At 72.2% G+C, this 115343-nt stretch carries 96 protein-coding genes, 2 pseudogenes and 1 riboswitch (1 of these 99 running past the window's edge); of the genes and pseudogenes, 49 read left to right on the top strand and 49 right to left on the bottom strand.

Annotated elements, in window-relative coordinates:
• Nucleotides 1-749, bottom strand: a pseudogene (locus ACIBSV_RS00005) (acetyl-CoA C-acyltransferase); the annotation flags it as partial.
• Nucleotides 750-1110: 361 nt separating this feature from the next.
• Here ACIBSV_RS00005 and ACIBSV_RS00010 point away from each other — a divergent pair.
• Nucleotides 1111-1401, top strand: a complete 291-nt coding sequence (locus ACIBSV_RS00010; RefSeq protein WP_331770636.1) for a hypothetical protein — start codon at nucleotides 1111-1113, stop codon at nucleotides 1399-1401.
• A 51-nt stretch (nucleotides 1402-1452) separates the two neighbouring features.
• Here the strand turns inward: ACIBSV_RS00010 and ACIBSV_RS00015 are convergent, their stop codons facing one another.
• From ACIBSV_RS00015 to ACIBSV_RS00030, 4 genes are all read right to left on the bottom strand, one after another.
• The gene (locus tag ACIBSV_RS00015; RefSeq protein ID WP_395858575.1) at nucleotides 1453-2247 is read right to left on the bottom strand and encodes a class I SAM-dependent methyltransferase; all 795 of its coding nucleotides are present in this window, start codon (nucleotides 2245-2247) and stop codon (nucleotides 1453-1455) included.
• Between the two features lie 124 nt (nucleotides 2248-2371).
• Entirely contained in the window at nucleotides 2372-3004 is a 633-nt protein-coding gene (locus tag ACIBSV_RS00020; RefSeq protein WP_395858576.1) for a maleylpyruvate isomerase family mycothiol-dependent enzyme, read from the bottom strand.
• Nucleotides 3005-3073: 69 nt separating this feature from the next.
• Entirely contained in the window at nucleotides 3074-4477 is a 1404-nt protein-coding gene (locus ACIBSV_RS00025; protein ID WP_395858577.1) for an RNA polymerase sigma factor, read from the bottom strand.
• A gap of 26 nt (nucleotides 4478-4503) precedes the next feature.
• A complete protein-coding gene (locus tag ACIBSV_RS00030; protein WP_331770639.1) occupies nucleotides 4504-4854 on the bottom strand; it encodes a YciI family protein in 351 nt (116 codons plus the stop codon).
• Between the two features lie 442 nt (nucleotides 4855-5296).
• On the opposite strand from ACIBSV_RS00030, the gene ACIBSV_RS00035 reads away from it, so the two are divergent.
• Entirely contained in the window at nucleotides 5297-5983 is a 687-nt protein-coding gene (locus tag ACIBSV_RS00035; RefSeq protein WP_395859300.1) for an NUDIX domain-containing protein, read from the top strand.
• 130 nt (nucleotides 5984-6113) lie between these two features.
• Here ACIBSV_RS00035 and ACIBSV_RS00040 read toward each other — a convergent pair whose 3' ends face one another.
• The 3 genes from ACIBSV_RS00040 to ACIBSV_RS00050 form a co-directional block, all read right to left on the bottom strand.
• Nucleotides 6114-7034 carry an aminoglycoside phosphotransferase family protein gene (locus tag ACIBSV_RS00040; protein WP_395858578.1) on the bottom strand — a complete coding sequence of 307 codons (921 nt, stop codon included), beginning with the start codon at nucleotides 7032-7034 and terminating at the stop codon, nucleotides 6114-6116.
• Nucleotides 7035-7161: 127 nt separating this feature from the next.
• Nucleotides 7162-7626 carry a hypothetical protein gene (locus ACIBSV_RS00045; protein ID WP_395858579.1) on the bottom strand — a complete coding sequence of 155 codons (465 nt, stop codon included), beginning with the start codon at nucleotides 7624-7626 and terminating at the stop codon, nucleotides 7162-7164.
• A gap of 111 nt (nucleotides 7627-7737) precedes the next feature.
• Nucleotides 7738-8049 carry a TetR-like C-terminal domain-containing protein gene (locus tag ACIBSV_RS00050; protein ID WP_395858580.1) on the bottom strand — a complete coding sequence of 104 codons (312 nt, stop codon included), beginning with the start codon at nucleotides 8047-8049 and terminating at the stop codon, nucleotides 7738-7740.
• A gap of 14 nt (nucleotides 8050-8063) precedes the next feature.
• Here ACIBSV_RS00050 and ACIBSV_RS00055 point away from each other — a divergent pair.
• Nucleotides 8064-8888 (top strand): annotated as a pseudogene (locus ACIBSV_RS00055) (NAD-dependent epimerase/dehydratase family protein); the annotation flags it as partial.
• Between the two features lie 207 nt (nucleotides 8889-9095).
• Here the strand turns inward: ACIBSV_RS00055 and ACIBSV_RS00060 are convergent.
• Together ACIBSV_RS00060 and ACIBSV_RS00065 are read right to left on the bottom strand one after the other, a co-directional pair.
• Complete coding sequence (locus ACIBSV_RS00060; protein ID WP_395858581.1) at nucleotides 9096-9770, bottom strand: class F sortase; 675 nt, start codon at nucleotides 9768-9770, stop codon at nucleotides 9096-9098.
• Nucleotides 9757-10389, bottom strand: a complete 633-nt coding sequence (locus ACIBSV_RS00065) for a hypothetical protein (RefSeq protein WP_395858582.1) — start codon at nucleotides 10387-10389, stop codon at nucleotides 9757-9759. Before ACIBSV_RS00065 ends, ACIBSV_RS00060 begins: the two co-directional genes overlap by 14 nt.
• Nucleotides 10390-10719: 330 nt before the next feature.
• Between ACIBSV_RS00065 and ACIBSV_RS00070 the strand changes: the two genes are divergently transcribed.
• The 3 genes from ACIBSV_RS00070 (at nucleotide 10720) to ACIBSV_RS00080 (ending at nucleotide 16423) form a co-directional block, all read left to right on the top strand.
• On the top strand, nucleotides 10720-13281 hold the full coding sequence (locus tag ACIBSV_RS00070; RefSeq protein WP_395858583.1) for a SpoIIE family protein phosphatase: 2562 nt from the start codon (nucleotides 10720-10722) through the stop codon (nucleotides 13279-13281).
• A 44-nt stretch (nucleotides 13282-13325) separates the two neighbouring features.
• Nucleotides 13326-15491, top strand: coding sequence for a SpoIIE family protein phosphatase (locus ACIBSV_RS00075; protein WP_395859301.1), 2166 nt, complete (start codon nucleotides 13326-13328; stop codon nucleotides 15489-15491).
• 128 nt (nucleotides 15492-15619) lie between these two features.
• On the top strand, nucleotides 15620-16423 hold the full coding sequence (locus ACIBSV_RS00080) for an IclR family transcriptional regulator (RefSeq protein ID WP_395858584.1): 804 nt from the start codon (nucleotides 15620-15622) through the stop codon (nucleotides 16421-16423).
• 16 nt (nucleotides 16424-16439) lie between these two features.
• On the opposite strand, the gene ACIBSV_RS00085 is transcribed toward ACIBSV_RS00080, so the two are convergent.
• Both ACIBSV_RS00085 and ACIBSV_RS00090 read right to left on the bottom strand, forming a co-directional pair.
• On the bottom strand, nucleotides 16440-17228 hold the full coding sequence (locus ACIBSV_RS00085) for a dienelactone hydrolase family protein (protein ID WP_395858585.1): 789 nt from the start codon (nucleotides 17226-17228) through the stop codon (nucleotides 16440-16442).
• 183 nt (nucleotides 17229-17411) lie between these two features.
• A complete protein-coding gene (locus tag ACIBSV_RS00090) occupies nucleotides 17412-17885 on the bottom strand; it encodes a hypothetical protein (protein ID WP_395858586.1) in 474 nt (157 codons plus the stop codon).
• 1156 nt (nucleotides 17886-19041) lie between these two features.
• Between ACIBSV_RS00090 and fusA the strand changes: the two genes are divergently transcribed.
• Nucleotides 19042-21162 carry an elongation factor G gene (gene fusA, locus ACIBSV_RS00095; RefSeq protein WP_395858587.1) on the top strand — a complete coding sequence of 707 codons (2121 nt, stop codon included), beginning with the start codon at nucleotides 19042-19044 and terminating at the stop codon, nucleotides 21160-21162.
• A 78-nt stretch (nucleotides 21163-21240) separates the two neighbouring features.
• Here fusA and ACIBSV_RS00100 read toward each other — a convergent pair whose 3' ends face one another.
• On the bottom strand, nucleotides 21241-21903 hold the full coding sequence (locus tag ACIBSV_RS00100; RefSeq protein ID WP_395858588.1) for a response regulator: 663 nt from the start codon (nucleotides 21901-21903) through the stop codon (nucleotides 21241-21243).
• Nucleotides 21900-22946 (bottom strand): sensor histidine kinase, encoded by a 1047-nt coding sequence (locus ACIBSV_RS00105; protein WP_395858589.1) that lies wholly within the window; start codon nucleotides 22944-22946, stop codon nucleotides 21900-21902. Before ACIBSV_RS00105 ends, ACIBSV_RS00100 begins: the two co-directional genes overlap by 4 nt.
• A gap of 157 nt (nucleotides 22947-23103) precedes the next feature.
• Between ACIBSV_RS00105 and ACIBSV_RS00110 the strand changes: the two genes are divergently transcribed.
• Nucleotides 23104-23805, top strand: coding sequence for a DUF2306 domain-containing protein (locus tag ACIBSV_RS00110; RefSeq protein ID WP_395858590.1), 702 nt, complete (start codon nucleotides 23104-23106; stop codon nucleotides 23803-23805).
• 205 nt (nucleotides 23806-24010) lie between these two features.
• Nucleotides 24011-25792, top strand: coding sequence for a histidinol-phosphatase (locus tag ACIBSV_RS00115; protein WP_395858591.1), 1782 nt, complete (start codon nucleotides 24011-24013; stop codon nucleotides 25790-25792).
• A gap of 714 nt (nucleotides 25793-26506) precedes the next feature.
• Here the strand turns inward: ACIBSV_RS00115 and ACIBSV_RS00120 are convergent.
• Nucleotides 26507-27196: a class F sortase gene (locus ACIBSV_RS00120; RefSeq protein WP_395858592.1), complete on the bottom strand. Its 690-nt coding sequence runs from the start codon at nucleotides 27194-27196 to the stop codon at nucleotides 26507-26509.
• Nucleotides 27197-27378: 182 nt separating this feature from the next.
• A complete protein-coding gene (locus ACIBSV_RS00125; RefSeq protein WP_395858593.1) occupies nucleotides 27379-27948 on the bottom strand; it encodes a hypothetical protein in 570 nt (189 codons plus the stop codon).
• Between the two features lie 530 nt (nucleotides 27949-28478).
• Between ACIBSV_RS00125 and ACIBSV_RS00130 the strand changes: the two genes are divergently transcribed.
• Nucleotides 28479-29135 (top strand): hypothetical protein, encoded by a 657-nt coding sequence (locus ACIBSV_RS00130; protein WP_395858594.1) that lies wholly within the window; start codon nucleotides 28479-28481, stop codon nucleotides 29133-29135.
• 15 nt (nucleotides 29136-29150) lie between these two features.
• Here ACIBSV_RS00130 and pcp read toward each other — a convergent pair whose 3' ends face one another.
• The 3 genes from pcp to ACIBSV_RS00145 are packed head-to-tail and all read right to left on the bottom strand — an operon-like array spanning nucleotide 29151 to nucleotide 31575.
• A complete protein-coding gene (pcp, locus tag ACIBSV_RS00135) occupies nucleotides 29151-29795 on the bottom strand; it encodes a pyroglutamyl-peptidase I (protein ID WP_395858595.1) in 645 nt (214 codons plus the stop codon).
• 53 nt (nucleotides 29796-29848) lie between these two features.
• Nucleotides 29849-30817 (bottom strand): DUF979 domain-containing protein, encoded by a 969-nt coding sequence (locus ACIBSV_RS00140; RefSeq protein ID WP_395858596.1) that lies wholly within the window; start codon nucleotides 30815-30817, stop codon nucleotides 29849-29851.
• Nucleotides 30814-31575, bottom strand: a complete 762-nt coding sequence (locus ACIBSV_RS00145; protein WP_395858597.1) for a DUF969 domain-containing protein — start codon at nucleotides 31573-31575, stop codon at nucleotides 30814-30816. The genes ACIBSV_RS00140 and ACIBSV_RS00145 overlap by 4 nt, the downstream gene beginning before the upstream one ends.
• 154 nt (nucleotides 31576-31729) lie before the next feature.
• Between ACIBSV_RS00145 and ACIBSV_RS00150 the strand changes: the two genes are divergently transcribed.
• The 8 genes from ACIBSV_RS00150 to ACIBSV_RS00185 all read left to right on the top strand — a co-directional run bounded on the left by ACIBSV_RS00150 (nucleotide 31730) and on the right by ACIBSV_RS00185 (nucleotide 41561).
• On the top strand, nucleotides 31730-32452 hold the full coding sequence (locus tag ACIBSV_RS00150) for a GntR family transcriptional regulator (protein ID WP_395858598.1): 723 nt from the start codon (nucleotides 31730-31732) through the stop codon (nucleotides 32450-32452).
• Entirely contained in the window at nucleotides 32449-33213 is a 765-nt protein-coding gene (locus tag ACIBSV_RS00155) for a LamB/YcsF family protein (RefSeq protein ID WP_395858600.1), read from the top strand. Before ACIBSV_RS00150 ends, ACIBSV_RS00155 begins: the two co-directional genes overlap by 4 nt.
• A complete protein-coding gene (locus ACIBSV_RS00160; protein ID WP_395858601.1) occupies nucleotides 33210-33827 on the top strand; it encodes an allophanate hydrolase subunit 1 in 618 nt (205 codons plus the stop codon). The genes ACIBSV_RS00155 and ACIBSV_RS00160 overlap by 4 nt, the downstream gene beginning before the upstream one ends.
• Nucleotides 33824-34693: a biotin-dependent carboxyltransferase family protein gene (locus tag ACIBSV_RS00165; RefSeq protein WP_395858602.1), complete on the top strand. Its 870-nt coding sequence runs from the start codon at nucleotides 33824-33826 to the stop codon at nucleotides 34691-34693. Before ACIBSV_RS00160 ends, ACIBSV_RS00165 begins: the two co-directional genes overlap by 4 nt.
• A 367-nt stretch (nucleotides 34694-35060) precedes the next feature.
• The gene (gene lanKC / locus ACIBSV_RS00170) at nucleotides 35061-37673 is read left to right on the top strand and encodes a class III lanthionine synthetase LanKC (RefSeq protein ID WP_395858603.1); all 2613 of its coding nucleotides are present in this window, start codon (nucleotides 35061-35063) and stop codon (nucleotides 37671-37673) included.
• A gap of 97 nt (nucleotides 37674-37770) precedes the next feature.
• On the top strand, nucleotides 37771-37908 hold the full coding sequence (locus tag ACIBSV_RS00175) for a SapB/AmfS family lanthipeptide (protein ID WP_395858604.1): 138 nt from the start codon (nucleotides 37771-37773) through the stop codon (nucleotides 37906-37908).
• A 123-nt stretch (nucleotides 37909-38031) separates the two neighbouring features.
• Nucleotides 38032-39840 (top strand): ABC transporter ATP-binding protein, encoded by a 1809-nt coding sequence (locus ACIBSV_RS00180; protein ID WP_395858605.1) that lies wholly within the window; start codon nucleotides 38032-38034, stop codon nucleotides 39838-39840.
• Entirely contained in the window at nucleotides 39837-41561 is a 1725-nt protein-coding gene (locus tag ACIBSV_RS00185) for an ATP-binding cassette domain-containing protein (protein ID WP_395858606.1), read from the top strand. Before ACIBSV_RS00180 ends, ACIBSV_RS00185 begins: the two co-directional genes overlap by 4 nt.
• Nucleotides 41562-41803: 242 nt before the next feature.
• Here ACIBSV_RS00185 and ACIBSV_RS00190 read toward each other — a convergent pair whose 3' ends face one another.
• Nucleotides 41804-42391 (bottom strand): LuxR C-terminal-related transcriptional regulator, encoded by a 588-nt coding sequence (locus tag ACIBSV_RS00190; protein ID WP_395858607.1) that lies wholly within the window; start codon nucleotides 42389-42391, stop codon nucleotides 41804-41806.
• 263 nt (nucleotides 42392-42654) lie between these two features.
• Here ACIBSV_RS00190 and ACIBSV_RS00195 point away from each other — a divergent pair, with 263 nt between their 5' ends.
• Entirely contained in the window at nucleotides 42655-43233 is a 579-nt protein-coding gene (locus ACIBSV_RS00195) for a TetR/AcrR family transcriptional regulator (protein WP_395858608.1), read from the top strand.
• Nucleotides 43234-43336: 103 nt separating this feature from the next.
• On the opposite strand, the gene ACIBSV_RS00200 is transcribed toward ACIBSV_RS00195, so the two are convergent.
• On the bottom strand, nucleotides 43337-44350 hold the full coding sequence (locus tag ACIBSV_RS00200) for a LysR family transcriptional regulator (RefSeq protein WP_395858609.1): 1014 nt from the start codon (nucleotides 44348-44350) through the stop codon (nucleotides 43337-43339).
• Nucleotides 44351-44500: 150 nt separating this feature from the next.
• On the opposite strand from ACIBSV_RS00200, the gene dnaE reads away from it, so the two are divergent.
• From dnaE to ACIBSV_RS00215, 3 genes are all read left to right on the top strand, one after another.
• The gene (gene dnaE / locus ACIBSV_RS00205) at nucleotides 44501-48094 is read left to right on the top strand and encodes a DNA polymerase III subunit alpha (protein ID WP_395858610.1); all 3594 of its coding nucleotides are present in this window, start codon (nucleotides 44501-44503) and stop codon (nucleotides 48092-48094) included.
• A gap of 77 nt (nucleotides 48095-48171) precedes the next feature.
• Nucleotides 48172-48960 carry an ArsR/SmtB family transcription factor gene (locus ACIBSV_RS00210; RefSeq protein WP_395858611.1) on the top strand — a complete coding sequence of 263 codons (789 nt, stop codon included), beginning with the start codon at nucleotides 48172-48174 and terminating at the stop codon, nucleotides 48958-48960.
• Nucleotides 48961-49053: 93 nt separating this feature from the next.
• Nucleotides 49054-49563 carry a hypothetical protein gene (locus ACIBSV_RS00215; protein ID WP_395858612.1) on the top strand — a complete coding sequence of 170 codons (510 nt, stop codon included), beginning with the start codon at nucleotides 49054-49056 and terminating at the stop codon, nucleotides 49561-49563.
• 9 nt (nucleotides 49564-49572) lie between these two features.
• Here ACIBSV_RS00215 and ACIBSV_RS00220 read toward each other — a convergent pair whose 3' ends face one another.
• On the bottom strand, nucleotides 49573-49713 hold the full coding sequence (locus ACIBSV_RS00220) for a hypothetical protein (RefSeq protein ID WP_395858613.1): 141 nt from the start codon (nucleotides 49711-49713) through the stop codon (nucleotides 49573-49575).
• A 62-nt stretch (nucleotides 49714-49775) separates the two neighbouring features.
• Nucleotides 49776-50930, bottom strand: a complete 1155-nt coding sequence (locus tag ACIBSV_RS00225) for an ROK family protein (RefSeq protein ID WP_395858614.1) — start codon at nucleotides 50928-50930, stop codon at nucleotides 49776-49778.
• A gap of 148 nt (nucleotides 50931-51078) precedes the next feature.
• Here ACIBSV_RS00225 and ACIBSV_RS00230 point away from each other — a divergent pair, with 148 nt between their 5' ends.
• The 8 genes from ACIBSV_RS00230 (at nucleotide 51079) to ACIBSV_RS00265 (ending at nucleotide 58560) form a co-directional block, all read left to right on the top strand.
• A complete protein-coding gene (locus ACIBSV_RS00230; protein WP_395858615.1) occupies nucleotides 51079-51846 on the top strand; it encodes an amino acid ABC transporter ATP-binding protein in 768 nt (255 codons plus the stop codon).
• A gap of 179 nt (nucleotides 51847-52025) precedes the next feature.
• Nucleotides 52026-52991 carry a glutamate ABC transporter substrate-binding protein gene (locus tag ACIBSV_RS00235; protein ID WP_395858616.1) on the top strand — a complete coding sequence of 322 codons (966 nt, stop codon included), beginning with the start codon at nucleotides 52026-52028 and terminating at the stop codon, nucleotides 52989-52991.
• A gap of 178 nt (nucleotides 52992-53169) precedes the next feature.
• Complete coding sequence (locus ACIBSV_RS00240) at nucleotides 53170-53814, top strand: amino acid ABC transporter permease (protein ID WP_331770682.1); 645 nt, start codon at nucleotides 53170-53172, stop codon at nucleotides 53812-53814.
• Nucleotides 53811-54674, top strand: coding sequence for an amino acid ABC transporter permease (locus tag ACIBSV_RS00245; protein WP_395858617.1), 864 nt, complete (start codon nucleotides 53811-53813; stop codon nucleotides 54672-54674). The genes ACIBSV_RS00240 and ACIBSV_RS00245 overlap by 4 nt, the downstream gene beginning before the upstream one ends.
• Before the next feature lie 116 nt (nucleotides 54675-54790).
• Complete coding sequence (locus ACIBSV_RS00250) at nucleotides 54791-55759, top strand: asparaginase (protein ID WP_395858618.1); 969 nt, start codon at nucleotides 54791-54793, stop codon at nucleotides 55757-55759.
• A gap of 124 nt (nucleotides 55760-55883) precedes the next feature.
• Nucleotides 55884-56657 carry a copper homeostasis protein CutC gene (locus ACIBSV_RS00255; RefSeq protein ID WP_395858619.1) on the top strand — a complete coding sequence of 258 codons (774 nt, stop codon included), beginning with the start codon at nucleotides 55884-55886 and terminating at the stop codon, nucleotides 56655-56657.
• 125 nt (nucleotides 56658-56782) lie between these two features.
• Nucleotides 56783-57262 (top strand): VOC family protein, encoded by a 480-nt coding sequence (locus ACIBSV_RS00260; RefSeq protein ID WP_395858620.1) that lies wholly within the window; start codon nucleotides 56783-56785, stop codon nucleotides 57260-57262.
• A gap of 338 nt (nucleotides 57263-57600) precedes the next feature.
• Nucleotides 57601-58560 carry a helix-turn-helix domain-containing protein gene (locus ACIBSV_RS00265; RefSeq protein ID WP_395858621.1) on the top strand — a complete coding sequence of 320 codons (960 nt, stop codon included), beginning with the start codon at nucleotides 57601-57603 and terminating at the stop codon, nucleotides 58558-58560.
• 133 nt (nucleotides 58561-58693) lie between these two features.
• Here ACIBSV_RS00265 and ACIBSV_RS00270 read toward each other — a convergent pair whose 3' ends face one another.
• Complete coding sequence (locus ACIBSV_RS00270; protein ID WP_395858622.1) at nucleotides 58694-61192, bottom strand: hypothetical protein; 2499 nt, start codon at nucleotides 61190-61192, stop codon at nucleotides 58694-58696.
• Nucleotides 61193-61260: 68 nt separating this feature from the next.
• Here ACIBSV_RS00270 and ACIBSV_RS00275 point away from each other — a divergent pair, with 68 nt between their 5' ends.
• Nucleotides 61261-62118, top strand: a complete 858-nt coding sequence (locus ACIBSV_RS00275; protein ID WP_395858623.1) for a tyrosine-protein phosphatase — start codon at nucleotides 61261-61263, stop codon at nucleotides 62116-62118.
• Here the strand turns inward: ACIBSV_RS00275 and ACIBSV_RS00280 are convergent.
• Nucleotides 62013-62630 carry a TetR family transcriptional regulator gene (locus ACIBSV_RS00280; protein WP_395858624.1) on the bottom strand — a complete coding sequence of 206 codons (618 nt, stop codon included), beginning with the start codon at nucleotides 62628-62630 and terminating at the stop codon, nucleotides 62013-62015. The two genes, ACIBSV_RS00275 and ACIBSV_RS00280, sit on opposite strands and share 106 nt — an antisense overlap.
• Nucleotides 62631-62905: 275 nt before the next feature.
• On the opposite strand from ACIBSV_RS00280, the gene ACIBSV_RS00285 reads away from it, so the two are divergent.
• The gene (locus ACIBSV_RS00285) at nucleotides 62906-65440 is read left to right on the top strand and encodes an alpha-L-rhamnosidase C-terminal domain-containing protein (RefSeq protein WP_395858625.1); all 2535 of its coding nucleotides are present in this window, start codon (nucleotides 62906-62908) and stop codon (nucleotides 65438-65440) included.
• Between the two features lie 171 nt (nucleotides 65441-65611).
• The gene (locus tag ACIBSV_RS00290) at nucleotides 65612-67138 is read left to right on the top strand and encodes a long-chain fatty acid--CoA ligase (protein ID WP_395858626.1); all 1527 of its coding nucleotides are present in this window, start codon (nucleotides 65612-65614) and stop codon (nucleotides 67136-67138) included.
• Nucleotides 67139-67470: 332 nt separating this feature from the next.
• Here ACIBSV_RS00290 and ACIBSV_RS00295 read toward each other — a convergent pair whose 3' ends face one another.
• A complete protein-coding gene (locus ACIBSV_RS00295; RefSeq protein ID WP_395858627.1) occupies nucleotides 67471-69792 on the bottom strand; it encodes a glycosyl hydrolase family 18 protein in 2322 nt (773 codons plus the stop codon).
• A gap of 618 nt (nucleotides 69793-70410) precedes the next feature.
• On the opposite strand from ACIBSV_RS00295, the gene ACIBSV_RS00300 reads away from it, so the two are divergent.
• A complete protein-coding gene (locus ACIBSV_RS00300; RefSeq protein WP_395858629.1) occupies nucleotides 70411-72993 on the top strand; it encodes a collagenase in 2583 nt (860 codons plus the stop codon).
• Nucleotides 72994-73042: 49 nt separating this feature from the next.
• Here the strand turns inward: ACIBSV_RS00300 and ACIBSV_RS00305 are convergent, their stop codons facing one another.
• From ACIBSV_RS00305 to ACIBSV_RS00335, 7 genes are all read right to left on the bottom strand, one after another.
• A complete protein-coding gene (locus ACIBSV_RS00305; protein WP_395858631.1) occupies nucleotides 73043-74068 on the bottom strand; it encodes a LacI family DNA-binding transcriptional regulator in 1026 nt (341 codons plus the stop codon).
• Between the two features lie 198 nt (nucleotides 74069-74266).
• Complete coding sequence (locus ACIBSV_RS00310; RefSeq protein WP_395858632.1) at nucleotides 74267-75760, bottom strand: rhamnulokinase family protein; 1494 nt, start codon at nucleotides 75758-75760, stop codon at nucleotides 74267-74269.
• Nucleotides 75761-75919: 159 nt separating this feature from the next.
• Nucleotides 75920-77962, bottom strand: coding sequence for a bifunctional aldolase/short-chain dehydrogenase (locus ACIBSV_RS00315; RefSeq protein WP_395858634.1), 2043 nt, complete (start codon nucleotides 77960-77962; stop codon nucleotides 75920-75922).
• A 195-nt stretch (nucleotides 77963-78157) separates the two neighbouring features.
• On the bottom strand, nucleotides 78158-79324 hold the full coding sequence (gene rhaI, locus ACIBSV_RS00320) for an L-rhamnose isomerase (RefSeq protein ID WP_395858635.1): 1167 nt from the start codon (nucleotides 79322-79324) through the stop codon (nucleotides 78158-78160).
• 130 nt (nucleotides 79325-79454) lie between these two features.
• Nucleotides 79455-79889, bottom strand: coding sequence for a S26 family signal peptidase (locus tag ACIBSV_RS00325; protein WP_395858636.1), 435 nt, complete (start codon nucleotides 79887-79889; stop codon nucleotides 79455-79457).
• On the bottom strand, nucleotides 79886-81730 hold the full coding sequence (locus tag ACIBSV_RS00330; protein ID WP_395858637.1) for an ABC transporter ATP-binding protein: 1845 nt from the start codon (nucleotides 81728-81730) through the stop codon (nucleotides 79886-79888). Before ACIBSV_RS00330 ends, ACIBSV_RS00325 begins: the two co-directional genes overlap by 4 nt.
• A gap of 50 nt (nucleotides 81731-81780) precedes the next feature.
• Complete coding sequence (locus tag ACIBSV_RS00335) at nucleotides 81781-81951, bottom strand: hypothetical protein (protein ID WP_395858638.1); 171 nt, start codon at nucleotides 81949-81951, stop codon at nucleotides 81781-81783.
• A gap of 297 nt (nucleotides 81952-82248) precedes the next feature.
• Here ACIBSV_RS00335 and ACIBSV_RS00340 point away from each other — a divergent pair, with 297 nt between their 5' ends.
• Together ACIBSV_RS00340 and ACIBSV_RS00345 are read left to right on the top strand one after the other, a co-directional pair.
• Nucleotides 82249-82794: a TlpA family protein disulfide reductase gene (locus ACIBSV_RS00340; RefSeq protein ID WP_395858639.1), complete on the top strand. Its 546-nt coding sequence runs from the start codon at nucleotides 82249-82251 to the stop codon at nucleotides 82792-82794.
• Nucleotides 82795-83250: 456 nt separating this feature from the next.
• Nucleotides 83251-84105, top strand: coding sequence for an endo alpha-1,4 polygalactosaminidase (locus tag ACIBSV_RS00345; protein WP_395859302.1), 855 nt, complete (start codon nucleotides 83251-83253; stop codon nucleotides 84103-84105).
• A 117-nt stretch (nucleotides 84106-84222) separates the two neighbouring features.
• Here ACIBSV_RS00345 and ACIBSV_RS00350 read toward each other — a convergent pair whose 3' ends face one another.
• Complete coding sequence (locus ACIBSV_RS00350; protein WP_395858640.1) at nucleotides 84223-85497, bottom strand: ATP-binding protein; 1275 nt, start codon at nucleotides 85495-85497, stop codon at nucleotides 84223-84225.
• Nucleotides 85498-85751: 254 nt separating this feature from the next.
• On the opposite strand from ACIBSV_RS00350, the gene ACIBSV_RS00355 reads away from it, so the two are divergent.
• Nucleotides 85752-86624, top strand: coding sequence for an aldo/keto reductase (locus ACIBSV_RS00355; RefSeq protein ID WP_395858641.1), 873 nt, complete (start codon nucleotides 85752-85754; stop codon nucleotides 86622-86624).
• Between the two features lie 221 nt (nucleotides 86625-86845).
• Here ACIBSV_RS00355 and ACIBSV_RS00360 read toward each other — a convergent pair whose 3' ends face one another.
• The 5 genes from ACIBSV_RS00360 to ACIBSV_RS00380 form a co-directional block, all read right to left on the bottom strand.
• Nucleotides 86846-87154, bottom strand: a complete 309-nt coding sequence (locus ACIBSV_RS00360; protein ID WP_395858642.1) for a hypothetical protein — start codon at nucleotides 87152-87154, stop codon at nucleotides 86846-86848.
• A gap of 57 nt (nucleotides 87155-87211) precedes the next feature.
• A complete protein-coding gene (locus ACIBSV_RS00365; protein WP_395858643.1) occupies nucleotides 87212-88147 on the bottom strand; it encodes an alcohol dehydrogenase catalytic domain-containing protein in 936 nt (311 codons plus the stop codon).
• Nucleotides 88148-88270: 123 nt separating this feature from the next.
• Nucleotides 88271-89170, bottom strand: a complete 900-nt coding sequence (locus ACIBSV_RS00370; protein WP_395858644.1) for an SMP-30/gluconolactonase/LRE family protein — start codon at nucleotides 89168-89170, stop codon at nucleotides 88271-88273.
• The gene (locus tag ACIBSV_RS00375; protein ID WP_395858645.1) at nucleotides 89167-90018 is read right to left on the bottom strand and encodes a fumarylacetoacetate hydrolase family protein; all 852 of its coding nucleotides are present in this window, start codon (nucleotides 90016-90018) and stop codon (nucleotides 89167-89169) included. The genes ACIBSV_RS00370 and ACIBSV_RS00375 overlap by 4 nt, the downstream gene beginning before the upstream one ends.
• A 255-nt stretch (nucleotides 90019-90273) precedes the next feature.
• Complete coding sequence (locus ACIBSV_RS00380; protein ID WP_395858646.1) at nucleotides 90274-91047, bottom strand: IclR family transcriptional regulator; 774 nt, start codon at nucleotides 91045-91047, stop codon at nucleotides 90274-90276.
• A 115-nt stretch (nucleotides 91048-91162) separates the two neighbouring features.
• On the opposite strand from ACIBSV_RS00380, the gene ACIBSV_RS00385 reads away from it, so the two are divergent.
• The 3 genes from ACIBSV_RS00385 to ACIBSV_RS00395 all read left to right on the top strand — a co-directional run bounded on the left by ACIBSV_RS00385 (nucleotide 91163) and on the right by ACIBSV_RS00395 (nucleotide 94569).
• Complete coding sequence (locus tag ACIBSV_RS00385) at nucleotides 91163-91927, top strand: SDR family NAD(P)-dependent oxidoreductase (protein ID WP_395858647.1); 765 nt, start codon at nucleotides 91163-91165, stop codon at nucleotides 91925-91927.
• Nucleotides 91928-92014: 87 nt separating this feature from the next.
• Nucleotides 92015-93400, top strand: a complete 1386-nt coding sequence (locus tag ACIBSV_RS00390) for an FAD-binding oxidoreductase (RefSeq protein WP_395858648.1) — start codon at nucleotides 92015-92017, stop codon at nucleotides 93398-93400.
• A complete protein-coding gene (locus tag ACIBSV_RS00395) occupies nucleotides 93397-94569 on the top strand; it encodes a (Fe-S)-binding protein (protein WP_395858649.1) in 1173 nt (390 codons plus the stop codon). Before ACIBSV_RS00390 ends, ACIBSV_RS00395 begins: the two co-directional genes overlap by 4 nt.
• A 262-nt stretch (nucleotides 94570-94831) precedes the next feature.
• On the opposite strand, the gene ACIBSV_RS00400 is transcribed toward ACIBSV_RS00395, so the two are convergent.
• Nucleotides 94832-95212 (bottom strand): TetR/AcrR family transcriptional regulator C-terminal domain-containing protein, encoded by a 381-nt coding sequence (locus ACIBSV_RS00400; RefSeq protein ID WP_395858650.1) that lies wholly within the window; start codon nucleotides 95210-95212, stop codon nucleotides 94832-94834.
• On the opposite strand from ACIBSV_RS00400, the gene ACIBSV_RS00405 reads away from it, so the two are divergent.
• Nucleotides 95211-95486, top strand: coding sequence for a hypothetical protein (locus ACIBSV_RS00405; RefSeq protein ID WP_395858651.1), 276 nt, complete (start codon nucleotides 95211-95213; stop codon nucleotides 95484-95486). The two genes, ACIBSV_RS00400 and ACIBSV_RS00405, sit on opposite strands and share 2 nt — an antisense overlap.
• Before the next feature lie 131 nt (nucleotides 95487-95617).
• On the opposite strand, the gene ACIBSV_RS00410 is transcribed toward ACIBSV_RS00405, so the two are convergent.
• Together ACIBSV_RS00410 and ACIBSV_RS00415 are read right to left on the bottom strand one after the other, a co-directional pair.
• On the bottom strand, nucleotides 95618-96841 hold the full coding sequence (locus ACIBSV_RS00410) for a beta-propeller fold lactonase family protein (RefSeq protein WP_395858652.1): 1224 nt from the start codon (nucleotides 96839-96841) through the stop codon (nucleotides 95618-95620).
• Nucleotides 96841-97686 carry a polysaccharide deacetylase family protein gene (locus tag ACIBSV_RS00415; RefSeq protein ID WP_395858653.1) on the bottom strand — a complete coding sequence of 282 codons (846 nt, stop codon included), beginning with the start codon at nucleotides 97684-97686 and terminating at the stop codon, nucleotides 96841-96843. The genes ACIBSV_RS00410 and ACIBSV_RS00415 overlap by 1 nt, the downstream gene beginning before the upstream one ends.
• A gap of 267 nt (nucleotides 97687-97953) precedes the next feature.
• Here ACIBSV_RS00415 and ACIBSV_RS00420 point away from each other — a divergent pair, with 267 nt between their 5' ends.
• Nucleotides 97954-98607 carry a Type 1 glutamine amidotransferase-like domain-containing protein gene (locus ACIBSV_RS00420; protein ID WP_395858654.1) on the top strand — a complete coding sequence of 218 codons (654 nt, stop codon included), beginning with the start codon at nucleotides 97954-97956 and terminating at the stop codon, nucleotides 98605-98607.
• Nucleotides 98608-98721: 114 nt separating this feature from the next.
• On the opposite strand, the gene ACIBSV_RS00425 is transcribed toward ACIBSV_RS00420, so the two are convergent.
• Entirely contained in the window at nucleotides 98722-99735 is a 1014-nt protein-coding gene (locus ACIBSV_RS00425; protein WP_395858655.1) for a hypothetical protein, read from the bottom strand.
• 219 nt (nucleotides 99736-99954) lie between these two features.
• Here ACIBSV_RS00425 and ACIBSV_RS00430 point away from each other — a divergent pair, with 219 nt between their 5' ends.
• Entirely contained in the window at nucleotides 99955-101424 is a 1470-nt protein-coding gene (locus tag ACIBSV_RS00430) for a hypothetical protein (protein WP_395858656.1), read from the top strand.
• A 108-nt stretch (nucleotides 101425-101532) separates the two neighbouring features.
• Here the strand turns inward: ACIBSV_RS00430 and ACIBSV_RS00435 are convergent, their stop codons facing one another.
• Complete coding sequence (locus ACIBSV_RS00435) at nucleotides 101533-103788, bottom strand: MMPL family transporter (protein ID WP_395858657.1); 2256 nt, start codon at nucleotides 103786-103788, stop codon at nucleotides 101533-101535.
• A gap of 102 nt (nucleotides 103789-103890) precedes the next feature.
• Between ACIBSV_RS00435 and ACIBSV_RS00440 the strand changes: the two genes are divergently transcribed.
• Both ACIBSV_RS00440 and ACIBSV_RS00445 read left to right on the top strand, forming a co-directional pair.
• Nucleotides 103891-104373, top strand: a complete 483-nt coding sequence (locus tag ACIBSV_RS00440; protein WP_395858658.1) for a MarR family winged helix-turn-helix transcriptional regulator — start codon at nucleotides 103891-103893, stop codon at nucleotides 104371-104373.
• A gap of 262 nt (nucleotides 104374-104635) precedes the next feature.
• Complete coding sequence (locus ACIBSV_RS00445) at nucleotides 104636-105700, top strand: glycerophosphodiester phosphodiesterase family protein (protein WP_395858659.1); 1065 nt, start codon at nucleotides 104636-104638, stop codon at nucleotides 105698-105700.
• Nucleotides 105701-105853: 153 nt separating this feature from the next.
• Here the strand turns inward: ACIBSV_RS00445 and ACIBSV_RS00450 are convergent, their stop codons facing one another.
• From ACIBSV_RS00450 to ACIBSV_RS00470, 5 genes are all read right to left on the bottom strand, one after another.
• Nucleotides 105854-107083, bottom strand: a complete 1230-nt coding sequence (locus tag ACIBSV_RS00450; protein WP_395859303.1) for a transglycosylase family protein — start codon at nucleotides 107081-107083, stop codon at nucleotides 105854-105856.
• 32 nt (nucleotides 107084-107115) lie between these two features.
• Nucleotides 107116-107349: riboswitch (cyclic di-AMP (ydaO/yuaA leader) on the bottom strand.
• A 307-nt stretch (nucleotides 107350-107656) separates the two neighbouring features.
• Nucleotides 107657-108295: a hypothetical protein gene (locus ACIBSV_RS00455; protein WP_395858660.1), complete on the bottom strand. Its 639-nt coding sequence runs from the start codon at nucleotides 108293-108295 to the stop codon at nucleotides 107657-107659.
• 188 nt (nucleotides 108296-108483) lie between these two features.
• Nucleotides 108484-108978 carry a DUF1203 domain-containing protein gene (locus ACIBSV_RS00460; protein ID WP_395858661.1) on the bottom strand — a complete coding sequence of 165 codons (495 nt, stop codon included), beginning with the start codon at nucleotides 108976-108978 and terminating at the stop codon, nucleotides 108484-108486.
• Between the two features lie 68 nt (nucleotides 108979-109046).
• A complete protein-coding gene (locus ACIBSV_RS00465; RefSeq protein WP_395859304.1) occupies nucleotides 109047-110267 on the bottom strand; it encodes a hypothetical protein in 1221 nt (406 codons plus the stop codon).
• Nucleotides 110268-110526: 259 nt separating this feature from the next.
• A complete protein-coding gene (locus ACIBSV_RS00470; RefSeq protein WP_395858662.1) occupies nucleotides 110527-111393 on the bottom strand; it encodes a hypothetical protein in 867 nt (288 codons plus the stop codon).
• A 144-nt stretch (nucleotides 111394-111537) separates the two neighbouring features.
• Here ACIBSV_RS00470 and ACIBSV_RS00475 point away from each other — a divergent pair, with 144 nt between their 5' ends.
• The 4 genes from ACIBSV_RS00475 to ACIBSV_RS00490 all read left to right on the top strand — a co-directional run.
• A complete protein-coding gene (locus tag ACIBSV_RS00475; RefSeq protein ID WP_395858663.1) occupies nucleotides 111538-112962 on the top strand; it encodes a PLP-dependent aminotransferase family protein in 1425 nt (474 codons plus the stop codon).
• A 99-nt stretch (nucleotides 112963-113061) separates the two neighbouring features.
• Nucleotides 113062-114051, top strand: a complete 990-nt coding sequence (locus ACIBSV_RS00480) for an aldo/keto reductase (RefSeq protein WP_395859305.1) — start codon at nucleotides 113062-113064, stop codon at nucleotides 114049-114051.
• A gap of 188 nt (nucleotides 114052-114239) precedes the next feature.
• Nucleotides 114240-114932, top strand: coding sequence for a TetR/AcrR family transcriptional regulator (locus ACIBSV_RS00485; RefSeq protein WP_395858664.1), 693 nt, complete (start codon nucleotides 114240-114242; stop codon nucleotides 114930-114932).
• Nucleotides 114933-115089: 157 nt separating this feature from the next.
• Nucleotides 115090-115343 carry the start of an MFS transporter gene (locus ACIBSV_RS00490; RefSeq protein WP_395858665.1) on the top strand. It continues 1276 nt past the right edge of the window, so 254 of the gene's 1530 nt are visible here — the first part of the coding sequence; the start codon lies at nucleotides 115090-115092; its stop codon lies beyond the right edge, outside the window.

Here is a 115343-nt window from a genome sequence, read left to right on the forward strand (position 1 = left end):
CGGAAGACCGGCTTGAGCCCGGAGATGCCCTCCAGCGTGGTGCCCGCGCGCGGGCCGTCGTCCTTGGCCACCACGGTGCCGTCGGCGAGCGTGACGGGGGTGATGTCCTTGGCCCAGAAGCCGTCGGCGATCGCCCGCTCGGCGAGATTCTGCGAGCGCACCGCGAACTCGTCCTGCTCCGCCCGCGAGACGCGCTTGAGCCGCGCGAGGTTCTCGGCGGTCTGGCCCATCGCGATGTACACGTCCGGGAGCAGACCCTCCTCGCGTGGGTCGATCCAGTCCGGGGTGGCGGCGCCGGACCGCTCGGCGGAGCGCTGTTCGGCCGGTACGAACAGCGGGTTGTGGGTGTCGGGAAGCGAATCGCTGCTGCCCTTGAGCGCGGCCCGGGAGACCGACTCGACACCGGCCGACACGAACACGTCGCCCTCCCCCGCCCTGATCGCGTGCATCGCCATGCGCGTGGTCTGCAACGAGGACGAGCAGTAACGGGTGATGGTGGTTCCGGGCAGGTGATCCATGCCCAGCATGACCGCGACATTGCGGCCCATGTTGAAGCCCTGCTCGCCGCCGGGCCCGCCACAGCCGAGCATCAGGTCGGCGATGTCGTGCGGGTCCAGACCGGGGACCTTGTCCAACGCGGCCCGAACCATCATGGCGGCCAGGTCGTCCGGCCGGACGTCCTTCAACGAACCCTTGAACGCACGCCCGATCGGCGAGCGAGCGGTCGAGACGATGACTGCTTCGGGCATGACGGCATCCCTGCTGTGAGTGTGACCGGCCTATGTGCGACCGGCCCCGAGTGCGGCTGGTGGGAGCGGAACCGGTGCGAGTACGAGCGGCTGGCGGCACCGAACCCGCGACCCCATGAAGGTACCGACTGGTCGGTATCTCCGCCAGAGGCCACGCCCACCGACACCGGATCCCGAACCCGTCTCGCCGACCACCGATCGCGCGTCCGGGCGCACCCCACGGCGCGGCGATGTCCGACAACCGACGATCGAGGAGCACCGACCCGGATTCCACCCCCTCGCCCCGCCCCGATCTGGTCTCCGCGTCGAGCACCGGCTACCGTCCCCTCAGGACCGGAACGCCAGGGGAAGGGAGGGCACCGTGAAGGCGCACCCGAGCGGCCCGTACCGCGTGGAGTACACGGAAACGGCCGCCGCCGTACGCGACTCGCTCCCGCCCGAGCGCCGTGAGCAGCTCACCAAGGCGCTCCGGGTCCTGGCCCGCGATCCGTACACCAAGGCGTCCGCCCCCATCGGCCCCGACGACGACACCCGTCAGGCGATGGTCGCCTCGGCGCTGCTCATCGAGTACGGCGTACTGCGCGGGGTCATGGTGGTCGTCGTGGTGACCGTCCTCGACGGCATGGAATTCCTCGGCGACACCGACGAGTAGCGCCGGCGCCCCATGGCGCCGGCTGCGACCGACCGTCCCGGGGCCCCTGGGTCAGCCGCGGGCGACGATCAGCCGGGCGCGCGGCCGATGGTGCCAGACGCCGGCCGGAGCCCGCCCGAGGAACTCCGCACGCACTCGCGCGACGAACTCGTCTCCGCGCTCCATGGCGAGCACGCGCAGCGGCCCGGACCGGGTGAAGGCGTCGAAGAAGGTCGGCGCGTCCGCGTGCGACATCCGGTACGCCGGATACTCGTCCCGCTCGATCACCGCGCCTCGCGCCGCCAACACGTCCGCGAGTCGCCCCTCCCAGGAGCGGTCCCCCGGCGGCACGTGCGCCCGGATCACGTCGCTCATCAGCGCGAACGGCCCGTCGGTCTCCGTACGCTCGGGCCAGAACACCACGGAGAGCCGCCCGCCCGGGCGAAGCGCCGCCGCCCAGGACGCCATCGCGAGTTCGGGCTCGGCGAGCGCCTGCAGGCCGAACACCGACACCACCGCCGCGCATCGGCCCGACCACCGGGCGGCCGGCAACGTGGCATCGCCTTCGACCACACCGACCCGAGGCCGACCCGCGGCCCGCTCGCGGGCCCGCCGAACCATGGCCGGGGCCAGGTCGATGCCGACGATCTCGCGCTCCGCGAAATCCTCCGTCAGCACGTCGAGCTCGGGAAACGTCCCACAGCAGGGCACCAGAATCGGCCCCTCCGGCAGCGACGCACCGCCGACACCCGCCACCGCCGTGCGCACCCAGGGCGCGAACCGGGGCACGAAATAGTTGTCGTACCCCTCGGCCGCCGCGTCCCATCCCCGGGCGACCCGAGCCAACCGCTCCTCCGCCTCGCTCACCGCCACCTCGCCATGCGCCGCCACACCACCGAGAGAGTCATCGACCCACCTTCGCATCCGAACTCCCCCGGCACCGAGCACCGCCGAAGACATGCCGGACGGCCGCATGCCCGAAGGCCGTGCCCTACAGCGCACTCGCGATCCTGGCGCGGCCCGGGCCGGAGACGCCCGTGAGGCCGGCCGGACGGCCCGTGGCCAGGAGAAGCAGATCGGCGGTCGGGCCGCGTACCTCGTCGGGGCCGGTACCCGCCGACCACTCCGCGTCGGTGGCCACCAGGCGCGTGCCCCGGCAGCGCTTCCGGGCGCCGTAGAACGGGCTGGACAGCACGTGGCCCAGGGCCGCCAGGGCCCGCTCCGTCGGCATCTCCCGGACCCGGCCCAGCGGTCGCGCGGCGTCCTGCCCGTGCACCAGCACGTCGACGAGCGGGTCGAGCGGCGCCGCCAGCGGTGCGCGGCGGGCCGAGCCCGCCGTCTCGCGGACTTGGGCGATCAGTTCCGCCGGAGTGAACCTGGCGGCCAGCTCCCGGGCCTCGTCGGCGGTCATCCGGTCGAAGTCGCCCCGGGCCCGGATCGCGCCCTTGATCATGCTTCTCAGCGTCGTACGCGTCGACGTGGTCAGGTGCGCGGCCAACTCGTGCATCGTCCAATCGGAACAGAGCGAGGTCACCCGCCAGTCGTCCGCGTCGAGCGTGTCGAGGAAGTCGGCGAGGCTCAGTCGTTCGTCCCGTACCCAGGCAAGAATTTCGTCGCGGTCCATGTCCGGCTCTCCTCGGGTCATGTCGTTGTCGTACAGGTGTCGTCGCGGGTGTGGTGACGACCTCGACCGTCAGCGATCGCCGGCCGTGTCCGAGCCGGACCGCTCGCCCGACCCGGGCGGTTCGGGCGGCTCGACCTGCTCGGGTCCCGGGACCGGCTCGACTTCGCTCAACCGGCGCCGCAGGTGTGCCCGTTCGGGTTCCGTGCCGGCCAACTCCAGCGCCTCGCGGTAGGCCGCCGCCGCCTCGGGGAAGCGGCCGAGTCGACCCAGCAGATCCGCCCGCGCGGTCGGGTACGGGGGATAGCCGCGCAGTCTCGGCTCACCCGCCAACTCGTCCAGCAACGCCAGACCCGCCGCCGGGCCGTCCCGCATCGCCACCGCCGCGGCCCGGTTCAGCGCGACGATCGGCGAGGGGGTGAGCACGAGCAGCACGTCGTACAGCGCCACCACCTGCGGCCAGTCGGTGGTCGCGACGTCCGCGGCCTCGTCGTGCAGCGCGGCGATCGCGGCCTGCACCGCGTACCGCCCGGCCGGCCCACCGGTCAGCGCGGCCACCACCAGGCCCCGACCCTCCTCGATCATCGACCGGTCCCACCGTCCGCGGTCCTGGTCGTCGAGCAGCACGATGTTGCCGTCCGGATCGGTCCGCGCCGCGCGGCGCGCGTGGGTGAGCAGCATCAGCGCGAGCAGCCCGGCGACCTCGCGTTCGGCCGGCAACAGCCGACGCAGGATCCGGGCCAGCCGGATCGCCTCCTCCGCGAGGTCGAGCCGCTGCAACCGCGGTCCGGAGCTGGCCGCGTAGCCCTCGGTGAAGATCGAATAGACCACCTGGAGCACGCCGGGCAGGCGCTCCGGCAACTCGTCCGCGCCGGGTACCCGGAAGGGGATCCGCGCCTCGCGGATCTTCTTCTTCGCCCGGACGATCCGCTGGGCCATCGTCGCCGTCGGCACCAGATACGCCCGGGCCACCTCGGGCGTGGTCAGCCCGGCCAGGCAGCGCAGCGTCAACGCGCCGCGATCCTCGGCGGGCAGCGCGGGGTGGGCACAGGTGAAGAACAGTTGCAGCCGGTCGTCGGGCAGGTCGGCGTCCGCCTCCGGCGGCGGCGCGGGATCGGCCCGATCCGCCTCCACCTGCAACACGGCCAGCCGAGCGGCGTACGTCCGGTCCCGCCGCAGCCGATCCACCGCACGACGGCGCGCCGTGGTCAGCAGCCAGGCCCCGGGCCGGTCCGGCACGCCGTCGACGGGCCAGTGCACCAGCGCGGCCTCGATCGCCTCGGAAGCCACCTCCTCGGCCAGGTCGAGATCACCGAATCGGCGCGCGAGTGACGCGAGCAGCCGACCTCGCTCCTCCCGGAACACCGACTCGACGGACGCGCCCACCGCCCCGTCCCCCGACCCCCGACCGACATCCTCGGCTCCGTGCCCGGCCGCGCCCGCGGGCCACCCGGCATCGGCTGCTCGCTCATTCATCGCCGTCCGCCCTCAGCCTCGGGCCGTCAGGCGTCGAAGTCGGCGATCGGCCGCACCACGATCGACCCACCACCACGCGCACCGGGACAACGCGCGGCCCAGTCGAGCGCGACATCCAGATCCGGCACGTCGATCACGTAGATGCCACCGAGCACCTCGCGCGTCTCGGCGAACGGTCCATCCGTCACCGTCCGCTCACCCGTCGGCCCGACCCGAACGGTCGTCGCGGTGATCAGATCCGCCAACGACTCCCCGGACACGAAGATCCCCGCGTCCTTGACCTCCTTGTCGTAGCTCATCCAGTCCTCGACGGTGCACCCCTCGGCGCCGCCGTCCGCGTCGATCGCTCCACTGTGAATCAACAACATGTACTTCATGTCCGACTCCCGTTCGTCCTTCACATCCTCGCCCGGCACCCTGCCGCACACCATGACGACGAACGGGCAACGACCGAATCGACAGCTCCCCGAAAAAACTTTCCGTGACCTCTCCGCACCGTGTGTAACGAGCGGCGTCGGCAATGATCGGGCGTCGAGGTCGGTGGGGGACGACTCGGGCCAGGGAGTCGATCCGGTCCCCCAGCCGCCGGAGGCCCCGACGCACTCATCCCACCCGACGCCGAGCGATCATTCCCCCATGACCCTGTTCGATCACGCGTCCCCCCGTCGGCGGCCCCGCGCGAGCCCGGCACCCGCGCGCTCCCGAGCCGGGTCGGCTCCCGCCCACGCGGCCCCCGGCCCGCCGCCGGGCCGTCCGACGCAAGGAGACACCACCATGAGCACGACCCGTCGCACCTGTGATGCCCCGGCCGGGCAACCGATGATCGAGGGCATCGACATCCCCGACCGTCGCGGCCGTACCGGACTGGACCGGTACGGCCGCGACCCGACCGGCAACCCGAGGGTGCGGATCCGCGACGTCGAGGTACTGGCCTGCGACTGGTACGTACTGCGCAAGACCACCTTCGACTACCGACACGCCGACGGGCATTGGAGTCGTGAGCAGCGTGAGAACTACGACCGGGGCGACGGCGCCACGATCCTGCTCTACGACGCCGATCGCCGCACCGTGCTGCTCACCCGCCAGTTCCGCCTGCCCGCCTACGTCAACGGGCACCCCGACGGGATGCTGATCGAGACCGCCGCCGGCTTGCTCGACGGCGACAGCGCCGAGGAGGCCATCCGGCGCGAGGCGGCGGAGGAGACCGGACACACCGTCGGCAAACCCGAGTACGTCTTCGCCGTCTACATGAGCCCCGGCTCGGTCACCGAACGCGTGCACTTCTTCGCCGCGCCCTATGGCTCGGGGACCGCCACCGACGCCGGCGGCGGGATCACCGCCGAGGGCGAGGACATCAGCGTCCTCGAACTTCCCTTCGCCGACGCGCTCGCGATGATCCGGGACGGCTCCATCGCCGATGCGAAGACCATCATGCTGCTCCAATGGGCGGCCCTGGACGGCCCGTTCCGGTCGGACCCGATCGTCGGCCCGGCCGCGAACCGATAGCCCCGGCACCGCCCTCGCCCGCCGTACCGACCCCGAGCGGAGACGGTACGGCGGGCCCGCAGGTGCGGCCCCACCCCGGCGATGGGCGCCGAGGACCCCGCGCACCGGGGCGCCCATCCACGGCCGCGCGTCATCTGCCCAGTAGCGCCTCCGCCACGGCGACCTGCGCGGGGTTCAGCGCGGTCTCGCCGTCCTCGATGTCCCACAGCGCGTTCTGGAGCACCCGGCCGAGCGTCCACCCGGTCGCCCGCCGCCGATCCAGGTCCAGGACCTCGGTCAACAGGTCGAAGCGGCGGAGCACCGTGCGGGTCACGTCACCGCCGGCCACCGCGTCCGCCCATCGGCTGTCCAGCGCCGGCCACAACTCGAACCCCGGGTCGCCGGCCAGCGGTTCGGGATCGATCACCAGCCAGGGTTCGCGCGCCGCGGCGAGGACGTTGTCGTAGTGCAGGTCCCAGTGCAGCAACCGGTCGCCGGGTTCGCCGATCAATTCGGCGACGGCGCCCGCGCAGGTGCGCACCAGGCGTTGTTCGGCCGGGTCGCGCAGGGCCGGCACCGCACGCGGCACCTCGTCGAGCATGGCCGAGGCGATGTCCGCCAGGTGCCGCAGGCCCGCCGGCGCCGGCACCGCCACCAGGCGTGCCATCAACTCGGCGAGGGTTCGCATCGCGTCGTCGTCATCGGGCACCGACGACAACGACCGGGTCGCGTCCAGTCGTTCGAGCAGCATGGTGCCGTCGTCCGGGTCGTGGTCGAGCAGCCGCACGACGCCGTCGCCGTTCCAGGTCCGCAGACCGAGCGCGACACCGGCGTTGTCCTCGGTGGGCTGCTGGAGTCTCAGCACCGCCGGTGTGCCGTCCGCGCGGGTCACCGGCAGCACCAGCGCGGCCATGCCGTGCCCGGCGGGGCCGTCCGGCCGCAGCGACCAGCGATCCAGGGTGTCCGCGGCCAGCCTCGGCAGCGCGTCGAGCCAGGCCAGGGCGTGGGCGCCCTGGCGGCCGTAGGAGCGGGCGAAAGCGGCGGGAACGCCGACGGAAATCGACGTACTCATATCGGGTTTCTCCTTCGTGGGTTCCGGATTCTCACGGGTACGAAGGAGGTGATGGGGGTGCCCGGCAGCCGGGCAGGCGTCAAATCATGGTCTCAGCCTACCCGTGCGTTGCGGCCGGCCGGATCGGTCAGGACACGTCACGCAACAGGCGCCCGGCGTACACGTCGCTCACGTGGCCTCGCAGATGCGCCCAGACCGCGACGGAGCACGGGAACTCGCCGTCCCGGTAGGCGATGAACACGGTCCCCTCGCGCCGGAACAACCCGTGTTCGGCGTCCTGTGGTTCCGGCCAGTCGCGGACCACGGCCGCGGCCCGGTCGGCGTCCACGCAGCGCAGCGGCACCACCGCGAGTTGCTCGTACTCGCGGGGCACGGTGTGCGCGATCACCTGGACGTCGTTCATGTGCCGACCGAACGCGCGCAGGTGATCGCCGCGCTCCCACGGGCGGTTCGAGGCCCACGTACCGCACGAGCAGGTCGCGCGGGTGGCGACGAAGCCGAGTGCGGCGTGGTCTCCGGGGTAGGTGGTGAACTCGATCCGGTGGCGGTCGAGTCGAACCAGTGGGTCCTGGGTGTAGTTCGGCATGCTCATGAGGGTTCCCCCGAGGTGTCGTCGCGTGGTATGGCACGAGCGTAGGCAAGCGCACCGACAACGGCGAGCGGATTTCGGCGCGAGCGCCGGCCGGGGAGATCCGATCCGACGTCAGCCGGACGCGTCGGCCGCCGACACGACGGCTCCGGGTGTCGCGCGATGGCCTCGGCACGCCGCCTCCAGCGCGACCCGCCATTGGTGCTCGGCCCGTTCCTCGTCGCCCAGCGCGCCGCGCAGTTCCAGGCCGGCCAGGCCGTGCACCAGGGCGCTGAGATGGGTGGCCGTGTCGTACGGATCGGTCGGCGCGAACCGGCCGGCGGCCACGCAGCGCTCGACGGCGCGCACCAGGGTCTCGAAGGTGCCCTGGATCCGGGCCAGATCCGCCTCGTCGGGACGGTAGTCGGCGATCGGGCGGCCGAACATCAGGTGGCGCGCTCACCGTTCCCGACGGCGTCAAGGTCCGACGCGGCGACATCGCCACGACCGACGGTGCGAAGGCGGCCTGCGCCGGCGCCGCCGTGGTCTACCACTGCGCGGCTCCGGCCTACACCGCGTGGGTGAGCGAGTTTCCGCGGATGACCGACGCGATCCGCGGCGGCGCGGCGGCCGCCGGGGCCAAGCTGGTCTTCGCGGACAACCTGTTCGCGTACGGGCCGGTGAGCGCGCCGATGACCGAGGACATGCCGTCCGCCGCGAGCAATCCCAAGGGCCGGGTCCGGGCCGCGATGGCGCGCTCGCTGCCGGCCGCGCACGAGGCCGGCGAGCTGCGGGTGGCGATCGGGCGCGCGTCCGACTACTACGGCCCGCGCGGGGTCGACACCACGGTCGGCGAGACCGTGTTCGGCGCGGCGGTGCGGGGCAAGGTCGCGCGCTGGGTGGGGCCCCTGGACCAGCCGCACTCGTTCAGCTACCTCCCCGACTTCGCCAAGGGTCTGGTCCTGCTCGGCGAGGACGCGCGGGCGGACGGACAGGTGTGGCACATCCCCACGGCCGAGCCGCTGACCGGGCGGCGGTTCCTCGATCTGGTCTTCGCCGAGTCGGGCGGCCCGGACAAGTCCGCCTCGGTGAGCCGCACCATGCAGCGCGTGCTCGGCCTGGTGAATCCGACCGTGCGCGCCCTCGGCGAGACCTGGTACCAGCACGACCGCCCGTTCGTGGTCGACTCCACCAAGTTCACCGGGACCTTCGGACCGCTGCCCGCGACCCCGCACGCGGAGGCGATCGCGAGCACCGTCGCCTGGTTCCGCGCCGCGAACGCCTGACGGTCGATTCGCGTCCGCCCCGACCCCGCCGCCGCACGGGCACCCGCGCCGAGTCCGGGCGGGCTCGGCTCCTCGGCCGCCGCCCGGGACTCGGACGACCCGAGCCCGGGGCGGCGGCCGGGCCGATACGCCCGCGCCGATCCCGCCCCGCGCGAAGGCGGGTGCGGGTCGGGCGTCGCGGGCGTATCGAGCAGCCCCCGGGATATCTCAGCGGCTGCCCGTCAGGTGCGCGAAGACGACGACATTCGCGGCGTAGCCCGTGTGCTTGTCGTAGCGACCGCCGCAGGTGATCACCCGCAGCTCGGCGGCGTCGGTCGGGCCGTAGACGACGTCGTCCGGGAAGTCGTCCTTCGGGTAGGACCGGACCGCGTCGACGGAGAAGACCGCGGTGTGTCGGTCCCGCCGTTGTACCTCGATGCGATCGCCCACCCGGAGCAGGCCGAGCTTGAAGAACACCGCCGGGCCCGAGCGGGTGTCCGCGTGGCCCACGGTGATCGCGTTTCCTCGGGCGCCGGGGGCGACGCCGTCGCGATACCAGCCGACCAAATTCTTGTTGCCCACCGGGGGCGTGGCCAGCCGGTGGTCCGGACCGATGCCCAGCGGGCTCATCGGCGCGTTGACGCCGATCGACGGGATCTTGATCCGGGTGGCCACCGACGCCGACATCGGGGTGACGTCCACCCGGTGTCCCGCGTCGTTCGGGACGCGGGCGCGAGCGGGCGCCACGTCCGAGACGGGAGCCGGCGGCCGCTCGACCGTGCCGTCACCGGTTCCGTGCTGTACCAGCCACAGTCCGACGACGAGCGCCAACGCGGTCGCTCCGGCCGCGAACGGGCCGGAGCGACGCTTGCGGTGCGCCGGCCTGGGTTCAGTTCGACCCATCGCCGGTGGCCCGGCGACGACGGTGGAGGTAGAAGCCGAAGCCACCGAGGGCCCCGCCCCCGACCAGCAGGCCGGCCGTCACCTCACCCGTGTCGACCTGCGAACTACCACCGCCGCCACCGGCGTTGACGCTGCCCACCGGCCGCCCGCCGGTGCTGCCGCTCGTGGTCCCGCCGTTGGTGGTGCCGTTCGGGCAATCGACCTGGAACACCTTCTGCTTGCCCGCCCCCTGCTCGCCCTCGAAGGTCCACACCAGCTTGTACTGCCCGTTCGGCAGCGACAGCGTCGAGGTGTGCCCGGTCCCGTCCGCCGCGAGGGTGATGTTGCCGCCGAGCACGGTCCCGTTGCCGTCGGCCGGCTGCGCGGCGATCGTGTACGTGACCGCCTGGAGTCCGTCGAAGTTGAAGGCCGCCAGGTGGAACTGGCACACCTTGGGCTCGTTGCTCTGGTTCGTCGGCGAAGTGGTGCTCTTGTGCACCTTCACGTCTCCGTTGTCCCCGGGTGCCATCGGGAGCGCGTGCGTCGTGCCGGCACCGGCGAACGTGGCGGCGCCCGCCGCGATCGCGGCGACGGTCAGCCGCCGTAGGCGGGGGGACGGACTGGGGCTGGGGGATGGCATCACAATGGCACTCCACGGGGAGGGTGGACGACGGATCGTCGAATCACCTGAAGACGGGACATTTCGACCGTGACGCGCCCACACATCGCCCCACCGGCGACACGCGCCGCCCCGCCTTGATTTCACCCGTATGCCCCACCGTGCGGCGCCCGTCGCGGTCCGTCACCGCACCCGTGCCACACTCGGCGATATGCCTGTCTCACCACGATTGCGCCCGTTTGACATCGGCTGCGCGCAGGCGTACTCCGAGACTATGCGCGCGCAAGCAGCGGAGCGGCCGCCGCGCCGCACGGTGGAAAGACGCCCGGCCCACGGACGTGGGTGGCGCCCATGACCGGAACCGTGCCCGGACCCGGTTCCCATCCCCTTCGCGCGTTGCGGACCGAGGCCGATCGCCACGAGGAGCCCGACGCGATCCTGGCCGAGTGCTCGACCTCGCTGGACATGGCGGTGCGGGCCACCGGCGCCTACGCCGGGGTGGTCTACCTGCGCTCGCCCGATCGGCGCTCGCTGGTACTGGCCAAGGTCGCCGGGCTGGCCGTGTCGCTGCTCGGCCCGTGGAGCCGAGTCCCGGTGACCGGCGCGCTGCCCGCCCCCGAGGCGTACCGCACCGGGCACACGGTCTTCCTCGCCGACGACGGCGACACCATGCGGCGCTTCCCGCAACTGGCGCTGGGCATGCCGTACGCCTACGCGTCCGCGTCCGCGCCGGTGCGTGCGGGCACCGAGACGTTCGGCGTGGTGACGGTGATGTGGCCCGCCTCGCCCGGCCGGGGCCTGCCCGCCTCCCGGCGCCGAGGACTGCGCGCGGCGGCCAAGCGGCTGGGCAACGCGCTGGGCGCACGGGCCGACCGCGGCGCGCGCATCGAGTACGACGGCCCGCCGACGGTGACGCTGCTGCCCGCCAACACCTTCCCGCTGATCCGGGTCGGCCTGTTCGACTGGAATGTGGCCACCGGCGACTTCGACGCCGACGAGGAACTGTGCGAGCTGTTCGGCGTCGACCCGGCCCGCTTCGATCGACGCGCGACGACGCTGGCCGCCCGGGTGGTCTCCGGCGGCGGGCGCGAGTTCCGCGAGGCCGCGCAGCAGGCCGTGCGCACCGGCCGGGTACTCGCCTGGCGACTCCAGGTGACCGGCCCCGACGGCGCCAACCGCCCCCTGGAGGTGTGGGGGCGGGTGCCCGACGACGAGGTCGCCGGTCGGGCGCGGCACCTGGTGGGCGCGGTGTTGGACCTGGGCACCGGGGCGGCGGCGGCCGAGGCGGTGGAGCGGCTGCGCGACGGCGTGTTCTCGCTCGACCCCGAGGGCCGGATCACCTACGCCAGCCGCAACCTCGCGGACCTGCTCGGCGTCGCGGTGGAGGACGTGCTGGGCCGCACCCCGTGGGATGCGCTGCCGTGGCTGGCCGACCCCTCCTACGAGGACCGCTATCGGGCGGCGATGTTGTCCCAACAGCCCGGATCCTTCCTGGCCCGCACCCCGCGCGACCGCTGGCTGGCCTTCTCGCTGTATCCGGACCCGTACGGCCTGACCGGCAAGGTGGTCCCGGTGGGCGCGCCGCCGGGTGCGGGGGGCACGGTCGGCGGCGAGGCGACCCGGGTGGACACCGAGGCCGCGCCACCCCGGCTCGGCGCGATCTACCACGTGCTCCAGATGGCCGGCGCGCTCACCGAGGCCGTGTCGGTGGGCGAGGTGTGCGAGGTGGTCGCCGACCAGATCCTGCCCGCGTTCGGCGGCCGGGAACTGGCCGTCTACATCGTCCAAGACAAGCGCTTCTTCCTGGCCCTGCAGACCGGCTATCCCGAGGGCTTCCTGGACCGGTTCGAGGGCGTACGACTCGACGCCGCGCTGCCCGGCGTCGAGGCGCTCACCCAGGGCGTGCCGATCTTCTTCGAATCGGCGGAGGAGCTGTCCGCGGCGTATCCGGGCATCCCGCTCGACGAGATGTCCGCGTGGGCGTTCCTGCCGCTGATCGCCTCGGACCGCCCGGTGGGCAGTTGCATCCTCGGCTTCGACCGGCGGCACGCGTTCACCCCCGAGGAGCGCTCGGTGCTCACCGCGCTGAGCGGCCTGATCGCCCAGGCACTGGAGCGGGCCCGGCTCTACGACGCGGAATTCGCCCTCGCCCGCGGTCTCCAACACGCGCTGCTCCCGCACCGGCTGCCGAATCTGCCGAACCTGGAGGTGGTCGCCCGCTACCTCCCCGGCACTCAGGGCATGGAGATCGGCGGCGACTGGTACGACGTGATCGACACCGGGAGCAGGGTGGTCCTGGTGATCGGCGACGTCGAGGGGCACAGCGTGGCCGCGGCCGGCATCATGGGTCAACTGCGAAGCGCGGTAAGGGCGTTCGCCACCGGCGGGCAGCGGCCCGACGAAGTGGTCCGGTGCACCAACCGGCTGCTCGCCGATCTGGACACCGGCCTGTTCGCCAGTTGCTGCTACATCGAACTGGACCCGGCCCACGGCACGGCCGAGGCGGTGCGGGCGGGTCATCCGCCGCCGCTGCTGCGCGGCCCGGACGGGCGGACCACGGTGCTCGAGCTGGCCGGCGGCACCCTGCTCGGGGTGGATCGGGCCGCCGAGTACCCGGTGACCCGTTTGGCCCTGGATCCCGGCTCGGTCCTGGCGCTGTACACCGACGGCCTCGTCGAGGACGTCGGCGCCGACCTGGACCTGGGCATCGACCGCATGCGCGCGTCCCTGTCGCGCGCCGCCGACGCGAGCCTGGCCGAGCTCGCGGATCGAATGCTGCGCGACGCGGGCAGGTTGACCGAGCGGGCCGACGACGTGGCCGTACTGCTGACCCGTTGGCCGGCGCCCCGGGACGGGCCGCCGGGGTCGGCCGGAACCGGCACGGACCCGGGAGCGGCGGCCGATCTGCGCTGAGCGGCAAACGCGCGACCATGGAAGAGGAGGAACAGGAGGGCTTGATGGGCACACCCCACACCGCCGGTGCCGACGATGGCGGTGCCGACGCGTCCGCCGTGCCCTGGGGCGCGGACCGGGCGCTGCTCGACCACCTGCTCAACCGGGCACCCATCGGCATGGCGGTGGTCGATCGCGAGCTGCGCTGCGTGTGGCTGAACGACCAGTTGGAACGCAGCGGTGGGATCCCGCGCGCGCTGCGGCTGGGTCGGCGGATAAGCGAGGTGCTGCCCGGCCTGCCGGCCGAGACCATCGAGGCGGTCATGCGCGACGTGCTGGAGACCGGCGTCCCGCTGATCGACCACGAGTACCAGGGCCGCACCGCGAGCGATCCCGACCACGTGCACGCGTACTCGACCTCGTTCTTCCGGCTGGAGGACGGCGCGGGGGCGCCGGCCGGGGTGTGTTACCTCGTGATCGACGTGACCGACCGGTGGCGGGCCCGGCAGCGGCTCGCGCTGCTCAGCGACATCGGCGCGCGGATCGGCACCACCCTGGACGTCGCGCGCACCGCGCAGGAACTCGCCGACGTCGCGGTCCCCGACCTGGCCGACTTCGTCGCGGTCGACCTGCTGGAGCCGGTGCTCAGCGGAGTCGAGCCGGCGCCGGGCCCGGTCCGCCGGGACAACCCCGAGCTGATCCGGCTCGGCCAGCGCTCGGCCCGCGAGGGGCGCGACGGTGCGGCGGCCGGGGCGGGCGGCAACCTGGCCGAGTCGATCGCCCGGATCGGCGAGCCCGCCCCGGTGGCCCCCAACTCCCCCGGCGCCCGCTGCCTGGTCGACGGCAAGGCGGTCCTGGAACCGGTCCTGGACCCGGAGATCCTGCCCTGGCTGGCCGAGGACACGGTGTCCACGGACCGGACCCGCACGGTGGGTCTGCACTCGATGATGGTGGTCCCGATCCGGGCCCGCGGCACCATCCTGGGCGTGACGCACTTCTTCCGCCGGGACACCCCCGACCCGTTCGAGGGTGACGACCTGATCCTGGCCGAGGAGTTCGTCTCGCGCGCCGCCGTGTGCATCGACAACGCGCGCCGCTTCACCCACGAGCACGCCGCCGCACTGGCCCTGCAACGCAGCCTGCTGCCGCACGGGCTGCCTCGACAGACCGCGGTCGAGGTGGCCAGTCGCTACCTGCCCGCCGACGACCGGGCCGGGGTCGGCGGCGACTGGTTCGACGTGATCCCACTGTCCGGGGCGCGGGTCGCGCTGGTGGTGGGCGACGTGGCCGGGCACGGCACGCACGCCGCGGCGACGATGGGCCGGTTGCGCGCGTCCGTACACACGCTGGCCGATCTGGACATGCCACCGGACGAGTTGCTCGCCCACCTCGACGACCTGGTCATCCGGTTCGTCGACGAGGAGGGCATCGGCGAGGGCGGCGTGGACACCACCGCGCTGGGCGCCAGTTGCCTGTACGCGGTATACGACCCGGTCGGCCGGGTGTGCACGATCGCGCGCGCCGGGCACCCGCCGCCCGCTCTGGTCCGGCCCGGCGGCGCGGTGGAGTTCCTCGACCTGCCCGCCGGACCGCCCCTGGGCCTGGGCGGCCTGCCGTTCGAATCGGCCGAGTTCGAACTGCCCGAGGGCAGCCTGTTGGTGCTCTACACCGACGGTCTGGTCGAGACGCGCGATCGGGACGTGGAATTCGGGATGGACCGACTGTGCGCGTCGCTGGCCGACCCCGACCGACCGTTGGACGAGCTGTGTCGCTCGGTCCTGGGCACCCTGTCGCACAATCCGCCGCGGGACGACGTGGCACTGCTCGTCGCGCGCACCCGCACGCTCGACTCCTCGAAGGTGGTGTCCTGGGACCTGCCCGCCGATCCGGCCATCGTCGCCGAGGCGCGCACGCTGGCCGGACGGCAACTCGCCGAGTGGGGACTGGACGACATCGCGTTCACCACCGAATTGGTGGTCAGCGAACTGGTCACCAACGCGATCCGGTACGCCTCGGGGCCGATCCGCCTGCGGCTGATCCGCGACGCCACGCTGATCTGCGAGGTGTCCGACGCCACCAGCACCAGCCCCCGGTTGCGCCACGCGCGCACCTCCGACGAGGGCGGGCGCGGGCTGTTCCTGGTCGCCCAGTTCACCCAGCGCTGGGGCACCCGCTACACGGGTGACGGCAAGACGATCTGGGCGGAGCAGTCCCTGCCCGCACAGGGCTGACCCGGCGCGCGCCGACCGGCTCGCCCCGTTCCGGGCAATCGCCGATCCGGCCGCTCCAACCGACCGGGACCGGCGCGGCGGGGAGTTCGGCGGGCCGCGGCCGGCGCCCCCGCTGATACCGTTTTCGCATGTCAGGAACCATTCCCCGGGAAACAGGAAATGGCCAGGCCTACCGCGGGCGCAACTCCACCGCGGATCGCGCTTTGGACATCCTCCTGCTGTTCGACGAGGAGCGACTCGCGGTGTCCGCGAACCAGGTCGCCGAACACCTGGGCGTCGCCCGTTCCACCGCGTACCGCTACCTGCAGAGCCTGACCGCCAACGGGTTCCTGGAGGAGAACGACGGCGGCTCCGGTTTCCGGCTCGGGCCGCGGGTGCTGGACCTGGCCCGGCTGGCCCGCAAGGGGGTCGGGCTGTCCGACCTGGCCCGGCCGTTGATGCGCGGGTTGGCCCGCGCGGTCGGCCAGCCGGTGCTGCTGACCCGGCGGGCCGGCGAGGCGGTGGTGTGCCTCGAACGCGAGGAGGCGACACACACGCTGCGCCTGTCCTACGAGCGCGGTCAGGTACTGCCCGTCCACGCCGGCGCCGCGGCGCTGCCGTTGTTGGCCTGGGCCGATCACGCCGAGGTGGAGCGACTGCTCGCCCGCCCGCTCCCCCGTTTCACCGACGCCACCGTCACCGATCCCGACGAACTGCGCGGACGCCTCGCCGACATCCGCGCCGAGGGGTACACGGTGGCGCGCGGTGAACTCGACCCGGACGTGCTGGGCATCGGCGCCCCCGTGCGCCGCGAGGACGGCGCCGTCGTGGCCGCGGTGAGCATCGCCGCGCTGTCGCACCGGGTTTCCGACGATCGGGTGCCGGAGTACGTCGCGGCCGTCTGCGCCGCGGCCGCCGAACTGTCCGCCCAGGTGGCCCGGATGGGCCTGTAGGGACGGCTCGGCGCGGTCAGCCGATCACGGGCAGTCGGCGATCGAGGAAGGCGTACGTACGGGCCCACGCGGTCTCGGCGGCCCGGGCACGGTACAGCTGCGGGCGGGCCTCGCACGCGAAGGCGTGACCCGCGTCCGGGTACACGTGGCTCTCGAAGTTCGCGCCGGCCGCGCGCAGCGCTTCGTCGATCGCCTCGACCCGGGGTGCGGGAATGGTCGAGTCCTCGGCGCCCACGTGCAGCAGGAGCGGTGCGTCCAGGTACTTGGCCCGGCCCAGTACGGCGTGCGGCCCCGAGGCTATGCCCGTTCCGTAGAAGACCACGGTGCCGGCGAGGCCGGCGATCGCTGTGGCCGCGGTGAACGCGGCCCGGCCCCCGAAGCAGAAGCCGACCAGTGCGGTGCGGCCGGTGCCGATCGACTCGTGCTCGGCGAGGTGGGCCAACACCGCGCGGATGTCGAGGGCGATCGCCGCCGGGCCGATCGCGTCGATCAGCGACATCGCCTCGGCGCGCTGTTCGTAGTCGAGCGTACGCACCCCGTTGCGATGGAAGAGGTCGGGTGCCAGGGCCAGGTAGCCGCGGGCGGCGAACCGGCGGGTGATGTCCCGGATGTGCTCGTTGACTCCGAACGCCTCCTGGAGCACCACGACGGCACCGGCGACTCGGGCGGTGGGGTTGTCGTGGCCGCCGTCGGGGCCCTGCGGGTGTGCCGCGTAGACCCGCATCGGACCGTCGCCGGTCGGCACGGTGATCCATCGGCCGGAGCCGAGACCGTGGTCGTGGTCGTGGTCGTGGGAGTCGTTCATCTCGAGGTCCTCGACATCCTGGCGATTGCGGTGCGGCGGGTGGCACGGGCCACGAGGCCGCCACATCCCACCCTGGTACGCCCGGGCCCGCCGCGCGCGGCGAGACGGCGGCGCGGACCGGGCCCACTCGGTCTTGACAACGGCCGGTGCGCACCACGTCACCGATCGATCCGGCGACCTCGATCAGGGGCGCGCTCCCGGACCGCCCGGGTCCCGATCGACCGATGGCGGGATTCCGGGCGCGTTGAAGGTCAATCTGTCGAAGTCCCGGCCCTGGACGACCGGACCGAGTTGGGTCCCGCCACTGATCGTGTTGTGCACCGCGCCCGACCCGCCCTCTCCCGCCGGGGCCAACTCGTCCAGCAGCGCGCGCAGTTCCGCCGCCACGACCGGATCCTCCCGCAGCAGTCGACGCAGCCTGGTCCGCCACTCGGCCTCGATGTCCGCCGCCACCAGGTCGTCGCCGGTGTCCCGAGCCACGATCAACTCGCGTTGCGAGAGTTCGAGGTCCTCCTCGATCTCGGTCTCTCGGGCCGGATCCCCGTGACCGAACAGGGTGGCGATCCGGGCCCGGGCCTGAGCCCAGGACTCGGAGACCATCAGGCCCACCATCGTGGTCGCGCCGGATGTCGCCAGCGTCATCAGTTCCGCTTCCACGCCGCCCCCCGTAGCCGTCCGCACCGGGACGGGTGGACCCACGCGCGCCCCGCCCGAACCGTGTCGTCGCCGAGTCCGTCCTCCCGGGCCCGCCGTTGCGCGCATTGTTGCCCACATCCGCGCTCGAACACGCCGACTTCGCCGAACTCGACCACATCGCGCGACGCCCGCACGACTCGGCGTGACCCGGCATGACCCGATGTGCCGCCGCCTGCGCGCTGCCGCTCGACCGGTTCGCCGCGGCCCGTCCGGGGGCGATCGGGCGCCGACCGTGGGTCCGACCGCCACCTGACCGGGCAACCGGGGCGCCCTCGCCGCCCTGTGCGGCACGCTTCCTCGCCCGCTCTCCTGTGGGCGAGCCCGATCCGACACCGGCACGCCCCGGCCCGACGGCGGGTGCGGGAACCGCCTGCCGACCCATCACCCTCCCCACCCGCGGGCCCCTCGGCCGGTCCCTCCGGAAATCCAGGTGACCGCCCCGGAGTTGTCGATCTATGGTGGCCGCATGGACGTGACCTGCAAGCGGATCGGAGCGCCGCGCCCCGCGTTCGGCACCCGGCCGCGAAGCGCGCGTCCGACGTCGAACCGGGAGCCGTGGAAGGGCCGTTGGCCCGATCGCTCCGGGTCGCCTCGCGGCTGATTCGCCACCGGTAGCCAGGGGGACGACACCCGTCGTCCCACCCGCCGGCCCGCGACGCCACAGCCGCCACCGAGCCGACCCGAAGGCCGCCGCCCCGCGCTGAGCCCGGCTCGTCCCGGCTTCGCCGGCGCACGTCGAACCCTCACCGGCCCCCATGCCGCGCCCCCGCGCCGCACCGGTCCGGCCACACCGCCACGCCGTCCCGACGGCGCGCGCCGGTGTCGTCGACCGCTGCACGCGGTGCGCCCATGGGTCGATGAGGTGTGCCCGGTCGTGTCCCGACCGGCCCCGGCGGCCCCTGCGCCTGCCTGTGTGTCCGCGCTTGCGCCTGCCTCTGCGTCTGCGCTTGCGTCCGCACCGCACCTGCCATGCGACGAAGTCCGTTTCCCCTTCGTACCGTTCGCCCACCGCACGCGGCGCCGCCGGGTGCCGGGCCTCGCCGACGGGGTCACGGGTCGATGGCGGCTGCCCGGATTCGTCTCCACCCATCCATCGAGCAGGAGAGAAGAACCAGTCATGACCGGAACCGCCCGCGACCTCGCCGGCATCCGCAACATCGGGATCATGGCCCACATCGACGCCGGCAAGACCACCACCACCGAGCGGATCCTGTTCTACACGGGCGCCTCGCACCGGATCGGCGAAGTACACGCCGGCACCACCACGACGGACTGGATGCCCCAGGAACGCGATCGCGGCATCACCATCACGTCCGCCGCGATCACGTGCGACTGGACACTGGAGGGTGTGCGGCACCGGCTCAACCTCATCGACACGCCCGGCCACGTCGACTTCACCGTCGAGGTCGAGCGCTGCCTGCGCGTCCTCGACGGCGCCGTGACCGTCTTCGACGGGGTCGCCGGCGTCGAGCCGCAGTCGGAAACGGTGTGGCGTCAGGCGGACCGCTATCGGGTGCCCCGGATCTGCTTCGTCAACAAACTCGACCGCACCGGTGCCGACTTCCGTCGCTGCGTCGAGATGATCGGCGAACGACTGGGCGCGGTGGCCCTGGTGCTGCAACTGCCGATCGGCGCCGAGGCCGACTTCCGCGGCGTCGTCGACCTGGTGCGCATGCGTGCCCTGCTTTGGTCGGCCGAGACCGGACTCGGCGAGGCGTACGAGGACGTCGAGATCCCGGCCGCACATCGCGCGACCGCGCTCGAATGGCGTGCCCGACTGCTGGAGACCGCGGCCGAACACGACGAGGCGATGTTGGAGCTGTACCTGGCGGGCGAGGAACCCACCGAGGCGCAGTTGCACGCCGCGATCCGCCGGATCACCATCGCCTCCGGTCTCCACGAGGGTCGCACCGTGACCCCCGTGCTCTGTGGAACAGCGTTCAAGAACAAGGGAGTTCAACCTCTGCTCGACGCCGTCGCACGCTACCTGCCGTCCCCGCTGGACGTGCGGGCGATCGAGGGCCATGCGGTCGACCCGACGCGGCCCGAGGTCGTCCGCCTGCCCTCGGACGAACAGCCGCTCGCGGCCCTCGCGTTCAAGATCGCGAGTGATCCGCACCTGGGCAAGCTGACCTTCATCAGGCTGTACTCGGGCCGGCTCCGCACCGGCGACCAGGTGCAGAACTCGGTCAAGGGCCGCAAGGAGCGGGTCGGCAAGATCTACCGAATGCACGCCGCCAAACGAGAGGAGATCGCGTCCGTGGGCGCGGGCGACATCGTCGCGGTGATGGGGCTGCGCCAGACCACCACCGGCGAGACGTTGTGCGACCCGGCGCACCCGGTGGTGCTGGAATCGATGGACTTCCCGATCCCGGTGATCGAGGTGGCCATCGAGCCCAAGTCCCGGGCCGACCAGGAGAAGCTGGGCGCCGCCATCCAGCGCCTGGCCGAGGAGGACCCGTCGTTCCGGGTCAAGACCGACCGGGACACCGGCCAGACCGTCGTATCGGGCATGGGCGAACTGCACCTGGAGGTGCTGGTCGACCGGATGCGGCTGGAGTTCGACGTGGCCGCCGACGTCGGCCGGCCACGGGTCGCCTACCGCGAGACGGTGCGCGCGGCGGTACCCGGGCACGACTACACCTATCGGAAGCAGACCGGCGGCAAGGGCCAGTACGCCAAGGTCCGGATCGCGATCGAACCACTGGAGGGAGACGGCTACGAGTTCGTCGACAAGATCACCGGCGGGCGGATTCCGAAGGAGTACATCCCGTCGGTGGACGCGGGCTGCCGGGCCGCGATGGAGTTCGGGGTGCTGGCCGGCTACCCGCTCACCGGACTTCGGGTCACCCTGCTCGACGGCGACTTCCACGACGTCGACTCGTCCGAGATGGCCTTCCGGATCGCCGGATCGCTGGCCTTCAAGGAGGCCGCGCGGCTGGCGTCGCCGACCCTGCTCGAACCGATGATGGCGGTGGAGGTGACCACGCCCGAGGACTACCTCGGTGAGGTGATCGGCAACCTCAACGCCCGTCGCGGACAGGTCAGGACGATGTCGGAGCGCTCCGGCGCCAAGGTGGTCGCCGCGCTGGTGCCGCTCGCGGAGATGTTCGGCTACGTGGGCGACCTGCGGGGCCGGACCTCGGGTCGGGCGAGCTACACGATGGAGTTCGACTCGTATGCACCGGTGCCCGGACACGTCGCGGACACGATCCTGGCCAAGGCCGGCACGGCGTAGCGGTCGAGAAGGGTGCGGGGCTCCGCCTGCGGGCGCAGCCCCGCACCCGGGTCCCGTCCCGGGGGACGGGATCCCGGTTCACTCCACGACGGTGGACGTGCCGCGATAGGCGAAGCCCGTCCGGTAGGCCCACACCACGGCCTGGGTGCGATCGCGCACGTCGAGCTTGGCCAGCACGTGTTTGACGTGCGTCTTGACCGTCTCCACGGACAGGTGCAGCGAACGGGCGATCTCGGTGTTCGACAGGCCCAGCGCCATCGCCCGCAGCACATCCGCCTCACGCTCGGTGAGCCGGGCCGCGCGCTCGTGGTCGGGACCCACCCGCGCGGCGTGCGAGGCGAACAACCTGCGGGCCACCGCCGGCGACACCACCGCGTCGCCGGCGGCGACCGCGCGGATCGCCGTGACCAGTTCCTCGGGGGTGGCCCGCTTGAGCAGGAATCCGTCCGCGCCGGCGGTGATCGCGTCGTCCACCACCTCGTCCAGGTCGAACGTGGTGAGCACCAGGACCCTCGGGCGATCCGGCGCGGCCATCAGGTCGCGGGTGGCGGAGACCCCGTCGCGGACCGGCATCCGGATGTCCATCACCACCACGTCGGGTTTCAGCGCGAGCGCGGCGCGCACCGCCTCGACGCCGTTCGCGGCCTCGCCCACCACCTCGATGCCGGGCTCGGCCCGAAGCAGCGCCTTCAGGCCGCCGCGGACCAGCGCGTCGTCGTCGGCCAGCAGGACCCGGATCACGAGGGCGCCTGTGCGGGCAGGGTCGCGCGTACCCGGAATCCGGTGCGGATCGGGCCCGCCTCCACCTCGCCGCCGACCAGGCGGGCGCGTTCGCGCATGTTGGCCAGACCGCGACCTGGCCGGCCGATCCGAAGGTTTCCGCCGTGGTTGACGATCTCCAGCACCACGGTGGCGCCGACCTGGGCCAGGTGCACGTCGATCCGGCCCGCCTCGGTGTGGCGCAGTGCGTTGGTCAGCGCCTCCTGGACGATCCGGTGCAGTGCCCGGGCGACACCGGCGCTCATCGTGACCTCCGCGGCGTCCAGCCGCAGCTCCCGTCCGGCGGCCCGGACCCGATCGACCAGGCCGGTCAGGTCCGTCACCGGCTCGGCCGCGTGCATCACCCGGACCAGACGGTCGAGTTCACCGAGCGCCTCGCGGCCCACGCTCTCGATGTTGCCGAGCGCCTCGCGCGCGAAGGCGGGATCCGCCGCGAACACCCGGCGGCCGACCCCCGCCTGCATGACCATCACGTTCACCGCGTGCCCGATCGAGTCGTGCAGCTCACGGGCCAACTCGGTGCGTTCCTCGGCCCGGACCCGGGCGTGCTCGGCGGTGGTGGCGGCCCGTCGACTGCGCGCCGCGTCGCCGGTGACGGTGGCGATCAGGAAGCACACCAACAGGCTGAACACCTCCACCGCGCCGACCGGTTCGCGATCGGACAACACGTAGCCGCTCACCGCGGCCAGCCCCGCCACCGCGCCGACCCATCGATCGAGCGCGCCGCGCAGCGAGAAGAGGGTGAACAGCGAGATCCACGCGGGCCACTGGGTCACCGTGGTGGCATAACCCGCCACCGAGTTGACCACCACCAGCACCGACGCGACGACGACCACCACGACCGGCGCGGTCCGGCGCCACCACAGGCAGACCGCCGCCGCGACCGCCAGTGCCAGGCCGGCCGCGTCCGGGCCGCGATAGGGCGAACCGGCCGGCATGAACACGGTCACCGAGGCCGCGCAGACCACGAATGCCACGGTCAGCCAGGCGTCGGAAATGCGCATGGCCCATCCTGCACCGATCGGGGCCGGATCGGTCCACCTCCCCTCGGCGGAGACCACCCTCCCTCGCAGGAGGGAGACGGTTCCCCCGCCCCGAGGGGCGAGCGCGGCACCCCGTGCTTCCTAGCGTTGCCGGCATGCAGCGAAAGGACGCACGGACATGACGGCGGTGACGCACGACTCGACCCGAGGGCGCACGGCGGGGGTCTGGTGGCTGGCCCTGACGGCCCTGGCCATCGCGGTCTTCGCGCCGCTGCCCTACCTGACCACCTCACTGGCCGAGCTGGCCGCGGACGACGGCGACATCGCCGCGAACTACGCGGACCGACCCGCGTGGGTCCGCGCCGCCTTCTACGCCCACATCGTGCCCGCCGCCGTGGCCCTGCTGTTGTCCCCGGCACAGCTCTCGGCCCGTGCCCGGGCCCGCGCGCCGAGGCTGCACCGGGTCTGCGGTCGGGTGGTGGTGGCGTGCATCGTGGTCGGCGGCGTCGCCGGCCTGACCCTCGCGCCGATGAGCTACGCCGGCGCGGTGGGCACGGCCGGGTTCGGCATGCTCGCGGTGTTGTGGACGACCTGCGCGCTGGCGGCCGTACGGGCCATTCGGCGCGGCGCGGTCGAGGAGCACCGCTGGTGGATGCACCGGACCTTCGCGTTCACCTACGCGGCGGTGACGTTGCGGCTGTGGCTGGTGATCCTGGTCCCGTTCACCGACTTCGACAGCGCGTACAAGGTGGTCCCGTTCCTGTGCTGGGTGCCCAACCTGATCGTGGTCGAGCTGCTGCTGCGCCGGAACGGGCGGGGCCGGTCGGCGTCGCGGCGGCGTCCCGGCGACACACCCGATTCGCTGGTTCGGACCGGGTGAGACGGGCCCCGGTGCGGGGGAGGGAACACGGCGACGTCGAGCAGGGGCCCTCCGTCTCGTCGCAAGGCCCGGGCTCGCGGGGGACGCGCACCCGAAGATCATTCCGCCCGTCACGTGCGCGCGGGATGTTCGTCGCCCGTTCGCCACCTGCGGCCCATAGCGTCACGGCGGCATCCCCCGACGCCCCCGACCGCAAGGACCCCACATGGCGACCGCCGATCACTCGAACCAACCCGATCACCCCGCAGTGCGACTGCCCGAGTGGGCCGACCCGGAGGTGGCCGAGGACCGGCTCGACGCGCAGGGCGTGTCCCGGCGCGGCCTGATCGGTCGGGCGGGGCTGTTCGGGGCCGGTTTCCTGGGCGCGTCGGCGCTCGGTGCGGTCGGCGCCGGCTCGGCCGCCGCGGCCGAGTCCGACGACGGGGTGCAGGCGAGTTCGCGTCCCGGTCACGACGGTCCGCCCGCCAAGTACGCCTACCTGGTGGGCGACCACCACGTGCACACCGTCTACAGCCACGACGCCAAGTACGGCTTCGCCCAGTCGGCGGCGCAGGGTCGCCAGTTCGGCCTGGACTGGATCGTCTACACCGAGCACGCCAACTTCGGCCACGCGAACGCGGGCGGCGCCCAGCGCGAGCACGAGGAGATCGTCAAGGCACGCAAGGAGAACCCCCGGGTCCTGATCTTCCAGGGCCTGGAGTGGTACGTGCCCGCCGCCGAGCACGCCACCCTGATGGTCGCGCCCGGCGCCAACGAGGTGGAGCTGCTGCGGCAGTTCGAGCTGAAGTTCGACGCGAAGCTGAACAAGTTCGACGTCGGCGCGGTGGGCGACCCGGCCACCGCCGCAAACGAGGCCAAGGCCGTGGAGGCGATCCGCTGGCTCGGGCAGCGTCGGCGCGAAGGCTACGTGGACGACGTGCTGGTTTTGGCCAACCACCCGAGCCGGCTGGGCATCGTCTCCCCGCACGAATTGCGCGCGTGGCAGGACGCGGACCCGTCGATCTTCCTCGGCTTCGAGGGCGCGCCCGGTTCGCAGGCCAACGCCGACCCGGAATGGGTGAAGTTTCGCGAGGGGCAGTCGGGGCCGGGCAGCTTCCAGCGCGGCGAGTACCAGAACGCGCCGTCGCCGCAGAGCTGGCCGAGGTACCCGATCGAGAGCTATCGCACGCACGGCGGCTTCGACTGGATGACCGCGACGGTCGGCGGCATGTGGGACGCGTTGCTCGCCGAGGGCCGGCTGTGGTCGGTCACCTCGAACTCGGACAACCACCGCACCATGTTCGACACTTACGCGGACGGCGCCTACCCGCCCGGCAAGGGCTTCGACGATCTCGGCTCCAAGCCGCTGCCCGTGGACACCGGGGTCCCGCAGCCCGGCAGCGACTTCTGGCCGGGGCAGTTCAGCCGCACCCACGTGGGTGTGGAGCGCTTCGGCTACCGCGACGTGATGGCGGGCCTGCGCGCCGGGCGGGTGTGGGTGGACCACGGCCAGTTGCTGGACGGTCTGGACGTGTGGCTGGTCGCGGACAACGGTCGCACCGAGCCGGTCACCCTGGGCGGCCGGCTGCCGCTGGCGGCCAACCGGGGCGCCACGCTCTACATCCGGGTCACCACGGCGAGCCGGCCGAACTACCACGGCGAGATTCCCCGACTCGCGCATGTGGACGTGATCACCGGAACCGTCACCGGCAAGTCCCGCGACGCCGACTCGTGGCAGGCCCCGGACACACGCGTGAGCAAGCGCATCGACGTGGCCGGCCGGACCGGCACCTACACCCTGAAGGTGCAGCTGCCGCGCCGGAACAAGCCGTACTACATCCGGCTCCGGGGCAGCGACGGAAACCGGCACGGCGTCGGCCCGTTCGGTCCGCGGGTCGACCCTGCCGGGCCGATCCAGCACCCGAACAACGACGGCGACCCGTGGCGCGACATCTGGTTCTACAGCAACCCGATCTTCGTCGACGTCAAGGGCTCGCACCGGGACTGACCGACGCGCACGGCACGGCCGAGGCCGGGGATCATCGATCCCCGGCCTCGGCCGCGAGCCGGGTACCGGTGCGCGCCGGGACCCGGCCGAGCATTCGATGATGCGCCACCGGGGACCGCGGCCGGACCGCGGGACCTGCCGGTGCGGACAGGCCCTGTCCGGCGGATCCTGGTGGATCGGGCCGCGTCGTGAGCGCAGCGAGGAGCCCGAAGGGCGGATGCCGTGCATCGGCGTGCCGGAGAAGCAGCCGCATAGTGGTTCTCTTCGGCTGTTTCTCCGGTGCGGCGAGGCGCGGTGCCGGGCGGCGCGGACCCACCAGGATCCGCCGGACAGGACCTGGCCCAGCCGAAGGGCCAAGCCGTCCGGCACGCGCTGGAGGCCGTCGTCGAAGTTCTCGTCGCGGACCCGTGCCGGATCCTGGTCGCCTCCGGTGACCACGGGTTGGCGGACGCCGCCCGCGAGGCCTTCACCAGCGCGATGTCGCCCGGCTTCCGGGCCGGCGCCGCCGACTTCCGGGCCGCCGCCGCACTCGCCCTGATCCTGATGCGCGAGCCCAGGTCCGACGCGTCCGGGTCCGACGCGCCGGCGCGGACACGGACACGGACCAGGCGGACACGAACAAGCTCGCCGTCGCCGCGGGTACGGCCAACTGATCCGAATCGCAACGCTGTTCGCCCGCCCCGACGGCCACCCGGTCGGCGGGGCGGCGGCATGTCATCCGTCCGGTGCGTCGGCCGGGCGGCGGCCGGTCAGGTGGGCGAACGCGACCACGTTGCCCCGGTAGCGCTGTTCGACCTCGTCGAAGCCCGCCCCGCACGTGATCAGCCGCAACTCCGCCCCTTTCGCGGCACCGTAGACCCGTCGATCGGGGAATCGTTCGGCGCGATAGACCTCGATGGCGTCGATGGTGAAGATCGCGGTGTCGCCGTCGGCCCGATCGACCTCGACGGTGTTCCCCCGGCGCAGCTCGCCGAGGTGGTAGAAGACCGCCGGACCCTGCCGGGTGTCCACGTGTCCGGCCATGATCGCGGTGCCGCCGGCCCCCGGCGCGGTGCCCTCGCGGTACCAGCCGGCGAGATTGCCCTCGTCGACCGGCGGGGCCGCGAGTCGGCCGCCGTCCTCGAGCGCCAGCCCGGTCAGCGGGGCGTCCACCGAGATCGCCGGGATCCGCACCCGGATCGGCGCCGCGGTCGGCAGGGGGGCCAGCGGAGGCGGATCGTGCGGCGCCGGGCGCGGCTGGTCCGGATAGACCCGGGCCTCGCCGGGCTGCGGCGGCGGGTCGACGGCCCCGGTGCCGTTGACGATCAGTACGAGACCCAGGCACATCGCGGCTGCGGCGGCGCCCACCGGTCCCCTGCCGCGCTTGCGCTCGGGTGCGGCGTCGGCCGGCGCCGAAGGTTCCACGAATGCTCCCGAACAACTGTGCCCGGCGACCGGCCTCGGCCCGAAGTCGCCCGCTTGGTGGGTATGTTCCGCCCGGTTCCCGCACCGCGCGACCGTGGTCGGGCGGTGCGGGAACGCGGTACTACGGCGTTGCGGTGCTGCGGTGCTGCGGCGCTGCGGCGCTGCGGCCGGGAAGGATCCGCTCAGATCCGGCCGCCCGCGCGTCGACGACGATGCAGCACGAGGACGCCGGCGCCGGCCGCGAACAGGCCGGCGCCGAGTGCGATCTCGCTGCCGCCGGCGCCGGTGGAGGTCCCGCCGGCACCGGTGTGCATGCTGCCCGAGGGAGCCGCGGCGTGGCTGCCCTGGTACCCGCCGGTGCCGCCTTGCGCATCCTCGGCGGAGTCCGCGCGGTCCTTGTCGTGGCCGCTCTCGCCGGTGCCGGCCTTCTCGCCGGAACCGTTCTTCTCGCCGGCGGACTCGACCTTCGGGCACGCCTTGGCGGCGGCCGATGCCGCGGCGTCGAACTCGTGCTTGGCGCGGTCGAGTTGCTCCTGCCGGGACCTGTCGGGCTTCCCGCCGGCGGCGGCCGCGTCCTTGCCGTATTCCGCGAGCGCGGCGTCGTACTGCAGTTGGGCCTTCGCCGCGGCGGCGACCGCCTTCGCGCAGTCGGCCGGGTTGACCTGGGACCGGGCGGGGGCGGCGTGGCCGACCGCCGGGGCGGCCAGCGCGAGGCTCGTGCCGAGCAGCGCGGCGCCCGCAAGCCTGTTCATCGAACGCATGATGCAACCTCCGGCGAGCCCGGACGCGGTAGCGACCTACCGCTGGGACAGCCGTGCTCGCGACCTCCAGCCAAGCCGGGCGTCCGACCCCACGCATGCCGAGAATGCCGTGGCGAGGCCGGCCGGCTACACTGTGTCACGCGCACGGCCCCGGAGTTTCCGCGCGAGACCGGGTCCGCGAGCGCGGTTCGCACAACTCTGCGCCGGCCTACCCGAACGGGTGACCACCGACGCCGCGAGGCGTTCCGGCGTCGGGATTCGAGGCCGTTCCCCCGGCTTGGGTCCTTCGTCGATGACCCGGGTTTCGCCGAACCGCGACGCGCGGTGGCGGGTCCTGTCGCGATGCCGCCCCGGTGCCCGACGGCCGCATCCGGCGTGCGATGCCGGTCGGGGACGCGTCGGCGGTCGGCCCGGACCCTCGAGCCATCGGCTTCGGGAGCGAGCGCGATGACCGATCACCAGTATCGACCGGGGCGCGCCGCCGGTGGGAACAGGTCCCGGGTCGTGATCGTTTCGCGGTCATGAGCGCCGGCACGACACGGGAGGCCGTGGCCTGGGAGGCCGCGTCGGGCGAGTTGCGGGACCACCTCAAGGTGGTTCGCGTCGCGGCCCGGGGATCGCGTCGGAGTCCGTGGCGCTCGTCCGCGCTGGAGCTCGCGGACACGTATCCGTTCCCTGTCGCGGACCTGCCCGACAACCGGGGTTGGGCGCGGGTGGCCGCGGAGGTGATGCGGCGACACAACCCGGAGTTGCCCGAGCCGGATCGGCGGGCACGCGGCCCCCGCTCGTGGTTCGCGACCGTGACGTACGACGGTGACCCGCGCGGATGGGCGAATCTGGTCACCGACTGGGTCGAGTTCACCGTCACCGACGGGCACACGCTGATGGCGCAATTGAACGAGGTGGGTTGGCGCGCGGCTTCGGAGTGCCTCAGGACGCTCGCGTGGGAGGCGGTCGCCCGTGTCGACGAGCGGGCGATCGAGGCCGCGGAGACGCTGCTCGGCCGCTTCGGTCGCCGCGCCCGCTACTACGCCAACGACAGCCCCACCCCGTTGGCGGCCCGCGACCACGACCCCGTGCGCTGCTCGAACGGCCTGGTGACGGTGGCCGGCGATGTCGGACCGGTCGTGGTCGCCGAGGACGAGGTCGGGGTGTTCTGGTCGGCCGCGGACGCCTGAGCGGACGGCCTGGATTCAGTGGGTGGCGCCGCCGGCGGCGGTGATGTCTTGGGTGCGGGTCACGGCCGTGGTCATCACGGCGCGCAGGCCGGCGGCGATCGTGGGCAGCGGGAGGGAGGGGGCCGCACGCTCGGTGACCTGGTCGGAGGAGTACGGGACGTGCACGAAGCCGCCCCGGGTGGTCGGGCGTTCGGTGGCGAGCAGGTGCATCAGCCCGTAGAAGACGTGGTTGCAGACGAAGGTGCCCGCGGTCTGCGACACCGACGCGGGCACCCCTACCGCGCGGGCCGCGGCCACGCACGCCTTGACCGGCAGCGTGGCGAAGTACGCGGCGGGACCGGCCTCGACGATGGGGACGTCGATCGGCTGCCGGCCGGCGTTGTCCGGGATCCGCGCGTCGTCGACGTTGATCGCGACGCGTTCCACGGTGACGTCCGGCCGGCCGCCGGCCTGGCCCACACACAGCACCAGGTCGGGATCGACCCGCTCCACGGCTGCCCGCAGTTCCTCCAACGCGACCCCGTACACGCAGGACAGCCGTACCGTCGTGACCTCCAGGCCCGGTTCGGGCAGGTCCGCGAGCAGGCGGACCGCCTCCCACGAGGGGTTGGTGGCCTCACCGGCGAAGGTGTCGAATCCGGTGACGAGTACGCGGGTCATGGCTGCTGTCTCCTGGGACGGCTGGGCGGGTGGAGGGGCGGAGTGCGGTCGGCTCAGAAGGCGAATGCCGACATGATGCCGATGTTGACGACCAGCAGCGCGCCCGCCGTGGGCAGTTGCGCCTTGATCGGTCCGTACTGGTCCTTGAGTCCCAGCAGTGCCGCGGGAACGATGTTGAAGTTGGCCGCCATCGGGGTGCACAGGGTGCCGCAGAAGCCGGCGAGCATGCCCAGCGCGAGGACCACCGCCGGGTCGCCGCCGCCCTCGACCACCAGCACCGGCCAGCCGACCGCCGCGGTCATCACCGGGAACGCGGCGAACGCGTTGCCCATGATCGTGGTGAACAGGAACATGCCCAGGCAGTACACGATCACCGCGATGTAGATCTTGCCGTCCGGCAACACCTTCGAGGTGATCACGCCGACCTGCTTGCCGACCCCCGAGACCTGGAATATCGAGCCGAGGGTGGCCAGGAGTTGCGGCAGCAGCAGGGCCCAACCCATCGCCTCCAGCATCGAACGGCCCTCGTGGATCGGCACGCTGACCCGCTTCTCGCGGACCACGAGCATGCCCACCACGAGCGCGACGATCGCGCCGACTCCCAGGCCCAGGATGGTCTCGCTGCCCTTTTGCAGGATCGGTTCGGAACCGATGTGCCACTTCTTCACGAGCACCGCGCACACCATCGCCACCACGGGGATGGTCAGTGCCGGGATGAAGATCCGGCTGCCGAGTCGGGCGGCGATGGCCACCCGTTGCTCGCGGTCGGTGGTGTGCACGGTGCCCTTGCCGGTGAAGCCGAAGCCGGCCAGACACACCATCACCAGTACGGCCACGCCCAGCGGTTCGGCCGGGGAGGTCTTCTCCACGACCCGCGTGCTGTAGATGAAACCCGCGCCGAGCAGGCCCCAGAACGCGGCGCTGCCGAATCGCTTGGGATTGCTGCGGTCCACGAGCATCTGCGCGGCCATCACCAGGAAGACGGCGCCGACGAGCCAGAAGAACCACTCGACCTTGATCACTTGAGCTTCCCCTCGGCGACGGTGCCGGCGGCGGAACCTGCGGCGGCGGATACGGCGGCGGTCTCGGCGGGCGGCCCGGCGGCGGACACCGCCGCGAACTCGCGGGCCAGCGTGCGGTCCAGCCGCAGCAGTCGTCCGCCGTGGATGAGGAACGCGAAGACGGCGGTGGGAATCGCCCACAGCGCCACGTGCAGCGGCTCGATGTGCTGGTGGTAGGTGGTGTTCACGAAGCCGGTGATCAGCAGGATCGAGCCGACCGCGAGGAAGCAGTCCTCGCCGAAGAACAGGCCGACGTTGTCGGCGCCGGCGGCGTGCGAACGGATCTTCTCGCGCGTCTTGTCCGGGAGCGCGCCGTGGCTGCGCTCGGCGGCGCCCTCGGCCATCGGAACCACCAGCGGCCGGACCGTCTGGGCCGGGCCGCCCAGGCTGACCAGGCCGACGGCGGCGGTGACTTGGCGCAGGCCCAGGTACAACACCAGGAAGCGCCCGGTGGTGAGCTTGCCGAACCGTGCGATCAGGGTCCGGGCCTGCTCCTGGAGGCCGTTGCGCTCCAGCAGGCCGATCACCGGCAGCGTGATCGCGAAGATCGTCACGCCCCGGCTGGACGCGAAGCCGTTGCCGAAGGCGGCGAGCACTTCGCGCGGTGACAGGTCACCGAGCAGGCCGGTGGCCACGCCGGAGACACCGACCACCAGCAGGGGGTTGCGTCGTGTGGCGAACCCTACGATCACCAGTAGGACGCCGAGGAGCACAATCATTGCGCAGCCTTCCACGCTCGGGTCCTCGAACAGGGGGACGAGGAGGTGCCGAGGAGGCTAAGCTATTGTTGAACAATCCCACAAGACCTTGTGAACGGTACGGGAACTTGATCTACTCCTCCCGCACCGCTCGTCGCATTCTGGGGGACCCCACATGGGCCAAGACGTCGACCTCGCCCGGCCGTCGGCCGACGACACGCTCGGACGCCTTGCCGCCGATCGCGACCTGCTCGGACGCGCCGGCACCGCACAACGCGTCGCCGAGGTGTTGCGGGATCGCATCGCCGAGGGCGCGCTGCCACCCGGCACCCGACTGTCCGAACAGGCCCTGGGCGCGGCCCTCGGCGTCTCCCGCAACACGTTGCGCGAGGCGTTCCGCACGCTGGTGGACGGCCGCCTGGTCGTCCACGAGATGAATCGCGGCGTCTTCGTCCGGATGCTCGACCCCGACGATGTGACCGACATCTACGCGGTCCGTCGGGCCCTGGAGGGTACCGGCCTGCGAGCAGCCGCGTCGGCCGGCCCGGAACGGCTCGCCACGCTGCACGCGGCGGTCGCCGGCGGCGAGGCCGCGGCCGAGATCGGCGACTGGCCCGAGGTCGGCACCGCCGACCTGCGCTTCCACCGGGCGCTGGTCGCGCTCGCGGGCAGCCCGCGCCTGGACGAGTACATGACCCGGCTGATCGCCGAACTGCGCCTGGCCTTCCTGGCCATGCCCTCGGCCCGCGCGCTGCACGAGCCGTTCCTGCGGCGCAACCGGGAGATCGTCGACCTGCTCACGGCCGGCGACACGCCCGGCGCGGCGGTGGTCCTGGAGCGGTATCTGGACGACGCGTGCGAGATGATCTGCGCGGCGATGCGAATGGACGGCGCGTGAGTGACACCGTGATCGACCTCAACGCCGACCTGGGCGAGGGCTTCGGCCGCTGGACGCTGACCGACGACGAGGCGCTGCTGTCCGCGGTGACCAGCGCCAACGTCGCATGCGGTTTCCACGCCGGGGATCCGGTCACCATGCGCCGGGTGTGCGAACTGGCCGCCGAACGCGGTGTGCGGATCGGCGCGCAGGTCTCCTACCGCGACCTGGCCGGTTTCGGCCGCCGCGCGATGGACGTGCCGGCCGCCGAGCTGGCCGCCGAAGTGGCTTATCAGATCGGCGCGTTGGAGGTGTTCGCGCGCGCCGCCGGAGCCCGTGTGGCCTATGTCAAGCCGCATGGCGCGTTGTACAACCGCACGGTGTGGGACGGGGATCAGGCCGGCGCGGTGGTCGCCGGCGTGTTGTTGGCCGGTGGTGCGCTGCCGGTTCTGGGGCTGCCCGGCTCACGTCTGCTCGAAGCCGCCGAGTCCGCCGGACTGCCTTGCGTACCCGAGGCGTTCGCGGACCGCGCATACACCGCGCAGGGCACCCTGGTGCCGCGCGGGGAGCCCGGTGCCGTCGTCCAGGACGGCGACCGGGTCGTGTCCCGCTCGTTGACGATGGCGCGTGAGGGCGCCGTCGTCGCCATCACGGGAGAGCGGGTCGCCGTCTCGGCCCGGTCGTTGTGCCTGCACGGCGACACCCCGGGCGCGGCCGAGCTGGCGCTGCGGGTCCGCCGCGCGCTGTCGGCCGCCGGAGTGTCCCTGGAGCCGTTCGCGTGAGGGCCCTGCCGGTGGGCCGACACGCGCTGCTCCTGGAGGTGGACACGGCCGACCGGGCCGAGGCGCTGCACGCCGAGCTGCTTCGCCGACGCGCCGCGGGCACGCTGCCGGCGGTACGCGAGATCGTCCCGGCCGCGCGCACCGTGCTGCTCGACGGGCTCGCGGACCCCGCCGCGCTGGCCGTCGACGTGCCCGGCTGGCGGATCCCGCCGCTGTCCGCCGAGGCGGGCGACCGGATCGAGATCGCGGTCCGCTACGACGGGCCCGACCTGGCCGAGGTGGCCGACCTGTGGCGGGTGCCGGTCGAACGCGTCCCCGAGATCGTCGGCGGGATCACCTTCCGCGTCGCGTTCTGCGGCTTCGCGCCCGGTTTCGGCTACCTGACCGGCCTGCCCGAGCGCTACCACCTGGCCCGCCGGGCCACCCCGCGCACGTCCGTGCCGGTCGGCTCGCTGGCGCTGGCCGGCGAGTACGCGGGCGTGTACCCGCGCTCGTCGCCCGGCGGCTGGCAGTTGATCGGCAGCACCGACGCGGTGTTGTGGGACGCCGCCCGGGAGCCCGCCGCGTTGTTCGCGCCCGGCGTCCGGGTGCGTTTCGTGGCGGTGGAGCGATGAACGCGCGCGCCGTCGAGGTGGTCCGGGCCGGGGCCCTGACCACCGTTCAGGACCTGGGCCGGGACGGGTTCGCGCACCTGGGTGTGCCACGCTCGGGGGCCCTGGACCAGCCCGCGCACCGCCATGCCAACCGCCTGGTCGGCAATCCGTCCGGCGCGGCGACCCTGGAGACCACGCTGACCGGCACCGCCGTGCGGGTGCGCACGACCACCGTGGCCGCGGTGGTCGGCGCACCCTGCACGGTCCGGGTACAGGGCCGCCCGGTCGCGTGGGGCGCGGCGATCCGGGTGCCGGCCGGTGCCGTGCTGGACGTCGGCCCCGCGACCGCCGGGCTGCGCGGGTATCTGGCCTTCGCCGGCGGGGTGGCGGTCGAACCGATCCTGGGCAGCCGCTCCACCGACCTGCTGTCCGGCCTGGGACCGGCGCCGCTCGCCGACGGCGACGTGCTCGCGCTGGGCGAGCCGTCCGGACCCACTCCGGCGGGCGCGGACGTCTCGCGGCGGCCGGGGCCGCCCACCGAACTGGTGCTGCCGCTGATCCCGGGCCCCCGGCAGGACTGGTTCACTCCCGGCGCCCTCGCCTCGCTCGGAGCCGCGCGCTACACGGTGGCGTCGGCGAGCAACCGGATCGGGCTGCGCACCGAGGGACCTGCGCTGAGCTGGGCACGCACCGACGAACTGCCCAGCGAGGGAATGGTGTTGGGTGCGGTTCAGGTGCCCCCGGACGGGCGCCCGGTGCTCTTCCTGGCCGATCACCCCGTCACCGGCGGCTATCCGGTGATCGGCGTGGTCCCCGAGGAGTACCTCGCCCACGCCGCCCAGGCGGTTCCGGGCACTCCGGTGCGCTTCACCGTCACCGCGCGCTGACGGCGCGGGCGCCCGTCCGCGGCGCCGTCACCACGTGCCGAGGGCACGGGCGCCCACGCTCGCCGTCATCATCGTCGTCGTCACCGCGCACCGACCGCACAGGCGCTTCCGTGCGATTCACCGGCATCGTGCATCGACGGCGCGGCGCTTTCGTGTGTGCCTCACCGGCACCGCGCACCGGCGACGCCGGTGCGTCGGTCCGGTACTCCGCCGCAGGTGACCGGCAACTCGACCGCCGCGAACGTGAGTTCCTCACGACCGGAGGCATTCGTTCCTCACCGATGATTCGTGACGTTTGCGACTGTCCGCCGCTCCCACCCGCCGGCAGTGTTCCCCACGGCACCCCGGCCACCGGGAAGGGAGCACGATGAACAAGGGCTACGCGGCCTACTGCGACGCCGATCGGCAGTTCTACGACGCGCCGCATCGCCTTCGCACGGACGAGGGTGGCCCGGCGGCGCACTACGAGACCGCCCGTCGTGAACTCCCCGACGGCTGGCTGCGCCACCGCTCCGGCGACTGGCTCGCGTTCCGCCCGGTGGACTGCCGGTTGCCCGACCAGGGTTGGAAGATCCACGTGTCGGCGTGCCTGGACAACGCCGACAGGGTGCTCGCCGCGATCTGGGACCACTGCGTCCCGCGCGGCATCGCCTTCAAGTGCATGCCGAGTCCGTACCTGCTGCACACCCGCAACGCCAAGTACGCCGATCGGGCCGCGAGCGGCAAGTTCGTCACCGTCTACCCGGCCGACGACGAGCAGTGTCGGGTCGTCGCGACGGACCTGGCCGCGCTGCTGGCCGGCGAACCGGGGCCGTACATCCTCAGCGATCTGCGCTGGGGCGAGGGCCCGGTGTTCGTGCGCTACGGCAGCTTCGCCGACCGCACGTGTCACGACGCGAACGGCGTGTTGTGCCCCGCGATCGAGGACGACACCGGCACCCTGGTCCCGGACCGCAGGGAACCCACCTTCCACGTACCCTCGTGGCTCACCCTGCCCGCCTTCCTGGCCCCGCACCTGGCCGCCCGTACCGCCACCACCGTCGGTGAACTCCCTTACCGGATCGAGCGCGCGCTGCACTTCTCCAATGGCGGCGGCGTCTACATCGGCCGGGACCTGCGCACCGACGAGCAGGTCGTGCTCAAGGAGGCCCGCCCCTACGCCGGACTCGGCGCGGACGGCGCGGACGCGGTCACCCGCCTGGAGCGCGAACGCGACGCCCTGCGCCGGCTGAGCGGGCTCGTGTGCACGCCCGAGGTACATGACTGGTTCACCCTCGGCGATCATCACTTCCTGGTCCTGGAGTTCGTCCAGGGCAGCCCGCTGAACACCTTCTTCGCGCACCGCCACCCGCTGATCGAGACGGATCCCTCGCCCGAGCGCCTCGCCGAGTACACACAGTGGGCGATGCGGGTGTACGGGCTGGTCGAGAACGCCGTGGCGGAGATCCACGCACGCGGTGTGGTGTTCAACGACCTGCACCTGTTCAACATCATGATGTCCGAGGACGAGAGCTCGGTGACGCTGCTCGACTTCGAGGCCGCCACGGTCGACGACGAGACCCGCCGGCAAGTGGTCGCCAACCCGGGTTTTTTGGCTCCCGCCGACCGGCGCGGCGCGGATGTGGACCGGTACGCGCTCGCGTGCCTGCGCATCGCCCTGTTCCTACCGCTGACCAGCCTGTTCACCGTGGATCGGGGCAAGGCCCGGCACCTGGTCCGGATCGCCATGGCGGAATTCCCGATCCCCGAGGGCTGGTTGGACTCCGCGGTCGAGGAGATCCTGCGCGACCCGCACCCGGACGGGCCCGCCGGCGAGGCCGGGCTCGCGGTGCCGGCGGTGTCGCGCGGGACGGGGTCGACGCACGACTACCTTCCGGTGACTCCCGCGAACTGGCCGCAGAGCCGCGATTCGATGGCGCGGGCGATCCGGGCGTCGGCCACCCCGGATCGCGAGGACCGCTGTTTCCCGGGCGACATCGCGCAGTTCGCCATTCCGGGCGGAGGCGCGTGCTTCGCACACGGCGCGGCCGGGGTGCTGTACGCGCTGGCCGAGACCGGCGCCGCGGCCTGTCCGGAGGGCGAGGAATGGCTGCTGCGCGCCGCCAAGAACCCGCGGTCCGGCACGCCGATCGGGTTCTACGACGGCCTGGCCGGAGTGGCCTGGACGCTGGACCGACTCGGTCATCGCGAACAGGCCCTGGAACTGGTCGACCTGATCCTCGCCCAGGACCGACGCACGCTGGCCCGCGATCTGCACAGCGGCCTGGCCGGCCTGGGCCTGGCGCTCGACGCGCTCGCTGCCTCCACCGGCGAACACGCTCTGCAAGCCCACGCGTTCGCGTGCGCCGAGGAGCTGGCCGAGCGGACCCGCAGCGAACCCGCACCGACCCGGGCCGGGCTGCTGTACGGCGCCGCCGGAAGTGCGCTGTTGTACCTGCGGCTGTACGAACGCGTGGGCGAGCCGGATCTGTTGGAAGCCGCCGCGGAGGCGCTGCGCCGTGATCTGGCCCGCTGTGTGGTCGCCGTCGGCGGTACCCTCCAGGTCGACGAGGGTCGACGGACGATGCCCTACCTCGGGGCCGGCAGCGTCGGCATCGGCATGGTGCTCGACGACTACCTCGCGCATCGTGCCGACGCCGAGTTCGAGGCCGCCCGAGGCGAGATCGTCCGGGCCGCGCAGGCCAGGTTCTACGCCCAACCCGGACTGTTCCGCGGCGCGGCGGGCATGGTTCTGCACCTGAGCCGTACCACCACCGACGGACCCGGCGTCGAACCGGGCGACATCCGCCGCCAGATCGACTCGCTGGCCTGGGGGGCGCTCCCCTATCGGGGGGAACTGGCCTTCGCCGGCGAGCAGATGATGCGGCTGTCGATGGACCTGAGCACCGGCACCGCCGGTTGCCTGCTCGCATTGGGCAGCGCGCTGCACGACCGACCCGTGCACCTGCCCTTCCTCCCGCCGCCGACCCGGCGGCCCTGAAGCCGATCCCTTGCGGGATCGAGGCAAGACCGGCCCCGCACGGGGCCGGCGCACCATCTCGAACCATCGAGTACGACAACCGAAGGGAAACAACACCATGGCACTTCTCGACCTGCAGACGATGGAGACCGAAGAGGTTGAGCTGAACGGTGGCGGCGGTGGCGGCGGTGGCGGCAGCTACCTCAGCGTCCTGCTCTGCGGCAACAGCAGCCTGAGCCTGATCACCTGCCACTGACGCACCCGCACCCAGGGGTGAGTACCCCGAGGTGACGAGGGCACCGCGGTCCCGGGCGGCGGCATTCCGCCCGGGACCTGCCCATGCCGTACCCCTCTCCCGAAGGCGAGGAACCGCACCAGCATGGCCGACTCGCGCCGGACCCCCGACCCGCCGCCGCCCGCGTACCCCGGTACCGGGCGGCTCTTGGCCGGCGCGCTGCGGCACAGCGCGGGCCGCACCTCGGCCGGGTTCGTCTGCGGCGCGGGCTCCGCCGGTGTCGCGATCGCACTGCCCGCCGTCCTCGGCCACACCCTCGACCTGCTGCTCGACGACGCCCCCGGGCAGCGCGGCGCGGTCACCCTGTGCGTGCTCCTGATCGTCGCCGGGGTCGTCTTCGACACCCTGGAGACCCTGCTCGGCGGGGTCACGGGGGCGCGTACCGCCGCCTGGTTGCGCCGCCGGGGCGTCGACCATCTGCTGACCCTGGCCCCCCATCGCGCCGCCGCCCGCTGCACACCCGGCGACCTGGTCACCCGGCTGACCGGCAACGTCGCCGAGGCGAGCACCGCGCCCACCACCGCGGCGAACGGACTGGCCGCGCTGTGTGTGCCGCTCGGCGGACTGGTCGCGCTCGCGCTGATCGACCTGCGCCTGCTCGCGGTGTTCCTGGCCGGTGTACCGCTGCTGCTCTGGTTGTTGCGGGTCTTCGTCCGCGGCTCCTCGGACAGCGTGTCGCACTATCAGCGCGTCCAGGCCGAGATCGCCACCCGCCTGGTCGAGGCCCTCGGCGGCGCCCGCTCGGTCGCCGCGGCCGGCGGCTCACGGCGCGAGCTCGATCGAATCCTGGCCCCGTTGCCCGAACTGAGCGCGCAGGGGCGCCGGATGTGGCAGGTCTACGGGCGCGCCATGGCCGGCACCGGCGTGCTGGTGCCGCTGCTCACCACGGCGGTCCTCGCCATGGGCGGAACGCGATTGGCCCAGGGCGAGTTGAGCGTCGGCGAGTTGCTCGCCGCGTCACGCTACGCGGTGCTCGCCGCCGGTCTGGGCGCCGCCGTCGGCGCCCTCGACTCGCTCGTGCGCAGCCGCGCCGCCGCCGGCCGGATCGCCGAGTTGCTCGCCGTACCCGCGCTGTGCTCCGGCGACCGCGACCTGCCGCCGGGGGGCCCGGGCCGGTTGGAACTGCGCGGGGTCACCGTCGTACGCGGCGGGACACCGGTGCTGCGCGGCGTCGACCTGGTCGTGCCCGGCGGGAGCACGATGGCCGTGGTCGGCCACTCCGGCGCGGGCAAGTCCGTGCTCGCCGCGGTGGCCGGACGGCTGACCGACGCGGACGCGGGCACGGTGCTGCTGGACGGGGTGCCGCTGACCGAGATCGAACCGGAGCTGCTGCGCCGGGAGGTCGGCTACGCGTTCGAGCGACCGGCGCTGTTCGGCGACACGATCGGCGAAGGCATCGGCTTCGGGCCGTACGCGCCATCCGCCGTCGAGATCGAGGCCGCCGCCGAGGCGGCCGGGGCCGATACCTTCATCCGGTTGTTGCCGGCCGGATACGCGGAGCCCCTGGGCACCGCGCCACTGTCCGGCGGCGAACTGCAACGCCTCGGTCTGGCCCGGGCCTTCGCGCACGCCGGTCGACTTCTCGTGCTGGACGACGCCACATCCAGTCTGGACAGCGTCACCGAACTGCGGGTCGGCCGGGCGCTGGTCCGAGACGTGCGCGCGGGCACCCGGCTGCTGGTCGCCCACCGGGCCTCCTCGGCCGCCCGGGCGGACCGGGTCGTGTGGTTGGCCGGCGGCCGGGTGCGGGCGATCGGAACGCACGAACTGTTGTGGGAGGACCCGGACTACCGGGCGGTGTTCGCGAATCCGGCTGCGGCGAATCCGGACGCGGTGGGGCGGACTTCCGGCGAACGGGTCGACGCGACCGGGCCCGACGGGGACCGCGCATGAGGGGCGAACGGTCTCGCGTGTGGGCCCTGGCTCGGCGGTTCGTGAGCCGACGGCGGCTGGTGGTGGCCCGGCTCGCGGCCTGGTCGCTGCTGGAGGCGGCGCAGACGTTCCTGGTCGGTTACGGCGTGGCGATGGCCGTCGATCAGGGGTTCCTGGCCGGGAATACCGCGCTCGGCCTGGTCTGGCTGGCGGTCGCGGCGGCGGCGATCGTGCTCGGCGGCCTGGCCACGGGTGGGATCTTTCGCGGTCTGGCGGATCTGGTCGAGCCGTTGCGCGACGGTCTGGTGCGGCGCGTGGCGGCACGGGCGCTGGGCGATGCGATCGCGGCGCCCTCCCGCGGGTCGGACAGTGCGGTGGTGTCCCGGTTGACCAATCAGACCGAGATCGCCCGGGACAGCTTCGCCGGACTGGTCCTGGTGGCCCGTTCGTTCGTCTTCACCGCGCTCGGCGCGCTGATCGGACTGGGCGCGCTGGCGCCGGAGTTGCTGCTCGTGGTGGGCCCGCCGCTGGTGCTCGGTCTGCTGCTCTTCGTGGCCACGCTGGTGCCGATGGCGGCCCGGCAGCGCACCTTCCTGGACGCCGACGAGGCACTGTCGACGCGCCTCGGCGAGGTCGCGGAGGGCCTGCGCGACGTGCTCGCGGCGGGCGCTCGCGAGCCGGTCGCGGCCCGGACCCACACGCTGATCGAGGCCGAGGCCCGGGCGGCGCGCTCGCTCGCCCGCTGGGCCGCCGCCCGGGCCCTGGCCCTGGCGGTGGCCGGGCAACTTCCGGTGTTGTTGTTGCTGATCAGCACCCCGTGGTTGCTGGGCCGAGGACTGACCGCCGGGGCCCTGCTCGGCGCGCTGACCTACCTGACCCAGTCGTTGTTGCCCGCCCTGCACACCTTGATGAACGCGCTCGGCGCGGCCGGCACCCGGCTCCTGGTGGTGCTCGACCGGCTCACCGAGCCCCCCGCGAACCCTCCGGCGCCGGCCGCGCGGGCGGTCCCGGACGCGGATGGGCCACCCCGGGTGGAGCTGCGCGGGGTGACCTTCGCCTACGGGCCGAACGCGCAGCCGGTCCTGCGCGACCTCGATCTGAGCATCGAGTCCGGCGAACACGTCGTGGTGGTCGGCCCGAGCGGGATCGGCAAGTCGACGCTGGTCGCGCTGGTCGCCGCTCTACTGGCCCCGGACCGGGGCGAGGTGCGCGTCGGGGGTCGCTCGGTGCGTCCGGTCGGCGGCGATCCGTCCCGGCTGCGGGTACTCATCCCGCAGCAGGCGTACGTGTTCACCGGCAGCGTGCGGGAGAACCTGCTGTACCTGTGCCCGGACGGCGCCGAGGACGCGGCGCTGACCGCCTCGGCGGAAGCGGTCGGCCTGCTTCCGCTGGTTCGTCGACTGGGCGGCCTGGACGCGCTCGTGGACCCCGCGTCCCTGTCCCAGGGCGAGCGCCAGTTGATCGCGCTGGGCCGGGCACATCTGTCGCCGGCCCCGCTGGTGTTGTTGGACGAGGCGACCTGTCATCTGGACCCGATCGCCGAGGAGCGGGCCGAACGGGCCTTCGCCGCCCGGCCCGGGACGCTGATCGTGGTGGCCCACCGGATCACGTCGGCCCGCCGCGCCGATCGCATCCTGGTCCTGGACGGCGCACACGCGGTGTGTGGCACCCATCGCGAACTCCTGGACCGCTCACCGCTCTACCGCGATCTGGTCGGACACTGGCATGCCGAACGCATCTGAGCGGAACGGATCCCCGGACGCGACCGATGCGGCGGATCCGAAGGCGGCGAATCCGGACACGGCGGATCCCGGCGGAATGCATCCGAGGGAAACGGTCCTGCGGGGAACGCATCCGAGTCGAACGGATCCGAGTCGAACAGCGTCCGGATCGCGGTCTCGGCGGGGCGTCCGTGCGGATACCCGCACGCCGAGTGCGGTCGAACCCGGGCTCCGGCGCGGTGCCCGAATCCGACCGGGCCGGTCTAAACCCAGCCCGCGTCCTGTGAGATCCGGATCGCGTCGATCCGGTTGCGCGCACCCGTCTTTCGGGTGATCGCGGACATGTAGTTGCGCACCGTGCCGATGCTCAGCCGCAAGTTGCGGGCGATCTCCGGGGCCGAGGCCCCTTCGGCGGCAAGTGAGAGTACGCGCAGCTCGCGCGGGGTCAGCGGCGCGGTCGCGGCCTGCAACAGGTCGAGCGCGAGCGAGCCGTCCACGTAGCGCCGACCGGCGGCCACCAGTCTTATCGCACGTGGTAGTTGCGGTGGTTGGGCGTCCTTGTCCACGAAGCCGAGGGCCTTGGCCTCGGCCGCCCGGCACAGACTGCCGGGCCGGGCGGTGGTGGCCAGGACCAGGAGCGCGCAGTCCGGGTCGACCGGCCGCATCGGTAACAGCGAGGCCCCCGGACAGTCCACGTCCACCACGCACACGTGCGGAAGTTGGGATCGCGCCCGTCGAGCGGCCCCGTCCCAACTCTCCGCCTCCACTTCGATGTCCTCCTCCCGATCGAGCAGCGCGGCGAGCGCCGAACGGATCAGCTCCGTGTCGTGCACCAATAGAACCCGGATCATGTTCGCCCCCCAGTCGACATCGACGTCCCGTGGTTGCCCGTCGAGCATCTCGATAGCTACCCCGCCCCACGGCACACACGACACCCGGTAACCGGTTGATTCGTTTGGGCGACAGTTTGCTGTACGGCTCGCGTTTCCTGTCCGACCACGATCGCTCGCGGCCGGTCTCGATCGTGACGCGGTGGCGATCGTGACCGGCGCCTCCCGGATGTCCTGGCGAGGGTCGGATGGGGAAATGAGGACACGCGCTAGGGTGTCGATTTGTGTCCGACCGTCACATCACGATCATGGAAGCCGCCGCACGCGTCATCGCACGCCGGGGGGTACGAGGGCTGCGCGTCGAGGAGTTGGCGGCCGAAGCCGGCGTTTCGACGGGCCTGATCTACTACCACTTCAAGGACCGTACGGGAGTCCTGCGGGCCACCCTGGGCTTCATCAACGACCGCGCCGACCGGTACACGACCGAGCGGGAGCCGGGCGCGGCACCGATGCCGGCGCGCGCCGAGCTGAGCCACCGGCTGCTGCTGGAGTTGCAGGACGACCCGATCGTCCGGGAGAACAGCACCGCGTGGAACGAACTGTGCGCCAGTGCAGTGTTCGACGAATCCCTCCGGACCGACCTGGCGAACGCGACCGCGGAGTGGTCGGTCGAGATCGGCGACCTGATCGCCGAGGCCGTCCCGAGCGCGCCCCCGCGGGCGGCCCGGGCCGCCGCCGAGCGCCTGACCGCCCTCCTCGAAGGCCTCAGCGGCCGCTGGCTGGCCGGGATCCTCCCGATATCGCACGCCCGGGACCTCCTCACCGAGGCGATCGAGACGGAACTGAGCCGGCTCGAACGCTGACCCCGACCGGGAGATCGACCGGCCGGTGCCCACCGGCCACGATCGGCGCCCACAGGACCCGGTCGGCACGACCGTACGGGTCGCGGACGCGCGGGTCGGGACACTAGATGCCGGCTCCGCCCACATGCCTCACCGGGCCGGCGGCACGGCCGCCGCTGCCGCCGTCCGGCCGGCGCGCCCGGCTGCGGCGCCGGGCCCAGGTCGGTGTCCAGACCTGGGAGTCGAGGCGTTCGGGTTTCAGGCCGGCGAGGTACTCGCGGAGCGTGCTCAGCGCGGGGTGCGGGTTGTCGGCGCGGCAGACCAACGAGTGCGGATAGACCGGGATCGGATCGCGCAGCGGGATGAGCCGCAGATCGTGCCCGACGGGCCAGACCAGCGGCGTGCGCTCGCTGAGGAAGGTGGCCAGGGTCGAGGAGTCGGCGATCGTGTCGAGCAGCGCCTCGAGGCCGAAGTCGGGGCCGACCGTGTCGATGGTGAACCCGAACGCGGCGGCGAGTTCGTCGTAGTAGGCGGCCCACTCGGTGCCGCGGGTGTTGCTCGGCATCCAGATTCGGTGTCCGGCGAGCCGGCCGAGTTCGACCGCCGTCGCCGTGGCGAACTCGTGGTCGGGACCGGTGAACAGCCGCAGCGGCTCGTCCAGGACCGGGGTGGCCTCGACGCCGTCCGGCAGTTGTCGCCCGGGCATGGTGACCGCGCGGAAGGTCGCGTCGATGGCACCGGACCGCACGGCGTCGACGGCCGCGTCGGCACCGAACAGGGTCACCACGTCGAGCCCGATGTCCGGGTGCGCGCGGTGGAAGCCGCGCAGCAGACCGGCCGGCGCGGCCCGTCGGCCGACCACGTCCACCCGCAACATGCGCCGGCCCGGACGTACGGAGGCCGCGGCCCGCTCCTCGGCCAGGAGCAGGGCCCGCGCGTGCGGCAGGAACACCTGGCCGTCGATGGTCAATCGGGCCCCGCGCGCGGTGCGCACGAACAGCCGCACCCCGAGTTCCCGCTCCAGCGCGGCGATGCGCTTGGAGACGGCCTGCTGGGTGATCGACAGCCGGGCGGCGGCGGTCTGGAACTGCCCCGCGTCCACGGCGGCGACGAAGGTGCGCACGGCGATGGGGTCCACGCCGCACATCCTAGGGACACAACCAAGGGTTGTAGGCAATGGGCGAGATGGTTGTTTGATCCCCCTGCGCGATGCCCGATTGGATGTCTCCGGTCAACGCTCGGTTTCGCGGATGGCGCCCGCCCCCTCGCCCTCGGAGATGACTCACGCATGCCCGATTCCTTCGTCCACCTGCACAACCACACCGAGTACTCGATGCTGGACGGCGCACAGAAGCTGAAGCCGATGTTCGCCGAGGTGGCCCGGCAGCGGATGCCCGCGATCGCCATGAGCGACCACGGCAACATGTTCGGTGCCTACGAGTTCGCGCAGGTCGCGAAGGGCTTCGAGGGCGTCAAACCGATCATCGGCATCGAGGCGTACGTGGCGCCGTCCTCGCGGTTCTCCCGGAGGCAGGAGTTCTGGGGGCCGGGCGGCCGACGCGCGCGCAACGACGGCGAGGGTTCCAAGGACGTCTCCGGTGGCGGCCGGTTCACGCACATGACCATGTGGGCGCGCAACGTCCAGGGCCTGCGCAATCTGTTCCGGCTCAGCACCCAGGCCGGCTACCAGGGCCAGTTCCCGGCCGGCAAGCCGCGGATGGACCGGGAGTTGATCGCCGAACGGCCGGACGGCATCATCGCCACCACCGGCTGTCCGTCCGGCGAGGTCCAGACCCGACTGCGGCTGAACCAGTACGACGAGGCGAGGGCCGCCGCCGCGGCCTACCGGGACATCTTCGGCCGGGAGAACTACTTCCTGGAGTTGATGGACCACGGCCTGGCCATCGAGCGCGATGTCCGCGACGGCCTGCTGCGCCTGGCCCGGGAGTTGGACCTCCCGCTCCTGGCCACCAACGACGCGCACTACGTCACCGAGGACCAGGCCGACGCGCACGACAGCCTGCTGTGCATCGGTGTCGGCAAGAACAAGGACGATCCCCGGCGATTCCGCTTCGACGGCTCCGGCTACCACCTCAGGACCGCCGCCGAGATGCGCGCCCTGTTCGCGGAGCTGCCCCAGGCCTGCGACAACACCCTGCTGATCGCCGAGCGCGTCGAGTCCTACGAGGACGTCTTCGACTACGTCGACGAGATGCCGCACTTTCCGGACGTGCCGGCGGGCGAGAGCCAGGAGTCGTGGCTGCGCAAGGAGGTCCTGGCGGGCCTGACCCTGCGCTACGGCGACCCCGTCCCCGAGCATGTGCTGGACCGCTTCGAGACCGAGATGTCGGTCATCGGCCCGATGGGCTTCAGCTCGTACTTCCTGGTCGTGGCGGACATCTGCCGGCACGCCCGGGAGAACCGGATCCCGCTCGGTCCCGGACGCGGCTCGGCCACCGGCTCGATCGTGGCCTATGCCACGCGCATCACCGAGCTGTGCCCGCTGGAACACGGCCTGCTGTTCGAGCGGTTCCTCAACCCCGAGCGGATCAACCCGCCCGACGTGGACCTCGACTTCGACGACCGCCGGCGCGACCGCATGGTGCGCTACGTCACCGAGAAGTACGGCGACGAGTACACCGCCATGGTGAACACGTTCGGCCGGATCAAGGCCAAGAACGCGATCAAGGACTCCTCGCGCATCCTGGGTTATCCGTACGCGCACGGCGAGCGCATCACCAAGGCGCTCCCGCCGGACAACAACGGCAAGTCCGCTCCGCTGGCCGCCGTCTTCGACGCGGCGCACGAGCGGTACGCCGAGGCCGGCGAGCTGCGGCGGATGTACGAGGAAGAGCAGGACGTGCGGCGGGTGATCGACACCGCCCGCGGGGTGGAGGGCCTGATCCGCGGCACCGGAGTGCACGCCGCCGCGGTGATCCTGTCCAAGACCCGGCTCACCGACCGCATCCCGCTGCACATGCGCGCCTCGGACGGGGTGCGGATCACCGGGTTCGACTACCCCTCGTGTGAGGCGATGGGGCTGATCAAGATGGACTTCCTGGGATTGCGGAACCTGGGCGTGATCGACCAGGCCATCGAGAACGTCCGGGAGAACCGGGGCATCGCGCTGGCCACCGTGGACCCGATGGACGGCGACCCCGCGACCGTCGTGATCCCGTTGGACGACGCCAGGACGTACCGACTGCTCGCGGAGGGCAACACGTTCGGGGTCTTCCAGCTCGACGGCGGCGGCATGCGCGTGCTGCTCAGGCAGATGGAACCCACCCGGTTCGAGGACATCGCGGCGGTCAACGCCCTGTACCGGCCCGGCCCGATGGCGGCGAACGCGCACACCAACTACGCGCATCGCAAGACCGGTCGCCAGGCGATCACCCCGATCCACCCGGAACTGCGCGAGGCGCTGGAGCCGATCCTGGGGAACACCTTCCATCTGCTCGTCTACCAGGAGCAGATCATGGCCATCGCCCGGGAGTTGGCCGGCTACACGCTCGGCGGCGCCGACCTGCTGCGGCGCGCGATGGGCAAGAAGAAGCCGGAGGTGCTGGCCGCGGAGTGGGACAGGTTCCACGACGGGATGCGGGCCAACGGCTTCGGCGAGGAGGCGATCAGGGCGCTGTGGGACGTCATGCTGCCGTTCTCCGGGTACGCGTTCAACAAGTCGCACACCGCCGGCTACGGTCTCGTCTCGTACTGGACCGCCTACCTCAAGGCCAACCACCCGGCCGAGTACATGGCCGCGCTGCTCACCTCCGTCGGCGACGACAAGGACAAGGCGGCGGTCTACCTCGCCGATGCCCGCAAGAACGGCGTTCGCGTCCTGCAACCCGATGTCAACGAGTCCGTCGCGGAGTTCACCGCCGTCGGCGAGGACGTGCGGTTCGGGCTGCGGTCCGTGCGCAACGTGGGCGACAACGTCATCGAGGCCGTCGTGGACGCACGTCGGCGGAAGGGGAAGTTCGCCTCGTTCGCCGACTTCCTGGCCAAGGCCGACCTGCCCGCGCTCAACAAGCGGGCGGTGGAGTCGCTGATCAAGGCCGGCACCTTCGATTCGCTGGGTCATTCGCGCAAGGGCCTGACCGCCGTCCACGAGGAGGCGATCGACGCGATCATCCCGGTCAAGCGCGCGGCCGGGTTCGGGCAGGAGGATCTCTTCGCCGACCCGGGAGGGGACGCGAGCACGGGGCCGGCCTTCGGCCTCGACTTCCCCGTCGACGACGCGGAGTGGCCGCGCAGGCAACTGCTGGCCGGCGAACGCGAGATGTTGGGTCTGTACGTCTCCGCCCACCCGCTGGACGGCGCCGAACACATCCTCTCCGGCGCGCGTGACTGCTCGATCGCCGAACTGCTCGCCTCCGAGCGCACCACCGGGGAGGTACGGCTGTCCGGGCTGATCACCGGTGTCCAGCTCAAGATGACCAGACAGGGCAACGCGTGGGCCATCGCGAACCTCGCGGACCGGGACGCGACCGTCGAGGTCCTGTTCTTCCCGGCCGCCTATCGACTCGTGCAGCACACGCTGGTCGAGGACCACGTCGTCTCGGTCAAGGGCAGGGTCGAGGACCGGGAGGGGACCGTGAACGTCTTCGGCCGGGAGGTGACGGTGCTGGACGTGTCCTCCGCCGAGCACGGCGGGCGACCTCCCGTGCGGCTCGCGCTGCCCGAGCACCGGGTCACCGAGCACGCGGTGGCCGAGCTGAAGCGCATCCTCGCCGCCCATCCGGGCGACAGCCCGGTCCACCTCACCGTGCGCGGCGTGCACAAGACCACCGTGTACGCCCTGGCGGCCACGGTGCACGCGGCGGGCATCGCCTCCGAGGTGAAGGCGACCTTCGGCGCCGAGGCGTGGGTGGGCAGCGCGTGAGGTGGGGCGTGGCGGCGTCGTTGACAATAGGCAGGCATTCACCTGCATAATTGGGCGTGAGCCTGGAAGGGAGAGCGATGGACTCGGTTTTCAAGGCGCTGGCCGACCCCACGCGGCGACTCCTGCTCGACCGCCTGCACGAGCACAACGGGCAGACTCTGCGCGAGTTGTGCGAGCGCCTGGACATGGCACGCCAGTCGGCGACGCAACATCTCGACATCCTCCAGCGGGCCAACCTCGTGACCGTCGTGCGACGCGGACGGGAACGGCTGCACTACCTCAATCCCGGGCCGATCCACGAGATCGAGGAGCGCTGGATCTCGGGGTTCGACAAGCCGCGCCTACAAACGATCAGTGCCATCAGGAATCGGGCAGAGGAGTACGCCATGACCGACGAATCCGCGTCCGTGCCGACCTACGTCTACGTCACCTACGTCCGCGCGAGCGCGGAGCAGGTGTGGCGGGCCCTGACCGACGCGGACCTGACGGCACGCTATTGGGGACACGCCAACGTCTCGGACTGGCAGCCGGGCTCGGGTTGGGAGCACCGACGCGTCGACGGGTCGGGTGCCGTCGACGCCGTCGGTCGCGTGCTGGCGACCGAGCCCCCGACGCGCCTGGTCGTCACCTTCGAGGACACCCCCGACGCCGAGGCGCCCAGGGAGCCGTCCGTGGTCACCTTCCTCGTCGAACCACACCACGACATCGTCCGACTCACCGTGACCCACGAGAACCTCCCCAACCTGGAGATGCTCGGCGGCATTTCCCGGGGGTGGCCGGCGGTGCTGGCGAACCTCAAGTCCCTGTTGGAGACCGGCGAGGTCCTTCCGCAGGCGCCGTGGGAGATGTCCCCCGCGCACGACTGAGCGGGCGGGCGTCGCCGCCCGTCCCGCAGTCGTTCCCGCCGTTCCCGGCCGGCGCTCCCCCTTCCGCGCAGGATCGCAAAGAATGAGGACACAATGGACACCACCCCGCTTCGGGACGCCTACCGTGCGTTGCTGGACGCCGCCGCCACGGTGGCCGACTCCGGCGATCCGAGCCCGGTCCCACCGACGGGCGAGTGGAACGCGGACGAGATCCTCGCGCACATCGCCATCGTCGGCGCCGGCGCCATCGCGGCCGTCTCCTCCGTCGCCACCGGAACAATCGCGACGTACGACAACCGACTGGCGCACGACACCTGGACCCTCGACCGCGTCTTCACGCTCGCCGGGGGCAACACCGGGATCCGAGAACGCATCCGCGTCCAGGGCGAAGCCCTGTGCGCACTGAGCGGACCGACGTTGAGCGAGACCGAACTCGACACGCCGATGCCCACGGTGCTCCTGTCCCACGACGCGGCGCTGGTCGATCGGCCGGTACCGTTGCGCGACCTGTTGACCGGCCTCGCGGAAGCGGAACTCCCGGGCCACACGCGGCAACTCCTGGCCCTGCTGCCGGCGCGCGCCGCGCTGGAGGGCGGCGCCTGAGCCGGCGCCCTACCGTTCCCGGTCGACCGCGGGCTCTCGTACCCGCGCGAGGAACTCCTCGGCGGTGACCACGTCGGCGGTGGACTGGGCCAGGACCACCAGGGCGGTGCGGTGGACCTCCACGCGGTGACATAGCGTCACTTGACGCACGCCACGATGGCTCCATACCACCGGGTTGCACAGATCCGTCCGCGCGCACCGGCCGCGGCGGCTCAGCGGGCGCTGAGGGTGTCGTCCACCCATTCGCTGGCCAGTACCTCGTCCAGAACCAGTGCCCCGGCGCCCAGCATGCACGCGTCTCGGCCGGTCACGGCGGTGGCGATCTCCAGGTCGCGGGTGGCCAGCGGCAGGCAGCGTTCGTAGATGGCTCCGCGGACGGCGGCGACGAACGGTTCGGCCGCCGACAGGCCGCCGCCCAGGACCAGTACGTCGGGGTTGAAGAAGTTCACCAGCGGGGTCAGCACCTGACCGGCCAGGCGGCCGGCGTTGCGCACCAGTGTGGTCACCTCCGGGACGCCGTCGTTGACCAGTTCGACGAGTTGCCGCGACGAGGAGACCTCGATCCCCTGCGCGCGCAGCGTCCGCCGCAGCGCCGCGCCGCTCGCGTGCGCCTCCAGGCAGTCGGAGTGGCCGCACGAGCAGGTGACCGGTTCGGGGACGTGCACCGGGACGTGGCTGATGTCGCCGGCCGCGCCCCGCCCCCGGTGCAGCTTCCCGGACGCGATGATGCCGCAGCCGATCCCGGTGCCGGCCTTGACCGCCATCAGGTTGTCCCGGTCCGGCCAGCCGTAGCGGTGTTCGCCCACCGCCATCAGATTGGCGTCGTTCTCCACCACCACGCGTACGCCCAGCAGTTCGCTCATCCGGCGGCCGATCGGGTACTCGTTCCAGCCCGGCATCCGCGAGGGTGCGACCACCTTGGCGGCGCCCGGGTCGACCGGACCGGGCATGCCGATGCCGACCCCGAGCAGCGGCAGTCGCTCGACCGTCGCCTGACGGAGCGTCACCCGGATGTGCTCCAGCAGGCGTTCGCTCACCCGCTCGGGACCCTCGGCGATGTCGCCCGGGAGTTCGTGTTCCAAAAGCACACGGCCGGCCAGGTCCAGCACCGCCATCCGCACGTGGTGGGTACCCACGTCGACGGCCACCACCACGCCCGCGTTCTCGTGCAGCCGTAGTTGCCGGGGACGACGGCCGCCCCGCGAGGCGCCCTCGCCGTCCTCGCGCAGCAGGCCCGCGTCGATGAGTTCCTCCACGCGCAGCGAGACGCTCGACGGGGCCATGCCGCTCAATCGGGCGAGTTCCGCCCGGGATCGACCGTGCCCCTTGGCCACCAGTCGCACCAGGTCACCCGCGCTTCCAGCCAACGTCCCACTCCCGTTCGAGGCACACCTGCTGCGGTACGGCTGTGACAGGAATAGCACACCAGGTAATAACCAGCAAGGCATTGACTTCCTTCGAATTTCGCTTCTACTGTCACACGAAACTTCGATTCCGAACAAAGATGGAGCGTTGATGAAGTCCGCGTCGCCTTCTTCCGCCGTACTGACGCCCATGGTCGAGGCACGCGCCATCAACAAGTCGTTCGGCGCGGTCCGCGTGCTGACCGATGTGGACCTGACCGTCGCCGCCGGCGAGGTGGTCGTGCTGATCGGCCCCTCCGGCGCGGGCAAGTCGACGCTGTGCCGCTGTCTGAACCGGCTGGAAAACGTCGATTCGGGCGTGGTTCTACTGGATGGGGAGGAACTGCCCGCCGAGGGTCGGGCATTGGCCCGGCTGCGCACCGAAGTGGGCATGGTCTTCCAGCAGTTCAACCTGTTCGCGCACAAGACCGTGCTGCAGAACGTCACGCTCGGGCCGACCCGGGTCAAGGGGCTGTCCGCGAGCGACGCGGACCGGCAGGCCCGGGCGCTGTTGGACCGGGTCGGCATCGCCGACAAGGCGGACCACTACCCGGCGCAGCTGTCCGGCGGCCAACAGCAGCGCGCGGCCATCGCCCGGGCGTTGGCCATGCAACCCAAGGTGATGTTGTTCGACGAGCCGACCAGCGCGCTGGACCCGGAGATGGTCAACGAGGTCCTGGACGTGATGGTCGACCTGGCCCGCGAGGGGATGACCATGGTCGTGGTCACGCACGAGATGGGCTTCGCCCGCCGGGCCGCCGACCGGGTGGTCTTCATGGCGGACGGCCGAATCGTCGAGGTCGGCACGCCGGAGACCTTCTTCACCACCCCGACCACCGAACGCGCCCGGGACTTCCTGTCCAAGGTGCTCAACCACTGACCGCCCCGGCCGCCGCGCCACCGCCCGCCGGGCAGTCCGCGGCCCCGGTTCCCGGGTCACCGCGCCGGCACCGACCCCGGCCCATCGCGGCACCGCACCGCCGAGTCGGGGCCACCGCTCCGCTCCTCGGCCCCGAACGCCCTCGTCCCCCACACCCACCTGCGAAGGAAGGCCCCCCGATGTCCGGCTTCCCCCTGAGTCGCCTGCGCACCGCCGCGTCCCCGCGTCGCCTGCGCACCGCCGCCCCGGCGGTCCTCGCGGCACTGTCCCTGACCGCGCTGGCCGCCTGTTCCGGCGGCTCCTCCTCGGACGTCCCCGGCGGCCCCAAGCCCGCCGGCGAGGACGTCGCCAAGCAGGCCGACGTCGCGCCGGACACCGCGATCCTGCCCGGCTCCACGATGGCCAAGATCAAGGAGCGCGGCTACCTGATCGTCGGCGGCTCCCAGGACGCCCCGCTGTGGTCGCAGCTCAACCCGATATCCGGCAAGACCGACGGGTTCGACGCCGAGATGGGCCGGCTGCTCGCGAAGTACATCATCGGCAAGCCCGAGGTGAAGATCGTCAGTTCGGCCACCGAGACCCGTGAGGCGCTGCTCCAGAACGGCACCGTCGACGTGGTCTTCCAGACCTATACGATCACCCCCAAGCGGGCCGAACAGGTCGCGTTCGCGGGCCCGTACTACTCGTCGGGCCAGGCCATCCTGGTCAAGAAGGGCACCGGCGGCATCAAGCTGCCCGCCGACCTGAACGGCAAGACCGTCATCGCCGGCGCCAACACCCCCGCGATCGCCGCGATCAAGCAGGTCGCGCCGGACGCGAAGGTGGTCACCTTCGGCAGCGACCCCGAGTGCGTCACGGCGCTGCGCCAGGGCCGCGGCGACGCCTACGTCCAGGACCAGGCGCTCCTGGTCGCGGACGTGAAGCAGAACCCCGACACCACGGTGGTGGGCGAGCCGTTCACGGCCGATCCGTACGGCATCGGGCTCAAGCACGACGACGCCGCGTTCAAGACGTTCGTCAACGACTGGCTGCGCAAGATCGGCCAGAACGGCGCGTGGCAGACGGTCTGGAAGCAGACCCTCGGCACGGTCGTCGAGGGCAACCCGCCGACGCCGCCCGCGATCGGCGGCGTCCCCGGCTCCTGATCCCCCGGGTCGGGAGGGCGGCACGCCACACCCTCCCGGCCCGGGCCGCCCCGGGCCGGATCCCCTGCCGGCCCGGGCATCCGGCCCCAAGCCGCCGGCCGGCGCCCCGAAGCGGTCTTCCCGCGCGGCGGGACCCGCCCGCGCCCTCTCTCCGCCCTCTCCCGAAAGGCCATCGCCGATGGATGTCGTGCTGCGACATCTCTCCGCCTTCACCGACGGCATCACCACCACGCTCGAACTCACCGCGTTGTCCTTCGCCGGCGCCCTGGTGATCGGCATCGTGGTGGCCGCCATGCGGGTGTCCCCCGTCGCCGCCCTGCGCGGAGTGGGCACCGTGTACGTGGAGACCTTCCAGAACACCCCGCTGCTGGTCCTGCTCGTCCTGTTCGTCTTCGGCCTGCCCGAAGTCGGGGTGATCTTCCCGCTGTTCACCACCGCGGTGATCGTGATCGCCCTCTACGAGGCGGCCTACATCGCCGAGGCCGTGCGTTCGGGGATCAACACCGTGTCCATCGGCCAGGCCGAGGCGGCGCGGGCGCTGGGACTGACCTTCGGCCAGTCGCTGCGCCTGGTGATCCTGCCGCAGGCGCTGCGCGGCGTGGTCCAGCCGATCGGCAACATCTTCATCGCGCTGACCATGAACACCTCGTTGGCGGCGGCGGTCGGGGTGGTCGAGCTGACCTCCGCCGCCAACCGGGTCAACCTGCTGGAGGCCCAGCCCATCCCGGTGTTCGTGGGTGCGGGTCTGGGCTACATGGTCATCTGCGCCGCGGCGGGTCTGCTCACCGGCGTCATCGAGCGGAAGGTGGCGATCGTGCGATGAGCGCGTCCCGAGTGCTGTTCGACGAGCCCGGCCCGATCGCGCGACGCCGGATGCGGATCGCCGGCATCGTGGTCGCCGTCGCGGTGGCCGCGCTGTTGGCCCTGGCCGTACGGCGGTTCGCCGACCACGGTCAGCTGGACGCGGACAAGTGGCGGCCGTACACCACGTGGCCGATGTGGCGCTACCTCCTGGAGGGCCTGTGGGCCACGCTGCGCGCCGCGGCGGTCGCCACCGCGCTGTCCGTGGCCGGTGGCATCGTGCTGGCCCTGGGCCGGCTGTCCCGGCGGCGCGCGCTGCGGTGGCCGGCCACCGTGTACATCGAGGTGATGCGCACGGTTCCGGTGCTGCTGCTGGTGTATCTGGTCCTGTTCGGGCTGCCGCACTACGGCGTGGACCTGCCGCTGTTCTGGAAGCTGGTGCTGCCGCTGTCGGTGTCCGCGGCGGCGATCTTCGCGGAGATCTTCCGGGCCGGGATCCTGTCCCTGGACCGGGGGCAACGCGAGGCGGGCCTGGCCGTCGGGCTGACCGACACACAGACGATGCGGCTGATCGTGCTGCCGCAGGCGGTACGCCGGTTGTTGCCGTCCCTGGTCAGCCAGTCGGTCGGCCTGCTCAAGGACACCTCGCTCGGCTTCATCGTCAGCTACTCCGAACTGCTGTACAGCGGGCGGGTGTTGGCCAGCTACAACCGGTTGTTGATCCAGACCTACATCATCATCGCGCTCGTCTACATCGTGCTCAACGCGTCGTTGTCCAAGCTGGCCCGCACGCTGGAGGCCCGGCAGGGCTTCCGACCGGCGGGTCGCCGGAGCCTGCGCACGCTGGTGCGCGCTCGTGCGCGCTCGGACGCGCGGCTGTGACGACCGTGCCGGTGGTGACCGCCGCGACGACGAGCCCTCGAACACCCGCGACACCCCCGTCACCGGCGGCCACTCGGTCGCAGGCCCCGCAGGACCCGATCCGCCAGGAGGACACCGTGCGCCCCGAACCCAGCCCGCGTTACGCCGAGTTGGCCGAGGTGGTCCGCTCCGGCTTCGTGGAGAGCCGGCACTTCGGCAGTCTGGTCGCGCTGGCCCCGGACGGGCGGCCCGCGATCGAGGTGGGCGACCCGAACGACCCGGTGATCCCGCGCTCTTCGGCCAAACCGTTCCAGGCGCTGGCCTGCCTGCGCGCGGGCGCGCCGCTGCACGGGGCGCACGTGGCGATCGCGGCGGGCAGCCACACCGGGCAGGACTTCCACGTCCACGCGGTGCACGAGATCCTGACGGCGGCCGGCCTGACCGCAGACGCGCTGCGGTGTCCGCCGAGCCGCCCGGAGGACGAGGCGGCGTACCGGGCGATGATCGGGCGCGGTGAGGGGGACTCGCGCGAGCGGATGAACTGCTCCGGCAAACACGCCGCGATGCTGGCCGCGTGTGTCGCGGCCGGTTGGCCCACCGACGGCTACCTCGATCCGGCGCACCCGTTGCAGCGGCTGGTCCGCGAGGGCATCGAGGAACTGTCCGGCGAACCGGTCGCGCACACCGCCGTGGACGGCTGCGGCGCACCGGTGTTCGCGATGACGCTGACCGGACTGGCCCGAGGCGCACGCGCGTTGGCCGTCGCGACGAGCGGGCCCGAGCGTACGGTCGCCGAGGCGATGCGTGCGCACCCGGAATTCGTGGGCGGGGAAGGGCAGGCCAACACCGAGGTGATGCGGCTGCTGCCCGGCGCGCTGGTCAAGGGCGGCGCCGAGGGCGTGTTCGTGGCCGCGACGACGGCCGGGCACGCGGTCGCGGTCAAGGTGATCGACGGCAGCCCGCGGGCCACCACCGCTCTCGCGCTGGCGGCACTGCGCGCGCTGGGCGTGGACACGGAGGCGGCGCGCGAGTGGGCTTCCGTACCGGTGCTCGGCGGCGGTCTGCCGGTCGGCGAGGTCCGGGTGACGGCCGACCTCCCGAACTAGGCCCTGCCCGGCGGCCTCCCGACGCGGTCGCCTCGCCGGGCCGTCCGGGTCCGGCCCGCCCCCAAGCTCTCCCGTACATCCGTTGGCTCCCCCTACTCCCGTTGTCCTCCAGGAGACTCACGACATGATCGTCACCGCCGGTCCCACCCCCGCCCTGACCTACGAGATCTGCATCGACGACGTTCCCGGCGCGCTCGCCGCCGAGCGCGTGGGCGCGCACCGCGTCGAGCTGTGCGCGGACCTGTTCGAGGGCGGCATCACGCCGAGTCTCGGCCTGATCGAGACCACCCTGGCCGCCGTCGAGGCCATCCGGGTCCATGTCATCGTGCGTCCGCGCGGCGGCGACTTCGTCTACGACGAGTACGAGGTCGCCGCGATGCGCCGGGACGTCGAGGCGATCCGGGCGGCCGGTGCGCACGGGGTGGTCATCGGCGCGCTGACCCCGGACGGCGAGTTGGACCGGCCGGCGATCGAAGAGCTGATGGCCGCCGCCGGCGACCGTTCGGTGACCTTCCACCGCGCCTTCGACATGACCCGCGACCCGCACGCCGCGCTGGAGGAGTTGATCGAGCTCGGCGTCGACCGGGTGCTCACCTCCGGTCAGGACAGCAGCGTGCTCGAAGGGGCACCGCTGATCGCCCGGCTGGTCGAACAGGCCGCGGGCCGGATCGTGATCATGCCGGGCGGCGGGATCACCGCCCGCAACATCGACCGCGTCCTGGCCGCCACCGGCGCGCGCGAGGTGCACTTCGCGGCGGGTGCGGTGCTGGAGAGCACGGCGACCCACCGCAACCCGTACCCGTACATGGGCGGTGCGCTGCGCCAACCGGAATACTCCCGCCGGGTGACCTCGGCGGAGGGGATCCGCGACGTGGTCGAGGCCGCCCGCAAGCGCTGATCGACGGCCCCGTCGACCGGGTCGGGAAATTCGGGGGATTCGTCGGCCGGGCACCGATGAGTTTGTGGTGCGGGACAGGTCGGTACTGGTGAACACAATCCCAGCACCCAGTACCGGAGGTCGCGATGACCGGCAAGGCCCTCACCACCTGCTTGTGGTTCGACGGACAGGCCGAGGAGGCCGCGAACCACTACCTGACCATCTTCGAGGACAGCAAGCTGGGCCGGATCGCCCGCTACAACGAGGCCGGCCCGGGTCCGGCCGGCTCGGTGATCACCGTGGAGTTCGAGATCAACGGGCAGCAGTTCGTCGGCCTCAACGGCGGACCCCAGTTCACCTTCGACGAGGCCATCTCGTTCCAGGTGCCCTGTGCCGACCAGGAAGAGGTCGACTACTACTGGGACAAGCTCTCCGAGGGCGGCCAGGAGGGCCCCTGCGGGTGGGTCAAGGACAAGTACGGCGTCTCCTGGCAGGTCGTCCCCACCGAATTGATCGACATGCTCACCGACGGGGATCAGAAGAAGGCGGCCCGTGCCACCGCGGTCATGCTCAAGATGGGCAAGCTCGACATCGCCGCCCTGCGCAAGGCGTACGACGGCGAGTGACCACGACGCCCGTTCGCCGACCGGATCGTGCGCCGTGAACGGCGTCGCCCCGGTCGGCCGTGCGCAGCGGAGGCAAGGGTTCCGGCAAGGCACGGGAAAGTGCCGGCGGAGGGCTGTCGGGACGGGGCGGGCGTCGCTAGCATGCGGGGACTCCGCTACTCCGTGACGTCGCCCGGCCACGAACGGTCGAACATCGATACCACACCCGGTATCGGGAACGTCTCGGGCGGGCGCGGCACGGTCCGATCGTCCCGGAGGCGTTGGTCATGCCGCACCGCTCGCCCGTCCCCGCGAGGCCCGTTCTCCTTCCGCCGGACCCGCTCGGGTCGGGATCCTCGGTGCCGGACAGGTTCTCGTCCGGCCCTTTCGCACCCGCCTTCGCCCCGGCCGGCCCCGGCGCCTCGGCCGCCTGCGCGTTCGATCGGGGATCCCGCGCCGCCGCGCCGATCGTCGAGGTTCTGCCGCATCCGTTGCTGCGGCCCGGTGTGCGGTTCTACCGGGGTTTGCGGGTCGCGTTCGATCGGCCGCGACGGCGGCTGGAGTTGCCGGTGGGCTTCGCCACGTTGGTGCTCGGGTTCGATCAGCGGATCCGGGTCGGGCCGGTGGCCGCGGATGCCGCGTCGAGCCGGGCCGGCACGTTCACATCGTTGTTCGCGGGCATCCGGACCAAGGCGGTGATCGGCGAGCATCGGGGGTTCGTGCACGGCATCGAGGTGGTGATGCATCCGTGGGCGGCGTACGCGATGTTCGGGGTATCGATGCACGAGTTGGCCGAAAATCTGGTCGATCCGAGTGAGTTCGCCGACGCGCGGATCCGCCGACTGACCGAACGGCTCGCCGAACTGCCCGACTGGCCCGCCCGGTTCGCGCTGCTGGACGCCACCCTGCTGCGCTGGCAGGCGAGTGGTCCCGGGCCCGCGCCCCGGGTACTGCGTGCCTGGGAGTTGTTGTCCGTGTCGGCGGGTCGGTTGTCGATCGGTGGCCTGGCTGCGGAACTGGGCTGGAGTGAGCGGCAGTTGGAGCGCAGGTTTCGGGAGCAGTTGGGTCTGAGGCCCAAGGCCGTGGCCCGGGTGCTGCGGTTGCAGGACGCGCTGCGCATGGTGATGGCGGGGCGGCCGTTGGCCGAGGTCGCCACCCGCACCGGGTTCTACGACCAGTCTCACCTCAACCGCGAGGTCAGGGCCGCCACCGGGCTCACTCCCGGCGGCTTCCTCGCCCACGCACCGCACGCGTCGGCCCGACCCACGCGCCTCGACGGCACGGTCACCACGGTGTTGCTGCCGCCTCCCCGGCCGTGAGGCGGAACGCGGGGCGGGCCTCCCCCATCGGGCCCGCCCCGCGTAATGCCCGTGCCCGACCGGGGCACCGGTCGGGCCGCCCGACCTCGGGGGGTGAGGCTCCGTGCGGGGCGTGACCAGGCTGCCGGGCCGGCTACGGGCGGGTATTGGAGAAAACCGACGTACCCGGGTCGCCGGGCCGAGCCGCCGGCGTGCCGGTCGTCGCGTGCCACCAGGCGGCGGCCCGATCGACCGCGAGTCGGTCCGCCCAGACGTCCTCGGGGTCGTCGGGCATCAGCAGTTCGGGAATCGTCAACCGCTGCTCGGGCTCCACTTCCCGCGACAACTCCCGCGCCGCGTCCGCGATCTCGCCCGGATCCGTCCCGGACCACTCGGCCAGACCCGCGTCCACGCCCTGGCCCCTCCGGACCAAATACGTGTCGTAGGGGTCGAATCCCGCCGTCAGGACGGCCGCCCGGGCCGATGACATCCCGGTCGCGGCGGCGAACGCGGCGACCGAACGGTGTGGCCACTGCGCCGTGCCCCGGTCGTGATGCAGGCGCAACAGCGCGGCGATCCGGGCCATGCCGCCCCAGCCGGCGCAGACCCGCTCGGTGACGATAGCCCCGAACGGCGCCGCGCCGAACCGGCCGTCGGGTTCGTACTCCAGCACCGAAACGATCTTGCCGCGCGGCGCACGCGAACGCTGGAGCACGATCGCGCAACCGCGTACGGTGCGGCACACGGTGTCCTGCTCGGGTGGGTACCCGGAGTCCACCTCGACCTCCAGCACCCGCCAGCGACCGCCGGGGTCCCCCAGTTCCGGTACCGCCCAGATCCGCAGGTGGTCGCGGGCGAGTTCGCGTTGGTGCTCGAGGCTCCCGGAGCCGGGGATCAGCGCGAGCCGCAACGCCCGATTGCCGAGCCGGCCCAACGTCCTCTCCCAGCCCAGGGCGTCGACCAGGTGCACCGTCTGCGGCGGCACGTCGACGGTCGGGTCGGCGCACACGGTCGCGACCCGAACGACGCGCTCGAACATGTCCTGCATCGAGGTGTAGTACCGCGCCCGCAGGGCGCCCGCGTCGGCCCGCGGATGGGGCCGGGGCTCGGTACGCAACACCACGGCGGTCGAAGCGGCGTCCCCGGCCGCGGGCCGGTCCAGGTGACGCGCCGCCAGTTCGCGGCATTCGACGGCGGTCCAGACCGTACCGGCGATGCCTTCGAGCAGGCGGTCCGCGCGGATCCCCGGGAGCAGCGGGTCCAGTACTTCGCGCAGCGCCCGATAGGCGTCGGCCACCTCGCGGGACGGGGAGCCGACCTCGATCCGGCGGCCGATCTCGGTGAGTCGGGCGCCGAGTTCGCGGTCCACGGCGGCCAGGATGCGGTCGGCCAGGGCCCGGTCGGCGGCCCGCAGGACCCGCGAGCCGGCCTTGTCGCGAGGGACGAGGTCCGCCCACAGGTGCGCGGGCGGCACGAGTTCGCTACCGGCCGCCCAGCGGTGCCTGCGCCGACCCACGCTGTGCGACCCGGACGAGCCGTGCGGCCGGGATGGGCCCTGGTACCACCGGGCGGTGATCACCCCGTCGGCGTCCGCCAGTTCCCACCACCCGGCCACGGTCCGGCGCAGTGCCCGGACCCGCTCGCCACCGACCGGGACGAAGGTCGAGCAATCGGCCGGCCGGGGTTCCTTCGGGCCGATCCGGACCGCGGTGAGCAGGCCGGCCTCGAAGCGGTGGCGGTGCGTGGCGACGACGGAGGAGCCCCCGGTCTTGGGGAGCCGGACGCGCAGCGGGCCGGCCACCCGGCGTCGGGCGTCGAAGACCAGCGCGCGCATGCCACCGATCACCGCGAACCCGGCGCGTGCGTCGGCGTTCTCCCCGTCCACGAGATCCACGGGGTGGACGTCGTCACCGGAGTCGAACCCGGTGAAGCGGTCGAGCGCCCGGTGTCCCAGTTCGTCGACGAGTCCGGCGCGCCAGGTGCGCGCGAGCAGCGCGGCCGGGTCGGTGCCCAGCAACTCGCCGACCGGCGGGCCCGCCGCCGGGTGCGCGTCGACCAGCCGGGCCGGACCCAACAGGTCCAGGTAGTACACCGCCTCGTGCAGCGCGGGCAGGCTGCCGGCCCGGACTGCGGCGACCCAGGTGTGCAGGGCTTCGAGCAGCACGTCCAGCAGGCCGGGCGAGGCCAGGGCCGCGTCGACGGCCTCGGGGCGGGTGCGCAGCAGCGCGAAGACCGGGCAACCCAGCGCGAGCAGGTCGGCCCGCCGATCCAGGACCGCGTCCCGCAGCAGCGGCCGAAATCTCGGGTCGGCGCACACGGCGGCGAGTCCGCCCCGACGCTTGCGCAGGTCCAACCACGGCGCGAGACGAAGCGCGACGTCGGCCGGCGGGTCGGCCACCGGCACACCGGCGTCGAGCGCGGCGTCCAGCAGATCCAGGTCCACGTCCCGGTCCGGCAAGGTGCCCCGGCGCTTGACCTCGACCGCCGCCAGGACGTCGGCGACCTCGCCGGCCGCGCGCAGTCGCCCGGCCAACTCGCGCAGGGCCTCCCGATCCCGCCCGGTGATCCGACGCCCTGTCAGCTTCCCCAACAGTTCCCGCAGTTCCTCACCGGCCGGGCACCGGCCCGGCGCACCCGTGTCCTTGTCGTCCATGGCCGTCCCCCGTCGTTCGTTTCGATGCGATCGCGTCCCGGTGCCGCGTCCCCGAGCCGCGGTCACGTTTGTACCAGCACGGTCCGCCGGCCGTCGGGCGCGAACCCGGCCCGCCGGAGGCCGAGAGCCTGCTCGACGGCCTGGGCATCGGCCTGCTCCCGGACCTGCGCGGCCCGATCGAGCGCACCGCCCGCCCGTGGCCCGAACTGCCCTCGGGCGTGCGCGTGCACCCGCTGCCCGTCACCCCGGCGCCGAGCACCGGCGCGACGGCCTGCCCGGAACCCTTCGGTGCGGTCGACTTCGGCCGCTGGTATGCCGAGTCGGCCGTGCATTACGCCGACCTCCCGGCCGAGGCCGTGCACCTCCCGGCCGCCCCGAGTTGCCCGCCCACGCTGATCCACTGCACCGCCGGCAGGGACCGCACCGGCATCGTGATCGCCGCCGTGCTCGAACTCCGGGGCGCGACCGCAGAATCGATCACCGGTCGGCGCGACCGCCGACTACACCCGCGCCGAGGACGCGCTGCCCGCGCTCCGGGCCGGCAACGGCATCGCCGTTCCCGGCCTCGACCACGCCGCGATGCCCGCGGTCATCCAGCGTGCGCCGGCTGCCGCCATGCGCACGTGCCCGAGCGAACCGGGCACCACTCGGGGTGGTTTCACCAGCCTGCTCGCCGCGTTCGGGCGTCACGGTCGAGCACATCGCGGCCGTGCGCGAGCGGCTGCGCGTCGACTCGTCCGGTCACCGAACCCATCCCGTCCACCGCGTCACCGGACGCCCTCGCCGTCGAGGGCGCCCTTTCGCGTGCCCGGCGCCGGGATCAATCGTGGTCTGCGGGGTCCGCGGCGGTGCCGGCGGTGCCGGCGGTCGCGGTGGCGTACGCCGCCGGGTCGGCGGCCAGGTCGCGGATCAGGGTGAGGGCGTAGGACTCGATGGCGGTGACCAAATCGACCTCGGTGGGGTCGAGCAGCCATTGCAGTTGCAGGCCGTCCATCGTGGCGAGCAGCTCGGCGGCCTTGTGCGCCGGGTCGATCTCGGCGCGGATCTCGCCGGTGGCCTGGGCATCGGTGATGATCCGCGCGACCAGTGCGCGCAGTCGCCGATAGCGCTGCACGAAGTAGTCGTGGGCGGGATCCTCCGGGTCCAGGTTCTCCATGGTCAGCACCGCCAACAGGCGCGCGAGACCCGGTTCGCGCCGATTGCGATGCGCGGAGGCGGGCAGCTCCCGGATCGCCCGCAGGCCACCGACGGCCACCGACTCCTGGGCGAACTCGATGCTCTGCGCGCCGCGGCGCTCGATCACCGCCTGCAACAGGCCCTCCTTGCTGCCGAAGTAGTACAGCAGGGCGGGCTGGGTGATCCCGGCGCGGGCCGCGACCTCGGCCAGCCCGGTGCCGCGAAAGCCGCTGCGGGCGAAGAGTTCGCTTGCGATGGTCACCAGTTCCTCGCGCCGGCGCGCGCCGCGCTCGCTTCGCCCCGGGCCGCGGCGGGGCTGGGGGCTCTGCCGGGACGGCTTCCCGCGACCCTCGTCATCTCCGCGTGTTCTCTCAGTCACGGTGAGCACCCTAGCATTTTTATCTAGTGGTTAGTAAAAAACGGGGTTAGGGTGTGGTCCGCCGAGCGGCGGTCCGGGGGGTCCCCGCCGTTCGGGATCCGGGAGTCCCGCGTGCGATGCCGGGAACCGAGGGTCGAGAAATCGGGAGGACACGCGCGATGCGAGACACGTTCGCGAACCGTCGTTGGCAGGGCCAGTGGCTCTGGACGGAGCACGGCGCGGTGGGGGCGCCACCACCCGAGAACCCGATGAACGGATCCCTCGACCCCGAGCGATTCGACCGCCGGGTGTTGTTCCGGCGCACCTTCGAACTGACCGAGATTCCCCGGCTCGCGCCGTTCAGGATCAGTTCCGACTCCCGGCACGTGCTCTACGTCAACGGCGTCGAACTGACCCGGGGCCCGATCCGGCACGGCGCGCGGCGGCTGTACTACGACGTCGGCGACGCGGCGGCGGCACTGCGCCCCGGGCGCAACGTGATCGCGGTCCTGGTCCGGTTCTACGGCCACCGCACCGCGTGGTGGGCGCCCTCCCCGACCACCTACACTCTCGGCGGCGGCGCGCTGGTCGCCGAGTTCGGCGTCGGCACGGACACCTGGATCGCCACCGACACGTCCTGGCGCTGCCTCGAATCGCACGCCTGGACACCGTGCGCGCCGCAGTCCACCGTCTCCCCGCAGATCCCCGAGATCCTGGACGGCCGACGGCTCGACCCGGCCTGGAAGGGCGCCGAGTTCGACGACGAACGCTGGCCCGCGGCAACGGTGTTGCCCGCCTCGCACGTGGGCAGCGCGGGCGCCACCCGGCCGCCCACCGAGCCGTACGGCGCACTGCTGCCCAACCCGCTGTCCAAGCCCGGCGGTTCGATCCGCGAGCCCGCCTCCTTCGTTACCGCCACACCGACCGCGACCGCGCGTCCGCAGGGCCCGCTCGGCTTCACGGACATACACGCCGCCCTGGCCGAGGCACTCGCCGAGATCCGCCCCGAGGCCCGGCCCGACCGCCTGCCCGACGCGGGCGACGCACCCGCGCCCCCGTCGTTGGCTCTGGCGGCCGGATACCGGTTGGTGGTCGCCGACTTCGGCATGATGGTCAGCGGCACGCTGCGGATCGACCTCGAAGCAGCCCCGGATACCCTGCTGTTCGGCGCGCTCACCGAGTCGCCGACCCTGGCCGCGCTCGCCGGCGCGGCACTGTTCGCCTACACCGCTCGCGGCGGCGACGGCGAGCGGTTCGAACTCGGAGATCCGGCGGGTGGACGGTACATCGTGCTCGTCGTCTGCGGCACCGGCCCGACCCGGATCGCGCCGACCGTTGCCGAGCGGCTGCGCCCGCGCCCACCGGGCCCGTACTTCGCCTGCTCGGACCCGCTGTTGGAGGAGATCCACCGGGTGGGTCTGCGCACCGTGGACCTGACCGCGCACGACGCCTACATCGACTGCCCCAGTCGCGAACAGCGGGCCTGGACCGGCGACGCGGTCGTGCACCAGTCGGTCGACCTGGTCAACAACGCCGACTGGAGCCTGGCCCGGCATCAGCCGCTGCTCACCGCGACCCCGCGGGTGGACGGCCTGCTGCCGATGGCGGTCGCGGGCGACGCCGGCGATCCGGACCTGGTCACCATTCCGGACTGGTCGCTGCACTGGGTGCGTTCGGTGCACAACCTCTACCGCTACACCGGCGACCGGGCGCTGGTCGCCCGGCTGTTGCCCACCGCGGAGGCGGTGCTCGACTGGTTCACCGCCTTCCTCGGCCCGGACGGCCTGGCCGGGGACGTCACCGGATGGGTCCTGATCGACTGGTCGCCCGTACAGGTCGAGGGGACCAGCGCGGCACTGAACGCGCTGTGGGCGCGCGCCCTGGGCGACTTCGCCGAGATGGCCGACTGGCTCGGCGACGCCAACCGGGCCGCGTGGGCCCGCGGTCTGCACGACGCGGTGCGCGCCGGCTTCGAGATCTTCTGGGATCACCAACGCGGCGGCTATCGCGATCACGCGGTCCGGGACGTGGTGCGGCCCGCGATGAGCGAGCACACCACCGCCGCGGCCGTCTGCGCGGGCCTGGTCCCGGCCGAACGCGCGGACCGGGTACGGGATTTCCTGCTCGATCGCGAGGCGATGTTCACCCTCGCCCCGGTCGCCGCGCACGGTGGCGACGCGGACGGCGCACCGACCGGACACGAGGTCGCGCTCTTCGTGCCGCCCGCGGTGACCTGGGACGTCAGCGGTCGGGTCGTCGGCGCCCAGCCCTTCTTCCGTTACGTCGTGCACGACGCGCTGGCCCTGCTCGGCGCCGCCGACACGCTCACCGGGCTGTACCGCGACTGGGAGCGCCTGCTGGCCACCGGTCCCACCGCGTGGCGGGAGACCTGGGAGGGCGGCACCTACTGCCACGGCTGGTCCTCCACGCCCAGCCGCGACCTGCTGGTGTACACGCTCGGCGTCACCCCGGCCGAACCCGGCTACGCCAAGGTCCGCGTCGCCCCGCGACCGGGCGGGCTGGACTGGGTCGAGGGCGTGGTACCCACCCCGCACGGGCCGGTCCACGTCCGCGTCGAGGGCACCCGCGTACACGTGCGATCCCCGGTCCTCGTCGTGCTCGTGGCCCGGGACGGCAGCGTCGCCGAGCATCCCGCGGGCACGTTCGACGCGCTCCTGGAGGCCCCCCGGCCGAGCGCCCGGCCCGGGGCATGAATCGCGGTCGGCCATGACCACCGCCACCCCGCACACCCCGCCCGGACCGGTCAAGCCCTGCCCTGCCAAGCCCTGATCCCGCTGCTCCGCTCGGCTTCCTTCCCTGCTCCGCTTCCTGCCCTGCTCCGCTCCCCGATCGGCGCCCGGCGCCGCATACCCCTGGAGTGCCTCGTGCAGCAACAACTCGGTGTGGCCGCTCTGTTGAGCGATTCCGCGCTGCGCTTCCCGGACCACGTCGCCGTCGTCGAGGGCGAAACCCGGGTCACCTACCGGCAGTTGTGGGACGACGTGCTGCGCTGCGCGGCGGCGCTGCGCGCACGCGGCGTCCGGCCGGGCGATCGGGTCGCGCTGATGTTGCCGAACATCGCGCTGTTCCCGCGCGTGTACTACGCGATCATCGCGGCCGGCGCCTCGGTCGTGCCGATCCACGCGCTGCTCGTCGCGGACGAGGTCGAGTTCGTCCTGCGGCACAGCGATTCGGTGCTCGCGGTGAGCGGCGGGCCGCTGTGGCCGACCGCGCTGGCCGCCGCCGAAGCGGCCGGCATACCCGTGCTGGAGGCCGACCACGAGCACCCCGGCGAGCCGTCGGCCGCCGCGCATCCGACCGCGGCCGACGACATCGCGGCCATCCTGTACACCAGCGGCACCACGGGTCGGCCCAAGGGCGCCAGGCTGACCCACCTCAACCTCGTGCTGAACGCCACCGTCTGCGCTCAGGACCTGCACGAACTCCGCCCCGAGGACGTCGTGTTGGGCTGCCTGCCGCTGTTCCACAGCTACGGCCAGACCTGCGCGATGAACGCCGCGCTGCGCGCCGGTGCCACGCTGGTCCTGATGCCGCGCTTCGACCCGGCCGACGCGCTCGACCTGATCGTCCGCGAGGGGGTGAGCGTCTTCATGGGCGTGCCGACCATGTTCCACGCGCTCGCCGAGGCGGCGAGCGGGCGCACCATGCCGAGCCTGCGCCTGGCGGTGTCCGGCGGCGCGGCCCTTCCGGTCGCCGTGCTGGAACGTTTCGAGACGGCGTTCGGCGCGCATGTGTTCGAGGGGTACGGACTCACCGAGACGTCCCCAGCGGCGACCTTCAATCAGCGCGTGCTCGGCCGCCGGCCCGGGACGGTCGGGCACGCCATCCGCGGCGTGGAGGTGGCGGTGGCCGCCGCCGACGTGGAGGCGCGCATCGACCTGCTGCCGGTCGGAACGGTCGGTGAGGTGGTGATCCGCGGTCACAACGTCTTCGCGGGCTACCTCGACGACCCGGAGGCGACCGCGGCGGCGATCGTGGACGGCTGGTTCCGCACCGGCGACCTCGGCGTGGTCGACGAGGACGGGTTCCTGTCCATCGTCGACCGCAAGAAGGACCTGGTCATCCGGGGCGGCTACAACGTCTATCCCCGCGAGGTCGAGGAGGTGTTGGCCCGCCACCCGGCGATCGCCCAGGTCGCGGTGTACGGGGCCGCGCACGAGGCGCTCGGCGAGGAGGTACACGCCGCCGTCGTGCTGCGCCCCGCGCCGACGGGCACACCGGCGCCCACCCCCGAGGAATTGATCGCCTGGTCCCGCGAGCACCTCGGGCGGCACAAGTACCCACGCGTGATCCGCCCGGTCGACGCACTCCCGCTCGGCCCCACCGGCAAGATCCTCAAGCGAGCCCTGCGCGAGTCCCTCCCGGCGGCCGCCGGCAACGCGGAGCACTGACCGCGGGTTCGCGCACGGCAACGACGGGGCCGGCTCGATCCGAATACCGGCCGCCAACTGCGGCCTGGCCACGGTGCCGATGGGTGCCGGCCCCAAGGGCCTGCCCACCGCCGTGCAACTCGTCGGCCGCCCCGCCGGCGAACCCCTCCTGCTCGCGATCGCCGCCCAACTCCAACGAGCCAACCCCTGGCCCCGGCACGCCCCGGCGTACAGCACACCCCGACCCCGCCCACCGGATGCGGTGGGCGGGGTCGGGGTCCGCCGGGCGGGCCGGACGGAAGGAAGGTCGGGAGCGGCCACTCACCGGCGTCCCGACCTTCCGATCAGGTGGGCTACTTGAGCCCGTTGTCGACCGCGGTCATCAACACCCCGGTATCTCCGCTCATCTCCCAGAGCATCGCGCCCAGGAGGTTCTTGGTACGGAGCCAGGCCGTCTTCTTGCCGATGGACCACGTGTCGTCGAAGGTCCACCACTGGCCGTTGTTGCCGGTGTAGCCATAGGTCGAGACCGATTGTTCGTCGTGGTAGACGGTCAGGTTCGGTACCGACGCGATCAGGTTGGCGTAGCCCCTGGTGCCGGCTTCCTCCGGGAACTGGCCCGGTGCGGCCCCGTTGGCGGCCTGCCATTCGCCGTGCGCCCCGCCGTCCGTGACCTGTTGCCAGCCACGGCCGTAGAAGGCCAGCCCGAGCACGAGCTTGCGCGGGTCGACGCCCTGGTCCAGGTAGTACTGGACGGTGGATTCCACGCTGAACTTGGTCGGGTACGGGTCACCCGCGTCGACGTACAGGTTGCCCTGGTTGCCGGTGCGGTTGGGTTCCCAACTGTTGTCGCTGCCGGAACCGTGGAAGTCGTAGCCCTGCACGTTGGCGAAGTCCATGTAGTCGAACACGCCGGGCGTGCCGTCGTTCGTGGTGATGTCCCAACCGGCGTCGATCTTGCCGGGGTCGGCCGGGGTGAACGCGGTGAGCAGGTACTTCTTGCCTGTGGTCGCGGTCAGCGCCTCCATCTGCCTGCGGAACTCGGCCATCAGCAGGGTGAGGTTGTTCTTGTCGGCGGTCGAGATGTGGTTGCCGGCGTGGCCCTCGGCGCCGGGCCACTCCCAGTCGATGTCGAACCCGTCGAAGACGCCGGCCGCGACACCGGTGCCGCCGCGTCCGTTGGTCACCGGCAGGTTGCCCTTGAGGTACATGTCCACGCAGGACTTCACGAACTTCTGCCGCGACGCGTCGGTCTTGGCGGCGTCCGAGAAGTACTTGCTGTACGTCCAGCCGCCGATCGAGATCAGCGACTTCAACTTCGGGTACTTGGCCTTGAGTTGAAGAAGCTGGTTGTAGCTTCCGGCGAGCGGCTGGTTCCAGGTGTCCGCGGTCCCGTTGACGGACTCGCCCGCACCGACCGAGCGTTCGTAGTCGGCCCAGGAATCGCCCGCGCCGTCGCCCTGGTTGGGATCCTGGGGCCCCGGGAGGGTGGCTCGGGTGACTCCGTTCATGCAGGTCAGGTTGGTCGGATCGATGTTGGAGAAGGCGTAGTTGAGGTGGGTCAGCCTGGCCGCGGCACCGGAGGTGTCCAGCGACTTCATCGTGTAGGCGCGTCCGTAGATGCCCCACTGCACGAAGTAGCCCACGCGCACGTAGTCGTTGCCGGGGGTGCCCCCACCGGTGGTCTTGACCGTCAGCGGCGCACTGGCCGGGCCGGTCTGGTCGATGGTGTCCCGGGCGACCACCGTGTACGTGTACGTGGTGTTCGCGGTCAGACCGGTGTCCCCGTAGGTGGTGGTGGTCACCGTCGCGATCCTGGTCGCGCCCCGGTAGACGTCGTAGTTCTTGATGCCGTGATCATCGGTCGCCGCCGCCCAGTTGATCGTCAGCGAGGTGTCGGTGACCGCGCTCGCCGTCGGCGTGCCCGGCGCGGTCGGTGGGGTGTCCGGGCCGCCCGTGGGCCTGGTGCGCAGCGTGCCCGTGGGCCCGGCGGGCCCGGTCTGGCCGATCGTGTCCCGGGCGACGACCTTGTACACGTAGGCGGTGTCGGCGGTCAGCCCGGTGTCGGTGTAGGCGGTGCCGGCGGTCGTGCCGACCACGGTGTTGCCTCGGTAGACGTCGTAGTTCTGGATGCCCTTGTCGTCGGTGGCCGCCGCCCAGCTCAGCGAGATCGAGTCGACGGTGGTCGCGGTCGCGGTGGGCTGCCCGGGGGCGCTCGGCGGGTTGTCCGTCGGCGGCGCGCCGTCGCAGGGACCGCCGTTCACCTTGCAGTTGCTCGGACTTCCCGGTCCGCTGCCGACGAAGCCGAACTTGACGCCGGCGCCGGGCGCGAGCGAGCCGTTGTACTCCCGGTTCTTCGCGGTGATCCGCGTTCCGGATTTGGTGATGAGCGTGTCCCAGTACGCACCCACGCTGGTGCCGGTGGGGAAGTCCCACTCGACGGTCCAGCCCGTGATCGTGGCGGTACCGGTGTTCTTGATCGTCCACTCCGCCTGGAAGCCACTGCCCCAGTCGGAGGTCTTGACGAATGTGGCGGTCGCGCCCGCGGCGGCCTGCGCGGGCGCGGCCGACAGGCCGACCATCGCGGCGAGCGGGAGCAGCAGGGCCGCGAAGATCGCGACGAACCTCTTGCCCGGCTTGGTGCGTTTGGTGCGCCTCACGGTTCCGATGGCCATGGGTGCTCCTGGATTTGGGATCCGATGGAGAACCTGCGCCCCACAATGAGCCGGGATGTCCGGCTCACACAGTAGAGCGAGCGTAGTGAAGGTCTGGACCAATAATCAAGGTCTAGACCAGTAGGGATCAGCGCGGACCGGGATCGATCGGAATGCACTCATCGGCGCGGCAATTCCGGTTGGACACAGGGCCGTTGATCGATTCGGCACGCGCCCGCGACCGAATCGGATCGCCCGCGCGACCGACTGCCACCCCGCCGTCCCTGTCGCCACGGGGGCACCACCACCCCCGTCGATCCCGACGGCCCCACCGTCGCCGAACGCCGCCCCGACGGCTGCCGTTTCGTTGGCCGCATTCGGTGTTCGACAGGCCTTCACGCAAAATGTGATTTGTGACATGGTACATGTCACGCAGCGGCCCGGACGCTCCCCTTCCGGTCCACTACGGCACCAACTGCCTTGCCACCGTTGGGCTTTGCGGTGAGGCAGGTACCAGGACCACACTCGCGCCGACTCCGAAGTCCCAGATCGGGGCCGACGTCGAACCGCTCATGCCGTGGCACCACCCCCATCGGAGGCGCGCGTGCGCGCGACCTCTGTTCCGCAAGGAGACGGTCTTTGCGAACCAAACCGGCACGACAGGGACTTCGCCGCATCGCGGTGGTCACCATCTCGCTCGCCATGGGCTTCGGGTTGTTCACCCAGCCCGGATCGGCCGCCCCCTCCGATCCGGCTGCGACGACGTCGACAGCCCAGGCGACCTCCACCTCCGCTTCCACCTCCGGCCCGTCGGCCGGCACCGCCCCCAGCGCATCGGCCGACCGAACCACGCACACCCAGGGCAAACCGCTTGCGGTACCCGACCAACCGCCGCTGTCCGCGAGCGCGCCGGACAGCGCCCGGCGCGACTACGGCGACCCGTCGAGCGCCGTACTGCCGGCTCGCCCGTCCATGGCCGGCGAGCGACGCGCCGCAGCGGCCTGCACGGTCGCCGACTTCGCGAGCCGCACCGGCGCCGCGCTCGTCCAGCAGATCAAGGCGTCGACCACGGACTGTGTCAACACGCTGTTCACGGTCACCGGGCCCGACGCCGCCTCGATCTTCCGTGAGGCGCAGATGACCACGGTCGCCTACGCCCTGCGCGACCTCGCCGGCTCCTATCCGGGCAACGGCAGCACCGGCGCCCCGCAGATCGTGCTCTTCCTGCGGGCCGGCTACTACGTGCACTGGTACAACGAATCCACCGTCGGCACCTACGGCCCCACGTTGCAGACCGCCATCCGGTCCGGTCTGGACGCCTTCTACGCCAACGCACACTCCTCCGACGTCACCGACGCCAACGGCGAGACATTGGCCGAGGCCGTCACCCTGATCGACAGCGCCCAGGAGAACGCCCGCTACCTGTCCGTGGTCAAGCGCCTGTTGGCGGGCTACAACAGCTCGTACGACGCGTCCTGGTGGATGAAGGCCGCGGTCAACAACGTCTTCACCGTGCTCTTCCGGGGCCACCAGGTTCCCGAGTTCGTCACCGCGGTGCAGGCCGACCAGAGCGTCATCGACGCGGTCGACAGATTCGCGACCGCGCACCGCGACCTGCTCGGGACCGACCGCGCGTACCTGACCACCAACGCGGGTCGCGAACTGGTCCGGTTCGTCCAGTATCCGACCCTCCAGGCCAAGGTGCGCCCGATGGTGCGCACGCACCTGGCGGCCACCTCGATCACCGGGCCGACCGCGCCGCTGTGGGTCGCACTGGCCTCGGGAACGGACTACTACGACAAGGCACAGTGTGCCTATTACAACACCTGCAACCTCCAGGCCCGACTGACCGCGGCCGTGCTGACCGTGGACTACACGTGCAGTACGAGCATCCGCATCCGCGCGCAGGAGATGACCCCGGCCAACCTCACCGCCGCGTGCACCAGCCTGCGCAACCAGGACGCCTACTTCCACGGCGTGGTCGCGGACAACGGCCCGGTGGCAGGCGATCTCAACACCAAGATCGAGGTCGTGGTCTTCGACTCCAGCACCGACTACCAGACCTACGCCGGCGCGATCTTCGGCATCGACACCAACAACGGCGGCATGTACCTGGAGGGCGACCCGAGCGCGGCCGGCAACCAGCCGCGCTTCATCGCCTACGAGGCCGAGTGGACGCGCCCCGCGTTCGAGATCTGGAACCTCAATCACGAGTACACGCACTACCTCGACGGCCGCTTCGACATGGCCGGCGACTTCGACGCCGGCGTCAGCACCCCGACCATCTGGTGGATCGAGGGCTTCGCGGAGTACGTCTCCTACTCCTACCGCAACCTGCCCTACGACGCGGCGATCACCGAGGCGGGCAAGCACACCTACGCGCTGAGCACGGTCTTCGACACCACCTACTCCCACGACACGACCCGCATCTACCGCTGGGGCTACCTCGCGGTGCGGTACATGCTGCAAAAGCACCCCGCGGACGTCACCCGGCTGCTGGGCTACTACCGCGCGGGCGACTGGACCGGCGCCCGCACGTTCCTGACGAGCACCATCGGCAACCGCTACGACAGCGACTGGTACACGTGGCTGGCCGCCTGCGCGGCCGGCGAGTGCGGCGGCGGAACTCCCGCCAACCGGCCGCCGGTGGCGCAGTTCACCAGTGCCGTCAACGGCACCTCGGTCGCCTTCACCGACACCTCCACCGACCCCGACGGCACCATCGCCACCCGCGCCTGGGACTTCGGCGACGGCACCACCTCGACCGCGATCAACCCGACCAAGACCTACGCCGCCGGCACCTACGCCGTACGATTGACCGTGACCGACAACGGGGGCGCCACCGCGACCGTCACCCACAACGTCACGGTCACCGGCGGCGGCACCGCCGAGTGCACCGATCCCGACATCCGCGCCCTGGCCAAGAACTGCCGGCGCAGCGCGCTGTCCGCGGCGACGGGTGGAAACGACAAGCTCTACTTCTACATCTACATCCCGGCGGGTACCGCCCGCCTGAACATCACCACCGCCGGCGGCACCGGCAACGCCGATCTCTACTACAACAGCACCGTGTGGGCCACGAACACCGCCTACACCGCCAAGTCCACCCAGAGCACAAACGCCGAGACGCTGACCATCACGGCGCCGCACGAGGGGTACCACTACATCACCCTGCACGCGAAGCAGACCTTCGCCGGCACATCGGTCACCACGACCTTCTGACCGACACCACCGAGCGACAGCACAGCGCCACACCGTGCGGCGGCGGGACCTACCCGGTCCCGCCGCCGCTCGTCGTCGACTCGCGCACCACCAACTCGGGCCGGAACACCACCTGTCGATGGGTATGCGAGCGCGGCTGCTCGCTCTCCTCGAAGAGCAGTTCGGCGGCGGTACGCCCGAGCCGATACGTGGGCTGACGCACCGAGGTCAAGGCGACGGCAGACGCCGCCGCGAACTCGATGTCGTCGTAGCCCACCACCGCGACGTCCCGCGGAATCCGCACCCCGGCGCGCAGCAGTTCGCGCATCAGCCCCATCGCGAGCAGGTCGTTGGCGCAGAACACCGCCGACGGCAGCCGGCCCGCCGCGAGCAGCCGCCCGGCGGCCTCCGCGCCCGAGCGCGCGTTCATCGCCGGCACCACCACGTCCCGGGTGGACGTACCCAGTCGCAGTCCCGCGTCCCGCAGCGCGGCCCGCATACCCCGACGGCGGTCCTCGCACTGCCGGATGCCCAGGGGACCGGTGACGAACGCGAACTCGCGATGCCCCTCGGCCACCAGGTGCTCCGCGGCCAACCGGCCGCCGACCACGTCGTCCACCGCGACCGAGCACAGGTCGGCCCGGTCGTCGGTGCGATCGAGGAGCACCACGGCCAGGCCCCGCGCCCGCAACTCCGCCACCGGCAACTCGGCGTCCCGCGCGGGAGTGACCAGCACGCCGCGGACCCGCTGTTCCTGGAGCACCCGCAGATACCGCTCCTGCTTGGCCCCGGAGTCGTCCGAGTTGCACAGGATGACCACCGAGCCGGTCTCGTTGCAGGCGTCCTCCACACCGCGCGCGACATCCGTGAAGAACGGGTTCGCCACGTCCAGGACGATCAGGCCCACGGTGTTCGCGACGCCCGAACGCAGCGAACGGGCCGAGTCGTTGCGGACGAACCCGAGCAGCGCCACCGCTTCGAGCACCCGGGTCCTGGTCGACTCGGCCACCCGCTCGGGGTGATTGAGCACGTTGGACACGGTGCCCACCGACACACCGGCCCGGTGGGCCACCTCTTTGATGCTCGACGTCGTCATCCGGGATCGATCCGCTCCTCCAGGCCGGTAATCTCCGGCGGGCGCCATCAGGGCAGCCTAACGGTTGTCGCCGCGCGCCCCGGATCGGCGCCGACCGCACGTGCGGACCGGGCGACACCCGGGGCACGTCCGCACGATTCGCACCCCGAGCCCCTACCGCCCGAGCCCGTACCGCCCGGGACGCCGCGCCCCGCCCCCTCAGCCGACCGGGGCCGGTCGCACCGGCAGCCGATCCGCCGCCCTCGCCCAGTCGCCCCCGCCGGCCCCGTCCCGCGGCTCGTACCGGCGCAGCGGCTGGGTCGTCCGCAACAGCCGGCGCAGGTCCGCGAGTGAACCGGTCACGCTCCCGGCGGCCCGCGCCTGCACCAGCAGATTGCCCAGCGCCGCGGCCTCGGTCGGCCCGGCCACCACCGGCAGTGCGCACGCGTCGGCGGTGGTCTGGCACAGCAGCGTGTTCAGTGCTCCGCCGCCGACCACGTGTACGACGTCGACGACGTGTCCGGACAGGCGCTGCGCGTCCAGGACGGCCGTGCGGTAGGCGAGCGCCAGGCTGTCCACGATGCAGCGCACCGTCTCGCCGGGCGTGCCGGGCACCGGCCCACCGGCGCGACGGCAGGCCGCCGCGATCCGGTCCGGCATGTCGCCGGGCGCCAGGAACACCGGATCACCGGCGTCCACGAGAAAGCGCAGCGCCGGCACCTTCGCCGCGTCGTCCAGCAGGCGCTCCAGCGAATGCGGTCGACCGAGCCGGTCCCAGTGCCGCATGCACTCCTGGAGCAGCCACAGCCCCATCACATTGCGCAGGTAGCGCACGGTGCCGTCGACGCCCAGCTCGTTGGTGAAGTTGGCCCGCCGACTCTCCTCGGTGAGCACCGGCGCGTCGAGTTCGACACCGACCAGGGACCAGGTCCCGCTGGAGATGTACGCGAAGCGATCGCCGCGCGCGGGCACGCCGACCACCGCCGACGCGGTGTCGTGCGATCCCACGGCGGTGACCCGGACGGGTCCGCGCAGTCCGGTCTCGGCCAGCACCTCGGCGTCGAGCACACCCGCGGCCTCGCCGGGCAACCGCAGCGGTGGGAACAGGTTCGGATCCAGCCCGAGCGCCGACATGATCGCGGTCGACCAGTGCCCGGAGACCGGGTCCAGGAGCTGGGTGGTGGAGGCGTTGGTCACCTCGGTGCCGGCCACCCCGGTCAGCCAGTGGGAAATCAGGTCCGGAATCAGCAACGCCTGCCGGGCGACCGCGAATTGCGGCGTGTCGGCCGCCGCGACGAGTTGGTGGACGGTGTTGAAGCCCGCGTGCTGGATCCCGGTGATCGCGTACAGCTCGGCAGCGGGCACGCGGGCGTACACCCGCTCGGGCACCCCCTCGGTGCGACCGTCGCGATAGTGCACCGGATTGCCGAGCAGCGCCCCGCTTGCGTCGAGCAGCCCGAAGTCGACGGCCCACGCGTCGATTCCCACGCTCACCGGCGTCCCGGCGGTGCGTCCGGCGGCCCGCAGCCCGTCCAGAACGCCGCCGTACAACGCCAGGGCGTCCCAGTGCAGTGTGCCGGCGACGCGCACCGGCCGGTTGACGAAGCGATGCGCCTCGCTCACCGTCAGCGACTCCGGACCCACCCGCCCGGCCAGCACTCGCCCACTGGAAGCCCCGAGATCGACGGCCACAAAGGTCCGCGGCGTATGCATGCCCAACACCTCCTCTTACCTCGTCGATACGGACTCGACGGACGCGACTTACACGACGAACTCGATGGACTCGCCGAACCGGACGGGCCCGACGGGCCCACGGACTTGACGGACTCGACGGACTCGACGGACTCGACGGACTCGACGGACTCGACGGACTCAGCGAAGGAACGCCGCCGCGACGCCCGCGTCCACCGGGATGTGCAGGCCGGTCGTGTGCGACAACTCCCCACCCGTCAGCGCGAAGACCGCGTTGGCCACGTGCGACGGCAACACCTCGCGCCCCAGCAACGTCCGCCGCGCGTAGTACTCGCCCAACCTGTCCTCCTCGACCCCGTACACCGCGGCGCGCTGCGCACCCCACCCGGCCGCGAAGATGCCCGATCCGCGCACCACACCATCGGGGTTGACGCCGTTGACCCGAATCCCGTGCGGACCCAACTCGGCCGCCAACAACCGCACCTGATGTGCCTGGTCGGCCTTGGTCGCGCCGTAGGCGATGTTGTCCGGGCCGGCGAACACCCCGTTCTTGGAGGCGATGTAGACGATGTCGCCGCCCGTGCCCTGCGCGATCATCGTCCGGGCCGCCTCGCGCGAGACCAGGAAGGAGCCGCGCGCCATCACGTCGTGTTGGAGGTCCCAGTCGCGGGCCGTGGTCTCCAGGAGCGGTTTGGAGATGGACAGGCCCGCGTTGTTGACCACCAGATCCACGCCGCCGAAGGCCAGTGCCGCCGCGGCGAACGCGGCCAGGATGCCCTCCTCGGAGGTCACGTCGACGGTGACCGGGACGGCCCGGTCCGGACCGCCGAGCGCCTCGGCGACCTCGCCGGCGGTCACCGCGTTCACGTCCGCGACCACCACGCACGCCCCTTCGGCGACCAGCCGTTCGGCGATCGCCTTGCCGATCCCCGAACCCGCACCGGTGACCAGGGCCACCCGACCGGCGAGCGCCCGCGGCGCGGGGCGGCGGGCCAACTTGGCTTCCTCCAGGGCCCAGTACTCGATCCGGAACTTCTCCCGCTCGTCGATCGGCGCGTAGGTCGAGATCGTCTCCGCGCCGCGCATCACGTTGATCGCGTTGACGTAGAACTCGCCCGCCACCCGGGCGGTCTGCTTGTCCGGGCCGAAGGAGAACATGCCCACGCCGGGCACGAGCACGATCGCCGGGTCGGCGCCGCGGATGGCCGGCGAGTCGGGTTCGGCGTGCCGGGCGTAGTACGCGGCGTACTCGGCACGATATTTCGCGTGCAACTCGGGCAGTCGGGCGAGCACGTCCTCGATCGGCGCGTGGGCCGGCAGGTCGACCACCATCGGCCGCACCTTGGTACGCAGGAAGTGGTCCGGGCACGAGGTGCCCAGCGCCGCGAGCCTGGGGTGCTCGGCCCGGGACAGGAACTCCAACACCGGGGCGCTGTCCGTGAAATGGCCGACCCGGCGCTGGTCGGTGCCGGCGAGTCCGCGGAGTACGGGCGCCAACGCGGCGGCCCGGGCCCGCCGTTGCGTGTCGGGCAGCGGTTCGGCCAGCAGCTCGCCGAACGCATGCCGGGCCGGGTCGTGCCGCGACGCGATGAACTTCTCCGCGCCCCGGATGATGTGCAGCGAGTTGCGCTCGCACTCGGCGCTGGTGTCACCCCATGCGGTGATCCCGTGCCCGCCCAGCACGCACCCGATCGCGTGCGGGTTGGCCGCCCGGATGGCCGCGATGTCCAGGCCGAGGCGGAATCCGGGTCGGCGCCATGGCACCCACACCACGGTGTCGCCGAAACACTCGGCGGTGAGCCTCTCGCCGTCCGCCGCGGTGGCCAGGGCGATGCCCGAGTCGGGATGCAGGTGGTCCACGTGCGCGGCGTCGAGCAGACCGTGCATCGCGGTGTCGATGGACGGCGCGGCGCCGCCCTTGCCGTGCGCGCAGAAGTCGAACGCGGCGACCATGTCGTCCTCGCGCTCGTCGCCCGGGTACACCCCCACCAACGCGCGCAGCCGGTCGAGCCGCAACACGGCCAGCCCGTCCTCGGTCAGCGTGCCCAGGTCTCCGCCCGACCCCTTGACCCACATCAGCGGTACCGCCGCGCCGGTGACCGGGTCGATCCCGTCGGCCTTGGCGGAGGTGTTGCCTCCGGCGTAGTTGGTGTTGCGCGGATCCGCGCCCAGCGCACGGGAACGACTGAGCAGACGATCGACCTCGGACGGGGTGCCGGACATCGGCGGGCTCCTTGTACATCGGTACGGCGCGGTGCGGAAGTACGGAACTGCGGCGCTGCGCGCAAGCGCGGAAATGCGGTACGGCGCGGCGCGGAAATGCGGAAATGCGGTGCGATGCGGTGTGGTACGACGCGGTGCGGCGGTGCGGAAACGCGTCACGGCGCAGTGCCGGAGGCGGGCGAAGCGGACCCGGGCTCAGGCGCCCCAGCCGGCCGGTGTGCCCCCGACCCGCTCGGCCCGGATGCGATCGCCGTGACCCGACGCGTGATACGCCGCGACCGGATCCGGCGCGAGCCCCTGCTCCTCGCGCAACTCCTTCAGCAGTGGGCGGACATCGGTGTTGTAGGCGTCCATCAGCACGGCGTTCGCGCCGAGGACGTCGCCGGCCCGCTGCGCGTCGGCCAGAGCCTCGGCGTCGACCAGGAGCGCCTTGGCGGTGGCCTCCTGGACGTTGGTCACCGAGCGGATCTGGCCGGGGATCCTCGGCTCGATGTTGTGGCACTGGTCGAGCATGAAATTGACTCCGACGGCCGGATCGAGCCCACCGCCGCGTACCACCTCGTGCATGATCCGAAACAGTTGGAACGGGTCCGCCGCGCCCACCATCAGGTCGTCGTCCGCGTAGAAGCGGGAGTTGAAGTCGAACGCGCCGAGCCGGCCCTCACGCAAGAGGAACGCCACGATGAACTCGATGTTGGTGCCCGGCGCGTGGTGTCCGGTGTCCACGCACACCACGGCCTTGGGGCCGAGCTTGAGGCAGTGCGCGTAAGCCGTGCCCCAGTCCGGTACGTCGGTCATGTAGAACGCGGGCTCGAAGAGCTTGTACTCCAACAGGATCCGCTGGTCCGCGCCGAGTCGCGCGTACACCTCGGCCAGTGCCTCGCCCAGGTGCCCCTGCCGGGTGGCGATGTCGCCCTGCCCCGGGTAGTTGGTGCCGTCCGAGAACCACAACTTCACGTCGCGCGATCCGGTCGCGTCCAACACGTCCACGCACGCGAGCAGGTGGTCGATCGCCTTGCGCCGCACCCGTGCGTCGGGGTTGGTCACGCTGCCGAGCATGTAGTCGTCGTCCTGGAACACGTTGGCGTTGATCGCGCCGATCCGTACGCCGTGGTTCCGCGCGTGTTCGGCCAGTTCCGCGTAGTCCTCGACGCGGTCCCACGGGATGTGCAGCGACACGATCGGCGCCACCCCGGTGAAGGCGTGCACCTGGGCCGCGTCCGCGATCTTCTCGAACGGATCGCGCGGCACGCCCTCCTGGGCGAACACCTTGAACCGGGTGCCGGAATTGCCGTAGGCCCACGAGGGGGTCTCGATCCGCTGGGCGCGCAGGGCGGCCCGCACCATCGTGTGGTCCGGCATGGGAGCACTCTCCTGACGCACAGAAAATGAAACGTTTCAATTCGATGCAAGGGAACGTACGACCCCACGGTCGAACCCGTCAAGGGAGCGGTCCCTCGGCGGCCCCGGTCGGGGCGCGGCACGCCGGGCCTCAGCGTCCGCCGACCACCACGCCCAGCACGGTCGAGGTCGGCACGTACCCGAAGTGCCGCGAGTCCTGGGTCCGCGCCGCGTCCCCGCGCACCACCAGCGAACTCTGCGGCACCCGCGTCCCGCGCACCGCGTGCACCGCCTGGCGCACCTCGCGCGGCACCGGATCGCCGGGGACCGCCGCCACCCGCTTGACCAACCAGCGCAGTTCGTCCTCCGCACCGAACCGGACCGGGTTGCGGAAGACGATCGCGTCGCCGCGTCGCACCGTGGTGGTCCGGCGTACGATCAACCGCTCGCCGTGCACGAACGTGGGCGCCATGCTCATTCCGGTCACCCGTACCAGGGCGACCCGCGAGCGCACCGCCCAGAGGATCGGCGTCGCGGTCGCCACGACCGCGGCGAGCACCAGGGTGCCGCGTGTTCTCGGGTTCACTGCGCGTCCTCCGCGATCCTGGTCGAGTCGTCCTGTCGGTCCGAGTCCCGGTAGCCGGCCGCCTGGAGCCCGAACAGCCGGGCGTAGTGCCCGTCGGCCAACGCCATCAACTGATCGTGGCGGCCCAGTTCGGTGATCCGGCCGTCGGCGAGCACGGCGATGGTGTCCGCGTCGCGCAGCGCGCCGAGCCGGTGCGACACCAGCAGGCTCGTCCGGCCGGCCCGATGCCGGTGCAGTGTGCGGTGCACGTCGTGTTCGGCCTCGGGGTCCAGGCCCGAACTGGGCTCGTCCAGGATCAGCAGGTCCGCGTCGGCGCGCATCAGCGAGCGGGCCAGCGCTACGCGCTGCCACTGGCCGCCGGACAGCGTGACGCCTGCCTTGTCGTCGTCCTCGTCCAGGTGCACCCGGCTCAACTGGGTGCGGTAGCCGTCCGGCAGCGCGGACAGGTCCGCGTCGATGCCCGCCGACACCGCGCCGGCCCGGATCCGGACCAGGTCCTCGCGGTGGGCCAGGTCGCCGATGCCGATGTTCTCCGCCGCCGAGAGGTCGTAGGTCATGTAGTCCTGGAAGGTCACCCCGATCCGGCGGCGCAGCGCGGCCACGTCCATCGTGCGGATGTCCACGCCGTCCCAGCGAATCGTGCCCCGGTCCGGGTCGTAGAACCGGCAGAGCAGCTTGATCAGCGTGCTCTTGCCGGTGCCGTTGCGCCCGACCAGTCCCACCGCGCCGCCGGCCGGTATCACCAGGCGCACGCCGCGCAGCACCCACGGCCCGTGCTCGTCGTAGCGGAACCACACGTCGTCGAACTCGACCGCTTTGCGCAGCGCGGGCACCTGCCCGGTACCGGTGGTGGCGGCGGCCAAGTCGTCTGGGGTGTCCATCAGGTCCAGGAAGTGGCCGAACAGCCGGATCGCCTCGGCGGCCATCCCGGCCTGGGAGACCACGCCGGTGAAGGCCTGTTGCACACCCGCGGCGGCGGCGGTGAACAGCATCACGTCGCCGACGGTGAATCGCCCGCGCGCGGCGCCCGCTACCACCACGACCATGCCCAGACCCGCCACCACCGCGTTCAGCGCGGCGAATCCGGCCTGGACGAGCATGCCGCGTCGGGCCACCGCGAGTTCGGCGTCGGTTGCCTCGGCGAGCGCGCGTACCAGCCGGCCGTGCAGGAAGTCGCCCAACCCGAACAGCCGGATCTCCTTGGCCGCACGCGGGTCGGTCAGCAACGACCGGTAGAACAGCCGGCGGCGCTGTTTCCCGGAGGTCAGTTCGAGCACCGCCACCTGCCCGCGTGCCATCGACAGCCGGGCCGACAACGCGGCGACGCCCACCAGGAACAGCAGGCCCACCATCGGCGGCCACACGGCCCACAACACTCCGGTGAACCCGCTCAGCGCGGCGGCGGAACGCACCACCTCCTGGCTGAACATGGTGATGTTGTGCGGCGCGTCCTCGGAGGCCTGCTGGGCCAGCCGCAGCCGGTCGTGGAACGCCGGGTCCTCGAAGCGCCGCAGTCCGCGGAACTCGTTGACCTTGGCGAACAGGTCCCGCTCGACGGTGACCACCAGTCGACGCCGGACCACCTCGTCCAGGTAGGCGGCCAGTTGCATCAGGACGGCGAGCACCGCGCCGAGCGTCGCGAGCACCAGGCCCAGTGCCACCGCCCGTCCGGAGTCGACCTGCGCGCCTCGGCCCAACTCGTCGAAGAGCAGTTTGGTCGACCAGGCGACCAGGGCGGGCAGCACGCCGATCAGCACGGTACAGGCCAACAAAAGCGCGGCGCCCACCGGCGCGGCCCGGAACTGGAGGGTGAGGGCGACCTTGACCGCGCGGGGGCGCAACCGGGACCCCGGGGGCGTACCGCCCTCCGGGGTCCCGTGCGATGGCGGAATCAACAGCGGGTGGCGGTCTTCACGCACGGACCGTTGCAGCTGTACACGTAGCGGTAGTGGCTACGGCAGGCGCAGAACTGGCCGTGTTCCGGGACACACGCCCCGGCTCGTTTCTCGCGGAGGACGAGTCCCAACAGTTTGTCGCCCATGGTGCCGATCACACGGTTCATCGTGGACCTCCATTGCAGGGTCGATTCGACGGAAGCGGGGTGTGCTTCTGCCGGAGGCGACGCTAAACCCGTTCGACGCCGAGTGGCAAGAGAATGCGAGCGGCCCGAATCGACGAGTATCTTCTTTGTTTCGGACCGGCTCCGGGTGAGCACTGATGCCATTGGCGGGCCCGGGGATACATTTCGCCCGGTCGTGTTCGCGGTCCCGTTCACGGATCCTGTACGCCGATCCCGTTCGCCCGTGTGTGGCGGGCCCTGAGGTCGGCCGACATCCTTCGCCGCCTCGGGAGAGTCGCCATGCCGTTGCTGATCGCCGCCGTGGTCCTGGTCACCGTGTTGTGCCTGTTGAACCTGCTGCTCACCTTCGGTGTCGTGCGCAAGCTGCGCGCGCGACGCGGGCAGGGGCACGGCGGACACGATGCGGACATCGCGGACCTGGTGCTGCCGGTGGGCGCGACGGTGCCCGCCTTCGCCGCGGTCACCACCGCAGGTGAGGCAGTGTCCCGGGACGGTTTGGGGGCCGTGCTGTTCGGCTTCTTCTCGCCGGGGTGCCCGGCTTGCGCGGAGCGGCTGCCGCTGTTCGTGAAGGCCGCGCGCAAGGCGGGCGGCGAGGGCCGGCGGGTGCTCGCGGTGGTGCACGGCGACGAGGCGGACACCCGTGAGCAGGTCGCCGCGCTGACCGCGGTCGCGCGGGTCGTGGTGGAGCCTGCCGACGGGCCGTTGGGCCGGGGATTCGCGGTCGCCGGATATCCGGTGTTCGGTTTGCTGGATGCGAATGGCACGGTCACCGCGAGCGGTTTCGACCCGAAAGCCCTTTCCGCACCGATGCGCACCGCGGCCTGATATGACGGATTCGGCCGGGCGCGGGTGGATTCCGGCAGGGTCGTTTATCCGGATGCGTGATTCCCGGGCATGATCATTCTCGGCGATAATTTGCTCCCGGCAATCGGGCTATAGTCGTGGAACGCGGAAGCGTTCCCGCGCGAACCTCGATTTATTACCGGGATCAGATATCCACCGGCGGGAATTCGCCGCGCCGGGTGAGCGCGGTTTCGGCCCGTCACGCAAGGAGTGCACGTGTCAGGTTCGTTCATTTTCCGCGGCCACCGCGGACGCCACGGCCACCGCAGACGCCACGGACGCCGCGGAGTCGCCCGCGCGGCGGTCGCGTTGACCCTGGCGCTGGCCGCCGTGGCGGGTTGCGGGTCCGAAGGAGGGTCGGACGCGGACGCGAATCCGCCCCGGGCGGCGGCCGGTTCGCCGTCGGCGGCATCGACGGCGGCGAGCCCGGCCGCGCCGGTGAGCGAGACGGCTCCGGAGGTCCCGACCACGTCGGCGAGCCCGACGGCAACGGCGAATCCGACGGCGCCGGGGGCCGCCCCGGCCCCGAACACCCCCGCGCCGCCCGGGCAGGCGACACCCGGCGGCTCGGCGAAGCAGGTCGTGCCGCCCGCCGCCGACGCCCCGTTCGACTACCAGATCGGCGGCCCCTACCCGCCGCCGGCGAACGTGCGCGTGCTGATCCGCGATCGGGGCGCGCGGCCCGAACCCGGGCGATACAACATCTGCTACGTCAACGCCTTCCAGACCCAGCCGGACGCGCGGGCGTGGTGGGAGAAGGAGCACCCGGACCTGCTCCTGCGCAAGGGCGGCAAGGTGGTGCTGGACGAGGACTGGGGCGAGGCCCTGCTCGACGTGTCCACCGAGGCCAAGCGCGCCAAGCTGATCGGGGTGGTCGGGCCCTGGATCGACGACTGCGCCAAGAGCGGCTTCCAGGCCGTCGAACCCGACAACCTGGACTCCTACAGCCGCTCGGGCGGCCTGCTGACCCTCGAGCACGACGCCGCGTTCGCCCGGCTGCTGACCGGGCGCGCCCATGCCGCGGGCCTGGCCATCGGGCAGAAGAACACCGTCGAACTGGCCGGCCGCCGCGCCGAGATCGGCTTCGATTTCGCGGTCGCCGAGGAGTGCGGCCACTACGACGAGTGCGGCGCCTACGCCTCGGCCTTCGCCAATCGTGTCTTCGTCGTCGAGTACTCCCGGGCCGACTTCGACACCGCGTGCCGCGGCTGGGGCGGCAAGGTCTCCGTCGTGCTCCGCGACCGTCAGGTCACCGCACCCGGCAACTCGGCTTACCTGTACGCGAGTTGCTGATCCGCGACCGTCGGGTCAGCGAACTCGGCGACTCGGCGCACGGGTGCGCGTTGCCGATCCGGTGCACGCCGTCGTCGCCGCGCCGACCGGGGAGTCCCGGTCGGCGCGGCGAAGCCGTCACACCCGGGCGTGGGTGGTGATGTCCTCCTCGAAGAGCTCGACCATGCTCGCGGTCACCGTGGGGCGGGACTGGGCGAGGGCGTCCAGGTAGTCGTCGGTGCCCGCGCCCGGACCGTCGCCGCCGGCGGCCTCGTCGAACAGGTCGCGTTCGAAGGAGGCCTGGGCGGCGATCCGCGCCGCGTGGCCGATGTCGGCGGGCGTGAGCAACTCGCTCGCCGCCACCAACGCGTCCAGGTCCACGTCCGGACGGGCGGACGCGTACCGGGTCCACATCGCCCGGCGCGCGTCCGCGTCCGGCGTGCCCACCGGGATGATGTAGTCGAACCGGCCGGGTCGCAGGAACGCCGGGTCCAGCGAGCGCACCGAGTTGGTCGCGCAGACCAGCAGCCGGTCGCCGTGTTCGCGGAACGCCGGGATCAGCTTGAGCAGTTCGTTGGTCACCGCGTGCACGGCGCCGGCCCGGGCGTGCCGTACCGGCGCGATCTCCTCGACCTCGTCGATGAACACCACGATGCGCTCCAGCCGAGCCAGCCGCCCGAACGCCTCGCGCAGTGCCGCCGCCAGGTTGCCGCCGTCGGCCAGTCGCGAGGGCAACAACTCCACGAACGGCCAGCCCAGGCGCGAGGCGATGGCCCGGGCGAAGGTGGTCTTGCCGGTTCCGGGCGGGCCGAACAACGCGATCGCGCTGGGCGGTTCCACCCCGTGCCGAAGCGCGCGCTCGGGGTCGGCCAACGGCAGCACCACCCGCCGCTCGATCAGGTTCTTCTCCACCTCCATGCCGGCCACCTTCGACCACAGGTCGCCCGGCAACATCCGCCCGCCGAGCCGGTCCAGGGTCTCCGCCGCGTGGTCGTCGACCGGCTCCACCTTCTCGAAGTAGGCGACCGCCGGGCGCCGTTCGTAGCCCGCGTTGCGCAGGCCCTGCTCCCGCGAGTCCTCCTCGGGCAGCACGTAGGCGATCCGCCGCACCCGCTCCTCGACCAGCCTGCGCTCCAGCGCGAGCAACAGCGTGCTGGTCAGGCCCAGACCGCGCGCGGCGGGCGAGATGGCGATCCGCATCACCCAGGCCCGCCCCTCGGACACCGTGGCCAGCGCCGCCCCGACCACCGCGCCGTCCCGGCGCGCCACCATCGCGGGCTGCCGCGAGGTCAGCGCATTGATGCACTCCGACAGCGAGAAGACCGACTCCTGGCCGAGGCCGGTCGTGGTGTCGATGAGGTGCACCACCGCTGCGAGGTCCTCCTCGCGGTAGTCCTGTATGAGCCAGACCATGAACAGCTCCATCCGTGGATCGAGTGCCTCGACGAGTGGCAAACAGTAGGGAGGGTAGCGGTGCCGCGAACGCGTCGTTGTGTACAAATAGACATGCGAACTTGGTCACCGTGCGGATGGACATTCCGGCCCGTAGCCGTGACATGCGAGTCGGTGACGCCCAGCGACCGCACCCGCCCCACCGGTGCACAATGGCCACGACCTCGTCCGAACCGTCCGGCCCGCCCGGGCCGCCCGACCCCTACGGAGCACACATGACCGTCTCGTCCGCGTCCGGCCCCGCCCACGCGTCCGGTGTCTTTCCGATCGGTGGCGACCTGCCGGTGCGCCGACTCGGGTTCGGCGCGATGCAGCTCACCGGGGCCGGTGTCTGGGGCGAGCCCAAGGACCGCCGGGAGGCGATCCGGGTATTGCGCCGCGCCGTCGAACTCGGGGTGAACCTGATCGACACCGCCGACTCGTACGGCCCGTTCGTCAGCGAACAGCTCATCCGCGAGGCCCTGCACCCGTACGCCGAGGACGTGGTGATCGCCACCAAGGGCGGCTTCGCCCGCACCGGGCCGGGCGAGTGGCGCGTGCTCGGCCGGCCCGAGTATCTGCGCCAGCAGACCGAACTGAGCCTGCGGCACCTCGGCCTGGACCGGATCGACCTCTACCAGCTGCACCGGATCGACCCGCAGGTCCCGCTCGCGGACCAGCTCGGCGAACTCGGCCGGCTGCGCGAGGAGGGCAAGATCCGACACATCGGCCTGTCCGAGGTCACCGTCGAGCAACTGCGCGAGGCCCGGGAGATCGTCGAGATCGTCTCCGTGCAGAACCTGTACAACCTGGCCGAGCGCAAGGCCGAGGCCGTGCTCGACTACGCGGCGCGGGAGAACATCGCGTTCATCCCGTGGTTCCCGATGGCCACCGGCGAACTCGCCCGCCCGGGCGGACCGTTGGACCAGGCCGCCAAGGAACACGGCGCGGCGCCGTCGCAGTTGGCACTGGCCTGGCTGCTGCACCGCTCCCCGGTGATGTTGCCGATCCCGGGCACCTCCAGCGTCGCGCACCTGGAGGAGAACATCGAGGCGGCCGGGATCGATTTGTCCGACGAGCAGTTCGAGGCGCTGTCGGCCGCGGTCTGAGGACCAACCGTCGGCCCGGGCCGGCCCGGCCGGTGCCGCGTTCCGTCCCGCCGGACGGGACGCCCCCACCCGCGCCGGCCACGAGCGGGTCGGCCGTGACACGACAACGCCTGCCCGGCCCCGAGGTTCCGGGGCCGGGCAGGCGTTGTCGTGTCGTCGAGGGCATCCCGGCCATGGACGGCGGCCGGGATGCCCGTTCGGGGCCTACTGCTGGACGACGGTCAGGTTGGGCACCCAGCTCTCCGGCAGGCTGCCGTGGAAGGCCACCCGCTGCGTGCCGGTGTTTTGATCACGTAGTCGGCGCCGGCCAGCGCCCGGCGGCGGCCCAGGTGCGCCTCGACCCGGGCCCCGACGCCGAGCGATTCGATCATCCAACGGGTCATCCGTTCCGCGGTGTTCAGCCGATCGACGTCGATGTCGTGCAGCACGACGGTCATCTCGTCGGTCAGTTCGGGGTAGGTCGGCAGGTCGGAGAGCAGGTTCTTGGCGAACGTGATGCTGCCGGCTCCGATGAGCACGATCCTTGCCATGTTCGGGTCACCTCGCTGTGGGTGTCGGGTGGGGCGGGAGGTTCGTCACGGGCCGCGTCACGGGCGCAGGATCGCCTTGACCGGGTGGCTGCCACCGCGCATCAGGTCGGTGAAGATCTCCGCGCCCGACTCCAGCGGGTAACTGGCGGTCCAACCCAGGCCCCAGCCGCCGACGAGTTCGGCGGCCCGGGCGAACTCGTCGTCGGTGTAGGCGAACGAGCCCAGCACCCGCTTCTCGGTACGCACCAGCATGGTCGCGTCGAAGCCCGCGCCGGCGTCGGCCAGGCCGAGCCAGATCGCCACCCCGCCCGGGCGAAGCAGCCGTACCGACTGCTCGTGGGTCTCACCGGTGCCGACCGCGTCGAAGACCACGTCGAACTCGCCGGAGAGTTCGCCGCCGACCGTGGCGGCGCCCAACAGGGAGGCCATCCGGCGGCGTTCGGGCGAGCGGTCGGCCACCGCGATGCTCGCGGTGTCCTCGGTCAGCGCGGCCAGCACGCAGACCAGACCGATCGCACCGGCGCCGATCACGCCGACCCGGGCGCCGGGCGCGACGTCGGCCAGCCGCCAGGCGTGGACCGCGTTGGCCGCCGGTTCCACCACCGCGGCCGCCTCCCAGGACATCTCCTCGGGCAGCTTGTGCAGCGCGGAGCGCGGGACGGCGACCCGCTCGGCGAACGCGCCGGGCAGGTGCACGCCGATGATGCGGCGTTCGCGGCAGACCTGACGCAGACCGTCGCGGCACAGGTCGCAGGTGCCGCAGGACAGGATCGGGTTGACCGTCACCGGGACGCCCTCATCGGTGACACCCGCGAACTCGTGGCCCATCACCAGGGGCGGGACCCGAAAACCCGGGGTGCGCACGCCGTGCAGTTCGCTGCCGCAGATGCCCGCGCTGCGTACGTGGACGAGCACGTCGTCCTCGCCCACCTCGGGTTCGGCGACGTCGTCCATCTCCACGGTCGAGGGGCCGGTGAACACGAGCGCCCTCACCGTCGTGCCCCCTGTGTCGCGCCGTTGCCGGTGCGGTTGCGGTTCACGTGCACTCTCCATCTCACCCAGGGGCGGGCGTCGTGTCGTTCGTGGGTCGCGGCGGTGTGCGCCCGCGACGGGAGGTCAGCCTCGGTAGGGGTGCGCGGGCAGACCGCGGATCCCGGTCCGGAACGCGAACAACCGGCCGCCCAGCGGCTCCCGGTCGTCGGTCGCGGCGGTGGTCACATAGAGCACATCCAGGTCGGCGCCGCCGAACGCGCAGTTCGTGACCCGGCGGGCCGGGACGTACAGGGTCCGGTGCAGTCGGCCGTCGGGGGTGTACCGGCGGACCGCGCCGCCTTCCCACAGGGCGACCCACACACCGCCCTCGGCGTCCACGGCCAGTCCGTCCGGCCAACCGGCCTCGGCGCCGATCTCGGCGAAGGGTCGGCGGTCGGAGACGGTGCCGGTCGTCGGGTCGTAGTCGCAGACGTCGATCCGCCGGGTCCCGGTGTCCACGTAGTAGACGAGTCGCCCGTCCGGGCTCCAGGCGATCCCGTTGGAGTTGGTCACGTCGGCGAACACCCGTACCGGCTCGAGCCGGTGGCCGGTGTCGGTGCTCGGGTCGAGTCGGTAGAGGGCGCCCGCGCCGGGGGTGTCGTCCTCGGCCTTGGTGCCGGCGAAGAACCGGCCCGCCTCGTCACAGGCCCCGTCGTTCATCCGGTTGCCCGGCCGGTCGGCCTCCACCTCGGCGACCACGCGCACCGTGCCGTTTGGGTCGAGTACGGCGAACCCCTCGCGCACCGCCAGGCCGTAGCCGCCGGCCGCGCGCGGGACCACCGCGCTCACCGGTGTGCCGACGTCGTACCAGCCGTGCAGGTCGGTGTCGGGCACCAGGTAGTGGATCCGGCCCGCCGGGATGTCCACCCACAGGAGGCGGGCGGTGTGCGGGTCCCAGCACGGGCTCTCGCCGAGCACCGCCGCCGGCGGCGACAGCAGGGTCGGCCCCGCCCCCGCGCCGGGGACGGAACCGCCGACGATCACCGACGGCCCGGCAACGCGTCGACGTCGACGACCGGGTTGACCAGCACCCCGATGCCCTCGACCTCGGTCTCCAACACGTCACCCGGCACCAGCCTGCGCGGCGGGTTCATGAACGCGCCGCACCCCCACGGGGTTCCGGTGAGCACCAGGTCGCCGGGTTCGAGGGTGAAGGCCCGCGAGCAGTAGGACAACAACTCGGCGATGCCGAAGACCATCTCGGCGGTCGAGGAGTCCTGCACCGTCTCGCCGTTGACCCGGGTGCGCAGCACCAGCGCCTGCGGATCGGCGATTTCGTCGGGGGTGACCAGAACCGGCCCGAGCGGGCAGAAGGTGTCCAGGCTCTTGCCGCGCACCCACTGGCCGTCGGCGAACTGGAGATCGCGTGCCGAGACGTCGTTGGCGACGGTGTAGCCGGCGATGCCGGCCATCGCCTCGTCCTTGTCCGCGTGCCGCAGCGTGCGGCCGATCACCACGCCGAGCTCGACCTCCCAGTCGACGTTCCCGGTCAGTTCGGCGTCGATCACGATCGCCTCCCCGGTGCCGATCACGCTGGACGGGAACTTGGCGAACACCAGTGGGCTCTCCGGCGGTTGCACCCCGGCCTCGCGAATGTGGTCCAGGTAGTTCAGCCCGATCGCGACGATCTTCCCGGGCCGCAACGGGGCCAGCCGCCGGCCGGCCTCGATCTCTTCCGTCGCGCCGAGCGCCGCGTCGCGCAGCGCCTCGGGACCGGCCGCGACCAGCGCGCCGAGCGTGCCGTCGCCGGGCCCGTCGAGTCGGTACAGCCCGCCCTCACGCTCGACGACGGCCACCGGCCGACCCTCGTACTCGACTGTCGCCAGTCTCATTCCCACTCCCCCGTCATTCGCTGTTCCGTCTAGCGGAACGCAATTCCAAGTGGTGTGGTGAGTAAAACAACGGGCCGTCGAAGATGTCAAGAGACCCCCGAACCGGCAACTCTCCGGTTCGGGGGTCTCGGGCAATTCGCTTACTGTGCAGGGAATTCAGATCACACTGCGTGTCGCTTCCGGGCACTTCGAGACGCGCCCGGGTCGAACATTCCAGCCCGCCCGGCGTTCGACGACACTCGGCCGCACGCCGTCCTAGCCGGCGGCGCCGGCCCATTCCGCCACGCGCGAGCGCAGCGCCTCGGCCAGCTCGGCCATCCGCGCCGAGGTCATCCGCGACTTCAGTCCGGTCACACTGATCGCGGCCGCAGGCGCCGACCGCCCCAGAAACAGCGGCACCGCCACGCACCGCAGGCCCAGTTCGTTCTCCTCCAGGTCGGTCGCGTACCCGCGGCCGCGCACCTCCTCGAGTTCGGCGGCCAGCTTGGGCACCGAGGTGAGCGTGTGCCGGGTCGCCGCGCGCAGCGGCAGCCGCGGCGTCGCCCAGGCCCGCAGCGCCTCGTCGGTCGGGTACGTCCAGGCCAGCAACGCCTTGCCGACTCCCGTACTGTGCGCGGGATTTCGGCCGCCGATCACGGACGAGAGCTTGATCGCGCCGGACGCCTCGACCTTGTCCAGATAGACCACCTCACCGGCGTCCAGGATGGCCACGTGCACCGTCTCGTCCATCAGCCTGCGCAGGTCCGCCAGCAGCGGATGCACCATCGAGCGCAGATCTATGTCGTCGTGGAAGCGGAACGCGGTCGCCAGCAACTGGCTCCCGATGAAGTACGGGCCGTTGGGCTCGGGCTGGGAGGCGAAACCCCGGTGCTTGAGCGCACCGAGCAGGCGGTGCAGCGTGCTCTTGGGTACGTCCAGGTCCCCCGCGAGCTCCTCCAACGTGATGCCTCGGGGCATTTCCCCCATACGCATCAGGATCCGCAGTGCTCGATCCACGCTGATCACGGGCGAATCGCTGTTGCCGGTCAAGGTCCCCCCTAGGGACGAGTCGGTAATGGGATGGCGTTCCGTCTGATGGAATGATAGACCGTATCGCGTAACGCTGATACCGTCCCGGCTCATCGGAGCCCACGGAGGAGAAGCGATGCGCGGACTCATCGGTAAGCGGGTACTGGTCAGCGGCGGCAGCAGCGGGATCGGCCTCGCGGCCGCCCGGCGCTTCCTCGACGAGGGTTGTCGCGTCTTCGTCAGCGGCCTGGACCCCGCCGAGGTCCAGGCGGCCGTCACCGCGCTTCACCCGTACGGCGACATCACCGGTCAGGCCTTCGACGTCAGCCACGAACCGGACGTGAGCGCCCTGGTCACCGCCGCCGTGGACGCCCTCGGCGGCATCGACGTGCTCGCGAACAACGCCGGCATCGCGTGGCGCGAACCCTTCCTGGAGATCACCCCCGAGCACTTCGACCGCATGCTCGCGGTCAACCTGCGCGGCATGTTCCTGGTCGCCCAGGCCGTCGGCCGGCACATGGTCGACCGCGGCGGCGGGGTGATCGTCAACATGTCGTCCACGAACGGGATCGCCGGCGAGGAGGACTACGCGCACTACAACGCCTCCAAGGGAGGTGTCCTCCTGCTCGGCAAGACCATGGCGGTGGAACTGGGTCGACACGGGATCCGGGTGAACACGTTGTGCCCGGGATACATCCGTACACCACTGAACGCCTCGATCGCCGGCGCGATGGGCGATGACGACTTCGAGAGCGACTACATCGCCAACCGGATCCCGTTGGGGCGCGCGGGCCTGGCCGAGGAGGTCGCCGCCGCGTACGCGTTCCTCGCCTCCGACGACGCGGCCTTCGTGCACGGCGCGGAACTGGTCGTCGACGGCGGCCAACTCGCGGTCATGTGACGGGAATCGCCCCTGCCTGCCCCCGCCTGCCCACCTGCCCGACCGCCTGCCGGATCCACCTGCCGCACCCGAGGGAGAGCACGTCGCATGCCCCTGTCCACGGACCTGATCGACCGCCTTGGCGCGATCGTCGGCGCCGAACACGTCCGGCACGCCGTCGGTGATCTCGTGCCCTACGCGCGCGACGCCACGCCGCTGTTCGACCGGCTCCCGGACGCCGTGGTCTTTCCCGCCGACACCGCCGAGGTGGCCGCCGTACTGCGCCTGGCGAGCGACCACCGCATCCCGGTCGTCCCCCGGGGCGCGGGCTCCAACCTGTGCGCGGCCACCGTCGCCCTGGACGGCGGCATCGTCCTGGTCACCACCCGGATGAACCGGATCCGCGAGATCAGCCCCGCCGAACTGCTCGCCGTGGTCGAACCCGGCGTCACCACGGCCGCACTGGCGAGCGCGGTCGCCGAGCACGCCCTGCTGTTCCCACCCGACCCGGGCAGCCGCACGGTCTCCACCGTCGGCGGCAACGTGGCCACCTGCGCGGGCGGGCTGCGCGGGCTCAAGTACGGGGTGACTCGCAACTACGTACTGGGCCTGGAGGCGGTGCTGCCCACCGGCGAGGTGATCCGCACCGGCGGCCGACTCTGGAAGGACGTGGCCGGCTACGACCTGACCCGGCTGCTCACCGGCTCGGAGGGCACCCTCGCGGTGATCACCGAGATCACCATGGCACTGCTGCCCGCGCCCGCCGACACGGGCACCGGCATCGCCTACTTCCCCGACCTGGCGCACGCGGGCCGCGCGGTCGCCGACATCCTCTCCGCCGGCATCGTCCCGGCGACCCTGGAATTCCTGGACCGGCGCTGCATCGGCGCGGTCGAGGACTTCGCCCACCTGGGGCTGCGCCGGGACGCGGGCGCGCTGTTGCTGTTCGGCGACGACGGCGCGCCGGACGCGGTACGTCACGACCTGGCCCGGATGGCCGACCTGTGCGACCGGGCCGGCGCCACCGAGTGGACCCTGGCCGAGGACGTGGCCGGCGCCGAGGCGCTGCTCACCGCGCGCCGCTGTTCACTGCCCGCGTTGTCCCGGCTCGGCTCGCTCACCATCCTGGAGGACGCCACCGTGCCCCGGCCCCGGATCGCCGAGATGGTCGACCGGATCGACGCCATCGCGGACCGGCACACGGTCACCATCGCCACCTTCGGTCACGCCGGCGACGGCAACCTGCACCCGACCTGTGTGGTGGCCGACCCGAACGACACCGAGTCGATCGAACGCGCCCACGCCGCGTTCGACGACATCTTCCGCACCGCGATCGAACTGGGTGGCACGATCACCGGCGAACACGGCGTCGGCGCGGCCAAGTTGCCCCACCTGCGGGCCCAACTGGGGGATGCCCAGACGGATCTGCTGCGCCGGATCAAGACCGCCTTCGATCCCGCCCACATCCTCAATCCCGGAAAGCTCGGCTCATGACCGGTGTGTTCGATCCCGAGGAACTCTCCCGCTGCATCTCTTGCGGCTTCTGCCTGCCCGCGTGCCCGACGTACGCCGAGACCGGCGACGAGGCGTCCTCGCCGCGCGGCCGGATCAACCTGATGCGGGCACTGGAGACCGGTCGGCTGGACGGCGACGACCCGACCCTGCTCGAACAGTCCTCGGCCTGTCTGGGCTGCCGGGCCTGCGAACCGGTCTGCCCGGCGGGCGTGCCGTACGGCTCGCTGCTCGAACAGTGGCGCGAACACCAGTGGCGCGGCCGGCGTCGACCGCCGTTGGCCCGGCTGCTGACGGTCGTGGTGAGCATGCCGGCGGTGGTAAGGGCGATGGGATGGGGGCGGTTCGTATTGCCGTCGGGCCGAGGACCCGGGCGATCGAAGCCGACGACGCCGGCCCCCACCGTGACGACCGACGCGCCGGCTCCCGGTCTCGATGGCGGCACGACCACGAGTACCGCCACGAGTACCGGCGCCGGTGCCTCGCTCATGCTGGGCTGTTTCGAGCGGGCCCTGTTCCCGAAGGTGGCCCGCGCCGCGCGCACCCTGCTGCCCGGTCTGGCGGTACCCGACGGCCAGGGCTGCTGTGGTGCTCTGCACGCGCACAACGGCGAGCTGCACAAGGGCCGCGCACTCGCCCGCCGGCTGGGCGAACGGCTGCCCGGCCGGATCGTCACCACCTCCGGCGGTTGCGCCGCGCACCTGGCCGACGTACTCGGCCGGGACCGGGTCACCGAACTCTCCGAGGCGATCGACCCGGCCACGCTCACCGAGGGCGGGCCGTCCGGGCGTCGGATCAAGGTCACCCTCCAGGACTCGTGCCACCTGCGCAACGGTCTGGGCGTGTGGCGGGGGCCGCGCGAACTCCTCTCCCGGGTAGCCGACTTCGTGGAAACCCCGGGCGCCGCCGAATGTTGCGGCGCGGCCGGCACATACGCGCTGCTGCGGCCGGCCGAGTCCCGCCGGATCCTGGACCGCAAGCTGACCGCGATCGAGGCGACCGGCGCCGACGTCGTGGTCGCGGTCAATCCCGGCTGCCTGCGCCAACTCCGCACCGGCCTGCGCCGCCGCAAGTCGCGGGTGCGCGCGGTCCATCTCGCCGAGTTCCTCACCGAGTTCCGCGTGGACGACGGGAGTGCGGGACCGGGCTGAGCCCGAAAGCCGCAGGGCCCGGGACGAGTTCGGCGCATGCGACTCCACACGGGGGGAGCCGCGTGCGCCGTGCCCGGCCCGGGCCCCGTCCCACTCGGCAGGCGCGGGCGACACCCGAGCGCGGCGCGGCCGGACGTGCCCGGCGGCGGGCACGCGTCCCCGGGGCCGGGCCGCGTCGTTGCGCGAGTCGACCACGACCACGGCCACGCCGGGACCGCCGGCCGGGTGTCCCGGCCCTCGCCGCCGGGACACGGGCCACACCTCAGGTCGCGGAGGGCGCGTCCGACGCGGCGTCGGAAGATGTCGTGATGCCGTCGAGGACGTAGGCCAGGCCGCTGGTGAAGGTGGCGTCCCAGTCGTCCTGGAGCATGTAGTCGTTTGCGCTGAGCGTCGGGTATCGGTCGCTCAGGTCGTGCAGTTGCCGCTGGGCAGCCTCGCGGTCCTCGACGGACAACGCGAAGCCGGCCCGGGCCACCGTCGCGCCCATGAGGTGGTTGTACAGCGCCCAGGTCGCCGAGTTCAGCCGGCGGCCGGTGAAGCCGGCTCGGACCAGGGCAGCCTGGAGGAACTCCATGCGGGCGAGCACGTTCGGGCCCAGGGTGGGTCGCTGCAGGAGCGCGGCCGACCACGGATGCCGCAACATGGTCGCCCGCCAGTCCAGGACCGCCGCGGCGACCTTCAACGCCGGTCAACAGGTGGGCGGAGCGCTCGGCACGGCGTTGTTCAACACCGTCGCCACCAGCGTCACCGCGAGCTATCTGCGCACCCACGAAGGCGGGCCGGACACGATCACGGCGGGCACCGTGCACGGATTCGGCGTGGCCTTGGTCGTGGCCACGGGCATCATGCTGGGCGCCGCCGCGGTGGCGGCCGTACTGATCGACACGCGCTCGACCCGGGACGTCCGTTCGTCCTGAACGGCCCCGGACCGGGCGACCCGGATCTCGGCGAGCGCGGGTCGGGCCGCCCGGCCCGCCCGAGTCGGCGATGAGCGGGCGGCGGGGAGTCGCACCCCGCCGCCCGTCTCGGCACGGCACCGCGTCCTCGGTCAGCGGAAGACGCCGGTGTGGCCGAGCGAGTAGCGGCCGGGTTGCGGGTAGACACACAGCCCGTGCGGACCGGCGCCGACGGGCACACGGGCGAGCAGATGGCCGTCGGTGGTGTCGATCGCGTACACCTCGGAGTCGTAGCGCCCGCTGAGCCACAACACCTTGCCGTCCGCGGAGACGCCGCCCATGTCCGGGCTGCCGCCGCCGGGCAGGTGCCACTTGGCGGTCAACGCGCCGGTGGCGAAGTCGAGCACCGAGATCGAGCCCTCACCTCGGTTGGAGATGTACAGGCTCTTGGAATCGCGGCTCGGGTACAGCCCGTGCGCGCCCTTGCCGGTGCGCAGCCTGGTCGGCTTGCCGAAGGTGTCGCCGTCGAGCACCCACAGGCCGTCGGCCATCATGTCGGCGATGTACCAGGTGCGGCCGTCCGGGGAGATCTTGACGTCCTGGGGCATCGCACCGGACATCGGGATCTTCTGTTTGGCCAGCAGCTTCATCTCGGCGGTGTCGATCTTGAGCAGCTCGCCGGAGAACTCGCAGGAGACGATGAAGTACTTGCCGTCGGGCGAGAAGTCCGCGTGGTTGACCCCCGCGCACTCGCTGGGAATGGCCTTGACCACGGCCATCGTGTGCGCGTCGCGGAAGACCACCTGGCGGTCCATCGAGGCCATCACGACCGCGTACTTGCCGTCCGGCGTGAAGTAGAGGTTGTACGGGTCCTCCACCGGAACCGGCGTGCCGACCTTGCCGGTGGCCGGGTCCAGCGGAGTCAGTGTGTCGCCCAGGTCGTTGTTCACCCACAGGGTCTTCAGGTCCCAGGAGGGCACCACGTGTTGCGGCTGGTGACCGACCTTGATCGTCTCGATCACCTTGTAGGTGGTCGGGTCGATCACGCTGACCGTGTTCGACTCGGTGTTGGGTACGTACACCCGGGACGGGAAGTCCTTGACCACGTCCGCGAGCATGCCGGGGCGGTCGGCCGCGTACAGGTCGTTCGGGTCCAGCGGCGGCGGCATGCCGGGCAGCAGATTCGCGCTCTCCGCCACCGGTACGGCGGGAGCGGGTGCGGGGTCGACGGGGGCGATCGAGGACTTGACCGGTTCGGGTTTCGCCGCGTCGTTCGTGGCGGACCCGCACGCGGCGGACGCCACCAGGCAACAGCCCGCCAGGAACAGCGAGGTCCGGCCGGGGCGGCGGCGGGAGGGGAAGGGATGAGTGGTCATCAGGTGACGAGCTCCGACATCGTGACCGCCCGCAGTCCGCGGGTCCGTAGGCCGTCGAGGATTGCGGGCATCGCGGCTACGGTGCCCGGGTGTCCGAAGTGCAGGCTGACCACCGAGCCCGGCCGAACCTCGTTCAGCACGGTGCGGGTGACGGTGGCGGCGCCGGGATCGGTGAAGTCGAGTGAGTCCAGGTCGTAGCCCAGGCAGTGCGCGTATCCCACGCGGCGGGCTTGGGCGACGACGGTGGGGGTGCAGTCCTTGGCCTGGGAGGGCCGGAACCAGCGCCCGATCGAGCCGGTGAGCCGGTTGAGCCGGTCGGCGCAGTCGGCGATCTCGGCGTAGGTGCGATCGGCGGACATCGACGAGATGTCGCCGTGGTGCATGGTGTGGTTGCCCAGTTCGTGGCCGCCGGTCAGCACGCGCTGGGCCATCCGCGGCTGTTCGTCGAGCCAGGAGCCCACCGCGAGCACGGTGCCGCGTGCCCCGGCCGCCTCCATCAGGCCGAGCAGCGAGTCGGCGGTCTCCGCACTGCCCTGCCCGTGGAAGGTCAGCGCCACCTGGGGCCGATCCGGTGGACCCGAGCCGATCTCGAACGGCAGACCGGCAGGCAGCGGCGGCTGCTCCCGGCCCGCTCCGACGCCGGCGGCGGCACTCGGGGCACCGGAAACGGCGGCGGACGTCGGGTTGTTGCCGCCGCCGGCCGACGTGGACGCCGGAGCGGACGCGGGTGTCGACGCGCGGGGGGACCCGTCGCCGCACCCGCTCGCCGCCGCGCCGGCGGCAGCGCCCAGCGCGGCGGCCCGGGCGAGCCGGCGAAGCATGCTTCGGCGATCCAGAGGCGTCACGCCGGCGACCTTACGGGCTGCGACCGTAAGAGAGCGGTATGCGTACGCTCGGCCACGCAGCGTGTCGTGTCACGTTCGCTGTGTGATTCCCGGCGATTGCCGAGGACGGGGTCGCATGCCGATCGACCCGCGCGGGTGAACCCCGAACCGCGTGCGCCACCCCGATGGAGCAGTGTCGCGACCGCCGGAGTGCTCCGGTGTCGACCGGCGCACCGTCTCGAGGTACCGCCCTGCGGACCCGGTCTCCGGTCGCGGTATTAGGGTCCGATGATGCGGATGTATCTCTCCTCGTTCCGATTCGGCGAACACCCCGACCGTCTGCTCGCGTTGCTCGACCCGCCGGCGGGCGCTCGGATCGCGGTGATCGCCAACGCGACCGACGATCGGCCGGCCGGCGTCCGCGCGGCCGGCGTCGACCAGGAAATCGCCGGCCTCCGCGCCCTGGGACTGCGGCCGAGCGAACTCGACCTGCGCACGTTCTTCGACCGCCCGTTCGCCGAAGTCGGCGCCGTGCTCGCCGACTTCGCGGCGGTCTGGGTACGCGGCGGCAACGTGTTCGTGCTGCGCCACGCGCTTGCCCGCAGCGGCGCGGACCGCGTCCTCCTCGACCTGCTGCGCCGCGACGCGCTGGTGTACGCCGGGTACAGCGCCGGCGCGTGCGTGCTCGCACCGAGCCTGCGCGGCCTCGAACGGTGCGACGACGCGGACGCGGTCACCGCGCTGTACGGGGAACCCGCCCCCTGGGACGGGTTGGCCGTCCTCGACCACGCCGTCGTGCCGCACATCGACTCGCCCGGCCACCCGGAGGCGGAGCTGCTCGCGGCCGTCGTGGCCGACTATCGTGCCCACGGCGTGCCGCACCGCACGCTGCGCGACGGACAGGCCCTGCTGATCGACGGGGCGCGGGCCACCGTCTGCTGAGCCGGGACTCGAGGCCGGCGCCGGGCCGGACGTACGCGCGGTGTACGTGTGCTCGGCCGCACGTGCGGTCCCCCGGCCCGCGCCCGGTCGGACCTGCGCCGACCCGACATGCGTTCAGTCCGCCCTGGGCGGCACCGCCTCCCCGTAGGCCCGCAGGATGGTCAGGGCCGCGATGGTCAGGCCCGGCCGGGCCTCCGCCCGAACGGTGGGCGACCACTCGGCCCAGCGCAACGGCCAACCGCCGTCTTCCTCCTGGGCTTGGACCAGCGCCCGTAGGCCGACCCGCAGTTCGGCATCGGTGAACCAGTCCCGGGCCAGGCTGTCCGGGTACGGCGCGAAGTCGTGTGGCAGGTGATACTCGCCGACCGCGTAGCCCGGCGCGAGCCGGACCTGTTCCGGATGGGCCGGGTCGAGCAGCACGAGCCGCTGCTCCCGCACCAGTTCGCCCAGCCGCGCGGCCTGGTGCCGGGCCCACGCTCGATCCGGTGTGCCGTCGAGGAAGGTGACGGCCGCCTCCACCTCGTAGGGATGGGTGGTGGCCAGAGTCTCGACGGCGGTCCGGCAGAACTGTGTCGCGCTCGGGAGCCACGGGTGCTCGACGCCGGCGCGAAGCAGCGCCCCGACGATCCAGCCGGTCGGGATCAGGCCTGCGGTCGGCGGGTCCGGCACCACCAGCCACGGCGGGTGCGGATAGTCGCGCAGGCCGGCGAACGCCGGCGCCACCCCGCCCGCCGCGGTCGCCACGCTCGCCAGCCAGTCGCAGAGTCGGGCCGTCTCCGCACTGCGCAGCGCGCCGGTCTCGGCCAGGATCGGCATCGCGGTGCGCAGCGTGGCCGGTTGCGGAAGGGGACCGCGCACGTCCGGTTCCAAGCCGTACGCGAAGCCGCCGTCGGGGCTCCGGTAGGCGTACAACGCGGCCAGCACTCCGGCCCGTTCGTCGTCCACCTTGCCGCTCCCACGCCCGGCGCCCGTGCGGTCCCTCGCTCTGTCGTGCTCGGCCCCGTCGTGCTCGGCCTTGCCGTCCTTTGTGCCGAACAGGTATGCGAAACGGCGTTGTTCCAGCACCCGTCCCGACGTCCACAGGAAACGTTCGGCCCGCTCGAGCATGTCTCGGGTGATCCAGTCCATGACTCGACGCTAGGCCGCCGAGCGCGCTCGGTCTTGAACGAATCGGACACCGGGCGTGCCGCGGCCGGGGGCGTGCCGTGGCACCGATTGCGTGGCCGGGGCGTGTCGGGGCGTCGGACCGACGGTGACGGTTGGAGGAATTTGCCTGCCCGGGGGTTGGCCCGCGCACCGCCGGCCGACCACGGTGGACGGGTCAGCCTCACCGATGTGCTTCGGGGGATGCTCGTGTTCGCTGGTTCTCGTACCCATGGCCTGCGCCGATCCGTGATCGGTGCCGCCGTACTCGCCGCCTCGGCCGCACTGGTCGGCCCGGTCCCGTCCGCGCAGGCCGCCGAGGCGGACCGATCGGCGGGCGCGCACGGCACCTTCGGGGTGCACCGCGACGACCGCCCGGTGGTGGTGCCGTTCCGCACCGGACGCGACGGCGAGGCCCTGGTGACGCTCACCGTCGCGGCACCGGGCCTCGACTGGGGTACGCCGGGCAAGGAGTCGGCGGTGCTGCAACTGCTCGTCGACGGGCGGCCCGCCGGTGACGTGGTGGTCTTCGGCGCCACGCCCACCGAGCGTAGCTTCGCCCTCGGCGCGCTGCGCAGGGGCCGGCACAAACTGACGCTGAGCTATGCGGCCGATCGCTCGTCGCCGGCCGGATCGGTGGTCCGGGTCTCCCGGCTGCGCACCGAGACCATCGCCACGACGGACCGCGAGCACGCCGTGGCCGCGAACGCGCCCGTGTTGTACGGCCGCGGCATCCCGGGTGTGCCCGGCGGGGCGACCGGCCCGTTCCAGAACGCGGTCTCCGACACGCCGGTGTCGGCCTGGTACCAGGAGACCCCGGCGGCGACCGCCGGGAACCGGGTGCTGACCTACACGATCGTGTGGAGCAACGAGGACGGCGGCACCTCGACACCGGCGCTGATGGCCCGCTGGGGCCGCACCACCGACATCGAGTGGGCCTACCGCGTCGAGGTGGACGGCCGAGGCAAGGCGGTGCCGGGCACCGCGTACTTCCAGTCGCCCGACCACGGCACGAAGTTGTTCGCCGGCCGCTACGAGGACGGCCACCCGCTGCTGCAGACGTGCACGCTGAACAACAACCTGTGCGACGTCGTGGACAACCCGATGCGGTTCGCGCCGGCGGCGGTCGAGCGGCTGGTCGATCCGAAGAAGACCGCGCGCGAGGAGATGGTGGACCGGCACCCGTGGGTGTATCCGGTGATGACCGACGAGGTGCGCCGCGAGGGCCGGGTCGTCGCCGACCCGCCGGCGGACACCACGACGCTGATCGCCGACCCCCGGGACTACCTGTACGCGGTGGTCCGCAAGACCACCTCGGCACCGCCGCCCGGCGCGGCCGGCTGGGCCGGTGTCGCGCTCGGTGTGCGGATCAAGGGCGACCCGACCCTGTACCGCTCGGACCGCGGGCGGGTGGACTGGTCGCTGCAGCGCGACGATCCGGCGGCGACCACGGTACGACTCCCGCACGGGACGCGGGCGTCGGACATCGTCGAGGTGGTGGCGATCCGAACGGTGGCGGGTGTCGACCCGGGCACCACGGTCACGGTGAACGGGGTCAATCGGGCGTTCCTGCTGGGCGAGGACGACCGACCCGGGCGGGCAGTGCCGGTCCGTCCCGAGAAGCCGGTCACGTTGACCGCGGCGGCGCCGGAGGCGGTGCTGTACCGCCGATGAGCCGGTCGGCATCGGGCACCGGCCGGGCTTGATGGGGTGTTCTCAAGCCGCGGTCGGAAATCGGGCGCCGGGAGGGCCGGAATCGGCCCCGCCCGGCGCCCGGTCCGTTCAGGATGCGGGCACCGGCACGCGCGGCTCCGGCACGGTCGGCGGCTCGACCGGGCCGCCCTCGGAGAGTCCGAAGCGATCGTGCAGCCGGCGCAGCGGCCCGGGCGCCCACCAGGTGGCCCGGCCGGTGAGGGCCAACACCGCCGGCGCGAGCAGGCTGCGCACCACGAACGCGTCGACCAGGACGGCCAGCGCGAGTCCGCCGCCGAGCATCATCGTGTTGGTCACCCGCGAGGTGCCGATCGCGAACATCACCACCGCCAGGACACACGCCGCGGCGGTGATGATGCCGCCGGTGCGCGCCAGTCCGGTGGCGACCGCGCCCCGGTGGTCGCCGGTGCGGTCGTGCTCCTCCTTGATCCGGGAGATCAGGAACACGCCGTAGTCCATGGACAGTCCGAACGCGATGCAGAACATCAGCACCGGCAGCGCGGTCTCGATCGACCCGGTCGGGGTGAAGTCGAGCAGGCCGGACAGGTGGCCGTCCTGGATCACCCACACCACCGCGCCGAACATCGCGGTCAGGCTCAGCGCGGCGAACACGATCGCCAGGATCGGCAGCACCACGCTGCCGGTGAGCAGGAAGACCAGGACGAACGTGGTGAGCAGGATCAGGCCGCCGGCGAGCCACAGTCGGCTGCCGATCGCGTGCTTGGCGTCGACCAGCTCGGCGCTCTGTCCGCCGACCAGGGCCGGCCCGGGCGCGGGCACGGCCCGCACCTCGCGCACCAGATCCTGACCGGCGGCGGAGAGGTCCTCGACGGCGGGCACCACCGAGATGTACGCGCTGCCGGCGGCTCGCCGACCGGCCTCGGCCGGACCCGGGGCCGCGCTGCGGGCACCGTGCTCGAAGGTGCCTGCGGGCCCGACCACGCGGGCCACACCGTCGATCGCGGACAGTCGGGCACTGTAGTCGGCGGTGCCGTCGGGTTGCCGCGCCGCGCCCACCACGATCTCGATCGCGCCGGTGGGGCGTCCGTCCACCTGGTCCCGGATCACCTGTTGGACCTGCCGGGATTCGGCCGACTTCGGCAGTTGGCGATCGTCGCCGGTGCCGAACTGCACGCCCAGGAAAGGCAGTCCGAGCGCGACCAGAACGCCGGTGGTGAGGACGGCGACGATCGGCGCCCGGCGCATGATCGCCTGGGAGATCCGATACCAGCGGCTCTCCGGCTGCGCGTGCGGCGCGGCCGGGCGCACGGGCCGCGCCCGGCCGACGAGTCGGCGCAGCGGCACGCGCAGGTCGCCCCTGTCCACCCGGTCGCCGAGCAGGACCAGCGCGGCGGGCAGGATCACCAGCGCGCCGAACGCGGCGAGCAGTACGACCGGGATTCCGGCGTACGCGAACGAGCGCAGGAAGTACTGCGGGAAGACGAGCATCGCGGCCAGGGAGACGGCGAGGGTGAGTGCGGAGAAGACCACGGTGCGCCCGGCGGTGTTCAGCATCACCGTCACGGCGCGGATCGGCGGGGCGCCGGCGGCGAGTTCCTCGCGGTAGCGGCGGACCACGAACAGGCCGTAGTCGACGGCCAGGCCCAGGCCCAGCACGGTGGTCAGGTTCTGCGCGAACACCGAGACGTCGGTGACCGAGGAGACCATGCGCAGCACCGCGTTGGTGCCGACCATGGCCAGGATGCCGACGCCCAGTGGCAGCAGCGCGGCGACCAGGCTGCCGAAGACCAGGATCAGGATCAGCAGGGTGATCGGCAGCGCGATCAGTTCGGCGCGGACCAGGTCCTCGGAGATGGTCTTCTGCATGTCGTGGCGCACCGCGACGCTGCCGCCGAGTTCGACCTTCAGCGCGCCTCGGGTGCCTCGGTAGTCGGCGGCCAGGCGTTCGAACGTGTCGGAGGCGGCGGTCTCCTCACCCCGGACGTGGGCCAGGACGAGTCCGTGTCGGCCGTCGGCGGTGCGCAGGGTCGGTGCGCCGCCGTTCCAATAGGAGACCACCCCGGCGACATCGGGTTCGGCGCCGAGTCGGTCGGTCAACTCCTTTGCCTGGAGCGCGACTTCGGGTGCGTCAAGGGGGCGGTCGGCGCCGACCAGGAGGACCAGGTTGGGGCGGCTGCCGGGGAAGTCGCGGTCGAGGGCGGTCGCGGCACGGGCCGAGGCCGAGTTCGGGTCGACGGCACCGCCGCCGAGCAGGTGGTCGCCGACGCCGCGGCCGAGCAGTCCGGCGCCGATCAGCAGGAACAGGGCCGTGATCAACAAGAGCCGGGGCCGGGCGGTGGTCAGGCGGGCCAGGGCAGCGAACATCGCCGAACCCTTCCGTAGAGTCGATGGATCGTATGTGGAACATACGATATGCAAAGCCTTTCGTCTAGATGACATATGTTCGCGGACCGCTAACATGTGGACATGACGGACCGACCCAACACCGGGCGGCCGCCGATGGGAGCACGGACCGGGTACCGGCTGGTCAAGCTGGCCGATCTCCTGTTGGCGCTCGCCGATCAGACGCTTTCCTCGCTGGGCGTCAAGACCAAGCACGTGCATGTGCTGGAGACCCTGCTGACCTACGAGTCGTTGTCCCAGCAGGACGTCAGCCGACTGCTCGGGATCGACCCCAACGTCCTGGTCGGCGTACTCGACGATCTGGAGGAGCGCGGCTTCGCCGAGCGTCGGCGCAACCCGCACGACCGACGGCGGCACGTCATCCAGGTCACCGCCTCCGGACGCGAACTGGTCGCGGAGAGCACCCGGTTGCTGAGCGCGGCCGAGGACGCGTTCTTCGCCGCCGTCTCGGCCGAGGACCGGCGGATCGTGCACGACGCGTCCGGCCGGCTGCTGGCCGCGCATCGTCCCGGGTGGTCCGACGACGGATCCGACGCGAGTTGCTGAGCGGCCGCTTCGGTGCGGCGCCTGGATCGAGGCGCCCGCCGGGCGACTGCGGTTCCACTCGGGCCGGGTTCGGATGCGAGCCCGGGCCGGTCCGGATTCCGGCTCGGGCCCGGATTCACGCTTGCGTCCGGGTACTTCGCCACTTCTTCGTCTCTTCTTCGCCCGACCGCCATGATCCGACTCCCCGCGCATCACTTCGCGCGGGCCAGGGTGTGGGCGTCGACGGTCGATCGTCGTCGACCGGAGCGAGAAGGAGACGTCCATGTCCGGATGGAAGACCGTCACGGCCGCGATCCTGGCCGGGGCCGCCGTTGTCGCCGCCCCGGGAACGGCCGCCGCCGCGGATCGTCACGGTGGCCACCACCGCAAGTCCTTCGACCTCCAGGCGCACCGAGGCGGTCTCGGGCTGACCGTGGAGAGCACGCTCGCGTCCTTCGCCAAGGGTCTGGACCTGGGGGTGTCCACGCTCGAACTGGACGTCCAGATCACCGAGGACGGCCGGGCCGTGGTCACCCACGACCGCAAGGTCGACGGACGCAAGTGCGCGGACACCAAGCCGGTACGCGCCGGCGACCCGGAGTTCCCCTACGTCGGCAAGTACGTCAACACGCTCAGCCTGGCGCAGGTCCGCACGCTGGACTGCGGATCGCGGCAGTTCCCCGGCTTCCCCGCGCAGACCACCTCGCCCGGAGCCCGAATGCCGCTGCTCACCGAGGTGTTCGACCTGGTCAACCGCCGGCACGCGCGCGGCGTGAAGCTCAACGTGGAGACCAAGGTCGAGGCCGGCGCGCCGCAGGAGACCGCGCCGCGCGAGCAGTTCGTACAGGTCGTGGCGCGCGAGGTGCGCCGGGCCGGGCTGTTGCGCCAGGTCACCGTGCAGAGCTTCGACTGGGGCGCGCTCAAGCGCATGCGGCAGGTCGAACCGCGCCTGCCCCTGGTCGCGTTGACCAACTACGACTTCCTCCAGGTCGGCAAGCCCGGCGCCTCGCCCTGGCTGGGCGGCCTGGACATCGACGACTTCGACGGCGATCCGCTGCGCGCGATCTCCTCGTTCGGCGCCGGCACGTTCTCGCCCGTGCACGGCTTCCCGCAGGACGGCAAGGTCACCGACCCGAACTACCGTCCCTACGTGACCCGCGACATGGTCGCCCGGGCACACGCGTCGGGCATCAAGGTCGTGCCGTGGACCGTCGACGACCCGGCGACCATGGCCAAGCTGATGGACGACGGCGTGGACGGTCTGATCACCGACTACCCTGACCGGCTGCGGGAGTTGATGGCCGCACGTGGGCTGTCGCTGCCCAAGCGCTACCCGGCGCGCGGCTGATCGGCGCGATCCGCCGGAGACTTCGGCGTCCGCAGGGGTGGGGACGCCGAAAAGGGCCGGGCCCGTCGACACTCGGTCGACGGGCCCGGCCCTGGTACGGCTACCGCGTTGGTGTGGCTATCGCGGTGTGGTTACCGCCTGATGACGCTCGGCTCAGAGGTTGACGCCGTGCGCGCGCAGGTAGGTGACCGGGTTGATGCCGCTGCCGTAGTTCGGCGTGGTGCGGATCTCGAAGTGCAGGTGCGGGCCGGTCACGTTGCCGGTCGCGCCGGAGAGGCCGATCTGCTGACCGGTGCTCACCGTGGCGCCGACACGCACGCCGATGCTGGACAGGTGGGCGTACTGCGAGTACTTGCCGTCCGCGTGCTTGATCACGATCTCGTTGCCGTAGGCGCCGCCGTTGCCGGCCTTGACCACGGTGCCCGAGGTGATCGCCTTCACCGAGGTGCCGGTGGCGGCCACGAAGTCCTGGCCGGTGTGGCTGCCGCTGGACCACAGCTTGCCGCCGGTGCCGAACGCGGTGCCCAGGCCGCCCTTCACGGGAGCGACGTAACCGGACGCGTTGGCCGTGGTGGACTCGGCCTTGGCCGAGGACTCCTTGGCCGCGACCGGGGCCTTCTCCTTGACCTCGACCTTCGGCGCGACCTTCACGGACGCCGTGGTCTTGGTCTCGGTCTTCGGCGCGGCCGGAGCGGTCTCGGTCTTGGTGCTGCCGGACTCGGTCGAGGCCGAGGCCTTACCGGAGAGCGAGAGCTTCTGACCGATCTGGATGACGTTCGGGTTGCCACCGATCACCGAGCGGTTGTCGGCGTACAGCTTGTGCCAGCCGCCCTCGACATCCTTGGCGGCGGCGATCTTGGAGAGCGTGTCGCCCTTGACCACGGAGTACGAGGTGCTGGTCGACGCGGACTTCGCGGCGGCCGCCGGGACGACCTCGATCTTCGGGGCCGGAGCGGACTCGGCCGGCTTCTCGGCGGCCTTCGGGGTGACCTTGACCGTGGACTTGGTGCCGGGCGAGACGGCCGGCGCGGCGCTGCCCTTGGTCAGGCCCGCCGGGCCGGAGGTGTTCGGCCAGGCGCCGGGACCCTGTACGGCGAGAACCTTCTCGGCGATGGCGATCTGCTGGTCCTTGGTGGCCAGGTCGGCACGCGGGGCGTACTGCTGACCGCCGAACTCGTTCCAGGTGCTGATGGTGAACTGCAGACCACCGTAGAAACCGTTGCCGGTGTTGATGTGCCAGTTGCCCGAGCTCTCGAGCATGGCGACCTTGTCCCAGGTGGAGACGGAGGCGGCGTTGGCGGTGGCGAGACCGGTGACCAGCGGGGCGGCGACGATCGCGCCGGCCATGCCGAGGGTCAGCGCGAGACGCGTCTTCTTGGGCATGCGGGCAGGGGTGATGAACGACTGCACGAAGATTTTTCCTTCTCCCACGCCTACGAAGTGAGCTGTCGGATTCGGGCTGGAGAGTCTCGCCCGGCCGTGTTCGGCCCTCCTGAGGAAGGGACGGGCACGGCTTCACCCCAAGCCGTCGTCATGGGCGTCCGTGTCACGGACGCCCGGGACGGCATTCCACTTGGTTCCCCCGCTCCTGCCTTTCGGGTTTCGTACCGTGGCCTCGCTCCGGCGGCAGGATTCGGCGAACCGGGAGACCATTTCGCCGAGCACCGGACCGGTGTGGCGAAGCACCAAACTACGCACACCCTCGACTCGGATCCAAACATCACGTTTCGCCGAAACAGAAGAATCAGGGCGGAAGGGTGGAATATCGGGACCTAAAGTCCCGAGAAGCGTACGCATTGTGCCCGAATCGATGACATATAGTGGGTATTCGATTACTCAGGGCAGGAATCGTGAAAAGACGGTTTACGGTGCGTACGACCTCCTGACCATCGGTACCCGGCATGTGACGTGCGCCATAGAGAGGGTCGATGGCCGCCCGATATGTACCGCTATCGGTCAGCCGAAAACCAGAGATGCCCCGGTGGCGGCGCCCAAGAGCGCACCAGCCACGGCTTGCGCGACGGTGTGGTGACGCAGTGCGACACGCGACCAGCACACGACGCCGACCGCGAGATAACCGGTCGACCACCACGGTCCGCCCGCGACGGCGAGCAACGCGACGATGCCGGACGCGACCGCGCAGTCGACGCTGATCTTCCACGCCGCGTTCACCACCAGCAGCACCACCGTCATGCCCCACAGCGCGAACATCGCGAACACCAGCCGGGACGGCGCGCCGGCGCCGAGCATGACCGCCGCGCCGATGCCGATCGAGGCCAGGATCACCGCGAAGATGCGCGGACGCTGCCGGCGGTCCACCACGTGCCGGTCGCCCCAGGTACCGCGGCGACGCTCCCACTCGATGTACCCGGCCGGAACGATGCCCGCGCACAGTGCCGCGAACAGACCCCATCCGGCGCCGGTCCACGAGTGGGCGACGAGCGCACCGAAACCGGACAGTCCGGCAAGGATGGTGTTGCGCGGCTGGAGGATGTCGGTGACCACCTGGGCGGCGCCCCGGACACGGCCCGGACCGGGAGCGGCGGTGTGCGCCGCGACCTGGGCCGACGGGCTCCGCACGACTGCGTTGTCCATCCGCGTACGGTAGCGATCGGCTCGGAGCCGCCCGCGCGCGGGCCGGTACGGAATCCGGCCCGACACGGTGATCGTCCCGGGCGTGGCCGAGACCGGCGCGACGGTGTCGCCGCCCCGGTGGACGCGCCGGCGCCGGGCGCTCGCCCCCGGCGCCGGGGGCGAGCGCCACCGGGGATCCGGTCGTGGGATCAGCGGTCGGGGGTGGACGGGCGGACGATGGTGGACATGTAGCAGCCGTAGGTGATGTTGCGGCAGTGGATCTCGGTCACCTCGGGGTCGGCGAGGATCTCGGCGAGGGCGGGCTCGGGGTTGTCGGTGTCGTGGAGGCGTGAGGTGGGGTGGATCCGTCCCCGGGCGTCGTAGGCGCGAAAGACCTGGGGCCGGGCCCGCCACTGGGGCGGGTAGGCGTCGGTGCTCGGGCCGGGGCAGGCGTCGGCGTGCGCGAAGACCGGGCCGATCTCGCGGTACGGGCTCGCCGGGAGCGGCGGTTCGTAGCCGAACAACATGAGCCGCTCGCCCGGCTCGGCGTCGCGCAGGCAGCAGCGCAACGGTTCGCCGCCGCCGGCCGTGTGCGATTCGACCGGGTGGCCGGAGACGTCCAGGCCGGTGGCCCGGACCGAGGCGAGGAGCTCGGCGGGGATCGCTCGGACGACGAAGGTGCGGGTATCCGCGGTGGTGGTCATGCCTCCAGCGTGGACGCGGCCGGGACACGGTGCCGGCGGCAATCGGACACCTCGTTCGGCACCCGGCCTCACCCGGCTCGACCGTCGAGACGACACCAATCCCGGCGGTAGGACGCCCAGTCCGTGTCGGTCGCGGCGAAGTCGACGTACAGTGCGACGCCGAAGTTCGGTCGGCGCGGGTCGTGTCTGGTCAGGCCCAGGCGGACACCGCGCACCGCCGCCGCGACCGTCTCGGCCGAGCCGTGATGACCCCAACTGTTCGCGTAGTAGGCGGGCAGGCCCATCAGCAGGTCGACCCCGGCCGGCGTCGCCTCCAGGGCGAGCTCGGTCTGCTGCGCGACGTAGCCGCCGTACAGCGACTCCAGCGGCATCGCGGTGTCATAGGACATCAGCGCGATCTGGTCGACCCGCCGCGCGACCTGGCCGAAGTATCGCTGCGACCACCACTTGGGGTGATCGCGCAGCGCTTGGAAGACGCTGTGCAGGGACGGCAGCGGATCGATCTGCGCGGCGGCGACCGACAGCGGGACGCCGCGCGCACGGGTCAGCGCGTGGGTGGCGGTGAGCACGGTCAGGAAGTCCTCGTTCCCGGACCACACCGGTTCCAGATCGAGGTGCACGCCCTCGAAGCCGGCGTCCAGGATCTGCGCGGCCGACGCGGTGATCGCCGCGCGCACCGGCGGGCGCTCCAGCCGCAGCCCGGGCCCGCCGTGCGAGACGATGTCGCCGAGCCAGGCCTGCACCCGTACGCCGGGCAGTTCGCGGTGGACCGCGTCCACCAGTTGCCGCGCCCCGGGGTGGGCGGAGGGCGGCAGCGTGCCGTCGTGTTCCAGGGGCCCGGCGTGCACGTACAGGTCGTGGATGCCGGTGCCCCGCAACCGCTGTGCCAGTGCGGCCAGTTCGGCCGCCCCCTTGCGTCCGTCCACCCACGCGTGGCCGAGCCAGATCGCGTCCCGGCCGCGGGTGCGGGCCTGGTCCGACGGATCGCCCGCGTACTCCAGCCGCAGCGCCAGCGCGGCCGCGCCCACCGGCAGCAGCGGCAGACTCACCAGGATCAGCAGGATCACGGTGATCCGCCGCCGGCGACTCCACGACCGCCACCGTCGCCGCAGCCGGCCCCCACGCGGTGGCGGGGGGACGTCGGGCTCCGCCGCGGGAGCGTCGCGCTCGGCGGCGTCGCCGACCCCGCCCTCAGCCGCAGCGTGTGCACCGACCTCCGCGGGCTCGTCCGGGCCTGGCGCGGTGCTCTCCTCGGCAATCCGCCCCGGTTCGGCGATGGCGATACGGATCTCCCCCCTGTGTCGTGGCTCTCGGGCCCGGGTCGGGGGCCGGCGAACCGCTCGGTCGTGGCCGGCGGGCCGCACATGACCGCGGACGGGTGTCCGGGCCGGCGACCCGGGTCGCGGCCCGGGAGATCTGCGTCGACTCCCCCTGCTACGGACGCGCTCGGGTACGGAACCGTTCCACTCGGCGGTGATGCCTCCCGGCGATCGGCCCGTCCCGTTCCAATGCGCGGGTTCGACGCGGTCCGGGAATAGGGGTGCGTGGTCATGGGCGGGGTGCCCCGATCGGGTTGGGTACCGGGATCAGGCCGCTGTCCACGAGGTGTCGGCCCAGCGGCGCGGCCAGCCGGATGGCCTCCTCGACCCCGGCCTCGCCCAGTAGCGTGACGGGGTCGGCGGCGAGTCGATCGGTGGCGTGTTCCACGTCGCGGCGCAGCGCCCCGCCGCTCCTGGTCAGTCGCGAGTCGCGGTCCAGCAGGCCCTTGGCGACCAGGCGGCGGCGCGCCTGTTCCCACTGCGCGTCGCTCCAGCCCCGGGTGCTCTGCAGCAGTTCGCGCGGGACGTTGCCGGTGGCGGCGTGGGTCAGGCCCGCCTCGATGCCGGTCAGGCCGGCGTGCGCGACCGCGATCACATGGCCGTCGCCGCGGTGTTCGCGCAGGACCGTACTCGCCAACCACAACCGGCCGGCCACCCCGTCCGGGCGCCGCACACCCGCCCACGCCGCGGCGAGCGCGCGTCCTTCGTACCCGCAGCCCTCGACCGCGCGTTCCAGCAGGTCGACCAGGTCCTCCAGGTGCCGTTCGCCCACCGCCGGCAGGCTTCGGGCCAGCGCCGTCTCGACCGCGCCGATCCGGGTGTCGAGCATCTTCTCCGGCGTCGTGTACGCCCACGCGTCGGGCAGCGCACGGGCCACCCGGCCGGGTGCGAACGCGAAGCACAGCGCGCTCGCCTCGGGGGCGCGGACCGCGCCGAGCGGGGCGAGCCGACCCGCGAAGTAGCCCATCCACCACCCGATCAGCCCGAGCGCGCGGGCCGCCTCGGCCGGTTCCGGCGCGAAGTACACGACGGCGTGGACGGGTTCGATCGCCTCCCAGAAGCGTCTGGCGAGGGTGGGGGCGGGAGCGGCCGACACGATGGGCACCTTTCACCGGGCGACGGGGAGCGGGGGCGGCGGTCGACGATCGGGCGTGGCAGGCCACGAACCACGAGCCACGAGCCGGCCCCGTCGACGAGCCTGCCCGTTGTCCCACTCCCGGGACAGTGCCAATCTGGGTGAATGGACCAGGATCCGAGCTGGTGGGTACGCGTCGCGCTGGAGGACTGGCACACCCGCGCGGGACCGCGCCATCGACGGATCGCCGAGTCGCTGGCCGAGGCGATCGAGCGCGGCCTCGCCGGCCCGGGCGCGCGGCTGCCCGCCGAGCGCCCGTTGGCGCACGCCCTGGGGGTCGGCCGCGGCACCGTCGTGCGCGGCTACGAGACGCTCGCCGAGGCCGGCCTGGTGGAGCGGCGCCAGGGCGCGGGCACGTTCGTGTGTCCCCGGCCCGGGTGGACGCATCCGCCCACCCCGGTCGCGGCCCCGGTCCGGCGGCGCCTGGTCGCCGACGCCGACGTGCTCGACCTGTCCCTGTCGGTACCCGCCGGGACCGGGCATCTGCCGCCCGCGGACGGCGCGTTCGTGTTGTCCCAGGACGACGGGCACGGCCTGCCCCCGGGCGGCCTGCCCGAACTGCGCGCGGCCTTGGCCGACCACCTCACCACGCACCTGGGCCTGCCGACCACACCCGACCGGTTGATCGTCACCGCCGGTGCCCGGCACGCGCTGTCCCTGGTGCTCGCGGCGCTGGTGTCACCGGGACGGGCGGTCCTGACCGGCTGCCCGGGCACGCCCGGCCTGGCCGCGGCGGTGACGGCGGCCGGGGGTCGGCCGATCGGTGTCGGTGTGGACGCCCTGGGTCTGGACGTGGCCGCCGTGGACCGGGCCGCCGCCCGGCTGCACGCACCGGTGATCCTGGCCGCCTCGGCCGCGCACGACCCGACCGGCGCTCCGCTGGCCGAGCTCCGCCGCCGCGCCCTGCTCACGGTGCGGCGCGCCCGGGACGCGGTGCTGGTGGAGGACCTGACCCAGGCCGGACTGGGCCTGGGACCGGACCGTGCCCCTCCCGTACCGCCGGCCGCGGCCGACGACGACACGGTGATCGCGTTCGGCTCGCTGTCCAAGATGTTCTGGGCCGGCCTGCGGGTGGGCTGGCTGCGCGCGCCGGACACGCTGCGCGGCCGGCTGACCCGGACCCGCGCGACCGGCGCGGCGGCGAGCGTACCCGCGCAGGTGCTCGCCGCCCGCCTGCTGCGAGCCGCCGACGCGCACTGGCAGGAGGAACTGCGTCGAGCACTGACCGAGCGCCGCGATCTGCTGCTGGACCTGCTGGCCGGTCAGTTGCCGGCCTGGCGGGTGCAGGCGCCGCAGGCCGGGCTGTCGGTGTGGGCGGACCTGCCGGTCGCGGACAGTACGACGTTCGCGCACCTGGCCGCGCGGTACGGCGTGCTGGTCCTGCCCGGCGCCGACGCGTGCGTGGACGGCCGACACCATCGCGGCGTGCGGTTGTCCTTCGCCGAGTCGGCGGCCACCCTCGAGTCGGCCGTCGACCGGCTGACCGCCGCGTGGGAGGAGCACACCCGTCGACTGGCGGCGAGTCGCTGACGGGCACCGACCCCTTCGTCGGCCGGCGTGGTGAATCCCATGGGTTCCGGCCTGCTCGGGCCGGGCAGCGACAAGGACATGACCTCTTCCGCCTCCGCCATGCCGTACACCGAACTGGGCCGCACCGGCCTGACCGTGGGTCGCATCGTGCTCGGCACGATGAACTTCGGGCCCGCCACCGACGAACGCGACAGTGGCGAGATCATGGACGCCGCGCTCGACGCGGGCATCAACCTGTTCGACACCGCGAACGTGTACGGGCGCTCCCAACTGACCGGCGCCGGCGCCCGGGGGGACACCGAGGAACTCGTCGGCCGCTGGCTGGCCGGGGGCGACCGGCGCGAACGGGTCGTGCTGGCCACGAAGGTCTACGGCAGTTGGGGCGACTGGCCCAACTCGGGCGGGCTCAGCGCCCGGCACATCCGCCGGGCCTGCGAGGACAGCCTGCGCCGCCTGGGCACCGACCACATCGACGTCTACCAGATGCACCACATCGATCGCCGGGTCCCGTGGGAGGAGATCTGGCAGGCGATGGACCTGCTGGTCACGCAGGGCAAGGTGCTCTACGTCGGGTCGTCGAACTTCGCCGGCTGGCACATCGCGCAGGCCCAGGAGGCGGCGGCCCGCCGATCCTCGCTGGGTCTGGTCAGCGAGCAGTGCCTGTACAACCTGGCCGAGCGGGCCGCCGAGGCCGAGGTGCTGCCGGCGGCGCGGGCCTACGGCCTCGGGGTCATCCCGTGGTCGCCGCTGCACGGCGGCGTACTGGGCGGGGTGCTGGAGAAGGAGCGCGCGGGCGGTCGGCACCGCTCCGCCGGGGACCGGGCGGCGGGCGAGGTGGCCGAGCGGCGCGAGCAGATCCAGGCGTATGAGGACCTGTGCGGCAAGATCGGTACGCCGCCGGGGGAGGTCGCGCTGGCCTGGCTGCTCACCCGCCCCGGGGTGACCGGCCCGATCGTGGGCCCGCGCACACGAGACCAATTGGACTCGGCGCTGCGGGCCACGAGCGTCGAGTTGAGCCCGGAGACACTCGCCGAACTGGACCGGATCTTCCCCGGCCCGGGACCCGCGCCGGAGTCTTTCGCCTGGTAGCGGGCCGGTCGCCGACCGGGTGCCGGGCCCACCGTCACCCGGTCGCAAGCGGGTGGAATGAGATGTGACCCAGGTCACATCATCGATCGAAATATCCGGGGACTTCCTGTCCGTTTAACCCAGCGAATCAACAATCGGGGAATCACTCCCCGGTTATCGCTCGGGTACCGACAGGAAGGAGCCGGATCATGGGCAGCACCGTCATTGCCACCGACGTCGCCGAGGACCGTGGCCCGCGACTTCGTGCGGACGCCCGGCGAAACCGCGAGCGGATCATCGCCGCGGCACGCGAGATGTTCGTCGAGCACGGCGCCGAGGTGCCGTTCGACGAGGTCGCCCGCCGCGCGGGAGTCGGCAACGCGACCCTGTACCGCCACTTCGCCGACCGCAACGAGCTCGCGCAGCGGGTGATCCTCTCCGTCCTGGAACGGATCACCGAGCGGGGCGAGCTGGCCCTGGCCGAGGAGCCGGAGGCCTTCACGGCCCTGCGGCGCTTCGCGCACGGCGCGACGGAGGAGCGGATCGGGGCTCTGTGCACGCTCATGTCCGCCGGAGTGGACAAGACGCACCCCGAGATGGTCGCCGCCCGGGCACGGTTGGAGCACTTGGTCGAGACGCTGATGGAGCGCTCTCGTACCGAGGGCCGGCTGCGTACCGACGTCGGCTCGGGCGATCTGCTGATGGCGATCACCCAGCTCACCCGACCGCTGCCCGGGATGGGCGGCTGCGTGGTGAACGACCGGTTCGTGCACCGTCACCTGGACGTGCTGCTCGACGGTCTGAGCACCCCCGACCCCACCCCGCTGTCCGGCACCGCCGTGGCACTGGGGGACATCGAACGGCTTGCCGCCGAACACGAGGGGCGGCCTTCCGGGCACTGACGCGCCCCACCGACTTCCCGAACCTTCGCAGCACCTCGTGACCGCGTAACGACCACGAACACCTCACCGTCGCCCCGCCGTTTCCGCGCGGGCGAGGGAGCACCGTCCACCCTCGCGACGTCCGTCGTCGCATCGCACCCCCCAAGTGAGTACCCCCATGTCTGCAACCGCCCCGCCCAAGACCACCGTGCCCGATCCCAGGCGCTGGAAAGCGCTCCTGTTCATCGCCATCGCCCAGTTGATGGTCGTCCTCGACGGCACCATCGTGAACATCGCGCTGCCGTCCGCCCAGACCGACCTGGGCATCTCCGACGGCAACCGGCAATGGGTGATCACCGCGTACGCCCTCGCGTTCGGTGGGCTGCTGCTCTTCGGCGGCCGGATCGCCGACCTGTGGGGTCGACGCCGCAC

This window comes from Embleya sp. NPDC050154 (genome assembly GCF_044460165.1).
In the GTDB taxonomy this organism is placed as follows: Bacteria; Actinomycetota; Actinomycetes; order Streptomycetales; family Streptomycetaceae; genus Embleya.

Coding starts and splice junctions, on each gene's coding strand:
- ACIBSV_RS00445 (WP_395858659.1), top strand. CDS start 104,636: ATGTCCGGATGGAAGACCGTCACGGCCGCGATCCTGGCCGGGGCCGCC.
- ACIBSV_RS00050 (WP_395858580.1), bottom strand. CDS start 8,049: ATGTTCGGCCGCCCGATCGCCGACTACCGTCCCGACGAGGCGGATCTG.
- ACIBSV_RS00115 (WP_395858591.1), top strand. CDS start 24,011: ATGGCGACCGCCGATCACTCGAACCAACCCGATCACCCCGCAGTGCGA.
- ACIBSV_RS00185 (WP_395858606.1), top strand. CDS start 39,837: ATGAGGGGCGAACGGTCTCGCGTGTGGGCCCTGGCTCGGCGGTTCGTG.
- ACIBSV_RS00245 (WP_395858617.1), top strand. CDS start 53,811: ATGAGCGCGTCCCGAGTGCTGTTCGACGAGCCCGGCCCGATCGCGCGA.
- ACIBSV_RS00340 (WP_395858639.1), top strand. CDS start 82,249: ATGCCGTTGCTGATCGCCGCCGTGGTCCTGGTCACCGTGTTGTGCCTG.
- ACIBSV_RS00405 (WP_395858651.1), top strand. CDS start 95,211: ATGGTCGCCCGCCAGTCCAGGACCGCCGCGGCGACCTTCAACGCCGGT.
- ACIBSV_RS00210 (WP_395858611.1), top strand. CDS start 48,172: ATGGACTCGGTTTTCAAGGCGCTGGCCGACCCCACGCGGCGACTCCTG.
- ACIBSV_RS00240 (WP_331770682.1), top strand. CDS start 53,170: ATGGATGTCGTGCTGCGACATCTCTCCGCCTTCACCGACGGCATCACC.
- ACIBSV_RS00475 (WP_395858663.1), top strand. CDS start 111,538: ATGGACCAGGATCCGAGCTGGTGGGTACGCGTCGCGCTGGAGGACTGG.
- ACIBSV_RS00360 (WP_395858642.1), bottom strand. CDS start 87,154: ATGGCAAGGATCGTGCTCATCGGAGCCGGCAGCATCACGTTCGCCAAG.
- ACIBSV_RS00035 (WP_395859300.1), top strand. CDS start 5,297: ATGATCGAGGGCATCGACATCCCCGACCGTCGCGGCCGTACCGGACTG.
- ACIBSV_RS00060 (WP_395858581.1), bottom strand. CDS start 9,770: ATGGGTCGAACTGAACCCAGGCCGGCGCACCGCAAGCGTCGCTCCGGC.
- ACIBSV_RS00145 (WP_395858597.1), bottom strand. CDS start 31,575: ATGATTGTGCTCCTCGGCGTCCTACTGGTGATCGTAGGGTTCGCCACA.
- ACIBSV_RS00450 (WP_395859303.1), bottom strand. CDS start 107,083: ATGCCCAAGAAGACGCGTCTCGCGCTGACCCTCGGCATGGCCGGCGCG.
- ACIBSV_RS00335 (WP_395858638.1), bottom strand. CDS start 81,951: ATGAACCGTGTGATCGGCACCATGGGCGACAAACTGTTGGGACTCGTC.
- ACIBSV_RS00425 (WP_395858655.1), bottom strand. CDS start 99,735: ATGGACTGGATCACCCGAGACATGCTCGAGCGGGCCGAACGTTTCCTG.
- ACIBSV_RS00375 (WP_395858645.1), bottom strand. CDS start 90,018: ATGAGACTGGCGACAGTCGAGTACGAGGGTCGGCCGGTGGCCGTCGTC.
- ACIBSV_RS00285 (WP_395858625.1), top strand. CDS start 62,906: ATGCGAGACACGTTCGCGAACCGTCGTTGGCAGGGCCAGTGGCTCTGG.
- ACIBSV_RS00175 (WP_395858604.1), top strand. CDS start 37,771: ATGGCACTTCTCGACCTGCAGACGATGGAGACCGAAGAGGTTGAGCTG.
- ACIBSV_RS00400 (WP_395858650.1), bottom strand. CDS start 95,212: ATGTTGCGGCATCCGTGGTCGGCCGCGCTCCTGCAGCGACCCACCCTG.
- ACIBSV_RS00480 (WP_395859305.1), top strand. CDS start 113,062: ATGCCGTACACCGAACTGGGCCGCACCGGCCTGACCGTGGGTCGCATC.
- ACIBSV_RS00190 (WP_395858607.1), bottom strand. CDS start 42,391: ATGATCCGGGTTCTATTGGTGCACGACACGGAGCTGATCCGTTCGGCG.
- dnaE (WP_395858610.1), top strand. CDS start 44,501: ATGCCCGATTCCTTCGTCCACCTGCACAACCACACCGAGTACTCGATG.
- ACIBSV_RS00085 (WP_395858585.1), bottom strand. CDS start 17,228: ATGAACGACTCCCACGACCACGACCACGACCACGGTCTCGGCTCCGGC.
- ACIBSV_RS00165 (WP_395858602.1), top strand. CDS start 33,824: ATGAACGCGCGCGCCGTCGAGGTGGTCCGGGCCGGGGCCCTGACCACC.
- ACIBSV_RS00105 (WP_395858589.1), bottom strand. CDS start 22,946: ATGCGCATTTCCGACGCCTGGCTGACCGTGGCATTCGTGGTCTGCGCG.
- ACIBSV_RS00395 (WP_395858649.1), top strand. CDS start 93,397: ATGACCGGTGTGTTCGATCCCGAGGAACTCTCCCGCTGCATCTCTTGC.
- ACIBSV_RS00020 (WP_395858576.1), bottom strand. CDS start 3,004: ATGGACCGCGACGAAATTCTTGCCTGGGTACGGGACGAACGACTGAGC.
- ACIBSV_RS00025 (WP_395858577.1), bottom strand. CDS start 4,477: ATGAATGAGCGAGCAGCCGATGCCGGGTGGCCCGCGGGCGCGGCCGGG.
- ACIBSV_RS00030 (WP_331770639.1), bottom strand. CDS start 4,854: ATGAAGTACATGTTGTTGATTCACAGTGGAGCGATCGACGCGGACGGC.
- ACIBSV_RS00350 (WP_395858640.1), bottom strand. CDS start 85,497: ATGGTCTGGCTCATACAGGACTACCGCGAGGAGGACCTCGCAGCGGTG.
- ACIBSV_RS00270 (WP_395858622.1), bottom strand. CDS start 61,192: ATGGACGACAAGGACACGGGTGCGCCGGGCCGGTGCCCGGCCGGTGAG.
- ACIBSV_RS00045 (WP_395858579.1), bottom strand. CDS start 7,626: ATGAGCATGCCGAACTACACCCAGGACCCACTGGTTCGACTCGACCGC.
- pcp (WP_395858595.1), bottom strand. CDS start 29,795: ATGACCCGCGTACTCGTCACCGGATTCGACACCTTCGCCGGTGAGGCC.
- ACIBSV_RS00040 (WP_395858578.1), bottom strand. CDS start 7,034: ATGAGTACGTCGATTTCCGTCGGCGTTCCCGCCGCTTTCGCCCGCTCC.
- ACIBSV_RS00385 (WP_395858647.1), top strand. CDS start 91,163: ATGCGCGGACTCATCGGTAAGCGGGTACTGGTCAGCGGCGGCAGCAGC.
- ACIBSV_RS00255 (WP_395858619.1), top strand. CDS start 55,884: ATGATCGTCACCGCCGGTCCCACCCCCGCCCTGACCTACGAGATCTGC.
- ACIBSV_RS00310 (WP_395858632.1), bottom strand. CDS start 75,760: ATGCATACGCCGCGGACCTTTGTGGCCGTCGATCTCGGGGCTTCCAGT.
- lanKC (WP_395858603.1), top strand. CDS start 35,061: ATGAACAAGGGCTACGCGGCCTACTGCGACGCCGATCGGCAGTTCTAC.
- ACIBSV_RS00440 (WP_395858658.1), top strand. CDS start 103,891: ATGACGGACCGACCCAACACCGGGCGGCCGCCGATGGGAGCACGGACC.
- ACIBSV_RS00305 (WP_395858631.1), bottom strand. CDS start 74,068: ATGACGACGTCGAGCATCAAAGAGGTGGCCCACCGGGCCGGTGTGTCG.
- ACIBSV_RS00215 (WP_395858612.1), top strand. CDS start 49,054: ATGGACACCACCCCGCTTCGGGACGCCTACCGTGCGTTGCTGGACGCC.
- ACIBSV_RS00125 (WP_395858593.1), bottom strand. CDS start 27,948: ATGAACAGGCTTGCGGGCGCCGCGCTGCTCGGCACGAGCCTCGCGCTG.
- ACIBSV_RS00460 (WP_395858661.1), bottom strand. CDS start 108,978: ATGACCACCACCGCGGATACCCGCACCTTCGTCGTCCGAGCGATCCCC.
- ACIBSV_RS00410 (WP_395858652.1), bottom strand. CDS start 96,841: ATGACCACTCATCCCTTCCCCTCCCGCCGCCGCCCCGGCCGGACCTCG.
- ACIBSV_RS00295 (WP_395858627.1), bottom strand. CDS start 69,792: ATGGCCATCGGAACCGTGAGGCGCACCAAACGCACCAAGCCGGGCAAG.
- ACIBSV_RS00070 (WP_395858583.1), top strand. CDS start 10,720: ATGACCGGAACCGTGCCCGGACCCGGTTCCCATCCCCTTCGCGCGTTG.
- ACIBSV_RS00420 (WP_395858654.1), top strand. CDS start 97,954: ATGATGCGGATGTATCTCTCCTCGTTCCGATTCGGCGAACACCCCGAC.
- ACIBSV_RS00130 (WP_395858594.1), top strand. CDS start 28,479: ATGAGCGCCGGCACGACACGGGAGGCCGTGGCCTGGGAGGCCGCGTCG.
- ACIBSV_RS00230 (WP_395858615.1), top strand. CDS start 51,079: ATGAAGTCCGCGTCGCCTTCTTCCGCCGTACTGACGCCCATGGTCGAG.
- ACIBSV_RS00065 (WP_395858582.1), bottom strand. CDS start 10,389: ATGCCATCCCCCAGCCCCAGTCCGTCCCCCCGCCTACGGCGGCTGACC.
- ACIBSV_RS00180 (WP_395858605.1), top strand. CDS start 38,032: ATGGCCGACTCGCGCCGGACCCCCGACCCGCCGCCGCCCGCGTACCCC.
- ACIBSV_RS00075 (WP_395859301.1), top strand. CDS start 13,326: ATGGGCACACCCCACACCGCCGGTGCCGACGATGGCGGTGCCGACGCG.
- ACIBSV_RS00430 (WP_395858656.1), top strand. CDS start 99,955: ATGCTCGTGTTCGCTGGTTCTCGTACCCATGGCCTGCGCCGATCCGTG.
- ACIBSV_RS00080 (WP_395858584.1), top strand. CDS start 15,620: ATGTCAGGAACCATTCCCCGGGAAACAGGAAATGGCCAGGCCTACCGC.
- ACIBSV_RS00435 (WP_395858657.1), bottom strand. CDS start 103,788: ATGTTCGCTGCCCTGGCCCGCCTGACCACCGCCCGGCCCCGGCTCTTG.
- ACIBSV_RS00235 (WP_395858616.1), top strand. CDS start 52,026: ATGTCCGGCTTCCCCCTGAGTCGCCTGCGCACCGCCGCGTCCCCGCGT.
- ACIBSV_RS00110 (WP_395858590.1), top strand. CDS start 23,104: ATGACGGCGGTGACGCACGACTCGACCCGAGGGCGCACGGCGGGGGTC.
- ACIBSV_RS00390 (WP_395858648.1), top strand. CDS start 92,015: ATGCCCCTGTCCACGGACCTGATCGACCGCCTTGGCGCGATCGTCGGC.
- fusA (WP_395858587.1), top strand. CDS start 19,042: ATGACCGGAACCGCCCGCGACCTCGCCGGCATCCGCAACATCGGGATC.
- ACIBSV_RS00315 (WP_395858634.1), bottom strand. CDS start 77,962: ATGTCCGGCACCCCGTCCGAGGTCGATCGTCTGCTCAGTCGTTCCCGT.
- rhaI (WP_395858635.1), bottom strand. CDS start 79,324: ATGCCGGACCACACGATGGTGCGGGCCGCCCTGCGCGCCCAGCGGATC.
- ACIBSV_RS00455 (WP_395858660.1), bottom strand. CDS start 108,295: ATGGACAACGCAGTCGTGCGGAGCCCGTCGGCCCAGGTCGCGGCGCAC.
- ACIBSV_RS00355 (WP_395858641.1), top strand. CDS start 85,752: ATGACCGTCTCGTCCGCGTCCGGCCCCGCCCACGCGTCCGGTGTCTTT.
- ACIBSV_RS00260 (WP_395858620.1), top strand. CDS start 56,783: ATGACCGGCAAGGCCCTCACCACCTGCTTGTGGTTCGACGGACAGGCC.
- ACIBSV_RS00150 (WP_395858598.1), top strand. CDS start 31,730: ATGGGCCAAGACGTCGACCTCGCCCGGCCGTCGGCCGACGACACGCTC.
- ACIBSV_RS00485 (WP_395858664.1), top strand. CDS start 114,240: ATGGGCAGCACCGTCATTGCCACCGACGTCGCCGAGGACCGTGGCCCG.